This is a genomic window from Acidimicrobiales bacterium (genome assembly GCA_040219515.1).
Lineage (GTDB): Bacteria > Actinomycetota > Acidimicrobiia > Acidimicrobiales > Aldehydirespiratoraceae > JAJRXC01.
The window spans coordinates 57,436-168,336 of record JAVJSI010000001.1; the positions used below are offsets into that span (position 1 = coordinate 57,436).

The window sequence follows — 110,901 nt, forward strand, 5'->3', positions numbered from 1 at the left end:
ATCACCGCCGACACCTGTTGCCACACGATCCTCAACGGGTGCGTGGAGCCGTTGTCGATCAGCTCGTTCGGCCCGACCTCGACCAGCCGCCGCGCCGCATCCTCGCTCGTCAGCCCGTCAGCCGTGGACTGCTGAGCGCCCAAGGCGGCGTCCACTGACAACCGATACCAGTCGATGGCGTCCGGTGCGGCGTCCGTCGCGCTGGTCGAATCTGTGATCGTGGAGTTCACGATCGGCCTGCCAGTGCTGGGTAGTCGGCCAGGAGCGCCGCGATACGAGCCTCGGTCGGCGGGTGGGTGAGGAACAAGTTCGAGAACTTGACGTCGCGTCCGGTCAACGGGTTCACGATGTACGCGGTCGCCTGTGCAGGCTTGACGTCCATCGGCACCAGGTGTGCGCCCCGTTCGAGTTTCGCCAGCGCGGATGCCAGTGGCCGGGGATCGCCGGCGAGTTCGGCACCGAGCCGGTCGGCTTCGAACTCACGGGACCGTGACAGCGCCATCTGCATCACACTGGCCGCGAGAGGGGCGACCATCGCGAGCGCGATGACGACGAGCGGGTTCGGTGCGTCGTCGTCATCGGTTCCGCCGAACATCGACGCGAACATCGCGAGGTTTGCCACCATCGAGATGCCCGTCGCCACCGCCGCGGCGATCGAGCCGATCAGGATGTCGCGGTGACGCACGTGTGCGACCTCGTGAGCCACCACCCCGCGCACTTCGTCGCGATCGAGCGCCGCAAGCAATCCGTGAGTGACGCACACCACGGCGTTGCGCTCGTTGCGGCCGGTGGCGAACGCGTTCGGCTGTTCATCGGGCGACACGAACAGTCTCGGGGTCCTCATCCCCGCACGTTGGGCGAGCTCCGCCAGATCCGACTGCAACCAGTCGAGCTGACCGGGCTGTACCTGCACGGCACGAGCGGAACGGACCGCGAGTCGATCCGAGAACCAGTACGAGCCACCGACGAGGCCGAATCCGAAGACGGCACCGATCACGATGCCCGTCGATCCACCCAGCAATGAGCCGACCAGGATGAACGAACCAGCCAGACCAGCCAACAGGGTGAAGGTCTTGAATGTGTTCTTGAACACGGGGATTCCTTTCAGCACACGACGAATAGACGTTGCTGAAAGTCTCCCCGCCCGATCGCTCGGACTGGCCACGCCGGCCCCACTACGGGACGTCTTGACGACTGGCCTCGAGGGGTACTCCCCTTCAGTGAGGGAGATGATACAGGTAGAGAATTTCAACACACACGAACTACGAACTTTTTCCCTACCTCTCTCCGCTGTCCGCGACAGTCGGGGGATCAGGAGAAGAGCGTGCACTCAGCTGTCGGGCGAGGAGGCCGCTGAGGTCAGAACGGGTTGCGCCCGGCGGAGTTGGTCCGGACAGGCCTCGTCCCACGGGAGTGCGCCGCCGGGGCCGGGCCACACGAATTGCTGGAGCCGCCACGGCCGGTCGCCGGAGACCGCGACGATCGTCGGGACGAGGTGCGCCAGCTCGGACGGGTCGAGTGTCAGCAGCACGGCCGGCAGGTCGTTGTCGAGCAGCCCGACGAAGGGCGAGTCGACCGGCAGGTCGATCCCGGCCTGGTACTGGGCAACGACGAGGTCGAGAAGACCGCGGGCCTGCGCGGGTTGCATTCCGCAGACGACGATCTCCGGGCGACCGAACGATCCTTCCAGGCCGAAGGTGTGGGTGTAGCCCGCACCCATCGGCGCCTGGCTGTCCGCCGGTCGCACCGGTACGGCGCCCCACCCCCGCTCGTCGAGCATCCACTGGATCTTCTCCGCGTGCGTCATCGGTTCGTACTCGAGGTCGCCCATCTCCCGATGATCGCACGTAGCCATCTCGACAACACGAGTGGGCGCACACGGACTCGGACCCTCCGTCCAGCCTCGCTAGCAACCGGTAGCGTCGCGGAGTCGCTCACAGCCCTCGGCCATGCGGCGCGGTCCGAGCTGCACGATCAAACGCCGGAATGCGCTGCGAGGGATGGTGTGGATGTTGTCGTAGTTGACAACGCAGTCGGTGGGCACGCCGTCGTCGGTCGCCGACAACTTCAGCTCCGAGACGACGCCGCGGACGGTCCGTGTCAACGCAGCGACGACAACAGAACCGATGCGGTCGGCAACCGGATCTCGAGTCAGCACCAGTACCGGCCGGTCGCCGCCAGGTGCTGCCGCGAACCAGACCTCACCGCGCTGCATCGGCCCAATCCGACCAGTCCTCCGCAGGACCCCATTCGGCGATATCGCCGACCGATGCTTCCGCTGGACTCAAAGGCTCGTCGCTCCAGATCACAGCATCGTTCTCCGACTCGAGCCGGACGAGGTGTCGATGGAGCGCGTCACGCAGGAGCTCGGACTTGTCGATCCCGAGGGCATCGGCCCAGCGCTGAGCCTCATCGGCCTCGTCGTCATCGACACGGAAGCTCAACATCGTCATACAAATAGTATTCTCTGTATGACACTCAGGTGCAAGGGGCTTTGCCAGCGCGACATCTGAATGACCAAATCGCGCCATTCCAAACCCCGGCTCTGACCTGGGCATCTACGCGCAGCTGTTGTCGTTTCGACAACGACGAGTGGGCGCAGAGGGACTCGAACCCCCGACATCTTCCTTGTAAGGGAAGCGCTCTAGCCAACTGAGCTATGCGCCCTGGTCAGCACACGCTATCGGTCCGGCCCCGCTGCGGGCCCGGCGTGGATGGGCAACAATGGGCCGATGGATGCCATGCGCCTCGTTGCTCTCTCGGCCGTACTGCTCCTGGCCGGCGCATGCTCATCCGGCGCTGACGACGCGACACCGACCACCACCGCGCCCACGACGACGTCGGCGCTCAGCCCGACGACCAGCACGACGGCGCCGCCGACTACCACCGCAGCGCCCGCGGTCGAGATCAAGCTGCTCACCTACAACGTGGCCGGTCTCCCCGACCTGTTGTCGGGCAGCGAGCCGGCGATCAACACGCTGCTGATCGGCCCCCGGCTCAACGACTACGACCTCGTGCTCGTCCAGGAATCGTGGCTGACACCGGCCGAAACCCCCGACGACCAACGGACATACCACGAGATTCTCGTCGACCTCGCCGACCACGAGTTCGAGTCGGCATCGCTCCCGGCCCCGCTCGGATCCGACCCTGAGCGTCCATCGGCCCTGCTCAGCGATGGTCTGAACCGCTTCAGCGACTATCCGTTCACCCCCGTCGAACGCCAGCGTTGGACGACGTGTGGCGAGGCCTCGGCCGATTGCCTCTCGCTGAAGGGATTCTCTGTGGCGACGACCACCCTCGGCGACGGCCTGGAGGTCGATGTCTACAACCTCCACCTCGATGCCGGTCGCGCCGATTTCGAGATCCGGGCCGAGAACGTCGCCGAACTGACCGCACACATCCTCGAGCACTCCGCGGGCCGGGCCGTCATCGTGGCCGGCGACTTCAACCTCCACCTCGACCGAGATCCTGACGCCGACCAGTTCGCTGCCCTCCTCGCCGATGCCGGCCTCATCGATGTGTGCACCGCGTTGTCCTGTGACGAACCGAACCGCATCGACAAAGTCCTCGTGCGATCCACCGACGGGTTGGAGATCACGCCCATCGAATGGCGCAACGAGTCGGCCGTGTTCACCCGCGACGACGGCGAGCCGCTGTCCGACCACGACCCCGTCGTGGCCCGGCTCCAGATCACCGCCACCTGACCGTCACGCCGTCGAACCAGCTCCGCGGGTTACTGTCAGGTCGGGTTCAGACAATGGAAGGGCTGGTTCCAATGACATATCCCGCAACATTGGCCTTCGATCCGCCGGAGAAGGTCGCCAACTGGCGGCCACTCGTCCAGTGGTTCATGGCGATTCCGCATCTCATCGTCGGCTATTTCATCAATCTGGTCGCGGCGCTGTTCATTTTCGTCGGCTGGGTGGCCATCGTCTTCACCGGCAAGATGCCGCAGGGGATCGCCGGCTTCATCTGCATGGCGAATCGGTATCAGACGAGGGTGATGACCTATGCCGGCTTCCTCCACGCCGAGTACCCGCCGTTCGACTTCACGACCACCGCAGCCGACCCCGGAGGACAGCCGGTGCGGGTGGACTTCGCACCTCAGCTCGAAGGCAGGAACCGGCTGACCGCGCTGCTCCGGATCCTGTGGGCGATTCCGGCGGTCCTCTTCTTCTACGTCATCATGATCGTGGCCCAGATTCTCTGGTTCATCGCCTTCTTCGCCGTGCTGTTCACCGGCAAATGGCCACGCGGCCTGCTCGACTTCGTGCTCGGCGGGCTCCGGGTCTCGACTCGGCTATCGGCCTACGTGACACTGCTCACCGACGAATACCCGCCGTTCGAGACCGCGTAGGCGTGCCGCCCGGTGCGGCTGTACTCAGCCGGCAGCGACGACCTTGGAGATCCGACCCGAGTGTGAGATCGCATAGACCTCGCCGTCGAGATCCTCGACGAACGAGGTGACCGAACCGCCCGGTACGTCGGTGCCGAACCAGATCGCGCCGCCGCTGAACTCGTCGTTGTAGCCCCGCAGCTCCGGATCCTTGTAGTCCGCCCACAGGTAGGTGCCGTTGAGGCCGACGATGTCGTCACCTCGGTAGACGAAGCCACCGGTGACAGAGCCACCCTCGGAACCGTTGGTCTGGTACTCATACGTCGGGCCGACATGGTCGGCGATCTCCGGGTCGCGAGGCTCGTGGCGGAACGTGCCCTCCCAGGTGTCCCAGCCCAGGTTCGCGCCGAGGCCCCCGCCCAAGCCGTCTTCCAAGCGGGTGATCTCCTCGCGGGTGTTCTGACCGACGTCGGCCACCCAGAGGTCGCCGTTGAACGAGTCGAACGAGAACTTCCACGGATTGCGTACGCCGACGAGAAAGATCTGATCGAAGCCGGGGGTGCCGCCCGCGTAGGGGTTCGTGGCGGGGCTGACGTAGCCGGATGGGCCGGACGGATCGACGCGCAGGATCTTGCCCAGGAGCGTGTTGATGTTCTGTCCGTTGTCCTGCGGATCGCCGCCCGAGCCGCCGTCGCCGAACGACAGGTAGAGGAAGCCGTCCGGGCCGAAGGTGAGATGCCCGCCGTTGTGGTTCGGATACGGCTGATCGACGTCGAACAGCTCGTCGGGCGCCCCGGTGGGCACGCCGTCGACGAGCGCGTACTCGAGCACGATCGAACGCTGTTCGACGCCCGGCGCCGCCGAGTCTGCGGTGAACGAGAGGTAGATGTGGCCGCCATCGGGCGACACGGCCACGCCGAGCAGTCCACACTCGTTGCAGCCGGTGAGGTCGTAGCCCCCCGGGATCGACCACACCGTCGACGGACCGGCGGTCCAGTCGGGTCGGCCGGACGTGCCGGGCACCCGCAACAGGTTTCCGCCCTGCTCCGCGATGTACATCGAGCCGTCGCCGGGGTGCACGGCCGCAGCCACTGGCACCGACAGGCCACTCAGCACGGTGTCGAACCCCAGGCTCAGGTCGGCGGGATCGACGATGCCATCGGCCAGCAGATTGAGCCGGTAGAGGAACGTCACGGCCTCGGCCCGCGTGATCGAGCGGTTCGGGTCGTAGGTCGTGGGCGTGGTGCCGGTGGTCAGGTCACGCCACTTGAGCCAGTCGACGGCGGCCTCGTAGAAGGAGCCGCCGACCACGTCACCGAAGCCGCTCGCGGGTGCGCCCTCGGGCTCGCCGGCGAGTCGAAACAGGAATGTGGCGAATTCGGCCCGGGTGAGCGATCCGTCGGGCGCATAGGCGGTCGGGGTCCGCCCGGTGGTGAGGCCCTCGCTCCACAGCCAGTCGACCGCCGCCTCGTAGAACGACGGCGAGACCACATCGAAGAACGGGGCCGCCTCCTCAGCCGGCGGCTCACAGACCATGCGCCAGAGGAAGGTGGCGAACTGGGCCCGAGTCACCAGCGCGTCGGGTGAGAATGCCGACGCGCTCGTCCCCGTCGTGATCTCGTTCAGCGCGGCCCAACCGACCGCGTTCGAGTAGAACCGCCCGGTGGCGACATCGGCGAAGTCGTGCGAGCCCACCGCGTTGACGACGCACGGGCCCGGCGTGTAGCCGTCGACCGAACCCGTTCCCGGCGCCGATGACGCGGCGCCGGCCGGACTCACCGCCAGCAGGCTCGATCCCAGTCCGAGCAGGGCGAGGAGGGCGAGCGCGGCACGAGGAGAACGCATGGCCCGCGAACGTAGCGTTCGCGGCTCAGCTGTGGTCGTCGCCCTTGACGTGCACGGTGGCGCCGCCATCGGCGATCTGGCGGACCAGCACCATCACTTCGGCGGTTTCGTCCTCGAGCTCGGGAGGGTCGGTCGGTGAGAACCATCCGAGAGCGGACAGCTCCGGCGTGGTGACTGCGATCGTGTCGAGGTCGTGCTCCCCCACCACGCCGACGCGATAGATCGTCTCGAAACGGCTGTGCTCGGCGTCGACGACCACCCAGGGGCCACCGGTGATCTCGACGGTGAGACCGAGCTCCTCCTTCGTCTCCCGGACCGCGGTGACAGCCGGGTGTTCGCCGCGATCCACCAGACCGCCGGGCAGCGTCCAGCCCTTGCGGTAGACGGGCCGCACGAACAGCCAGCGTCCGTCGTCGCGCTCGAGGATGGCCACCGACCCGGCGGTCCACGTCGGACGGATCGTGCGGACGAGCCAGCGTCGCAACGGCTTGGGCAACGTGCCGAACGTGCGGAACACCGCGCGCCTCGCCCGGTCCGTGGACTGGCTCGGGCTCGGCGCGGGGGACGTCACGAGTTGAGGCTAGTTGCTCCCCGGTGCCCCGGTTCGCAGTTGCCGCAATCGGGGAAGGCGCTGCGGTCGCGCCGCGATCGGTGAACGGCGGGCCTCGTGGTCGAGAACGACGAGTTCGCGATCGAAGGCGTCGACCATCTCCACACCCACCTCGTGACAGATCAGCCAGGCCCCGAGGTAGTCCCACACGCCGAGGCCGCCGTCGAAGTCGACATAGCCGCTGAAGCGGCCATCAGCGACCGCGCAGAGGTCGAGCGCTGCGGCACCCATGCACCGGAACCAGCCGATCTCCTGACCCGACGGAATGCCGTTGACCGCGGTGACGCCCTGCGGAACCGGCTCGGCATCGGGCACCCCGAGCACCACACCGTTGCGCCGGGCGCCGCCGCCCCGGGTTGCGTCGTAGCGTTCGCCGTTGCCGTGGTTGTGCACGACGGCGGCCAGCGGACCGTCGTCGTCGACCACGCACAGACTGGTGGCGAACCAGGGCAATCCGAGTGACGCGTTGGTGGAGCCATCGAGCGGATCGACCACCGCGATGGGGCCGTCCCCCGGCCCGAGGCCGCTCTCCTCGCTCAGCGTGCGAATACCCGCATCGCCCAGCACGGCGAGTACGGCAACGTCGGCCACGACGTCGGAGGCGTACTGATCGTGGCGCAGACCGGAGGGACCCCAGTCGACGCCGGTGCGGAAGGCCTCGACGACCGCGTCGGCGGCGTCGTGGAGCACCGCGAGAATCTCGTCTGCCGTCACCGCCGCAGTGAACCACGCGCGCGAGCGGTCGGCACGGACTCCAGTGACGTTTCGGGCTGATTCCGTGGCAGGCTGGAGCTGATGGCAGTGATCGATCTCCAAGGTTTTGTCGCAGATCTCAAGGACCATGTCGCCGAACACGGTTTCCATGTGCACGACGAGCGGCACTTCATCGAGACCTACACGAACCGCCAGACCTGGGAGATCGACCTCCATCCCGACCGCGCCTGCGACGGCCCGCTCGACATGCACGTCTCGCTCGAGGTCGATCCCCGGTCGCTGATCCACTTCGAGGACGAGGTGATGCAGGTCGGCGAGACCGGCGAGCCCTCCGACGACATCAAGCTGCCGTTCACCATCAGTTTCGCGCTCCCGCCATTGCCGGCCGGACCCGACCTGCTGGTGCTGGCCACCGATCTCGCCGGCATCGGCGGCACAGACCTGCCCCTCGAGGTCAGTGCGGTCGACTCCTTCGCCGCCGTCACCGACGCCGCCGAGCGGGCGGTCAGCATCGTCGCCCGCGTCGAAGTGCCTCTCGCCCGGATCTTTCTCGGCCAGGAAGTGCTGTGCGATGTGCTCGACCGTTGTCAGCAGGTCGCCGAGTTCCTGCTCGACCGCGCGCCGGTCTGGCTCGACGAGCTCTAGCCGCAGCTAACGGCTGCGCAGTACTACCTGGAGCGCAGGGCCTCGAGCGCGTCGTCGGCGTGGGTGAGCATGCTGGTCTCGCTGCGAACCGACCGGAGCAGGCGTTGCTCTTCGTCGATCACGAACGTGGCCCGCTTCGACGGCAACGGGCCCATGCGCTTCACGCCGAACATCTTCGCGACCTCACGGTCGGGGTCGGACAGCAGCGCGAAGCCGAGCGAGTTCTTGTCGTCGAACTCTTTCTGCCGATCCACCGGATCGGCGCTGATCCCCACTCGCTGCGCTCCGAGTTCTTCGAACTCCGATCGCAGATCGCGGAAATGGCAGCTTTCCTTCGTTCAACCGGGCGTCATGGCCTTCGGGTAGAAGAACAACACGATCGGGCCTTCGGCGACGAGGCTACTGAGCCGTACCGACGTGCCATGCTGATCGAGCAGTTCGAAGTCGTCGATGATGTCGCCTTCGTTCATGGGCCGCACCATACCGCCCTGCGCAGCCTCCCTGCGGCCCAGTGGCGCCGATGCCGCTACTCTCGATCGGATGGCCGACCAGTTCGACGACGTGCGGGCCATCGCCCTGTCACTTCCCGAGACCAACGAGCGGCTCAGCCACGGCATGCCGACGTTCTTCATCCGCGACAAGAAGGTGTTCGTCTCGTGCGTCGACGATCACCACGGCGACGGCATCTTCGGCATCTGGGTGGGCGCCGCCCCCGGTGTGCAGGGTGAACTGGTCGCCCAGGAACCCGACCGGTTCTACGTGCCACCCTATGTCGGCCATCGCGGCTGGGTCGGCGTGCGCCTCGATGTCGACGTCGACCTCGATGAATTGCAGGCGATCGTCACCGACTCCTACCGTCTCGTCGCCCCGAAGACCCTCGTGAAGATGTTGCCCTCGTGACGACATTGGACGCCGAATGATCCGCCGCCTCGTTCCCACCCTCGTCGCCTGCCTCGCGGCCTCCGCCTGCGTGTGGCCGGTGCCGTTGCCGGGAGAACCGGTCCCCACGATCGAGTCGGCAGTGACATGGGATGCCGCCGCCGGCACCGTGACCATGGAGATCACCGTCACCGATCTCGCCGCCACCACCGTTCGTGCCTACCCGGGCGGCCTCGACGTCGCTGGGGTCGACGACACCGCCGCCCCGTTCACCTTCGTGTTCGACACCGCGACCTTCCCCGCCGATCATCGCGGCATGCTCGTGCTCGCCTCGGACGGCGCCACCATCGTCGGCGAGATCGAGGCGATGCCCGATGTCCGCTGCAACGGACATCGCGAGCTCTGCGACCGCCCTTACGCCGACGTGCGCAACATCACGACCCACAACGCCATGTCCAGCGCCGACGACGGCTGGCTCGGACCGAACCAGACCCTCGACGTGCCCGACCAGCTCGAAGCCGGCGTACGGGCCCTGATGCTCGACACCTACCGGGCCGGCGACCTCAACGACTTCGGGTCGGTGGAGGTGCCCGGCGTCGACCCCGACACCCCGTATCTGTGCCATGCGATCTGCGCCCTGGGCAACCAGCCGCTGGTCGAGGGCCTCACCGAGATCCGCGAGTTCCTCGACGCCGACCCCGGTGCGGTGGTCACGCTGATCATCGAGTCCTATCTCGACCACGACCTCACCGCCGCCGCGTTCGACGCGAGCGGTCTCACCCCCCACACCTATGTGCATCCCGGCGGTGAATGGCCCACGCTCGGCGAGATGATCGACGACGGCACCCGCCTCGTGGTGATGCAGGACGAAGCCGTCGATACGACCTATCCATGGCTGATGAATGTGTGGCAACACTCGTTCGAGACCCCGTTCTCGGCGGCAACCCCCGGCGACTTCACCTGCAACCACCTCCGTGGTTCGCCGTCGAACGAGCTCTTCATCCTCAACCACTTCCTGACCGAGGTCTTCGGCTCGCCGGCACTCGCCGCACAGGTCAACACCAACCCGTTCCTCCTCGACCGGGCCAGGGAGTGCGAGGCGTTCCACGACACGGCGGCGACGTTCGTGACGGTCGACTTCTTCGAGATCGGCGATGTCGCCGCCGCGGTTGCGGCGCTGAACGGTCTCTGACCGCGAGCCGAGTCGCGCCGACCGGTGGCCATGTGTGATGCTGGTCGCACTGGAGGTCGGCAGTCCCGCCGACCTCGTGGCGAAGAAGGACGAATTCGATGAGTGACCAGTGGGGCTTCGAGACCCGACAGATCCATGCCGGCCAGGAGCCCGATCCCACGACCGGCGCGCGGGCCGTGCCGATCTACCAGACCACCGCCTACTCGTTCCGTGACAGTGACCATGCCGCGAACCTCTTCGCGCTGTCCGAGATCGGCAACATCTACACCCGGATCATGAACCCCACCCAGGGCGTGGTCGAGGCTCGACTCCAGTCGCTCGAGGGCGGCACCGACACCGCCGTCGGCATTCCCGGCGCCCTACTCACCGCCTCGGGTCAGTCGGCCGAGATGATCGCCATCCTCAATCTGGCCGAGTCCGGCGACCACATCGTCGCCGCCGCCGCCCTCTACGGCGGTACCTACAACCTGCTCCACCACACGCTGCCGAAGATGGGCATCACCTGCACCTTCGTCGACGACCCCGACGACGAGGCCGAGTGGAACGCGGCGGTGCAGGACAACACCAAGGCGCTGTACTGCGAGTCGATCGGCAACCCGAAGAACAACGTCATCGACATCCGCAAGATCGCCGACATCGCCCACAGCCACAACGTGCCGCTGATGGTCGACAACACCGTCGCCACCCCGTTCCTGATCCGTCCGATCGAGCACGGCGCCGACATCGTCATCCACTCCGCCACCAAGTTCATCGGCGGCCATGGCACGGCCATCGCCGGTGCCATCGTCGATGGTGGCACCTTCGACTTCGGCGCCTCGGGCAAGCACCCGATGTTCACCGAACCCGACCCCAGCTACCACGGACTCGCCTACTGGCCCGCCCTCGGCCAGGGCAGCTACATCATCAAGGCCCGGGTGCAGCTGTTGCGCGATCTCGGCCCGGCCGTGTCGCCGTTCAATGCGTTCCTTCTGCTGCAGGGCCTCGAAACGTTGAGCCTGCGCATGGAGCGCCACTTCGCCAACGCCCAGAAGGTCGCCGAGTACCTCGACGCCCACGACCAGGTCGAATCGGTGGCCTACGCCGGTCTGGCATCGTCGCCGTGGAACGCGATCGCCACCTCGCTCGGTGGCGGCGCCGGCTACGGATCCGTGCCGGCGTTCACGATCAAGGGTGGCCTCGAAGCCGGCAAGAAGTTCGTGGAAGCGCTCGAGCTCCACAGCCACCTCGCCAACATCGGTGACGTGCGCTCGCTGGTGATCCAGCCCGCCGCCACCACGCACTCGCAGCTCACCGCCGAGGAGCAGGAGTCCGCCGGCGTCGGACCGGGACTCGTGCGTCTCTCGGTGGGCCTCGAGCACATCGACGACATCATCGCCGACCTCGACATCGGCTTCGCCGCCGCGAAGTAGACAGTCGATCTCGCCCGAAACATCGCGGGGTGGCCGGTTCGTCCGGCCACCCCGCAATTGTTCAGACGGTCAATGCGTCAGATCGTCAGGGCGTCAGCCGCTGATGATGCCTTCATCGACCAGGAACTGGCTGGCCACGTCGGCCGCGTCTTCGCCGCCTTCGGTGACCCGGCGGTTCAGCTCCGCCATGGTCTCGTCGTCGAGGGGAGCCAGGATCTCGCCGACGATGGTGTCGATGGCCTCGGGTGCCGTCTGGTAGACGTCGTCGGGAAGCGTGAGCGAGACGTTGTAGAGAATCATCACGCCGGGATCCTCGACCACATTCAGATCCAGCGCCGGGATGCGACCGTCGGTGGTGAAGATCTCACCGAAATCGCAGTCGCCGTTGGCGGTCTGGTTGTAGATCGCGCCCGACTCGAGGATCTCGATCTGGCTCTCGGGAATCTCGTAGCCGGTGGCTTCCTCCCACAGGACGAGGCCATCGGGACGGACCGGGAACTCTTCTTCCATGCACACGATGGCGTCGGAATTGGCCTCGAGGTACGCAGCCATCGAATCGAAGCTGAACGGCGCGCCGTCGTCCAGGAAGTCAGTGGCCGTTGCGAACCCGTAGGTGTTGTTGAACGGCGACTGGCCGATCCAGCGGATGTTGTTCTCCTCGAGGTCGGCCTCGCGAACGTTCTGGGTGAGCGTGTCGGGGTCGTCGGAGGGATCTTCCCTGGTCAGGTGAACAGTCCAGCCGGTGCCGTTGTACTCCCAGTACATGTCGATGTTGCCGGTGAGCAAGGATTCACGGTTGATCTCCGTGCCGCCGAGGTCGATCTGGTTGTTGACCTCGGCGCCGGCGGCCTCGAGGGAGGCAACCAGCAGCTCACCGAGCACGAACTGCTCGGTGAAGTTCTTCGAGCCGACCGTGTAGGTCTGATCGGACAGATCGAGGGCTTCGATCGTCGTGCCGTCGGCCGAACCGTCGTCACTACCGTCATCGGCGCCGTCGTCGGTGCCGTCGTCGGCGCCATCGGTGGCGCCATCGCCGTCGTCGTCGTCACCGCATGCCGCGGCGAGGAGTGTGAAGGCGAATAGCAGGGCGAGCAATCGCCAGAGCTTTCTCGGGGTGTTCATTGTTGGTTCCCTCCATTGGGGTTTGCTTGCATAGAGAAATCAGGGCGCGCAAAGGCCCGCCGTCGGTCAGTCCTACAGACCGCGCGGGCGCAGGACGCGCTCGACGACCGCCGCGATCCAGTCGACCGAGAGGGCGACCAATGCCGTCATCAGCGTGGCGGCGAGCAGCACCGGGTCACGGTTGAGCGCGATACCTCGACCGATCGTGATGCCGAGACCGCCGCCGCCGACCAGGTAGGCGAGTGCGGCCATACCGACGTTGATCACGAGCGCAGTCCGCACGCCGGCGAGGATCACGGGCACCGCCAGCGGCAGTTCGATGCGTTTGAGTATTTGTGAGCGGGTCAGCCCCATGCCACGGCCGGCCTCGATGACCGCGGGGTCGACCTGATCGATGCCGACCATGGTGTTCCGCAGGACCGGCAGGATCGTGAACAGTGTCAGCGCCCAGATGGTCGTCCACGCATCTCGGCCGATCCACGCGAGCGAAAGGACCAGGAGGCCGAATGCAGGGGTTGCCTGCCCGGATGTCGCCACGGCCAGCACGGGTCCGCTCAGCCGCTTGTAGTTGGGGCGGGTCAAGAGGATGCCCAGGGGTACAGCGATGAGAATGACGAAGACCGTCGACCAGAAGGTGATGTAGACGTGTTCCTTGAGCTGGGGGAACAGCACCGAGTCCCACTCGAGCGACCGTTGGATCGTGGAGTCGTCCTGATCGGTCGACCGGATGTAGTTGGCCAGCCACAGGCCGATCAGCGCGATGCCGACCGGCGCGAGGATCAGTCCGACATTGCTGCGGATGAAACCTCCGCCGCGGCGCGGCAAGACCTCGGTCGTTTCGCTGGGCGCTTCCGCGCTGGTCGCAGCTGTCACCGGATCGTTCCCCCGGCGGCGAGGTCGTCGTAGTGCTTCTTCGCATCCTCACGCATCCGCCGCAGCACATCGGTGAGGGTGGAGATGTCGAGGATCCCGAGGAATGCTCCCTTGCCGTCGACGACGCAGGCCTGGCCGGCGTTGGAGAGCAGCAGCTCCTCGAGCGCATCGTGGAGGGTGGCATTCGGCTCGACGCGGGCAATGACCTCGCGCCCCGCCGTTCCGATCGATCCCGCCGCCTTCGCCAGGTGGGCCTCGTTCGCCCACCGGTGGGGCCGGTTGTTCTCGTCGAGAACGAGCAGCCACTTCTCGTCCGACGCCGACAGCAGAGCGATGGCCTGCTCCGGTGTCGTGCCGGCGGTGGCCACGGGGTAGTCGTGTGACAGTTCGACGTCGCGGACGCGTTCGAAGTTGAGTCCCTTGAGCGTGGCTCCGGTGCCGATGAAGTCCGCGACGAAGTCGTCGACCGGGTACGACAGGATGCGCTCCGGCGTATCGAACTGGGCGACCTCGGACCGTTCGCGGAGAATCGCGATGCGATCGCCCATCTTGATGGCTTCATCGACGTCGTGGGTGACGAAGACGATCGTCTTGCGCAGCTCCCCCTGGAGGCGCAGGAACTCGTTCTGGAGGCGGTCCCGGGTGATGGGGTCGATGGCGCCGAACGGCTCGTCCATCAACAACACCGCCGGATCGGCACCGAGCGCGCGGGCAACGCCGACGCGCTGGGCCTGGCCACCCGAGAGTTCCTTGGGGTAGCGGTCGCGGTAGAGCGACGGGTCGAGGCCGGTCATCTCGAGCAACTCGTCGACGCGGGTGGCGGTTCGCTTGCGATCCCAGCCGAGAAGGCGGGGAACGGTGCCGACGTTCTGCGCGATCGTCTGATGGGGGAACAGCCCGATCTGCTGGATCACGTAGCCGATACGGCGACGAAGGTGATCGGCGTTGACGCCGGTGACGTCGTCGCCATCGAAGATGATGCGTCCACCGCTCGGTTCGATCATGCGATTGATCAGGCGCAGTGTGGTGCTCTTGCCGCAACCCGAAGGGCCCACGAGGACGAGAATCTCTCCCTCGGGGATGTCGAGTGTGAGGTCGGCGACGGCGGGATCGGCGGAGCCCGGGTAGGTCTTGCTCACGTCCTCGAGGCGGATCATCGTCCGAGGGGTTGGCTCATTGTCGGTGGTCATTTGGTCAGACCCTTCGGGGAGGTGAGGCGCCGTAGGAGGTTGAACGCCAGGTCGAAGACCAGGGCGAGCAGGATCGTGAAGACCACGCCCGTCCAGATCCGTTCAACCGAGGTCGCGGCGGGGAATCGGTTGAGGCCCTGGTCGATGTAGGTGCCGAGGCCGGTGCCACCGACGAGTACCGCGATCGCGGCGATGCCGATGTTGAGCAGCGCGGCGACGCGCATTCCGGTGAGGATGACGGGCCATGCGAGTGGGAGCTCGATGCGAAGCAGCCGCTGGACCGGCGAGAGTCCCATGCCCTTGGCCGACTCGACAACGGCGCTGTCGACCTCTTCGAGCCCGGTGACGGTGTTTCGCAGTATCGGCAGGATGGAGTAGAGCGTGAGCGCGATGAGCGGGCCACGATCGCCGATCCCGATGAAGCTGATCGGAATGAAAATCGCGAACATGGCCAGCGACGGGACGGTCAGCATGATCGAGAAGAAGCCCAGCAATGGCGCCCTCAGCGTCGTCACGCGATAGATCAGCACGCCGAGGGTGATGGCGATCAGCGAGGCGCACGTCAGCGAGAAGAGGACGAGTTGGGCGTGATCCACCGTGCTGGCAAAGATCTCACCCCACCCCTCCTGCTCGGACATGTAGCTCCACCACGAGCGGTACGCGTCGAGATCGATGATCATGCCGGGCAGCTGGAGGATGCCGTCGACAAGGCGGTCGAGGCCGCCCCATGGGGTCGTGTCGGCGGTGTCGTCACCGAAGGTGAACCACCACAGCGCAACGAGGCTCACCGCCGTCGCAAGCATCACGCCGGGTCGAGGGAGACGCTCGATCCAGGGACTTCCGGATTCTCGATCCGCAGACGGTCGCTCGTCGGCCACCGGGAGGTCATCCGCGGTGGCGTCGAGACTGTCGGGGGTCGGTGCGGGTGAGATGGGTCGCTGTCTCCGGTGCGAGGCAGCGCCAACTTGGCGACCCTCGCATTGCGTGCCGACCAACCCTACGGAGCAGGGGCCGGGATCACAAGCACCCTCGCCCCCGTCGGGCGGTGAGTGACGGGTCGCGAGTGTCGAGCGGCATGGCGGCCGACGACATCCTGGTCGAGCTCGATCTCGGCATTCAGCGAGCACGGCGGGTACCCGGGCGCGAACAGACCCAACGGAACGGCTCGTTTCGAGGTGTTCAGTGCGGCCCTCGACGAATTCGGACAGCGGCGGTCGGGAACGCCGGCGTGATCAGCTGGCCGATGACAACAGATCGTCGTCGCGCTCGACGGCATGCAGGGGCGACCGCATCGACTGCAGCCGAGCCTCGCGACCCGCCCGATGATCGGCCAGCGCCTGCATCGCTGCCGCGAGCAAGGGCCCGACGCCGAGGGCGATGATGACGGTCACGAAACCGAACGATCCGCCGGCGGCCACGCCCGCGGCCAACGCCCCCACCTCGAGGCCGGTGCGGAACCGGACGGGCGAGATGCCTCGACGCGCCGCCGCCTCGGTGATCGCCTCGTAGGCGCCGCCCGTGGCCGCAGTGTGCACGATCAGGCCGACCCCGGCGATCAACATGGCGATCCCGATCGCCGCCATGGCCAACCGCACACCGATGGTGTCGGGTGGCACGATGATCTGACGAGCGATGTCGACCGCCAGGCCGTTGGCGACGATGAAGGCGACACTCACGAGCGTCGGGCGCACGCCCAATGCCGCGGCGACACCGAACAGCAGGCCCGAGCTCGCCCAGGCCGCCTGGCCATGGCTCAGCGGGGTCCGCTGGTCCACGGCCGACAGCCACACGTCGAACGGCGGCAGGCCAAGGTCGGCGGCAAGAAGGAAGGCGACGCCGAGTCCGATCAACGCACTCGCCGGCAGCACCCAGCCCAGGCGCTCCGCCGATGCCGGCAGCGGCGGCCGCAGACGCGGATCAGCCGCCTTCTGGCGGGCATGGGCGATCACGCCGTGGCGGGAGATTCCGCTGCGACCGATCAGGCGCAGGAAGGAAGTGATGCGAGAAAGCACACTTCATGTTCGGACACAACCCGCTCGAATCGGAACCACCCCAGGGGGTCATCCGTCACGTCGTCGTGGTGGGCTCGGTGGGGATCGAACCCACGACCGAAGGATTATGAGTTCCGGGCTTCAGATATCTTGGAGTCCGGCGGCGACCCCTTAGGTCTCGACTTAGGCGACCTGGCTGGGGAGTCCTTCCTCGGGGTCTTGCCTGGTCCCACACCCTCCCGTCCGGTTTGAGCAACGAGTGAGCAACCAACTGTAGGCGTGGGGTCGGCCTCGAGGGTCGAACCGGGGTGATGCCGGAGGGGGTACACCTTGTAGGAGGGAGGTCTCCCGTGACAATTTTCCCTTACAAAGCTGTCAGTTCGCGCTGAAGCGACCGACTCCGCAGCAAGTTCGGCAGGAAAAGGCAGTCCAGACTGACGCGTCGGCGAAAGCACCTCGCACAGCGAGTACCGCCTCTCGGGAGGAAGAAGCGGAAGCAGACGACCAGGATGTCGACTAGAACTTGGATGGTCCGACTGGGGAGACGGTCCAAATGCGGTTCAAGTGCAGCTCTTGTCGACGACGTGCGGGGCTGATCTACACCTCCTGGGCACCGACTCGGTTTGCCTGCAAGCGCCATTCACGGGCGCTGGCGGCCGCCATCGTGGCGGAGGTCGAGGCCTCCGATGACCGTACGGACGCGGCCAGAATCGGCAAGGCGTGGTCGTCTACGGAAGAGTACATCGGGGCGTCCGTAAGGGGCTTCGACCCCGGACTGTTCTACATCCACCCGAAATTCGGCCTCGGTCGTGTGGGTTGCGAGTCGACCGGATGCGAGCGAGGCCAGATCTACTACGTGAACTTTGGCACGGGGCAGCCGGTAAAGCTCTGTGAGCCACACGCCATAGAGGCTGGCCGAGACGCCGCGACCAAGAAGAACTAGGCGGTCGAAGGGATCAACTCGGTCAAGCTGGCCTACTCAGCAGCGTTCACGGCTGAAATTGTGGATCTTGGCTTCGGTCAGCCCGTAACGGGTTGACTGCATGCGGGGTACTGAACGACGTTGCCGTCGGCGAGCACCGAGAAGTGGACGGACACGGTCTCGGTGTCGTAGGTCGCATTGGCCACGTAGTGGCGAGCTGCCTCAGGAAGGGCGTCGTGGGCCGCCCCTTCATTGGCCGTTTGCTCGTACGTTGTCGGCCAGATTTTGTCCTCAACAATCGAATTTCGGTCGACCGTTTCTTCGAGCGTGAGCAACCCTCTGTCGAGATCTCCCTGAAGAGCGTCAACCAGACGCGCCACGTCCCGCCCGAAGTCCTCGCCCCAAATACACTCGACGTATCGCTCGGGCGTCCACCATCCCTGGGGCCACATCGCTGCAGCTCGGCGGTTCAGCCAGTCGGCTGCGCTGGGAGCGCCGCGGAGCGGGCTGTTGAGATATGCGACAAACTCTACGATTCGGTCACGATCGTCCTCCAGCAGAGCGGCGGCATCTGCGGCCTCGACCGCCGTCACGTTGACCGCGTCGATCTGGCCTTGTAGTCGATCCCGTTCACTCGTGACTTTCTGCAACTCCTCATCTAGGTCTCCCACCGCATCTCTGAGGTCTTCGAGTTCGGCCTCGAGTTGGCTGGACTCGGTCTCTAGGGCGAGATATGCATCGGAGGTGACCGGGTCGGGGTCGTTGCCACACGAAACCAGCAGCATCGACGATCCAAGTATCCACAGGCCCCATCGCACAGCCGAAAGTGTGTCTGGCCTCCTATCGGGTGTCCAATTCACTCACGGTGAAGGCGAAGACGAGAGTGGCCCGCTAGGGATTGCGACCTCAAGGCTCTGGGTCTGGCTGGCGCTTGAGATAGAGGCGTGACGTGCCCGCTGCTGAGGCATGGCATCCTGTTCGAACACGAACGGCGGTCGCCTCAGTTCTGGTTGACGACGAAGAGAGCAAGTAGACCCACGACGACCAGGAACACACCGAACCCAGTGGCCTCGCTGGGAGCAAGCCCGATGGTGGTTCGCATCCAATCAGCTGTCTGAAAGATCAACAGGACCGCGCCGACAGCGATCGCTCCCATTCCGAAGGACAGCGCAGTTCTGCGGTCATCGGTGGCGGAGTCTCTCGGAGTCGAAGCGTCGTCAATGGCTGCGTCCCATTCCGCCAACCTCCTCGCATTGAACTCCTCGACTGACAGGCCTGAGGCGATCCGCTCAGTGCGGCGTTCGGACCATGCTTCGATGACCGATCGCTGGGCCTCCACCTTTCGCTCGCGCATCTTGGGCGACATTGCCGCCCACTGACTTGGGCTAACTCTGTCCGCCATCGCCCCGTGAGTCCCTTCGCCATTGAGCAACTCACGGAGTCGCCGTTGCCCTTCGTTGTGGGCCATGAGGTCCTCAGGTTGGCCGCCGTCCTGCGGTTCGCCGATGTCGTCGTCCCCACGTTCGCCAACGATACGAGCTTCGTCCTCAGCATCGCTTTCGGCCTGTCTTGCGGCCCGGTCTCGCTGCCGTTGTCTCTTTCCCACCGTTGCAGCTCCTTTGTCCTCGTCCTGTCAATCTCGGTTGGCCGGCGAGTACCTCTCTCACGTCGTCGGCGATCCAGGGCAGTAGATCCTCAGGGGCCGCGGCCCCATCATGGCCGGTCACCCGTTCGTCGATGGGGCCGGTGATGGCGACTTGTTCGTCTACAAACCGCCGGACCGGTTCAGAGACGCTCGATATGAGACGGGCTCGAGATGGACATGGTGCTGGATATCGCCTTCGAGGATGAAGATTTGCGGCTGGTCTCCCAACCCGAAGACCCGGTAAATCACGAACGCAGGGTCCTTCTGAGATATAGCCACCTCGTTGGCGGTGATGTAGAAGGCCTGCAGGTGGTCGCCGGTTGTTGCCTTCACCTCGATGTGGAGTTCATCGCCGGTGGCGGCATTGAAGGAGAGCACGTCATAGCCGAGGCCGTCGCCGACTGTCTTCGAGACTTGGTCGACTGCCGCTGCCAGGTCGGGTCGGCCGGCCGCCTCCAGACGGGTCTTCTCGACTCCAACCACGAACTCCTCGCCGAGCTCTCCGATCTCCAGATTCCGCTCCTGCTCCTTGAGGTAATCCCTGGCCGAGATCACCGTCGGTTGAGATGCCCCAGATCTGGGCGCAGCGGACGGGGCCTCCACGAACGTGGAAGATTCCAAAGGCATGGGACCTTCCGCAAACGGGAACGGGGTCGACCCCCTGGCGGACGAGCTGTGCAACGCCCGCATGAGGCCTTCGCCGAGTTCGTCCCCGTCGACATCTCTTTCTTCTCGATCGACGCGGAACCTGATTCGGTAGTCGTACGGGTCGGGAGCGGACTCCCAGATCGGAGAGTTGTTGCGGTGCAGTGGCTGTTCGACCGTGCACCACAGCAGCCGTTCGAGAACGACGCGGCGGTCTGGATCAAAGTCGCGTCGAACGCTCGCTCCTTTCTTGCCGGTCGCGATCACTAGGAGATCCCCGACTTGGGGAGCGCCAATTCGATCAACTCCACTTCGGCCGCCCTGGATCTGTCCTGGACTCTCGGCAACGATCTCGGTCCAACCCCAGGTCTGGTGGTCCAAGGCCTTCTCGAGGTTCGAGGCCGCTTTGTTGCCTACAAACATTGCGTACGACGCCATCGCCGGACCGTAGTCCCAAGGATGCTGGAGTTCCTGTTGGCAGGTGTCGCACGAGTCGAACAGACTGCGGACGTGTCCTTGGATATCGACAATCTGATAGGTGAACTGCGCACCTTCGCCGACGAGCGCGAATGGGACCAGTTTCACAATCCCAAGAACCTCGCGATGGCCCTTGCCGGGGAGGTCGGCGAACTCCTCGCCGAACTGCAGTGGCGTTCCCCCGAAGATTGCGAGTCCGAGAATCTGACTGGTGACGACCGCCAAGCGGTCGAGGCCGAATTGACTGACGTGTTGTTCTACCTCCTGAGGCTTTGCGACCGATTAGATGTCGACCTCGAAAAGGCGGTGAGCGCAAAGCTCGCCGAGAACGGCCGCCGCTACCCAGTCTCGGTAGCCAAGGGTTCCTCTGCCAAAGCTCCCCGGCACACGTAGCGGGATCGGTCACAGGCGCTGGGGGAAGATGACGAGAAGCCAGCTCCGCACCGTGCTGTTCGACTACATCGAGACGTTCTACAACCGGCGCCGGGACCAAGCCCGGCTCGGCCACCGCACCCCCGCCGAGACCTACACCGCCTCCGCCGAGGTGGCCTGATCACACAGAAACCCGTGTCCACGAAACCGGGTCAACTCCAGACCCCCAGCGAGACGAGGCAGCGGCAGCTGCGGTCAGCAATGCACTGAGCAGCTCCACTCAGTCAGCGCCGTAGCCCGTTCGCCACTCATCAATCTCGTCGGCCCACTCCCACTCTGCGTCGCAATCGCAACTCAGCATCTGCCCTCCGCACTCGGGACAACGCTCTATGTCGCAGCCCCAAACGTGTAGCTGGCCGGGGACAGCAGAACAGTCTCCGCAACAACCGTCGTATTGCCCGACGAGGATGTCCTCCGGGGCGCCGCACCGGATTCGATCAAGTACTACGTCACCGAAGCGAACTCGCAGAGCGAACTGGGACTCCAGAAGCTCCAACGGCAGGCTCCTCGACACCTCCGACCCTTGATAGGTCAACAAGCTGCGACGGAAGCGATCCATCATCGCTGCCTCTATTCCATACACATCCTCGTCAAGAAGATCGTGAAGCTCGCCGTTCAGTTGCTCCAAGTGGAAGACGTGGGCGAACTCCATGAGGTCGGCGAACGCAGCCTCAAGCTGATCAACTGTCGCTCGGACGTTGTAGTGGGCGAACTGATTCCGCATCCTTCTTGCGTGATGAAGCCGGGACACGTCCTCGGCGTCGAAGTTCGCTCCCGCACCAGCAAGACGAGCGAGGGCCGCCGGAACGTCGACTGTGGCGGTCGAGTTTCCCTTGTCAGGGTTTGCCAACACAAGTAGCGGATGCTCGTCCTCGAGCCTGGCCTTGAGGAGCAACTCGACAGCCTGCGACGCGAGCACGATGGCGAACTTCCATGCGCTGTTCTCCCCGCTTGTGGCCCGATCGGCAAAGCGGAGCGACTCGTTGAGAAAGTCGTAGGCGTTCTCGCGAAGGCTCAGTTCGACAATCCGACTAGTTCCAGTACCGGCTTCTTCCATGACGACAGTTTCGCCGGTCTGGCTCGTTTGCGCTTTGACCGGCTTGATGGCCGCTTCGCCCGCAAACACCGTGGCGTTTGAGCAACGAGTGAGCAACCGGGAGGCTGGCCCATTCATCGGTATAGACAAAGCCCCTGTTCAGCGTGGTGGGCTCGGTGGGGATCGAACCCACGACCGAAGGATTATGAGTCCTCTGCTCTGACCGACTGAGCTACGAGCCCAGCGGGACCCTATCGGAGGCACCCGGGGTCGGACGCGAAGCGGACCGCCCGTGGGCGGTCCGATGCTTCTCGTGCTTCTGTGGCTCCGGGGGTGGGGCTCGAACCCACGACAATCCGATTAACAGTCGGATGCTCTGCCAGCTGAGCTACCCCGGAAGGATCGGGATGGAGACTACCAGCAACATTTCGCCAGGCATCACGCGAATCGGTCGGAGATCCCAACAGAAAAAGCGAACATATGTTCGCTTTTCTTCCGCGCTCGGATAGGGTGTTCTCCATGCCGGTCGCCAGACCTGGCCCCTGACCTCGTCGGGTTTCGTCTGGTCCTTCATCCGTACTTCCCCACTGTGTTCCGAGAGGGGTGTGTCGTGTTCGAGGACTGGATCGACGTGTTGTCGTCATTCGACGTCGCAACCGCGGAGACCGTCACCCTTCGGAAGATGCTGGGCGGCCTGTCAAGACTGCGTGGTGCGATCGATGCATGCGAAGCGGGGATCGCTGCGCAGTTGGGCGAGGCGTCGTTGGTGCGTGGCGCCACACGGTGCACGCAGCGGGAGGCCGACCGGGCCATCGCCCGGGGCAAGCTACTCGCCGCCGCACCTGCGGTCGCCGAGGCCTTGGCCGCTGGAGCGATCACGGGCGCCCACGTCGACACGCTGAGCCGAGCGGCCGAGCGTTCCTCGGCCGCCGCGGTCGCAGGGTCGGGGCTCTTGGCCGTTGCCGAAGGGCGTCCCGCCGACGCAATGCGCGCCCAGGTCGACGACTTCGTGCGCACTACTGCCGCCGACGCCGATCTCGCCGAGCGGCATACCCGCCAGCGTCGCAACCGCAGTGGACATGCCTTCGCCGGTGACGAGATGGGAATCCTCCACGCCGAGTTCGACGACACCGTCTTCGGTGAGATCCGCTCGGCGATCGATACCGAAACCGATCGTCTCTATCACCTCGACGGCGGGCGCGAATGCGCCGCCGAGGTGCGCACCGCCGCTCAGCGCCGGGCCGACGCCATCGCCAACTTGCTCACTCGCACCGACCCCGAACGTGGAGGCCCGCCGGCGGTGCGCAACCAGATGCTGGTCGTTTCCCACACCGACGGCGCGGGCCACATTCCCGGCGTCGGCGCGCTTCCCCGCGCCGAGGTTGCCCGCCTCATGTGCATCTCCGATCTCTACGGCGTCGTCTTCGACACCGCCGGCCAGCCGCTCTGGCACGGCACCCGGATTCGCCTCGCCGACGACAACCAGTGGCGGGCGCTCATCGCCCGCGATGGTGGCTGCATCGGTTGCGGCGCCCATCCCTCACGATGCGAGGCACACCACGTCATCTGGCGTCGCAACCACGGGTCGACCGACATCGACAATCTCGTGCTCGCCTGCAAGCACCACCATCACCTCATCCACGACAAGGGTTGGCGGATCATCGACGGTCCCGACGGCACACCCATGCTGGTGCCGCCGTGACCATCTCCGCTCCACGATCGGGGCCGGGGCCGGCAGCCCGGGATGGGTCAGCTGCTCTCGAGATAGTCGCGCAGCCGGTCGCTGCGATGGGGGTGGCGAAGTTTGGCCAGGGTCTTCGCTTCGATCTGCCGGATTCGTTCGCGGGTGACGCCGAACTGGCGGCCGACCTCTTCGAGGGTGCGGGGACGACCGTCGTCGAGACCGAAGCGGAGACGGACGACTTCCTGCTCGCGTTCGGACAGCTCGTGGAGCACGTCGTGTACGGCGGTGGCGAGCAGCATGCGGGCGGCGGCGTCGCTGGGGGCGATGGCGTTCTGGTCCTCGATGAAGTCGCCCAGGTTCGACTCGTCCTCCTCGCCCACCGGCGAGTCGAGCGAGAGCGGATCCTGGGCGATCCGCAGGATCTCGCGGATCTTCTCGACGGGCTCGTCGACCTCGGCCGCCAGTTCCTCGACCGTCGGCTCGCGCTTGAGGTCCTGGTGCATCTGGCGCTGCACCCGCTTGACCCGGTTCATGGCTTCCACCATGTGGACCGGAATACGGATGGTGCGGGCCTGGTCGGCGATGGCGCGGGTGATGGCCTGGCGAATCCACCAGGTGGCGTAGGTCGAGAACTTGAAGCCCTTCGTGTGGTCGAACTTCTCGACCGCCCGCATGAGCCCCAGGTTGCCCTCCTGCACCAGATCGAGCAGCACCATGCCGCGACCGACGTAGCGCTTGGCGATCGACACCACCAGGCGGAGATTTGCCCGCGTGAGTTCGTCTCGGGCCCGGTTCCCGTCGCGGACGACCCGGTTGAGGCGGGCCCGCTCCGCGGGGTCCAGGCTGTCCAGGCCGTCGGTGGCCGCCAGCTCGGCGAGCATCTCCTCACCTTCACCACCACGCCGGATACGGGCGGCGATGCGCACCTCCTGGCGGGCGTCGAGCAGCGGCACCTGCCCGATCTCCTTGAGATACATCCGGACGGGATCGTCAGAGCTCCCGCCCTCGCCCTTTCCCCGGGTGCGGCGGCGCCGAGACGGTTCCTCGACATCGTCGCCGATGGTGGCGGCGAACGCAGCCGCTCGGGCCACGCGAGCGTGATCGACCGGAGCGGCGTCGAGTTCCTCCTGCGAGGGCTGCTCCGAAGAGGAGGAGCTCGACGACGAGGACGTCGGGGCGACCACCGGATCCGCGGCGGCACCGGGCACCATGATCTCGGGCGGGACCGGCGCAGTCTCGCTCTCGTCGATCACGATGCCCTCAGTCTCGCAGACGAGTCGGATCTTCTCGAAGAGGTCCATGTCGAACTCGACGTCCTTGAGCGTGTGGACGAGCTGATCGAGTGAGAGGTGACCCGAGACCTTCCCCGTTTCGAGCAGTGCATCGAACAGCACGGCGGCGTCGTCGGGGAGCGGCAGCTGTGGTGCCGTGTCGGTCATGCGCCCTTCCCCTCCTCGTAGCTGATGAGCCACGGTAGCAACCGACCGATGCCGCCTTCCCGCGTCTCGCGTTCATCGAGCTCTTCGATCAGCAGTTTCAAGGGGCCGATCGACGACACGGCGTAGCGTTTCTGGGCGTCGGTCGAGTCGAGGGCCCGCTGGCTCCGACGGAGGTCGTCGAGCGCTCGGCGCCCGGCCAGGCGGCCGAGTCCGGCAAGTACGTCGTCGGTGTCGGCGTCGGAGGGGTCGACGGCGAGACGGCGCAGCAACGAGGCAGCCCGCTCCCCTGCCCGGTCACCCGCGCCGAGCAGACCGCCCTCGGAAAGCGCCATGAACGCCTCGCGCCGGATCGGGTCGCCGAACAGCAGCGGATGGAGGCGGGTGGCGTCCTCCGGCCGGTGGATGGCGAGACGTAGAGCCTCGTCCTCGGCCGCGGTGCCGGCGTGTTCGGTCTCGATCAGCAGGTCGCCCGGCATCGGGTCCTGCGCATCGTCGCCGTAGCCGTCGCTGTACCCGTCGTAGGAATCGACCGGCGGGGAGGACTCGCGATCGCGGCGCTCGTCGCGTCGACGAGCGGGCACGGTCTCGCGCTCGACCGCTTTCTGGCGGGGTGCGGAGGCCAGCTCGCGCAGGCGGGAGAGATCGACTCGACAACGGTCGGCCACCTCGAGCAGGTAGGCATCGCGGACCAGCGGGTCGGGGTGTTCGGTGAGCACGTCGAGCGCAGCCTCGGCCGTGCGGGCTCGGCCCTCGACCGACGACATGTCGCCCGCCCGGAGCACGCGCTCGAGGCGAAAACTCAGGAACGGAATCGCCTCGTCGACGGCCCGTTGGAGCTCGACGGGGTCCTCGCGGGCGAGGTCGGCCGGGTCGACCCCGGCCGGCAGGTCGGCGACCCGCACCTCGAGCTCGTGTTCGCGCTCCCACTCGTAGACACGGGCTGCGGCGGCGAGCCCCGCGGCATCCGCATCGAAGGCCAGCACCAGGCGGCTGGCCGAGAACCGCTTGAGCAGCTTCACGTGGTCCTCGGTCATCGCCGTGCCACAGGTCGCCACCGCCCGGGGGATGCCCGCCTCGGCGAAGCCGATCACATCGGTGTAGCCCTCGCAGATGATCGCCTCGCCCGCCTTGACGATTCCTTCGCGGTGGGTGTGGAGTCCGTAGAGCACCCGACTCTTGTCGTAGACGGCGGCCTCGGTGGTGGTGTTCTTGTACTTGGAGCCTTCGTGACCAGGCAGGATGCGGCCACCGAACCCCACTGGGTCGCCGCGTTCGTCCTGGATGGGGAACATCACTCGGGCCCGGAAGGCGTCTTGTTGGCGCCCGGCCTTGTTGACGAAACCGAGCCCGCTGTCGCGCAGTGCGTCGGCGCTCAGGCGCAGGTGACGGGCCAGCTGGTCCCAGTCGTCAGGTGCCCAACCGATCTGGTAGCGCCGCACCACGTCGCCGTCGTAGCCCCGCGACCGCAGGTAGCTGCGCGCCTCGCCGGCATCGGGCGAGGTGAGTAATCGGTCGTGATAGAACGCGGCGGCCTTCTCGACCGCATCGAGCAGGCCCTTCTTGCGTTGCCGCTGCGAACCCTCGTCCTTCGACGTGTAGCGCAGCTCGATGCCGTAGCGCGACGCCAGCGACTCGACCGCACCGGCGAAGTCCAGATTGTCCATCTCCTGCACGAACGTGATGGCGTCGCCACTGCGCTGACAGCCGAAACAGAAGTAGACGCCCTTCTCGGGGCTGACCGACAGCGACGGCGTGCGCTCGCCGTGCATGGGGCAGCGAGCCATCCACTGACGCCCGGCCCGCTTGATCTCGGTGTGCTCGCCGATGAGCGCCACGAGGTCGGCCGATGACCTGACCTTCGCGATGTCATCGTCGTGAATACCCATTGGTTCGCAAGCTAGCAGTGCCCCCTGACGTGCGACCCATGGGATCGGGGATGACAGGATGGTCGATCCATGTCTCTCCCGCTGCGCAACAAGCTGGTCGGTCTCGCCGCACTGGTGTCGTTCGCGCTGGTGATCGCCCTCACCGGTGACGACCGCTCGCCCGCCGACAGCACCGCGCCGAGCCCGGCCAGCACCCTTCCGACGACCACCCTTCCGACCACCACCCTTCCGACCATCTCCCTGCCGAGTGCTCCCACCACCACGACGACCGATCCACGGATCCTCACGATGACCGCGCAGGTCGACGAGCTGGTGGCCGACGCCACGCCGAAGGAGCTGGCGTACCGCCTCGTGGTCACCGGCCTCGATGGCGCCGAGCTCGGCGCCCAGCTCGAGGACACCGTCGGATCGGTCTGCGTCGGCGGCGTGTTCCTCACCGAGTCCAGGGACAACTGGGTGCCCGAGGACGACCCGGCGGCCTTTCGGGCTGCCGTCGACGACCTCGATGAGCGGGTGTGGGGCACGCGGTGCACCTTCCGCCCCCTGATCACGACTGATGCCGAGCTCGGCGAGGTCATCCGCGTGCCCGCCGACTCACCGGCCGCGGCGCCCTCCTGGGCCGTCCGCTACATCGAGGGCGAGCCCTACAACGTGCTGCTCGACCTCCAGGAGCAGAGCTTCACCTACGCCACCGCGCTGAGAGAGCTGGGAATCGACGTCAACTTCGGCGCCGTTGCCGACGTCGACACCGCGCCCGACCATTTCATGGCCCGCCGGGGTCGCTCCTTCGGCGGCGACCCCGGGATCGTGGCCTCGCTGTCGAGCGCAGTGGTCCAGGGCCACTGTGCTGCCGGCCTCGCCGCCACCCTCAAGCACTTCCCGAACCAGGGGGCCACGTTCGAAGACCCGCACGCCGAGCGCAGCACCGCCGTGGGCGGCGTCGACCACTGGGAGACGACCGGCCGTCTCCCCTACGAGACCACCAGCGCACCCCTCGTGATGACGGGTCACATCTTCATGGACATCGACCCGGACCTCCCGGCGTCGATGTCGGCGACGGTCACCACCGGGCTCCTCCGCGACGAGCTCGGCTACGACGGCGTGGTGATCACCGATGACCTGTCCACCATGCGCGGCGCCATCGACGTGATCGCCGAGCCCGGCGAGCGTGCCGTCGCCGCCATCCGCGCCGGGGCCGACCTCGTGCTCTTCGTGGTCGACGACGACATCGCGCCGGTCGTCGAAGCACTGTCGACCGAGATGGAGACCGATCCGGCGTTCGAGCTCCGGGCCCGCGACAGCGTTCGCCGTGCCCTGATGCTGCGCCTCGCGTTGACCGACCCCGGGCTCTTCCCGCTCTGCGGGAGCCCGAACTCCTAGCCCGGACCCCTAGCCCAGGCGTTCGGCCAGGTAGCCCTCGAGCTGGTCGAGGCTCACGCGGTCCTGCTCGCGGCTGTCGCGTTCGCGCACGGTCACGGCGCGGTCCTCGAGCGTGTCGAAGTCGACGGTGATGCAGAACGGGGTGCCGATCTCGTCCTGGCGGGCGTAGCGCTTGCCGATCGACTGGGTCTCGTCGTAGTCGGCCATCCAACGACCCTTGACCGCGTCGAACACCTCGAGGGCGGTCGGCGTGAGCGTGTCCTTCTTGCTCAACGGCAACACCGCGACCTTGTAGGGCGCCAGGCGATGGTCGAGACGCAGCACCGTGCGGGTGTCGTCGTTGACCGTCTCCTCGTCGTAGGCGGCCATGAGGAATGCCATCGCCGTGCGGGTGGCGCCGGCCGCGGGCTCGATCACGTGGGGCGTGTAGCGCTCACCGGAGGCCTGATCGAAGTAGTCGAGCTTCTCGCCGGATGCGTTGGCGTGTTGGGTGAGGTCGAAGTCGCCGCGATTGGCGATGCCCTCGAGCTCGTCCCAACCCCAAGGGAACAGGAACTCGACGTCGGAGGTGCCCGACGAGTAGTGGCTGAGCTCATCATCGTCGTGGGGACGCAGGCGCACGGAGTCGGCCGGCATGCCGAGGTCGAGATACCAGTCCATGCGGGCCTGGCACCAGTACTCGTACCACTGCTGCGCCTCGTCGGGCGGCACGAAGAACTCCATCTCCATCTGCTCGAACTCGCGGGTGCGAAAGACGAAGTTGCCGGGGGTTATCTCGTTGCGGAACGACTTGCCGATCTGGGCGATGCCGAACGGTGGCTTCTTGCGGCTCGTGTTGAGCACGTTGGCGAAGTTGATGAACATGCCCTGCGCCGTCTCGGGTCGCAGATAGACCTCGGCGGCGGAGTCGACCACCGGCCCGGCGTTGGTCTTGAACATCAGGTTGAACTCGCGGGCTTCGGTGAACGAACCCGAAGTGCCACAGGTGGGACAGGTGTTCGGATCGTCGAGCTTGTCGAGTCGGTGACGGGCATTGCAGTTGGTGCAGTCGACCAGCGGATCGGAGAAGTTCGAAAGGTGACCCGAAGCCTGCCAGACCTGCGGCGGCGACAGCACCGACGCGTCGAGCCCCACTACGTCGTGGCGCATCTGGACCATGTCTCGCCACCACGCGTCCTTGACGTTGCGGAGCAACAGCACGCCGAGCGGTCCGTAGTCGTAGGTCGACCGGAATCCGCCGTAGATCTCCGCCGACTGGAACACGAATCCCCGGCGTTTGGAGAGGTTCACGATCTTGTCGAAAAGCTGCGGATCGGCGTCAGGCATGGCGACGAGACTACCGGCGACGTGCGAGCATGGACCCGTGACTGCACAGACCCCACTGCCACCGACGACGCCGCCCGCGATGCCTCCCACTGATCCCACCGCTGTCATCGGCCGTCGGATCCTCGCCTACATCATCGACGCCGCCATCCTGATCGTGTTGGTCGTGGTGTTGTTCGCGAGCCTGGCGTCGTCGGAGGAGCTCGGCTCGGCGCTCGAGGCCGAACTCACCTGCGACCTCATCAACGACACCGACACCGGTTTTCTCTGTATTGCGTTCGACAACACGGTCATGCTGCTCGAGGACAGCGACTTCGGGCTGCTGCTCGGCATCGGCGTGCTCTATCTCTTCGTCGTCCATCTCCTCCTCCCGGCCATGACCGGATTCAACCCCGGCAAGGCGCTGGTCGGGCTGCGAATCGTGAAACAGGACACGTTCGAGCTGGCGGGGTTCGTTCCCAACCTGCTGCGGTGGGTCCTCTGGCTCGTCGACGGCATCCCCGGTGGTGTGCTGTTCCCGCTCGTCGGCCTCATCACCGGTGTGTCGAGCAGCGGCCATCGCCGCGTGGGCGACATGGCGGCCAACACCCTGGTCATCGACAAGAAATGGGTCGGCCAGCCGCTCCCGATCAGCGGTGTGAACACCGTCGCCCCGGTCGGCTACGCACCGTCGCCCCCGGTCGGTGCCCCGCCGCCGCCGCCGAGCGGTTTCGCGCCGCCGCCGCCCTCGGGCACCACCATGGGCGCGACACCGCCGCCACCCCCGCAGACGTTCCCGTCCACGCCCCCACCGCCTGCGTCCGCGGCACCGCCGGTGTTCCCACCGCCCGCCCCGTCGGCCAGCCCCGCACCTCCTCCGCCCGCCGACACCACCCCGCCACCGCCGCCGAGCGACTACCGCGACCCGGGATCCATCGCGCCGCCGGCAGTGACACCGCCGGCGCCCCCGACCGGCGAAACCGAGTCCGCCGACGCGGGATCCGATGGCGACGATTCCGGGGGCCTCGAACCCGAGACCATCGAACCCGAGGTCATGGAACCGGAGATCATCGAACCCGAGCTTCCCGAGGCGCGGGCCGACGCAACCGCAGCGATCATGCCCGACCCACCGGCACCGGCACCGCCGGTCGCCGAGACGCCTGTGCCCCAGCCGGGTGTGGACGCACCGCAGTGGGACGAGGCCCGCGACACCTACATCCAGTGGGACGCCGAACTCGGCGAGTGGATGGAGTGGAGCGAGGCCACCGGGGCCTGGATCCCGATCTCCCGGTAGCGCAGCTCGGGCGGCCGCGCCGGCTCAGGTCGGATGCTGCTCCAGCACCGCCACCGACCGGAGGCGCCGCTCCAAGTGGTGCTCGAGCAGTGCGGTGGCCAACATGTCGACCTCGCCGGTTGCCGGCCCCACCGGCTCCTCGAGCACGCCGGCGAGCCTGCCGCCGAGCACCCGGCGCATCAGCACGAGCGCACCATCGGAGATCGGGCGCCCACGCCGACAGTCGTTGCAGCGCACCCCACCATCGTCGAAGTCGAACGCGGCGAACGGGCCGTCGCTTCCGCACTCGATACAGAGGTCGAGTGCCGGTTGCACGCCCTCGTGGGCCAGCAGCTTCAGGAAGAACGCGGCCACGACCAGCGCCGAGTCGCGCTGGTTGAGCGTGCGGAGGGCCCGGACGAGCATCACGTGCAGCACCCGGTCGGGTTCGCGATCCTGGGCGACCTGATCGACGGCTTCGAGCATCGCCTCGGCTCGGGCGAACCGATCGGAGTCCTCGCGCAGGGTGGCGAACCGGTCGACCGTTTCGACCTGCGTGATCGTGTCGAGATCACCGCGGCCCCGATACAGCTGGATGGCCACATGGCTCAGCGGTTCGAGGCGGGCCCCGAACTTCGACTTCGTCCGGCGCACACCCTTGGCGACGCCCCGCACCTTGCCGTGATCATGGGTGTGCAGGCTGATGATGCGATCCGCCTCGCCGAGCTTCCAGGACCGGAGCACGACGGCGTGGTCGCGGTAGAGCGCCATGGGTTCAGCCCCCGCCGTTGACGCCGCCGAAGCGACGCTCACGTTCCTGGAACTCGCCGATGGCGCCGAACAGCTCGTTGCGCTGAAACGCCGGCCATGGCGTGTCGGTGAAGATCAGCTCGCTGTAGGCGAGCTCCCAGAGCAGGAAGTTCGAGATGCGGAACTCACCCGAGGTGCGGATGACCAGGTCGGGATCGGGCATCTCGGGGTCGTAGAGATGCTCGGCGATGGTCTTCTCGGTGATCTTCTTCGGGGCGATGCCGCTCGCCGCGATCTCACGAACCGCGTCGACGATCTCGGCCCGTCCGCCGTAGTTGAACGCGATCGTGAAGGTGAGCTTGCGGTTGTTCTTCGTGAGCTCCGAGGACTCGTTCATGCGCTTGATCAGCCGTTTCGGCACTCGCCAGTCGCGGCGGCCGATGAAGCGAATGCGCACGCCCCGCTCGTCGAGTTCGTCACGACGACGCAGGAGGATCTCCTCGTTGAAGTTGATGAGGAAGCGGACCTCGTCCTTGGGTCGGCGCCAGTTCTCGGTGCTGAACGCGTAGACCGTCAGCCATTCGACCCCGGCGTCGAGGCAGCCGTCGACGACCTCGAACAGCGAATGTTCCCCCGCCTTGTGGCCTTCGGTGCGAGGCAGATTCTGTGCCTGTGCCCATCGCCCGTTGCCGTCCATCACGCAGGCGACGTGGCGGGGGATCCGTTCCGGATCGAGATCTTCGAGGCGCACCCCGCGAACCTACCGGCTCATCCGTTCCGGGTGGTGCTGGCTAGGATCCGCCCGGCGATGATGACCCACACGACCCGGAAGCCATGACGACGTGGACCTAGCCGAGCAGGCGCTCGAGACCCTCGACGAGGTCGCGGTTGCCCTCCCCGGCGGCGGCGAACGTCGCGAAGGGCAGCGCCGGATGGTCACCGCGGTCGCCACGGCGATCCGCGACGGTGGCCACGTGGTCGTCCAGGCCGGTACCGGCACCGGGAAATCGCTCGCCTACCTCGTGCCGACGGCGCTCGCCGGCAAGACGACCATCGTCGCCACCGCCACCAAGGCACTGCAGGACCAGCTCGCGGGCAAGGATCTGCCGTTCCTCGACGAGCGCATTCCGGGCGGTGTCGACTTCGCCGTGCTGAAAGGCCGCTCGAACTACCTCTGTCTGCAACGACTCGACGAGGCCGAAGCCGACGACCGCCTCGGTCTGGATCTGGGCGACCAGGACACGGCCACGCCGACGCTCGACAGTGATCTGCTGGCCCGGTTGCGGGTGTTCGCGGCGGCGACCGAGACGGGCGACCGCGCCGAACTCCCCGACATCGACGACCGCGCCTGGCGCCTCGTCAGCGTGGGGCGCGACGAATGCCCCGGGGCGGGCCGCTGCCCGGTGGGCGACGATTGCCTGGCCGAACGGGCCCGTCGAAAGGCGGCCACCGCCGATGTCATCATCGTCAACCTCCACCTCTACGCCATCGAGATCATGGTCGAGGGCATTCTCCCCGAACACGACCTCGTCGTGATCGACGAGGCCCACCAGCTCGAGGACATCGTGTCGGAAGCCGCCGGCCGCCAGATCAGCCCGGCTCGGCTGCGCGCCGCAGCGCGCTCCGCCGGCGCAGTCCTCGCCGCCCGGGATGCGCCCGAAGGTGTAGAGGACGCCGCCACCCTCCTGCACTCGCAACTCGAACATCTGGTCGGTCAGCGATTGGCCGACGGTCTCGACGACGACACCGGCGCCACGATCGACCTCATCCGTGGCCGTGTCGACCAGCTGCTCAACGCACTCCGAGTGGTGCCCAAGGACGCGCCCGCGGAAACCGCGGCCAAGGCGCTGCGGGCCCGCCAGGCCGTCACCTCGCTGCTCGACGACATCGACTACGTGCGCTGGCCCATCGACCACGAGGTGCTGTGGGTCGACGGCCCCACCAGCAATCCGAGCCTTCGTTCCACCCCGATCTCGATCGACAAGCTGCTCGAGGAGAGGCTGTGGTCGAAACGGCCGGGCATTCTCACCTCGGCCACGCTGTCGCCCGCCACGGTCACGCTCCTGGGTCTGCCGGCCGGCACCGAGATGCTCGACGTGGGGAGCCCCTTCGACTACGAGAAGAACGCGCTGCTCTACTGCCCGACGAATCTCCCCGACCCACGCGCCGAAGGACATCGCGAGGCGCGGTTGGCCGAACTCGAGGCGCTCATCGTCGCCGCCGGCGGACGTACCCTGGCCCTCTTCACCAGCTGGGCGGCGATGCGCGAGGCCGCCGCCCATCTCGAGCCCCGCCTGCCGTGGCCCGTCCTCGTGCAGGGCGAAGGATCGAAGATGGCGCTGCTGGCGTCGTTCGTCGAGGACGACGAATCGTGCCTGTTCGCCACGATGTCGTTCTGGCAGGGCGTCGACATCCCCGGTTCGACGTGCAACCTGGTGGTGATCGATCGACTCCCGTTCCCTCGCCCCGACGACCCCGTGTTGCAGGCCCGGCGGGAGCGGGCCGGGAAGGCCGCATTCCGCACCATCGACCTGCCACGAGCGGCCACCATGCTCGCCCAGGGGGCCGGTCGGCTGATCCGCTCGGCGACCGATCGCGGGGTGGTGGCGGTGCTCGATCCCCGACTCGCCACCTCGCGTTCCTACCGCTGGGAGCTCATCAACGCCCTGCCGCCGATGCGACGGACCAAGGAACGCTCCGAGGCCGAGGCACTGCTGCGCGAACTCCGCGACGAGTAACTGCCGAACCGCTGCTCAACTCGCTGCGGGTTCGTGCCGATCTCGCCCTGGTGAGTCGTCGTCGCCCGCATCCAGCCCGTCGCGCCCGTCGGGTCGCCGGCGCGTCCGCGCTCGGCGCCTACGCCGGTCTGATGTTCACGGTCGGCTGGGCGCACCGCTCCGGCGAAGTCGACAGCACCGCCGGCTTGCAGCCCACGACCGACCTCGGGGCCGACGAGATCGGCAGCCTGACCGGCGTCGAGCGAGTCGACCTGCGGGCCGCCGCCACCGAGTTCCGGGCCTCGTCGACCACCACCCCGGACACCGACCGGACGATCACCGGCGAACGGGGGCTGGCGCCCACGCCACCCCCGCCGCCCAGCGTGGCGGTCACCACCACCGCGGCCCCGCAGGTCACCACGCCTCGCCCGACGGTCGCGCCCACCCCCGCTCCGCCGGCAACCGCCGGGCCCACCGCTCCCCCGGCGACGGCACCACCCGCGCCGACCACGGCTGCGCCTCCCACGACCTCGTTCAGCCCACCCACCTCGCTACCCCCGACCAGCCTGCCGACCGGTGGATCCTGACCTCGAGGTCCGGCGGACGGGCCGGGCCATGGGCACCACATACCTGATGGTGACGGCAAAGGCCGACGGCGTGCTCCTCGACGACGCTGTCGCTCTGCTCGACGATCTCGAGTCTCGTTGGAGCCGCTTCGTGGTCGACAGTGAGATCTGCCGGCTGAATCGCAATCCGGGAGTGCCGGTGATCGTCAGTCCCGACACCTTCGCGGTCGTCCAGGCCGCCGTCGACGGCGCCGAGGCCACGGGTGGCCGTTTCGATCCGACGGTGCACGATTCGCTCGTCGCGCTCGGCTACGACCGCACGTTCGACGACATGACCCTTGCCGGGGGCGGAGAGCCCCACCCGGCGCCTGGCGTGTGCGGCATCGAACTCGACGCCGCGCTCCACGCGATCACCGTGCCCCATGGCGTTCGCATCGATCTCGGCGGCATCGGCAAGGGGACGGCGGCCGACCTCGCCACCGAACTCGTGATGTCGAACGGGGCGAGCGGCGTGGCGGTCTCCATCGGCGGCGACCTCCGGGTACGCGGCGAGAGCCCGTCGGGTGCCGGGTGGCGGTTCACCGACGACTGGGGTCGACTGCCGTTTCCGGCGCTCGCCGACGGTGGGCTGTGCACCAGCACCACTTGCCGACGCCGGTGGACGACCCCCCGCGGCGATGCCCACCATGTGGTCGATCCGAGGACCGGCACGCCGACCGACGGCACTGTCGAATGCATCACCGTGGTCGGCGCGACCGCCCAACAGGCGGAGATCCTGACCAAGGCCGCGATGGTCGCCGGTCCGGAGGCGGCCGCGTTCCTCGAACCGTTCGGTGTGCGCCATGTCATCCACTGGTCGACGGCGGCCTGAGGCAGTTCCCCGAAATCCTCGCATTCGGCGAGAACGTGCCGACTGGAGACGCCGTGAGTGAAGAGCTGTGGTGGTATGCCACTCGAGCCGCCGGTCTGATGACCTGGACCACCGCGACCGCATCGGTCGTGATGGGCCTGATGCTGTCCACCCGCGCGGTCCGCGCCCGCACCGGGCCGTGGTTCCTCGACCTCCACCGCTTCCTCGGTGGTATCAGCGTGGTGTTCCTCATCGCCCACATGGGCACCCTCTGGCTCGACTCCTACGAGGACTTCGGACCCCGTGAACTCTTCGTGCCCGGCGCGTCCGACTGGCGGACCGAGGCAATCGCGTGGGGCATCATCGCGGCCTATCTGCTGATCGCCGTCGAGGTCACCTCGCTCCTGCGGTCCCGTGTCAGCAAGGCGCTCTGGCGGGTGGTCCACCTGTCGTCCTTCGTGGCCATGGTCGCCGGCAGCTACCACGCCTACCTCGCGGGCAGCGACGTCGAGAATCCGGTCACCTGGGCGATCGCCGGCATCGGCTCGCTTCTGGTCCTCGGGCTCGTCTCGATGCGTCTCCAGCGCCAAGACCCCGAAGACCACGGGTCGACCAGCCTTGCCGACCAGCGTGCCGTGCTCGAGGAGATGCGCAAGCGTCTCGAGGAACTGCCGATCCCCGAGTCGACGCCCCAGCCGCAGATCTCGGTCACCCCCAATGCCATGCTCCCGCGACGTGCGCCGTTCGCGGAATCGTTGCCCGGCATCGCGACCGAGTCGGGCGAGCCCGCCCATGATGTCGCACCGCACAGTGATCCGATCGGCTTCAGCGACGACCCGTTCGCGTCGGTGCCCCTGTCGAGCGACGAGCCCGAGCTGGGTGGATGGGCCAACCAATCGCCGGCCGATCCGTTCGGCGTCATTGCTGCTGACGGCACCGTCCCCGATGGCCTCCCGGCCGACCGCACTCTTCCGCGCAGGGCGGAGGCCGAGGGTCGTCGCATCGACCCGTTCGAGGCTCTCGGTCTCACGCCGGCGATGGACCGCTCCGGGGATGACGGCTTCCCCGTGCCCCCGCCGCCGGCCGAGGCCCCTGAACTGTTCGGCGCGGCCGTCGACGACGAGCCTCGCGCCGACATCCTGCACACCCGATTCGAACCGGTGGTGCAGACACCGTCGACCATCCAGGCTCCGGCGACCCCGACCTCGGGTCCGCCGCCGCTGCCCGACGCCGTCGATCCGCTGACCGGCGAACCCGACGAAGCGGCCTACACGGCCTGGCTCAAGGACTGGCTGTCGTACGCCGAGCAGTACGGCGACGAGGCCCCCGAGGACCCGGCGCGGCGCTTCTAACCGGGTCTAGTAGCCCAGCCGCTCGACGGAGTGGGCCTGGTGTTGCCAGTTCTTCTCGACCTTGACGAAGAGCTCGAGGAAGACGCCTTCGGGCAGCTGCTCTCGCACGGCGATGCCGACCTTCTTCAGGTTCTCGCCCTTCTTCCCGATCACGATGCCCTTCTGCGAGTCGCGCTCGACGATGATCTCGCAGCGGACCCGGGGCCACTCCCATTCGGTGACGCGGGTTGCGATGGAGTGCGGCAGCTCCTCGCGGGTGACGGCGAGCAGCTGCTCGCGCACGAGTTCGGCCACCCAGAACTCATCGGGCACATCGGTGATCATGCCCTCGGGGTAGAAGTGCGGTCCTTCGGGCATGCGGGAACGGAGGTGGGCGACCAGGGCATCGATGCCCTCGCCGGTCGTGCCCGACACCGGGAACCACGACTCGACGGCCAGCGCCGAGGTGGACTGCAGCTGGGCCAGCACCTGTTCGGGTGACGCGAGGTCGGCCTTGGTGACGACGACGACCGAGTCCTTCGGCAACCGCTCGGCGATGAACGCGTCGCCGCGGCCGTAGGGCGCCGTGGCGTCGAGCACGAAGCACACGACGTCGACCTCGGTGGTGGCCTGGTTCGCGGTCGCATTGAGGCTCGTGCCCAGGGCGGTACGGGGCTTGTGGATGCCCGGCGTGTCGACGAACACGAGCTGCGCGTCGTCGTCGGTGAGCACGCCACGCACCTGCGTGCGGGTGGTCTGCGGCTTGTCGGACACGATCGAGACCTTGTGGCCGAGGATGCGGTTGAGCAGGGTCGACTTGCCCGCGTTGGGCCGGCCCACGAGGGTCACGAACCCCGATCGGAACTCAGCCATGCGCGCCCTCTCGCTGGGCTCTCTGGTCGGCGTCCTCGGGATCGAGAACCGGCGTGAGTCGGACGCGCGTGATGCGACGCCCTTCCATCCGTTCGACCTGGAGGCGCACGCCACCCTCCTCGATCCATTCACCGACGCTGGGAATGTGGCCGAGGGTGTTGAAGATCAGCCCACCCACGGTGTCCCAGTCGCCGTCCTCGATCGCCGAGGGAACCAGGGTGTGGAGCTGATCAACGGGCATGCGACCGTGGACGAGCACCTCGCCGCCGGCGAGTGGTTCGACCAGCGGTTGTTCGATGTCGTACTCGTCGACGATCTCGCCGACCAGCTCCTCGACCACGTCCTCGAGGGTGACGAGGCCGGAGGTGCCGCCGTACTCGTCGACGACGATGGCCAGGTGATGCCGACCGAGCTGCATCTCGCGCAGCAGCGCATCGGCGTGCTTCGTCTCGGGAACGAAGCGGGCCCGACGCATCACCGTCCGCACCTCACGGCTGCCCTGCCCGGCCCGCTCGGCTCGGGTGAGATCCTTGATCAGGCAGACACCGACGATGTCGTCGATTCCGTCGCCGCACACCGGAAGGCGACTGAGCCCCTTGTCGATCGCAAGGTCGAGCACCTCGGTGACCGAACTCGCCGCTGGGCTCGTGACCATGTCGGTGCGCGGCACCATCACCTCGCGCACCACCGTGTCGCCCAGCGCGAAGACGGACTCGATGAGGTCACGCTCCTCTTCCTCGATCGACTCGCCGGCGGCCGCGGCACCGGTGAGCGCGATGAGTTCGTCCTCGGTGACCACGGGCGGTCGGGCGGGCCCGGGAAGGAGCCCGTTGGAGATGCCGTTGAGGGCGCGGCTCGCCCACCGCAACGGTGCGATGAAGAGCACCAGGCGGACCACCGGGGCAGCCCGGCGGGCGGCGATGTCGGGGTGTTGCAGTGCCCACGATCTCGGCATCGCCTCGGCCAGCACGTAGAGCACCATCACCTCGACGGCGACCGCCGCCGCAACCCAGGTGGCCCCGGCCCGATCGACGACCAGCACGGTGACGATCGACGATGCGGCCAGGTGGAAGATGATCCGCAGCAACAGCAACGGCGCCAGACTGGATTCGCGGTCGATGAGCAGATGGGCCAGTGCCCCGGCGCCGGGAACGCCGTCGGACGCAAATGATTCGGCGCGAGCGTGGCTGATGTGGGTCAGCGCGGTCTCGCCGGCCGCCACCAGCGCTGCCATCACGACCAGCACGCCGATGCCGATGACCGCCACGATCAGACCGGTCGTCATGCGGGGGTCCCGGGACGGTGCTGGACCACAGGACGGTGGTGCGCGCCGAGCAGGGCATCCTCGGCCGCCTGCATGCGCACCGTCTCGTCGGCCTCGGCGTGGTCGTGGCCGAGGATGTGCAGCACGCCGTGGACGATGAGCAGCGCCAGCTCGTCGTCGACCGAACCGTCGTGACCGCGGTCGTCGCGGTGATCGGCGGCCTGACGAGCGGCGTAGGCGGGGCACACCACGATGTCGCCGATCAACCGCTCGCCCACGGGATCGTCGTCGTCGGCATCGAGCGGGAACGACAACACGTCGGTGGGCCGATCCTCGTCCATGTGCTCACGGTTGAGCTCGGTCATCACCTCTTCGTCGACGAACAACAGATTGAGCTCGCCCTCGACGACCCCGGAGGCCGCCAGCGAGTCGCCGGCGAGTCGCGACCACCGTCCGACGTCGACGGGCAGGTCGTGCTGTTCGTCGACCGCGACGACGACCGGGCGGCCGCCGTTCGCCGGTTCAGCCATCGACGCCGGCCTTCTCATAGGCGTCGACGATGTCCTGCACGATGCGATGGCGCACCACGTCGCGGCCGGTGAAGCGCACGAAGTCGATGCCGTCGATGCCACCGAGAATCGGTTCGAGGCCGAGAAGCCCGCTGCGACCGGTCTGCACGTCGACCTGGGTGACGTCGCCGGTGATGACCGCCTTGGAGCCGAACCCGATGCGGGTGAGGAACATCTTCATCTGCTCGGGCGTGGTGTTCTGGGCCTCGTCGAGGATGATGAACGACGAGTTGAGCGTGCGACCACGCATGAAGGCGAGCGGGGCCACCTCGACCACACCGCGTTCCATCAGCCGCTCGACGCCGTCCATGCCGACCATGTCGTGGAGGGCGTCGTAGAGCGGCCGCAGATACGGGTCGACCTTGGCCATCAGGTCGCCGGGGAGGAAGCCGAGTCGCTCGCCGGCCTCGACGGCGGGCCGGGTGAGGATGATGCGCTCGACCGCGCCGGCCTGGAGTGCCGCGCACGCCATCGCCACCGCCAGCCACGACTTGCCGGTACCGGCCGGACCGATGCCGAAGGTGATGACATTGCCGTCGATCGCCTCGACGTAGGCCTTCTGCCCGCTCGACTTCGGGCGGATGATCTTGCCCTTGTCGGCCTTGAGGATCTCGTGGGTGAAGACCGCCGAGGGTCGCTCGTCCTGGCGCACCATGTCGATCGTGCGGTCGAGCGAACGCTCGTCGAGGCGTTGACCCTTCTCGGCCAGCACCACGAGCTCCTCGAACAGCGTCTGCACGATCGGCGCGCTCGGACCGCTGAGATGGACCTCGTTGCCGCGCACCGTGACGTCGGTGTCGGGGAAGGCCGCCTCGACGCGACGAAGATGTCGGTCGTGTTCGCCGAGGAGTGCACCCATCAGGTGATTGCCGGGGATGCGGATGGTGATCGCGTGTTCGCTCATCGTTCACCGGGAATGGTACCGGTACCCTCGACCGTCGTGGACGGCGATTCCTCGCAGCAGCCCTTGCGGCTCACCGGCGACGACCCCCTGAGCGGGCTGTCGGCCTGGTTGGCCGAGGGTCGCGTCGACGACGCGGCCGCCGAACGCACCCGTCAGCGATGGCTCGAACGCCAGGCCGCGGCCGATGCGACGGTCGCCGGTGTGCTGCTCGACCTCGCCGAACGCGGCAGTCCCGTCACCGTCCGGACCCTCGGTGGTCGCACCGCACGGGGTCGGGTCGCCGCCCTCGGCGTCGACTTCGTGGCGGTACGCGAGCCGAGCCGCGGCGACGTCGTGATCCCCACGGGCCGGGTGGCGACGGTGCGCACCGCACCCGGCGAGGACCCGACGGTCGGCGACCGGCCACCGACGCTCGATGTCGCACTCGTCGACGCGCTCGTCGAGCTCGCCGTCGATCGTCCGCCCGTGCTCGTCTCTGTCGCCGGCGACGAGCTGCGCGGCGACCTCCACAGCGCGGGCACGGATGTGATCGCACTTCGCCTCGACGCCGTTCCGCCGTCGATCGTCCACGTCGCCATCGCCGCGCTCGATCATCTCGTGCTGAGGGTCGGCTGAGCCCCGACCGGAATCTCAGGAGGCCCGACCGCGGCGCTGACGCTCGAGGAACCGATAGACGTCGAGCAGGTCGATGCCGGGGAACGGGCTGAACTCGCGCGACGACGGGGGCAGGGCCGACAGCACGTGACTGCGCTCGGCCGCCGACGGCCACGCGATGTCGCGCCACTCGTGGACGAGCCCCGGGTCGGGTTCGATCTCCCGGCCGCGCGCGAATTCACGGCGCAGCGTGTCGGATCCCCGAAACGCGGTGGCGTATTGCGACCGCGTGCCGAGCGAGATGGCGTGGGGTGAACGATCCGTCTCGGTCTCGATGTAGGTGGTGCAGAAGTACTCGTCGTCGTCGCACACCGTGAACTGGCTGTGGAGCAAAAAACTCCCGTGGGCATTCCACGCCTGCCGACTCCCCCACTGGCGCGGCACCCGCTGCCCCTCGAGTCCGCCGTCGCTGGCCGCGGGAAAGACGATGCCGTCGTTCTCGTAGGCCTTGTTGATCACGCCCTCGCTGTCGGTGCGCAGGAAGTGGCAAGGAATGTCGAGATGGCGAGTCGCGAGGTTGGTGAAGCGGTGCGCGGCCATCTCGTAGGAGATGTAGAAGAGCTCCTTCAGGTCCTCGACCGAGATGTCCTTCTGCCGTTGCGCGTCGCGGAGGAACTCGACGGCCGGCCCCTCGGGGGCGAGCACCGCCGCAGCGAAGTAGTTCGACTCGATCCGCTGCCGCAGGTACTCCCCGAAGTCGGTGGTGTCGACGTGCTGGAGCACGAAGTGACCGAGGGTTTGGAGCACCACCGAACGGGCCTGGCGAATGCGTAGACCACCCTGATCGGGGATGAAGATGATCTTGTCGCGGGTGTCGGTGATGCTGCGGGCGGTGCGGGGGATCGACCCGACCCGCTCGATGGTGAAGCCGTGGATCGCGGCGATCTCGGTGAGGACCCGCTCGCTGATCGGCCCCGACCCGCCGTACCCGGCGCGCCGCAGGGTGGCGTTGGCGACCGCTTCGATCTCGGCGAAATAGTTGTCGCGGGCGCGCATCTCGGTTCGCAAGGCGCTGTTGGCGGCACGGGCGTGATCCGCGAAGCGCCGGTGATCAGGTGAGGGCGGAGCCGGCTCGTCGTGGTCGGCCACGAGAGTCCACAGCGTCAGTACGTGCTCGAGCACGTCATCGCTGATCTTGGCCGACGGCTTGAGGTACGGCAGGCCGAGCGCCGCATAGCGAGGGTCCTCCTGGGCGCGGGCCACGCCGATCTCGAGCTCGGCGCGGCGATCGGGCGGGGCGGGGTCGAGCAGGTCGGCGGTGGTCGTGTCGAGCGCCTCGGCCAACTCACCGAGGAAGCTCAGCTTCGGCTCGACCTTGCCGTTCTCGAGCTGGCTCAGATACGGGGCCGGCCGCCCCACGAGATCACTGATGTCGGCCAGCGTGGCATCACGTCGGCGCCGGGCGTCGCGAATGCGCGCGCCGAGCACGAGGGGGTCGAAGTCGTCGGCCATGAGCAAAGAATTGCAGATCTTTCGATACTTGTGAAGGCGGACCCCAAAATTTGTTCCATACATGTCTTGTTTTGTGGTCGAAGAACCGGCAAACTTCCTGTCCAGTCGAGATCGACCGACGGAGGGAGCGAGCATGCACACACCAGCGTTCCCGAATCCTGCCCTCCCGAACCCGGCGTGCGCGGCGCACCCGCTCGCCGCCACGATCCTCACGCCTGAAGCGCGCGAGTTCCTCGGGGCCCTGCATCAGCGGTTCGAACCCACCCGGCGGGCGCTGCTCGCCGCCCGTGAGGAACGCCAACGGTGTACCGACCGGGGTTTGCGGCCGTCGTTTCGGCCCGACACCGCCCACATCCGCTCGGGCGGATGGACCGTCGCCAGCGCGCCGGCCGACCTCACGAACCGACGGACCGAGATCACCGGTCCCGTCACCCGCGACTTCATGGTCCGGGCACTCGAGAGCGGCGCCGACGTCTTCATGGCCGACTTCGAGGACGCCACGGCGCCCACGCTCGACAACATCCTCGAGGGGCAGGCCAATGTCGCGGCCGCGTATCGCGGCGAGCTGACCCCGCCGCCCCACGCCACCACCTTGATGGTGCGGACCCGGGCGTGGCACCTCGTCGACAAACACCTCACCGTCGACGGCGAGCCGATGGCGGCGGCCCTCGTCGACTTCGGGCTCTGCGTCTTCCACAACGCGGCGCCGGCCGCGGCCCGGGGCACCGGGCCCTACTTCTACCTGCCCAAGGTCGAGGGCCAGGCCGACGCCGAGCTGTGGAACGACGTGTTCGACTTCGCCGAGGCTGAGCTCGCGCTGGGCCCGGGCACCATCCGGGCGACGGTGCTGGTCGAGACGATTCTCGCCGCGTTCGAGATGGACGAGATCCTCTACGCACTGCGTGATCACATCACCGGCCTCCACACCGGCAACTGGGACTACCTCTTCAGCGTGGCCAAGACGTTTCGTGAGGACCCGGCGTTCGTGTTGCCCGATCGCGACCGGATCTCGGTGACCACGCCGTTCATGCGGGCGTTCACCGAGCTCCTCGTCGCGACGTGCCACCGCCGCGGCGCCCATGCGATCGGCGGCATGTCGGGCGTCATCCTCGGCGACGGCCCCGAATCCGCGCACGACGAACGCATCGCCGGTGCACTGCGCAAGGTCACCGTCGACAAGCGACGCGAGGCCGGCGACGGTTTCGACGGCACCCGCATCGCCCACCCTGGCCTGGTGCCGGTCGCCCGGGCCGAGTTCGACAAGGTGCTCGGAAAGAAGCCGAACCAGGTCGCCCGACAGCGAGACGACGTCTACGTCACGGCCGACGATCTCCTCACGCTCCCCGGGTCCGACGGCGCCATCACGCTCGAAGGTGTGCGCACCAACATCCGCATCGTCATCCGCTATCTGGGCGAATGGCTCGCCGGAACGGCGGCCGTCGCCATCGACGATCACCTCGAGGACACGGCCATGGCCGAGGTCTGCCGGGCCCAGCTGTGGCAATGGCGTCGCCACGGCGTCGAGGTCGCCGACGGCCAGGCGCTCGACGATGACCTGCTCCACTCGCTCATCGACGAGGAGTTCACCGCCCTTGAAGCCGACCTCGGCCCCGATCGCTGGTCGGCCGGCCGCTACGGCGACGCCTGCGACCTCCTCCGCACCCTCTGCTTCGCCCCCGCCTCCGACTACCCCGAATTCCTCACCATCCCCGCCTACGACCTCCTCTAACCCGTCCCACCGTCCCAAAGGTGTCAGACACCTGTCCCGCCGGTGTCAGACACCTGTCCCCGCCCTATCCCTCAACCCCAATCTCACCATCTCAACACGAGATCCCGATAACCAGGAGAAAGCAATGAACCCGAGCTTCGCCGAACAGGTGGCCGCCCTTCAGAAGGACTGGGACGAGAACCCCCGGTGGAAGGGCGTACAGCGGGACTACACCGCCGAGGACGTCGTGCGGCTGCGCGGCTCCGTGATGCCCGAGCACACGCTCGCCCGCCAGGGCGCCGAGAAGCTCTGGGACCGCATCAACAACATGGACTACGTCCACGCGCTGGGCGCCATGACCGGTGGCCAGGCGATCCAGTACGCCAAGGGCGGCCTCCCCGCCATCTACCTCTCCGGTTGGCAGGTCGCGGGCGATGCGAACCTCGCCGGGCAGGTCTACCCGGACCAGTCGCTCTACCCGGCCAACTCGGTGCCGTCGGTTGTGTCGCGCATCAACAACGCGCTGCGCCGCGCGGACCAGATCGAATGGGCCGAGACCAGCGGTAGCCCGTCGATCGACTACATGCTGCCGATCGTGGCCGACGCCGAAGCCGGCTTCGGCGGGCCGCTCAACGCCTACGAGCTCATGAAGTCCATGATCGAGTCCGGCGCGGCCGGTGTGCACTGGGAAGACCAGCTCAGCTCGGCCAAGAAGTGCGGCCACATGGGCGGCAAGGTCCTCATCCCGACCCAGCAGCACGTGACCACCCTGAACGCAGCCCGTCTCGCCGCCGACGTCGCCGGCACGCCGACGATCGTCCTTGCCCGCACCGACGCGCTGGCCGCGAACCTGTTGACGACCGACGTGGACGAGCGTGATCAGGAGTTCCTCACCGGCGAGCGGTCCGCCGAGGGCTTCTACTACACCGAGCCCGGCATCAAGACGCCGATCAAGCGTGCGCTGGCCTACGCGCCCTACGCCGACCTGATCTGGTGCGAGACCGGCACGCCGGACCTCGAGCAGGCCCGTGAGTTCGCCGAGGCCGTCAAGGCCGAGTACCCGGACCAGATGCTGAGCTACAACTGCTCGCCGTCGTTCAACTGGAAGGCGCACCTCGACGACTCGACGATCGCCAAGTTCCAGAAGGAGCTCGGTGCAATGGGCTACGCGTTCCAGTTCATCACCCTCGCCGGGTGGCACGCACTCAACGCGTCGGCCTTCGATCTGGCCCGTGGCTACACCGCCAACGACATGACCGCCTACGTCGAGCTACAGGAGCGCGAGTTCACCATGGAGCCGGACGGCTACACCGCCACGAAGCACCAGCGTGAGGTCGGCGCCGGTTACTTCGACGACATCGCCACCGTCGTCTCCGGCGGCACCGCGTCGACGCTCGCCCTCGCCGGCAGCACCGAGGAAGAGCAGTTCCACTAAGCCGGGTCCGCCAGACCCCGCTTCTCGAGGCGACTTGACCACCCTTGCGGTGGTCAAGTCGCCTCAATTTCGGGGGTGTTGGGGAGGAGCTTGAGGGACGGGCGGTGGTGCCGACAGGAACCCGATGTTTCGCACCCTCCCTCTTCGCGTCATCGCGGCGGCGCTGCTCGTCGGCTGCGCCGTGATCGGGGGATCGCTGCTCGGCCACGAGGGTGACATCACCGGTCTCGTCAAGTTCGGCTCGGCACCCGACGCCCAGCCCATCACCGAGCACGTCGAGGCCGAGATGGGCCGCGAGATCGCCACGGTCGACGCCGAGGGCCACGACGGGAAGTACTTCTATCTCCAGGCGCTCGACCCGCTGTATCTCACGCCCGACCGCCACGCCGCGCTGCTCGACCGTCCGGTGTACCGCGGGCAGCGCATGCTCTTCCCGCTCGTCGCCGGCGCCGGCGGCCTCGTGCCACCGACGGCACTGCCGTGGACCATGGCGATCACCAACCTGTTCGCCATCGCGCTCGGCACCGCGGCGACGGCCCGGCTCGCTCGTCGTCTCGGAGGCAGCGAGTGGTGGGGCCTCGCCTTCGCGCTCAACGTGGGGATCATCTTCGAGTTCGACATCAGCGGCGCCGGCATCCTGGCGTTCGCGGCCGCGCTCTGGGGCACGGTCGCGTTGGAGGAGCGCGACGACCGCCGGGCCGCGGTGTGGTTCACGGTCGCCGTACTCGCTCGCGAGGTGATGTTCCTCTACCTCGCCGGCGCCTTGCTGCTCCGATTGGTTCGCACCCGCCGGATTCCCTGGCTGATCGGCATTCCCCCGACGATCGCGGCCGGCGCGTGGGCCGTCTACCTCCGCCTGCGTCTCACCTCGGGCAGCGGGGTCGACGAGGTCCAGGAGTTCGGCCCGCCCTTCGGCGGCATGGCGGGTGCCTATGAGAACTGGATCGAGAACCCGGTCGACCTCGCCGTCATCCTCGCGCTCATCGCGATCATGCCGATGCTGATCGTGCGGGCAATCCGCCGCCCCACCTACCTGACATGGGGGTCACTCGGGTTCGTGGTGCTCGCCGTGTTCTTCAGCCGTCAGGTCTGGTGGCGCTTCTTCGACATCTCCCGAGCGATCGCGCCGGTGCTCACCGCCTACCTCGTGGCCACATTCGCCGCGCCGGACGAACAACCGAGCGACGACCCGACCCCGACGACAGCCGAATCCACCGCCGCGGTCTGAGCACCACCTGTGCCACGCTGAACCTGCGATGAAGACGCAGATCCACGACACCCTGCCCCACACCCTCCCGCCCGCCGATTCGCACCCGTATCGATCGGGACCGTGGCGGCCGCAACATGTCGAGTACGACGCGTGGGACCTCGACGTCGAAGGGCACATTCCCGACGATCTCAACGGGGTCTACATCCGCAACACCGAGAATCCGTTGCACCCGCCGATCGAGCGTTACCACCCCTTCGACGGCGACGGCATGTTGCACTCGATGTCGTTCGAGGCCGGCCAGGCCCGCTACGCGAACCGCTTCGTTCGTACCGATGGCCTCGAACGGGAACTCGCGGCCGGCGAGTCATTGTGGGCCGGGCTCGCCGAGTTGCCGGCGAGCGCCAAGGCCGACCACACCATCGGTGCCCGGCCCCGCATGAAGGACGCGGCGAGCACCGATGTGGTGATCCAGGGCGGTGACGCCCTCGCCAGCTTCTACATGTGCGGTGACCTGTATCGGGTCGACCCGATCACGCTCGCACCACGGGGCAAGGCGACCTGGAACGGCGCGTTCCCCGCCGAGGGCGTGTCCGCCCATACGAAGGTCGACGAGTCCACGGGTGAACTGCTGTTCTTCAACTACGGCACCGAGGCCCCCTACATGCACTACGGAGAGGTCTCCGCAGAGGGTGAGCTCACGAACTACATCGACGTGGTGCTACCCGGGGCCCGACTCCCCCACGACATGGCCTTCACCGAGCACTACGCGATCGTCAACGACTGCCCGCTGTTCTGGGAACCGGAGGCGATGGCGGCCGGCATCTACGCTCCTCGATTCCATCCGGAACTGCCGACCCGCTTCGGCATCATCCCCCGCGGCGGATCGAGCGACCAGGTGCGCTGGTTCGAGGCCGATCCGACCTTCGTACTCCACTGGGTCAACGCGTACGAGGACGGCGACGAGATCGTGCTCGACGGGTTCTTCCAGCAGAACCCATCGCCACGACCACGGCCCGAGGCCACGTTCGAGGAGAACCTCTACCGCTATCTCGACCTGCACCAGATGAAGTCGATCCCCTACCGCTGGCGATTCGACCTCACGACCGGACGGACCACCGAGGGTCCGCTGAGCGACCAGATCCTCGAGTTCGGCATGATCAACGGGCGCCACGGCGGCCGCCCGTATCGCTACAGCTACGACGCACTTCCTGCGGCCGGCTGGTTCGGTTTCGAGGGAGTCGTGAAGCACGATGTCGAATCCGACACCATGGTCACCCATCGCCTTCCCGACGGCGTCTTCGCGAGCGAGACGGTCATGGCACCCCGACCCGGCTCGACGGCTGAGGACGACGGCTACCTGATCACCTTCACAGTGGATCTCGTGAACGACCGCTCGCAGTGTCTGATTCTCGACGCGACCGACCCCGCCACTTCGCCGATAGCGGCGATCACCCTGCCGGAACGGATCTCCAGCGGCACCCACGCGTGTTGGGCTGGCGCGGCCCGGCTCCCCGTCGCCCGCTAGCGTCCTGCCATGGCAGCGACGCAGCAGACGACCTCTGATCCGATCCTCGACGAACTCCAGGCGTGGCTCGAAGAGAACTGGGACCCGGATCTGACCCTGGGCGACTGGTGGGAACGCCTCGGTCTCTCGGGTTGGTGCGCACCGACCCTGCCGACCAACGCCTACGGCAAGGGGCTCTCCCGCAGCGATTCGAACAGGATCGGCAAGACCATCGCCGAGCACGGCGCGGTCGGCGCCCCCGGCGGGCTGGGTCTCCTCCTCGCCGCTCCCACGATCGCCACCCACGGCACCCAGGAGCAGATAGACCTCTACGTCCGCGAGATCGTCACCGGTCAGAAGGCGTGGTGTCAGCTGTTCTCCGAGCCGGGCGCAGGGTCCGACCTCGCCGGGCTCACCACCAAGGCCGAGCTCGACGGTGACGAGTGGATCGTCACCGGCCAGAAGGTGTGGACCTCGCTCGGCCAGACCGCCGACATGGGCATGTTGATCGCCCGTACCAACCCGGACGCGCCCAAACACCAGGGCATCACCTGGATGGCGTGCGACATGCACCAGGAGCAGGTCGACCTGCGTCCGCTCGTCGAGATGACCGGCCACGCGATGTTCAACGAGGTGTTCCTCACCGAGGCCCGCGTGCCCGACAGCGCGGTGATCGGCGGCGTGAACAACGGCTGGGCGGCCACCAACACCACGCTGGCCAACGAACGAGCCGGCCTCGGGGCCGGTGGTGGTGGCGGCGGCTCCGGCCTGACGCCGGGCACGATCGCGAAGATGCTCGACAAGCGGGCCGGCGACTTCGCGCCCGATCCGGCCAAGGCGAGCAAGGGCCAGGGCCCCCGACAGCGGGCCGGATCGTCGATGATGACCGACCTGGCTCGCGCCGTCGGCATGAACACCGACCCCGTGATCCGCCAGGACCTCGTTCGCCTCCACATCATGAACCGGCTCGGGCAGATGAACACCGACCGGCTCAAGGCCGCGAAGATGGCCGGCAAGGACATCCCGGGCATGGCCAACATCGCGAAGCTGGCGATGAGTGACCTCGTGCGTCTCAATCGCGATCTCGGACTTCAGCTCGTGGGCCCGGCCGGCACGCTCCACGGCTACACCGCCGAGCAGTCGGAGGCGCTCAACGAGGCCACCGGCAACCCCATGCTGCCCTTCGTCACCGGTGGTGCGCTCTACGCGCAGGCGCCGCCCATCTACGGCGGCACCGACCAGATCCAGAAGAACATCATCGGTGAACGGGTCCTCGGCCTGCCCAAGGAACCCGGCGACTTCAAGACGACGCCGTTCTCCGAGCTGCCGAAGAACGCCTGAGCCGCTCAGACCTCCGAGGTCACGCCTCGATAGGTGACGGTCCGGCTGGGTTCCTTCGAGCCGAGGCGAGGAAGGTCGTCCTCGTAGCCGAGCACGATCAGCCGGTCGCCGATCGCCAATCGGAGATCTGACCGGGGATGCATGACGGTGGTCCCGTCGACGCGGCGCACGGCGATGATCAGGTAGCCGTAGGCGCCGCGCACCTCGATGTCCCCGATGACCCGGTTGGCCAACGGCGACGACGACTGCAGCTCGATCTCGTCGAACTCGAGACCGAGCTGGACGAGGTCGAGGTCGCCGGACGAGCCGATGGAGTCGAGCATCTCCTCGGCGCTCGGCCGCACGATCAGCTGCGAGATGCGGGTCGCACCGATGTCGGTCGGGAGGACCACCTGGTCGGCTCCACAGGTCCGCAGCTTCGACTCGGTGTGGCGATTCTCCCCGCGGGCGAGGATCGTGATGTCGGGGTTCATCGCCCGCGCTGTCAGGGTCACGAAGACGTTGGTGGCGTCGGCGGACAGCACGGTGGCCAGAACCGAAGCCCGGTCGATGCCTGCAGCCATGAGGACGTCCTCATCGGCGGCGTCACCCGAGATGACCAGCTCGTAGCGCTCGCGGGCCCGCTCGACGGCCCCCGGGTCCTCGTCGATGGCGACGAAGCGGTGGCCGACCGCGTGCAGTTCTGCCGCGAGCGACGCCCCCATGCGGCCCAGACCACAGATGATCGTGTGTCCCTCCATTCGGGCGATCTCCTTTCGTGTCTTCCTGGCGCCGAACGCGCGGTTGAGTTGGCCGTCGATCACCATCTGGATGAATCCGCCGACCGTGTAGATCACGGCGCCGTAGCCGGCGACGATCACGAAGCCGGTCAGCCCGCGCAGCGCCAGGGTGTCGATCGGTCGGACCTCGCCGTAGCCCACGCCGAAGATGGTGATGACCACCATGAACATCGCATCGGGCAAGGACCAGCCGGCGGCGAGATAGCCGACCGCACCGGCGACACAGACGCCGACCAGCACGCTGACCCCGGCCAGCATCTTCCGCACGGATTCAGCGATCGGCGGTCCGACTTCGGTGCCGTCAGTCTTCGCGGTCATCGCTGCACGACGTCGTCTCTCCGGGGTCTCGGTCTATGGTGGAGGTTCCGTGTTTCCGGACGATTGCCGACCACTTGTGAGTTCCTGCCCCCCGAGCGGGATGAGTGATTCCACCGTGTTACGGCTCGGAGAACAGCCCGTCGCAGCGGCGGGCTTCGCACGCGAGCTGGCTAACTTCCGGCCAATCGACTCGAGAGAGAGAAATCAGACATGAGCGGCAACGAGATCAGGCTCCAAGCGATCAACTCGGTGACCAACCGCGGCGTCGTGCCCGACGGCGCACCCGGCGCGCCGCTCAGCGAGATCTGGGGATGCGACGTCTTCAACCTCGCGACGATGGAGGAGTCACTGTCGAAGAACGCCTTCAAGGCGATGAAGGCCGCCCGTCAGACCGGCACGCCGCTCGATCAGGCGACGGCCGATGTGGTCGCCGCAGCGATGAAGGACTGGGCCATCGCCAAGGGCGTCAAGTTCTTCTCCCACATCTTCTATCCGCTCACGAACATCACGGCGGAGAAGCACGACGGCTTCATCGTCCTCAACTCCGACGGCCACGCCATCACCGAGTTCACCGGCAGCCTGCTGCGCAAGGGCGAGCCCGACGGTTCGTCGTTCCCCAACGGAAGCCTGCGGGCCACCAATGCGGCCCGCGGCTACACCGCGTGGGATCCGACGAGCCCCGCCTACGTGATGCAGACCGCCAATGGCGCCACCCTGATGATCCCGTCGGTCTTCATGTCGTGGACCGGCGAGTCGCTCGACAAGAAGATCCCCCTTCTGCGTTCGAACGCAGCGATGAGCCGCGCCGCTGAGCGCGTGTTGACCCTGATGGGCGAAACCGACATCGAGCCACTCAGCGCGAGCTGTGGTGCCGAGCAGGAGTACTTCCTCATCGACGCCCACTTCGCGCACAGCCGCCCGGATCTCCTGCTGACGGGGCGCACGCTCTTCGGAGCGCCGTCACCCAAGGGCCAGGAGTTCGACGACCACTACTTCGGCGCGATTCCGGAGCGGGTCCAGGTCTTCATGCAGGACTTCGAGGACAAGCTCTTCCGCCTCGGTATCCCGGCCAAGACCCACCACAACGAGGTCGCCCCCGGCCAGTTCGAGATCGCGCCGTACTACGAGTCGGCCAATGTCGCCGCCGACCACCAGCAGCTGCTGATGACGGTGATGCAGGCGACGGCGACGGCGCACGGGTTCGTGTGTCTCCTCCACGAGAAGCCCTTCGCCGGTCTCAACGGATCGGGCAAGCACGTGAACTGGTCGGTCGGCAACTCGACCCAGGGCAACCTGCTCGATCCGGGCCGCACACCCAACGAGAACCTGAACTTCCTGCTGTTCTGCGGTGCCGTCATCCGCGGCGTCCATCTCTTCGGTCCGCTACTACGCGCCGTCATCGCCTCGGCGAGCAACGATCACCGGCTCGGTGCCAACGAGGCACCGCCGGCGATCCTGTCGCTCTACCTCGGCGAGCAGCTCGAGGCGGTGTTCGACGACATCAAGACCGGCAAGACGTCGGCGCTGGCCGAGAGCGGCACGATGGACCTCGGCCTGGCCGAGATTCTGTCGTTCACCCGAGACCCGGGCGACCGCAACCGCACCTCGCCGTTCGCCTTCACCGGCAACCGCTTCGAGTTCCGTGCGGTGGGGTCGGCACACTCCGTCGCCGGCCCGCTCGTGGCGATGAACACCATGCTCGCCGATGCGCTCGAGTGGATCGGCGACAAGCTCGAGGCCGAACTCGACGCCGGCTCCTCGAAGTCCGCGGCGGTCGCCGCCGTGCTCAAGGAGCTCATGGATCTGCACGGCGACGTCATCTTCGGCGGCGACGGCTACTCCGAGGAATGGCATCGCGAGGCCGTCGAAGAGCGTGGTCTACGCAACCTCCCGACGACGGCCGATGCGCTGCCGGTGCTGATGGAAGACGATGTCGTCGCCCTGTTCGACCGCACCGGTGTGCTGTCGCCAGTCGAGCTCGAGAGCCGCTACGAGGTCTACGCAGAGCAGTACTGCCTCTCGATCGCGGTGGAGGCGAAAGTGGTGGTCGAGCTCGCGAAGACCGCTCTCTACCCCGCCACGATGTCATACCTGTCGAATCTCGCCAGCACGATCCAGCAGACATCCTCGTTGGGCATCAAGCTCAACACGTCGGTGGTGGCAACGATCGCCGGCGAGGCCGATGCGATGCTGGTGGCCGCCGACGACCTCGCCGAGGCCATCGAGGTCCACGACTTCGACACGCCGGAAGCGCACATGCGCTACGGCGCCGACACCCTTCGTCCGCTGATGGACGAAGTGCGGCGCCATGCCGACACGCTCGAGACGCTCGTGGCCGATCAGTACTGGCCGCTCCCCAAGTACCGGGAGATGCTGTTCATCAAGTGACCGGGGCGGCCAGGGTGGCACCCCCGACAGGACTCGAACCTGCAACCTGCGAGGTAGAAGCTCGCTGCTCTATCCAGTTGAGCTACGGGGGCGAGATAAGGGTAGGCCGCGGTGCGCTCGGCCCGGTACACTCCTCCTTCGCCTGACCCCTCGGGGTCGGCAGTTGGCTTCGGCCGACATGGTGGGCGTAGCTCAGTTGGTTAGAGCGCCTGGTTGTGGTCCAGGAGGTCGGGGGTTCGAATCCCCTCGTTCACCCGTAGAATTTCTCTCCGGAGCAATTCCTGCACCTCTAGCTCAATTGGTAGAGCATCGGACTCTTAATCCGCAGGTTCTGGGTTCGAGTCCCAGGGGGTGTACCACGAGAAACCCCAGGTCAGGCCCGTTGTGCGGGCGGCCTGGGGTTTCGACGTTTCGGCGCAATCGTCTCTGCTCTCCGAGGGCAGGGCCGAGCCACCGCGGTGCGGTGGGGTTGAAATCCCGTCCGCCCGGGTACGCCTGTACCGACGTGCGACGAACTCCACGAGGTGACCATGAACCCCCAGCAACCCGCTGACCAGACCGGTCCGGTGGTCGAAGAAGACGGCACCGCCGACCGCGCCGCCCCCGAGCCGCAGGTCCGAGCCGTGCCCGTCGTCGACACCGTCGGCGGCCTGTCCGTTCCCCGGCTCGGCATCGGCACCTGGCAACTCGCGGGTGACGAGGCGACTGCTTCGGTCGAGGATGCGCTGGAGATCGGGTACCGCCACATCGACACCGCCCAGATGTACGACAACGAGGAAGCGGTCGGACGCGGCATCGCCTCGGCATCGCTGCCGCGCGAGGAACTCTTCGTGACGACCAAGATCGCCAATGACCATCACGAGCCTGATGACCTGGTCGCATCGACGGAACGGAGCCTCGACCGGCTGGGTCTGGACCACGTCGACCTGCTCCTGCTCCACTGGCCCACGGCATGGGACCGCATCGGCGCGACGATGGCGTCGCTCGCGCAAGTGCAGGCAGCAGGGATGACCCGAGGCATCGGCGTCTCCAACTTCACGCTGGAACAGCTCGAAACCGTCCTCCCCATGGCGCCACTCGATGTGCTCCAGGCGGAGTGTCACCCGTTCTTCCGCCAGGACAGCCTCCGCTCGTGGTGCGCCGGCCACGGGTGGGCGTTCACGGCCTATTCACCCATCGCTCGAGGAGACGTCTTCGACGACGCCACGTTGCGCGACATCGCCGAGCGCCACGACGCCTCGCCGGCTGACATCGCGATTGCATGGCTGCTTCACCAGGAGAATGTCGTCGCCATCCCGCGAAGTGCCGACCGCGAGCACATCCTGCAGAACTGGGACGCCCAGCGCATCCGACTCGACGATGACGACGTTGCCCGGATCGAGTCCCTGGATGAACACGCTCGACTCGTCGATCCCGATGTGGCGCCGTGGTGAACGGATCCGACGTGACCCCGTCGGTCACTCGGGCGACGGTGACTCCGGTTCGTCGTCGGGAACGACCTCCGTCTCGGGTCGGGGAACGACCTCGGTCTCGGGTCGCGGAACGATCTCCGTCTCGGGCACACCATCCGGCGGTTCACGGTGCGGCGGCGGCACCTCGGGAGGGGCGCCACGTCCGGGCGTCTCGTCAGGCTCCTCGCGCCATGCCCGGGTCACCACGTCGTCACGAGCCTCCGAATCGCCCTGAACGATTGCGGGATCCTCAACACCGACCGGCTTCTCCGGCGGGTAGGTGGCCCGGAGGCCCTCACCGTCACCGTCGGTGGTGGTGACGGTCTCGTCCACCTGTTCGGCTGCGTCCTGCTCTGCGCTGTTCATGACACCGACGTACCCGCAGCAAGGGGGGACGAAACCTGCGGCGAGACCCCCGCGGGAAGGCGAGGGTGCAGGTCGTGCCCTGTCGGGTACGCCAGGTCGGGTACCCGCCCCACGTCGCACGGGCCAGGTCGCACCAACCCGCCGGAGGCCCTCTGCCGTCGAGAGCAGTCGCACGCTCACCGCACTTCGTCGAGGTCTTCGCCCGCACCCCCGTGGCCTCCTGAAGCCGAGCGGCTTACGACGCAAGAGCGCCGTGCAGCGAACCGAGAACTCTCGCCTCGTCACGGGAACCGGCAGGTCTGCGAGATCGTCAGACCTCCACGGTCGACCGTCGACCGACGGGAGGGAACGTCACCATGTCCATCGCATCACCTCCGGTCACTGCGCCGTCCACGACCGCAACGTCCGCGACCTCGGTTCGGTTCCCCGGCGGCGCGACGGCGGACCTGCTCTGCCTGGGAGAGGATTGGATCACGCTGAAGATCGAGGGCGAACTCGACACCTTCGACAAGTACGCCATCATCGACGTGCTCACACCGTTCGTTCTCGGTGGTTTTCGGCGGTTCCGGATCGATGCCGAGGGTGTGACCTTCATCGACGCCGCGGCGCTGCGGGCATTCGCTCGTGTGCGCTGGTTCCTGCGACGAGACGGGGGCACGCTGGAGATCGTGGGCCTGGAGGCGGTCGCGGCGCGAACGTGGGCATGGCTGACAGAGCCGACCGGCGTCGCTGACCGATCCAGAGCAGCGCTGCCTGGAGGAAGTCCTACGTCGGGTTGAGCCAGCGGCTCGCGACCTCGCGGGCGCGACGCACGCGGGCCCGAGCGATCGGGTCCGACGCGGGAACCGGGCTGGTGGCGGCCGAGGCCGGCGAACCGCCAGCGGCGGGCCGACGGGGGCTGCGCTTCTGGGACTTGAGATCTCGGAGTTGTTCCTTCAGGAACTCGTTCTCCGTCTCGGCCCGCGCCGCCCGCTCGCGGGCATCGGCGAGCTGTTGACCGGCCTCGTGCACATGCCCGACCTGCTCGAGGATGCGGGTCCAGGCATCGATGGGCACGAGCATCTGCCCCGACTCCTCGACCGGCGTGGCCATCGCCGGATCGACCGGGGAGTGACGGATCACCGCGTCGTTCGGGGCCTGCCCCTGCGATCCCGACGACGTGGACGGGCGGGCCGGCGACGGTTTGGGGTCGACGGCGTCGGCCACCGCCTTCCAGAGCCCGGCGGAGCCACGCGCCATGTCGCCGGCGAGGTCACGAAGTGCCATGCGGGCGACACTAGTCCACGACGCGAAAAACCCCTGCCGAAGCAGGGGCAGTCCGCACGGTGGGAAACCGTGTCGAATGACCGCTCCTCAGCGGTCACCCGTACCCGTAGGCTAGATGAGCCAGACGGGATTTCCCTCGTCATGAGGGAAGCAGTTGCCATGTCGAACATCGAAGTGTCTCCAGAAGAACAGCCGGAACAGTCGGAAGAAGCATCCGACGGGTTCGCGGCCCTCGGTCTGCGGGCCGAGTTGGTCGCCACCACCAGTGCCCTCGGCTACGAGGAGCCCACGCCGATCCAGCGCGAGACGATCCCGATCCTGTTGGCCGGTTCCGATCTCGTCGGCCAGGCGGCCACGGGCACCGGCAAGACCGCCGCGTTCGCGCTGCCGGTGCTGAACGGCATCGAGCCCGGCGCCCCGGCCGAACCGACCGCCCTGGTCGTCGTGCCCACGCGCGAACTCGCGGTGCAGGTCAGCGAGGCGATGTTCAAGTACGGGGCCGGTCAGGGCGTGAAGGTGGTGCCGATCTACGGCGGCCAGCCGATCCAGCGCCAGCTCCAGGCCCTCGACCGCGGCGTTCACGTGGTCGTGGCCACCCCGGGGCGGGCGATCGACCACATCCGTCGCAAGTCACTCAGGCTCGACGGCATTCGTACGGTCGTGCTCGACGAGGCCGACGAGATGCTCGACATGGGCTTCACCGAGGACATCGAAACCATCCTCGAGAACACGCCGGCGGAGCGTCAGACCGTGATGTTCTCCGCCACGATGCCGCCCCGCATCGAGCGGCTGACGAAGAAGTACCAGCGTGACCCGGTCCGCATCCACATCGGTGCCGGCGACACGAAGGCGGGCAAGACCCTCGTGCGCCAGACCGCGTACATCGTGCCCCGGTTCCACAAGGCCTCGGCGCTGGGCCGCATCCTCGACGTCGAGAGTGCGTCGTCGGCCATCGTCTTCTGCCGCACCCGAACCGAGGTCGACGAGCTCACCACGACGATGAACGGCCGCGGGTACCGGGCCGAGGCACTTCACGGCGGGATGGATCAGAAACAGCGCGACCGGGTGATGGGACTTCTCCGCGACGGCACCGCCGAGCTGCTGATCGCCACCGACGTCGCCGCTCGTGGCCTCGACGTCGACACGCTGACCCATGTCGTGAACTACGACGTGCCGTCGGCCTCGGAGAGCTACGTGCACCGCATCGGCCGTGTCGGTCGGGCCGGGCGCGAGGGCGTGGCCATCACGCTGGTCGAGCCCCGCCAGCGTCGACTGCTCGACAACATCGAGCGCCTCACCAAGCAGAAGATCGCGATCGAGAAGGTCCCCACGGTCGCAGACCTGCGGGCCCGCCAGGTCGACGACACCGTCACCGCGATTCGCGAGGCGCTCGCGGCCGACGATCTCGACGACTACAACAGCGTGCTCCACGGACTGGCCGGCGAGGACAGCGACCGCAACCTCGCCCTCGCTGCGATCAAGCTCTACCACGAGGCCCGCGGCGCCACGACGGACGAGCAGGAGATCCCCGATGTCGGCGACGACCGTCCGAAGAAGCACAAGAAGAAGAACCGCGACGACGAGCACTACGGCGAGGGCAGCAAGTTCACCAAGCCCAAGCCCCGCCCCAGGGGCAACGTCGGCCCCGGCACGTCCCTGGTCTACGTCGGCATGGGTCGCAAGGCCGGTGTGCGCCCCGGCGATCTCGTGGGCGCGATCGCCAACGAGACCGAACTCGTGGGCCGTGAGATCGGGCCGATCCGCATCGCCGACAAGTACTCGGTGGTCGGTGTGCCCGAGGCGTCAGCCAAGTCCGTGATCGATGCCCTCAACGCCACGACCATCCGCGGCAAGAAGGCCCAGGTCCGCGCCTACGTCGACTGACCCGAGTGTCAGGCGTCGAGGTCCCAGTCCTGCCCGACCAGCCCGATCGGGCAGAAGAGCCCGGTCGGCACGGCGTCACCAGCTCTCGACTGTGCCGGTGATGAGCCCGCCGGCGGCAGCTCGTCGTGACACGGATCCTCCATGTCGAAGATCGTCCCACCCGGGTCGATGCACGGGTGCAACGGGGCGTAGACATCGTCGATGAGTTCCACGTCGGGGACGATCCAGGCGTGCAACATGTAGAAGTCCTGGAGGTGCACGTTGACGCCGCCACGGCTCTCGCAGACAGAGTCGCTGAGGTTGACGCCGAGCGTCGCCTTGGCGGTGACGGGGTCGTGGCAGAGCCTCGGGTGGTGGTGCCACCAGTCGTTGTCGCCGGCAAAGCCCTCGGGCGGCAGCCCCGTGTCGGTGTAGACGTAGTAGGACATGCCGACCAGCGGTGAATCCGGGCTGGTGCCGTCGTATTGGAGGAACTCGGGGCGGCCGGGCTCGAACAGCCCGTCGACGTGGCCGGGGAGGTTGGAGTTGAGCCGTTCCTCGGGGTGCGTGGGGTCGAACGTCGGGTCGGCGAAGTCCTCGGGCGTCAGGACGCCGAGACCGTGGTGGGTGCCCATCCCGGGGATGCGCTCGAAGGTCTCGAAGTAGCCCGCCGCCTCGGCGTCGCCTCGGGTCGGGTACTGGTTGGCGAACGACTGTGCGAAGTCGAGCTGAAGCGCGAGCGTCTTGCACTCCTCATAGCTCAACGGGGCCCGAGTGATGCCCTCGTACCAGTCGACGGTGCCCATCGCAGGGTTCACCACGGTGTTGAACGCGGTCGGGTTGCAGATGAACGGCACCGGTTCGCTGTTGTTCTCCGCGTTCACCGCGGCGACGTAGTAGCAACTGCTGCCCAGCAGCGCCATGAGCGCCACCACTGCCACGTAACGGACCTGTCGCAAAACACCCATTCCTGTTCCCCCTTGTCAGGTGCCAGTCCAGTGGGGCGATCGCTTCTCCGCGAACGCCGCCGGACCCTCCTTGGCATCGTCCGAGGAGAATACATCAGACACGAGCGAGGCCTGAAGCTCCCACAGCTCGGCTTCCGTCGCGCCCTGTGTCGCCCGGATCATCTGCTTCGACGCAGCCACCGCCAGCGGTGCGTTGGCGGCCACCCGCTCGGCGATCTCGATCGCCACCTCGAGCGCGTTGCCCGGCGCGGCCAGCTTCGTGATCAGTCCGAAGGCGAGCGCTTCTTCGGCCGTGATGGGGTCGCCGGTGATCGCCATCTCCATGGCCTTGCCGTAGCCGACCCGGCCGGGCAGACGCATCACACCGGCACCGGCCGCGAACAAGCCAACCTTGACCTCGGGGATGCCGAGCCTGGCACCTTCGGCGGCGACGAGCAGGTCACAGGTGAGCGCCAGTTCGAGCCCGCCGGCGAGGGCGAACCCCTCGATGGCGCCGATCAGGGGCTTGTCGGCGCCGTTCTGCACGAAGGTCGTCATCGGGCCGATGTCCTCACCGCGGGCGAAGGCCTTGAGATCCATACCGGAGCAGAAGGCGCCGCCGGCGCCGGTCAACACCGCGGCCGTCAACGACGGGTCGACATCGAGTTCTTCGATGGCCGCCCACAACCCGGTGGAGAGTTCGCCGTTGATGGCGTTCCTGGCCTCGGGTCGGTTCATCGTGATGACGAGCACTCGGCCCCGCCGCTCGGTGAGGATGGCCTGGTCGGTCGTCATTTCGGTGGCATCCGGGCGCCGCCGTCGACACGAATCGTCTCGCCGTTCATGTAGGGGTTGGTGAGGCACTCCATCACCATGAAGGCGAGTTCCTCCCCTGAGCCGAGCCGCTTGGGGAACAGCACCGACTGGCCGAGTTGCTTCTTGAAGTCCTCGGACCCCTCGCCCTCGCCGTAGATGGGCGTGTCGATCAGCCCCGGGGCGATGGTGTTGACCCGCACCCCCACCGCGCTCAGGTCGCGGGCGATCGGCAGTGTCATCCCCACGACGCCGCCTTTCGAGGCCGAGTAGGCGCACTGCCCGATCTGTCCGTCGAAGGCCGCCACCGACGCCATGTTGACGATGGCGCCACGGCTGCCGTCGTCGTCGACCGGGTCGGTCTGGGCCATCGCGGCCGCGGCCTGGCTGAGCATGTTGAACGAGCCGATCAGGTTCACCCGAACGACGAACTCGAAGTTCTTCAACGGGAACGGCTCGTTGTTGCGGTCGATGGTGCGACCGGCCGAACCGAGGCCGGCAGAGTTGACGAGGGCCGGAACGTGCGCAGCCGCAGACTGTTGCCCACCACGAAGAGCGACGAGAATCCCATCGCACCGGCCGCGATCATCGGGTTGAGCACCCCGAGGGCGGCGAGCGGAATCGCGGCGGCGTTGTAGGCGAACGCCCAGAAGAGATTGCCCTTGATGATGCCGAGGGTGCGGCGGGACAGGTCGATCGCGTCGACGGCCGCGGACAACTCACCGCTGACCAGGGTGAGGTCGGATGCCTGCATGGCGACATCGGTGCCGGTGCCGATGGCGATCCCCAGGTCGGCGGTCGCCAGCGCGGGGGCGTCGTTGATGCCGTCCCCCACCATCGCCACACGGCGACCTTCGGCCTGGAGTCGCCTGATCTCGTCCGCCTTGCCGTCGGGAAGCACGCCGGCCATCACCCGCTCGATCCCGACCGATTCGGCGACGGCGGCGGCGCTCGTTGCGCTGTCGCCGGTCAGCAGCGCGACCTCGAGTCCTCGGGACTGCAGGGCAGCCACCGCGGCGGCGGAGGTGGGCTTGATGGTGTCGGCGAGGACGATCGCGCCCTCGGCCGTGCCACCCCGGCCGACGAGGACGACCGTGCGTCCGTTGGCCGACGCCGAGACCATCTCGTCGGACAGCGATGCCGGGACCTCGTCGAAGAACTCGGGCCGGCCGACCCGCACGCGGATGCCGTCGACGGCCCCGGCCACGCCGCGGCCGGCCTGGTTGTAGAACCCGGTCACCGTTCGCGCAGAGGTGTCGGCCCCGGCGGCGATGGCCCGGCCGATCGGATGCTCCGAGGACGACTCGAGCGCGGCGGCCAGCCGAAGCAACTCCTCCTCCTCGCCGGCCGGGCCGCGGACCTCGACCAGCTCCATCCGACCTTCGGTGACCGTGCCGGTCTTGTCGAGCACGATCGTGTCGATCGTGCGACTGTCCTCGAGCACCTCGGCCCCGCGAATGAGAATGCCCAGCTGGGCCGCTCGTCCGGTGCCGACCAGGATCGCCAGCGGCGTGGCCAGACCGAGCGCGCACGGGCACGCGATGATCAGGACCGCGACCGCCGCGGTGAACGCGTCGGCGGTGGCGTGGCCCAGGATCAGCCAGGCGGCGAGGGTGGCCAGTGCGATGGCGATCGCCGTGGGCACGAAGACGGATGCAACCCGGTCGGCCAGCCGCTGCACCCGGGCCCGGCTTCCCTGGGCTTGCTCGACGAGACGGATGATCTGCGCGAGCGCCGTGTCGGCGCCCACCCGGCGGGCCTCGACGAGCAGAGACCCGTCGGTGTTGATGGCCGCGCCGATGACGTCGTCGCCATCACCCACCTCGACGGGCAACGACTCGCCCGTCACCACCGAATTGTCGATCGCACCGCGACCGCTGACGACCACGCCGTCCGTGGCGATGCGTTCGCCGGGCCGGACGCGGAAGCGCATACCGACCTCGAGATCGTCGATGGCGATCACGCGGCCGTCCTCGAGCTCCGCGGTGCGCGCGCCCAGATCGGCCAGCGACCGGATCGCGTCACCCGAGCGCCGGGTGGCCCGCACCTCGAACCACTTGCCGAGCAGGATCAACGTGACGATGACCGCGCCGGTCTCGAAGTAGAGCGGCTCGTCCAAGTCGGCGAGGAGAACGACGGCCGACCAGGTCCAGGCCGCCAGCGTTCCGACGGAAACGAGCGTGTCCATGGTGACCATGCGATGGCGCAGGTTGCCGAAGGCCACCCGGTGAAAGCCCCAACCGGCGCCGAACACCACCGGGGTGGCGAGGGCGGCGGCCACCCATTCCCAGCCAGCGAAGCGCAGCGGTTCGATCATCGAGATCAGCATCAGCGGCACCGTCAGCAGGGCGGCGACACGGAATCGGTTCCACAGACCGCCTTCCCGACGGGCCTCGGCCGCATCGTGATCGCGCACTTCCGGCGCGCGATATCCGAGCGATTCGACCACCTCGCGCAGAATCGGCAGCTCGACGCCGTCGCCGTGTCGTACCGAGGCCATGCCGGTGGCGAAGTTGACGTGGGCCTCCTCGACCCCGACCACCCGTCCGAGTCCTTCCTCGATCGAACGAGCACACGCGCTGCACGTCATGCCCTCGATCGAGAGCTCACTGGTGTTCGCTGTCGCGGTGGTCATGACACCAGTGTAAACCTTCCATCCGAAAGGAAGGTCAAGGGCTGATCACCTGACAGCGGTTCGGATCGGTGCACTCGGTCGGATCGAGGGCCGCAGCCCGCTCGGCCAGGCTCCGGAGCTCGGCCCGGGCCTCGACCAAGCGAGCGATCTGTTCGTCGAGATCGTCGAGATGACGATCCAGCAACGTTCGAGTGTGCGCACAGCTGCGCTCCCCGGCGTCCTTGAGTTCGAGCACCGACTGGATCTCGGCCAACGACAGGCCGGTCGCCTGGGCGTCACGGATGAAGCGCAGACGCTCGGCACCCGCCGAGTCGTAGTCGCGGTAGCCCGACGGCGTTCGCGCCGGTTCGGTCAGCAACCCGATCGACTCGTAGTAGCGGATGGTCTTCGTCGTCACCGATGCCTGCTCGGCCAGCTCCCCGATCTTCATGTCCACGAGCGTATGACTCCCTAGGCTGAGAAGAGGAGGTCTCCCATGAGACTCGACCAACTGACGTTCGACAACACGTTCACCGCGGCGCTTCCCGCTGATCCGTCGACCGAGGTCCGTCCTCGTCAGGTGACCGACGCGGCCTACTCCCGGGTGGCGCCGGCGCCCACCGAATCGCCCTCGCTGCTGGCGGTTTCCGGCGAGATGCTCGACGAGCTCGGCATCGACCGCACGGAGGCCGGCGGCGCCAACGCCGACCGCTTCGCCGCCGTGTTCACGGGCAACGAACTGCTCCCCGGCATGGACCCACACGCCATGGCCTATGCCGGTCACCAGTTCGGCAACTTCGCCGGCCAGCTCGGCGACGGCCGGGCCATCACCCTCGGCGAGATCGTCACCCCCGATCACGGCCGCCAGACCCTGCAACTCAAGGGCGCCGGGCCCACCCCGTACTCCCGCACGGCCGACGGCCTCGCGGTGCTGCGCAGCTCGATCCGCGAGTTCCTCTGCAGCGAGGCGATGCACCACCTGGGCGTGCCGACCACCCGCGCCCTCAGCCTGTCGCTCACCGGCGACAAGGTGATGCGCGACATGTTCTACGACGGGCGTCCGGCGCTCGAACCTGGCGCCATCGTGTGCCGCGTTGCGCCGTCGTTCATCCGGTTCGGCAACTTCGAACTGTTCGCCTGGCGACAGGACGCCGACAACCTGCGCCGCCTGGCCGACTACACGATCGACACTCACTTCCCCGAGCTCGGCGAGCCGTCGCCCTCGGGTCATACCTCCGAGACCTATGCCGAGTGGTTCGCCGAGGTCTGTCGCCGCACCGCCGACATGGTCGTCCACTGGCAGCGGGTCGGCTTCGTCCACGGCGTCATGAACACCGACAACATGTCCATCCACGGCCTGACGATCGACTACGGCCCCTACGGCTGGCTCGAGGACTACGACCCGGGCTGGACACCCAACACCACCGACAACCAGCACAAGCGTTATCGCTACGGCGCCCAACCGGCCATCTGCCAATGGAACCTGACGCAGCTGGCCAACGCCCTGCATCCGCTGATCGGCGAGGTCGAGCCGCTCCAGGCCGGACTCCAGGTTTTCGTCGACCGCTTCAACACCGCCTGGCCCGAGATGATGGCGACCAAGCTGGGCCTGGCCGACTTCGACGCCGATGCCGATCGCGACCTCATCGAGTCGCTGACCGGCATTCTCCCCGCCATCGAGACGGACATGACCGTGTTCTTCCGAGGCCTGGCCGACGTTCCCGGCGAGACCACCGAGGAGGATGCGCTGCTCGCGCCCCTGCTGGATGCGTACTACTCCCCCGCCGAACTCGTCGGCGAGGTTCGCGACGTCACCCTGGCCTGGCTTCGCGACTACTCGGCGCGGGTTGGCCGTGACGGTCGCAGCGACGGCGACCGCCGAACGGCCATGCACGGCGTCAACCCCAAGTACGTCCTGCGCAACTACCTGGCACAGCTCGCCATCGATGCATCCGAGCAGGGCGACCATGTGATGATCGGCGAACTCCTCGACGTGCTGCGCAATCCCTACGACGAACAACCGGGCAAGGAGCGATTCGCCGAGAAGCGCCCCGACTGGGCCCGCACCCGCGCCGGCTGCTCGATGCTCAGCTGCTCGAGCTGAAGCCGACCTCCAGCCGCCTCAGAGCTTGCGGATCTGGTCGCCCTGGCGAATCGTGCCGGGCGTGACCACCCGGGCGTTGATCCCGCGTAGGCGGAGTTGCTTGCCGGTCTCGCTGTTGACGAAACGGTGGGCTTCCACTCCGAACCGACGGCTGAACTTCGCGCAGCCGGTGTGGGGCTGATCGGTGACCTGGATGACGGCTTCGCCGATCGCCAGCTCGGTCCCCGCCGGGAGGTTGGCCTCGGAGAGATCCATGTCGACGATGAGCTGGTCGCCCGCGAGGGCCATGCGATCGGGCGACTGTGCGATCGCGGCGAGGATACGGGCGTTCATGATGTTCAGCTGCATGTCGGGATGCGGGCTGCCGTCCTCGGTTCGCTTCGATCCCCGCTGATTCCACGTGTCACCGGCGAGTCCCTCGTCGGTGTTCAGTTCGGCCTCGGCCAGCTCGATACGCTCGTCGACGGCAGGGCGCTGCACGATCAGTTCGAGGGTGCCTTCGGCGGGCGATGCACGAACGTGGTCGAGCGTCGCTTCGAGCTGTCCGCGGTCGAGGTGGGAGATCTCGGTTGACGTCATGGCGACAGTCTGGCTCATCCGACCGGGGGTACGCCGGTCAAATTCGTGTCGCACAACAGCCCGCCGTCGATCTGGATCGCCTGACCGGTGATCGCGGTCGACTCGTCGCTGCCGAGGAAGAGGACCAGATCAGCGACCTCCTCGGGTTGGATGGTCCGGCCGATGGCGTGCATGGCCGCCACCTCTTCCCGCGACTTGAGGCCGATGCCGAGCACCGCCTCGAACATCGGGGTCTCCACCACCCCCGGGCAGATCGCGTTGCAGCGGATGCCCTTGCGGCCGTACTCCACCGCAGTGACACGGCTGAGATTGATGAGCGCGGCTTTGGCTGCGCAGTACGGTGCATTCGCGGCACCCGCCACGAGCCCGTAGACCGACGACGTGTTCACGATCGAACCGACGCCCTGTTCGATCATGTAGGGAATCGCCGCCTGCATGCCGTGGAGCGGCCCGTTGAGCATCAAGGCGATGCTGTCGTTGAACCCGTCGAGGTCGAGATCGGCGACATACCCACCGGTCGACGTGGCGGCGTTGTTGAACAACACGTCGATGCGGCCGTGGTCGGCCACGCACCGATCGACGGCCGCGCGGACCTGCTCCGGCGATCGCACGTCGGCCTCCACGAAGGTCACGTTGGCCGCGCCCACCTCGTCGACCATCTGGGCACCACGGTCGGTGTCGATGTCGACGGCGACGACCTTGGCCCCCTCGGCGACGAACCTGCGAGCCGTGGCCCACCCGATCCCTCCTGCCGCGCCGGTGATGACTGCTGCCCGATTGTCCATTCTTCCCATGGGCGGAGTCTCGCGCGGCTACGTTCGACGGTGTGCGTTGGCGGATGCCCGGTGCGCACCGCGAGGAGATCCTCGACGAGATCTGAACCGTCGCGAGGTACGTTCAGATCAGCTCAGCCAGGTGTCGACCGCCGCCACCGGGGCGAAACTCTCGATGAGTGAGTTCTCCGCCAACGTACGGAGACCGCCCTCGTCGAGGTCGCACAGATTCCACGCGTGCTCGTACTCGGAGAGCAGGTCGGTGTGGAACAACGGCGGGTCATCCGAGCCGAGCGTGACGGTGATCCCCGCGTCGAGCATTGCCGGCAACGGGTGGGCGTCGAGCGACACGACGGCGCCGAGCGCCACGTTGCTGCCCGGGCACACGTCGCAGGCGACGCCCTCATCCACGAGCCGGGCCACCACGTCGGGGTCGCCCATGGCACCGATGCCGTGCTGAATCCGCTCGGCCCCGAACACGTCGAGTGCGTGGAGAACTTCCCATGCCGGTCCGTGTTCGCCGGCATGGCTCACTGCATGGAGTCCCGCATCACGGGCCCGGGTGAACGCGGTGCCGAAGTCCTCGTCGCGCCAGTTGTCGGCCGGCCCGCCCATGCCGACCGCAACGACACGTGGGTGGAGCTCGGCGAGCACGACGTCGAGCGCCTGCTGGGCCGCCGCTGCGCCGAGATGAGGCGAGAGATCGGGGATCAGCAGCGACGAGATGCCGAAGTCGATCTCGGCTCGCTCGCAGCCGGCGACGATGCCGCCGAGGACCTCGGACCAGTCCGCCTCACGCTCGACGATGTGAAAACTCGACGACACATGGAACTCGACGTGGACGGCACCCTGTTCGTGCGCCGTTGCCAGGTAGGCGTGGGCGATGTCGGCGAAATCGTCGGCGGTCCGGAGCAGTCCGCACACCCAGAAGTAGCGCTCGAGGAAACGGGGGAAGCCCTCGAACTCGAGCCACCGGACGATGCCGGCCAGGTCCGCGGCCGGCGGCTCGACACCGTGCCGCTCCGCCAGGCTGAGCATCGTGGCAGGGTCGACGCTGCCCTCCAGGTGCACGTGCAGTTCGGCCTTCGGCAGGGCTCGTGCGAAGTCGACCGGAAACGGAGTCGCCATGTCATCCATACAAGCCGACCAAACGCCCCGCGAAGACGATGACCGCGCCGATCAGCACGGGCCGCACGACCTTCTCGCCGCCTGCCACCGTGATGCGAGCGCCGATGTAGCCACCGGTGGCGAGCCCGGCGGCGAGGACCAGGGCCGGCGCCCAGTCGACGTCGCCGTTGATGATGAACACCGGCAGCGCGATGGCCGTGAACACGAGGGTGATGATCGACTTGATGTTGTTGGCGATGACGAGGTCGACCCCGGCGCGAGAAAGCGCCACGATCATCATGAGCCCGACTCCGGCCTGGAAGGCACCGCCGTAGAGCCCGATGCCGAAGAACACCAGTGTCGTGACCCAGGTCGGCCACTGAGGCCGGTCGGCCATCGCCTCGACGTCGGGACGGCGAACGGACAGCAGGAGCACGGGGATCATCACGAAGCCGAACACCTGCTCGAAGGTGTCGTCGGCCAGGTTCGTGACGACGACGGAGCCGATGAGCGAGCCCACGACGGCGGGGCCGAGGATGCGGCCGATGCCGCTCAGACCCTGCACGCCCAACCGGCGGAACGTGCTCGCTGAGCTGACCGCGTTGGCCAGTACCCCGACGCGGTTCGATCCGTTGGCCGTGTTGCCGGGCACCCCCGCGAACACCAGCAGCGGCACCGTCAACAACGAACCGCCGCCGGCCATGGCGTTGACCACGCCGGCGACGAGACCGCCGCCGAGCAGCAACACCACGTGGACCAATTCCATCGCCGCACGCTACTTCCGCCGACCCCGCCTCACGGCTTACAGTGTCAGTCATGCTCACCACGGACACGACCACCGCGTCGCTCGACAGCGCGTTCGACACGACCTTCACCTGGGACTACGAACGCGGCCGGGCCGGGCTCGACAAGCTCTACGAGAAGGCCAAGGCCAACCAGTGGAACTCCACGACCGATCTCGACTGGACGATCGACGTCGACCCCGAGAAGGAGATCGTCGAAGGGGCCGCAGCGATGGGAGTCCCGGTCGGCTGGCAGGCCAAGTACCTGGCGTCGCTCGACGGATCACCGATCGCGTCGTGGGGCGACAAGGAGTTCCTCGAGTTCGCCATCGCCAACCAGAAAGCGTCGATGAGCCAGTTCCTCCACGGTGAACAGGGCGCGCTGCTGTGCACGAGCCGCCTCGTCGAGAGCGTGCCCTGGATCGAGGCGAAGTACTACGCGTCCACCCAGGTCGTCGATGAGGCCCGCCACGTCGAGGTCTTCGCCAAGTACTCCGACGAGAAGCTGGGCGGCACCTTCCCGATCAATCCCGACCTCAACCAGCTGCTCAGCGAGGTCATCACCGACGACCGGTGGGACATCGTCTACCTCGGCATGCAGGTCGTCATCGAGGGCTTGGCCCTCGCGGCGTTCGGCATGATGCGCCACTCCACCAAGGAACCGCTGCTGTCGGACCTGCTGAAATACGTCATGGCCGACGAAGCCCGCCACGTGGCGTTCGGCATCCTCAGCCTCGACGAGTACTACCAGGACCTCAACGGCCAGGAGATCCGTGATCGCCAGGAGTTCTGCTACGCGGCCATCGACCACATGCGGCGCCGCACCATCAACGAGGAGATGTGGGACTCGCTCGGCGTCGACACCAAATGGGTGATGGAGACCGTGCTCGCCATGCCGATCCAGAAGGAGCTCCAGGGCATCCTCTTCGCCAAGATCGTGCCGAACTGCAAGAAGCTCGGCCTGCTCGACGCGGGCGACGGCTGGCTGCGCACGAAGTTCGAGGAGATCGACATCATCCGCTTCGAGGACGACCCCGCCGGCGACGAACTGCTCGCACTTCCCGACATCAAGGTCTGAGCGAGGGTGAGCGGGGCGTTCCTCGCTGTCGCTGTTCGCCCGGGCCGCCCGGTCGACCTCACCGGTGCGCTCGCGGCGTGCGAACCGGCACCGGGCTTCGTCGCCGACCCCGTGTGGGTCCCGACGAGCACCGGCTCGATGGCGGTGCGCACCTGGCGGCGGTCCGACGGGTTGCTCACGACGGTGACGAACAGACCCGACAGACTCGAGGCGAGCTTCGGATCCGAGGCGTTCACGACGCTTCTCGCGGACCCGGGGAGAGCCGAGGCGACCGCTGATCCTCTCGGTTACGGGGCGATGTACACCTGGCAGGGGCGGGACGTGGCGGCGATCTCCACCCGGGTCGAACTGCTGGCGCATCTCGCAACCGCGCTCGGCGAACCGCTCACGAAAGACCTGACGGTCGCCGCCAGCCTGGCCGGCGGCGGCTTCGCGTTGCCCGGCGCTTCCGGCTACCGAGAGATCCGGGGCGTCGATCCGCAACAACGCGTCGCCATCTCGCAGGGTCGGGTCGAGACGTTGGCGAATCCCGGCGCGATCAGCTGGCACCGCGGCGACGCCGCGCCGTCACTCCCCGATCTGGTGGAACGGGCAGTCGACGAGCTGCGATCATCGGTCGGCCGCGCCGTCGACGGCGTCGGCACCGAGGTGGTGGTCGATCTCACCGCCGGCAACGACTCGCACCTGATCCTTGCCACCCTGCTCGATCTCGGACGGGCCCACGACCTCCAGTTCCAGACGATCGGCGGCCTCGGCCTGCACGACGCCCGGGTCGCCTCGGCGCGAGCCGCCCAGCTCGGGCTGCGCCATCGACTCGGGTTCCCGTACCCGACGACGACCGCCGATCTCGCCGATCGGTTCCGCACGAATGCCAGGATCACCTGCGGTCTGAACAATGCCAAGGATGGCCTGCGAGCGACGCCTGAGCGGGTGCCCGAGGTCCGCATCTCCGGCCTCTACGGCGAACTCCTCCGAGGATGGCGAACGGGCCGAAGCCGCACGAGACGGGCCGTCGACGACCCCGCCGCGGTCGCCGCCGCGTTCGGAGCCGGTCGACTACTCCTGCTGAACCAGGACGGCCAGTGGCAGGCCGACACGGATCTCCGGACGGAACTCACGCTCGCCGGCACGCCGGAGATCTCCGTGTGGCACGGCGTTCATCGCCACTACGCCCGCGGCCGGCTCCGGTCACGCGCCACCCGCGTCGACGACTACACCGACGCGGCGCGGCGCTACCCGCTCTACACGAAAGCACTGGTCGAGGTCGGACTGGACGCAATGTGGCACCACCCCGACGCGCCACTCGGCGACCTCGTCCTCGAAGCACTCGCGCCCACTCTCCGCGACGCGCCGCCGCCCGCGCCCACAGGCTCCACGCCGGCCGCGCCGGCCGCGAGCACCGACTCGTTCATGAAGCGTGGCCTCACCACTCAGTCCGACGAGCGGTCGAGCGTCTTCGCCGACATCGCCGCCACGGACAGCGATGCCTGGGAGCTCATCGATCGCGCCGCGTTCCGTGCCGCTGTCGCCGACTATCCCTCGCTCGGCGCGGCCCAGTTGAGCCTGCTGCACGGCGCCGCCACTGCCGTGCTGTGGCACTCGACCCCGGACTGATCAGTCGAGGCTGAAGGGCGCCTTGCCCATCTGCTCCCGAATGGGCACGACCGTGGGGTTGGTCATCGCCCGACGCTGCCAGTTGGCACCGTCGACCACCAGTGTGTGGCCGGTGATGAATCGGGCATACGGGCTGGCCAGGAAGGTCGCCGCCCAACCGAACTCACGCCGGGTACCCACCCGCATCGCGGGCTGGAGCATGTCCTTCTCCGGGTCCGCGCGGGCGAGGTTGCCCTGGATGTCGGCGGTCATGTCCTCGTGGGGGATCAGCCCCGGCACCAGCCCGTTGACCTGGATGCCGTAGGGACCCCACTCCACGGCCAGGCTCTCGACCATGTTCTTCACACCGGCCTTGGCTGCGGCCGAGTGGGCGAAACCGGGGCCGCCGGTCCACGCGTAGGACGCGCCGACATTGATGATGCTGCCGGGCGTGCCTGCGTCGAGGTGACGGCGCCCGAACTCGCGGGCGACGAAGAAGGTGCCGTTGAGGGTGATGTCGACCACCGTGCGCCATGCATTGGGCGACATGTCCTCGGCCGGCACCGGGAAGTTGGCGGCCGCGTTGTTGACGCAGACCTGGGGAAGACCGAAGGTCGCCTCGGCCGCGTCGAACGCAGCCGCGATGCTCTCGGGCTCCCGGATGTCGCAGACGACCGTCTCCACCGGCGCGCCCAGTTCCTCGATGGCGGCACGGCCGGCGTCGAGGTGCTCGGGCTTGCGGCTGGCGATGACGATCGACGCGCCGAGGCGGGCGAACTCCTGCGCGATGCCCTTGCCGAGCCCGGTGCCGGCACCGGTGATGAAGACGCACACGCCGTCGTATGTGCCGTCGGGCAGTGCCGACGCGCCGGGCGGTGGGGGTTGCGGGATTCCCTGGACATTGCCGGTCATGGTCAGCTCCCTCGGTAGTGCGGTTCGCGTTCTTCGGCCCGGGCGGCCTTGAACTCGGCGAAGTCCTCGGACTTGTTGAGGAACGTCTGATAGATCAGCTCGTCCTCCATCGACGAACGGATCTCGGGGCGACTCAGGTGGCTGATCACCCGGCGGGCGAGCTTCACCGTGACCGCCGGCGACGCCGCGATCTTCTCCGCCATCTCGCGAGCGGTGGCGTCGAGTTCGGCAGGGGCCACGATGCGGCTCACGATGCCGTGCTGCAGGGCTTCCTCGGCGGAGAGCCGGCGACCGGTCAGGACCATGTCGCTCACCAGCCCATGACCGCACATCTCGTAGAGCACGCCCATTCCACCGGTGTCGGGGATGACACCGTGGCCCACTTCCGGAAGCATGAACCGGGCCCCCTCGGCGGCGATGCGGATGTCGCACATGAGCGCCCGTTGGAACGAGCCACCGATGGCCCAGCCCTGGATGGGGACGATGATCGGGGCCTCGAGATCCCAGATCTTCTGGATGCCGCGGTGTCCACGTGACATCAGTTCGTGGTGGGTGAGCTCGGTGACGTTGTTGCCGATGGCCGCCACGTCACGACCCGATGACCAGCTCTTCCCCTCGCCGCGCCAGATGACGGCGCGGACGGTTGGCGTGGCGATGAGCTCGTCGAGGATCTCGAAGAGTCGAGCATCCATCTCGTCGTCGAACGCATTGTGCTTGTCGGTGTTGTCGTTGGTGATGGTGGCGACGCCGCCATCGATGTCGAGTCGGATCTTGTCGGTCACGAGGTGATCTTGGCCGATTCGCCGCGACAGGGCACGTCGGGAAGACTCCGCCGATGGAGATCACCTCGCTCGGGAACTGTCCTTCGACGCTCTTGGCCGACATCATGGCGGTCGATGCCGAGTCGTTCCGCGACTATCTCGATGCCACCGTTGCGGCCGGATTCGACGCCGTCAGCCTGTACCCGTTCCACCTGCTGTTCGCGGGCGACGGTGCCGTCGACGCGGTGCGCGACTCGGGCCTCACCGTGCGGGCGGTCGAAGCGGCCATCGGCTGGACCGCCGGGCCGAGCGACCACGCGACCGCGGAGATCGACGGCCTCATCGCGTCCGGCCACGATCTCGGCGCCGACATCGTGGGCGCAGCCTGCCTCGGGCCCCTCGACGATCGCGCCGCGGCGGTCGAGGGACTTGCGTCGATCGCCGCCCGAGCCGCCGAGGCCGACATGGTCATCGCGCTCGAGTTCCTGCCGTGGACGGGCGTGGCCACGCTGGCCGCAGCCAACGAGCTCATCATCGATGCCGGTGAAGTCAATGCGACGATCCTGCTCGACACGTTCCACTGGATCCGCCAGCCCGGCGGACCGGACGTCGACCTGCTGCGGTCGCTGCCCGGCGACCGCATCGCCTACGTCCAGCTCTGTGAGCCCTCGGCTGCGGAGGACATGCCCGTCGACGAGATCGAGAACGAGGCCATGCACGCCCGCCGACTCCCCGGCGCCGGCGCCGTCGACTACGACGAGCTCTGGACCGCCCTCGATCACATCGGCAGCGACCCGTTCGTGGCCGCCGAGGTGTTCAACGACGACCTCCTCGCCACCGGCCGCCACGCCATGGCCCGGTCCGTCCACGACGCCTCCCGCGCCATCCTCCCCTCCCCTTCACGAAATTGATGTGAGTTGACCACCGGCGCGGTGGTAAATTCGCCTCAAGTTGCGGAGGGGTCGGGGCCGAGGGAGCGGACCTGCCGGGCGGTCGACGGGTGGCCGAGGGCGTCAGCGACCGACGCCGCCTCGCTCAGGATGTCCGGGTCGTCGACGCCGGTCGCTCGCATGACCGATGCGAGCTCGTCGAGCCGTCCTGCGCTGCGCAACGCCAAAGCCAGCCAGCGCGCGTGTCGAGCGACCGGCTCACGGTGGAAGATCTCGAGCAGCTCGGTGACGCCGTCATGCCCGTCGCTCTCGATCGCGAAGACCAGCGCGTAGAGCCCCGGCGGGAGGGCCTCGCCCTCGGGTGACGACTGCAGCAGGTCGCGCGCGCCGCTGGTGTTGCCCGTGGCGGCGGCGGTCTCGATGGCCACAGCCCGGAAGGGCGCCGAGTCGGGTCGGAGCTCGTCGAGAAGGCCGCGAATGTCACCCATCGCGCCCGAATCACCGGCGCCGAGTCGATGGAGGGCGTCGCGGGCTTGCTCCTCGAGGTCGGCCCGCCGACGCGTCGCTCGCTCGGCCCGGATCGATGAAACGTTGGCCATGACGATCCAGCCGAGGATCAGGGCACCGAAGATCACACCGATCGACAGCAGACCGACGATTGCCGCGATCGCGACGACGATCGACACGAGGGCGGCCCGTTGCGTGCGGGTCGCCCGGTCGCCCGGGAGCAGCTCGGCGAGGATGTGCCCCCCATCGAGGGGCAGGATCGGCAACAGGTTCACCAGCCCCCATCCGACGTTCGTCCAGAGCACGATCAGCACGAAGTAGCGGGCGTCCCCGCTTCCGACGCCGCCGGCAATGGCAACACCGATCCCCATCGCGGCACCGACCACGAATCCGGCGAACGGGCCCGCGAACGACACGCCGATCAGTTGGGACCGCGAAGGCTCGCCCACCGGTCGCCAGCTGGTCGCCCCACCGAAGCCGTAGAGCTCGATGGTGGGGGACGCCCCGAGCCGACGGGCGGCGAAGGCGTGGCCGAGTTCGTGCCACATCACCGCCGCGCTCGCGACCGCCACCCACAGAATGAGGCGCAGTGCAGTGATGTCGGGGTACCAGCCGATCAGCGCGATCAAGACCAGAAAGGTCGAGCGGACGTGCGTCGGAAACCCGAAGACGTTGATCACTGGGCCACCGCGATCACAGCCGGACCTCGTCGCCGAGTGTCACCGTTCCGCCGGAGACGACCCGGCAGATGACGCCGGCCCGTCGTCGCATCGCGGTACGAGCGCCGTCGCCGATCTCCATGTCGAGCATCTTGCACGGTGCCGCGTCTCGAACGACCTCGAGCTCGATCTCACCGATCAGCCAGCGGTGACCAGGCGAACGCGGAATGTCACCATGACTGATCGTGACGTTGCGCCGGGTGAGGAGCGGGTCGATCAGCCGGCCGAACTTCTCCTCCGCCTCGGCGAGTTCGCTCTGCGACTGCACGCTGAGCTGGCGGTGTTTCGACCCGTGGTAGCGGTCGCCGACGAGGCCGGCGTTCGTCTCGATCTCCGCAGAGCCGACCGGCTTCATTCCCAGCCGGGTTGCCTTCGCGAGGTGGATCCCGACCACCGTCGGCTGCTCGCTCACGGCGCGTCCCAGCGAACGACACCCAATGCGCCATCGACCATCATGGCCGTGCCGACGGGGACGGCCACGCCATCGATCTCGACACCGGTGGCGCCGATGACCATGTCCATGAGACCGACGACCGCCGGCACTCCCGCTGCGTTCGCGACGATCGCCGTGTGGCTGTGCAGGTTGCCTCGCACGGCGATGATCGCCGCCGCCCTGGTCATCGCGACGACATCCGCCGGCGATGACATGTCGAGCGCCAGCACGACGTGCCTGCCGGCGTCGAGCGCGTCCAGCGCAGCATCGACATCGACATGGAGCTCCCCCCGCCCGACCCCCGGGCTCACGCCGATACCGACGACCTCACAATCCGCTCCCACCCCACCAATCCTACGACCGTTGCATTTGGGGTCAGACCCCCGTTGCAGTTGACGACAGTGGGACCGTCTGGACTCGCCGTCAGCCGAACGGTCGGCGGACGTCGCTGGTCCCGTCCTGCCACTCGATGGTGCAGGACTACGCCAGCGGGGTGATCCCGCTGCGGTCGTAGGTCCACGTGTCCGCGAGCTTCTCGGGACATCGCTGTTCAAGCCGATTGATCGCCCCGGCCGCGAGTAACGGATTCAGCGACGAGAGCATGAACAAGATCGCAACGACCCCCACGAACACGATCCCGATGATCCGTCGCCGCGACATGGCGACAACCCAACGGGGGGCCAAACTGCAACGGGGGTCTGACCCCGAATGCAACGGTCAGTTTCTGGGGAGGTCCTTGAAGGGGGTGCCCTTGTCGGGGCCGGGCTCACGGGGAAGACCCAGGATGCGCTCGCCGAGGATGTTCTTCTGGATCTCGTCGGTGCCGCCGTAGATCGACGGGCCGGGCGAGAACGTCGCCAACTCGCCGACACTGCCGCCGGTCGTGGGCTCGCTGTCGCCCCAGAGCATGCCGTCGGCACCCAGCACCGACAGACCGACCTCGCGGAATTGGCGGAACAGCTCGCTCATGTGGAGCTTGCCGATGTTGGGCTCGGCCCCCGTTCGCTGGCTGGGGTCCTTGGCTCGCAGCGTGCCGAGCCGGTTGATCTCGATGAGCGAATAGAGCTTCACGAGTTCCTGGCGCAGGACGGGATCGGTGATGCGGCCCGATTTCGTGGCCAGATCGACGTAGTACTGCCACAGTCCCGGGCCGAGCGACGGCACACCACCCTCGGAGCGGTCCTTCTTGGCGAAGTCGGTGACCGGCCGCTGCAGCGCCTTGCCCTTCGAACCGGGCGTGGCGGTCTGCGGCTTCTTGCCCGCCGATCCGAGCGATGCCCGCTCGAACATCAGAGTGGAGTTGGCCACGGCCCAACCGTTGTTGAGTCCGCCGATCATGTTGGCGTCGAGCACGCGGGCCTCGTCGATGAACACCTCGTTGAACAACGCCCGACCGGTCATCTCGGTGAGCGGCACCACGGTGACACCGGGCTGATCCATCTCGAAGGCGAAGTAGCTGATGCCCTTGTGCTTGGGCGCGTCGGGATCGGTACGGGCGATCAGCATGCCCATCTCGGCCACTTGACCACCGGAGGTCCACACCTTCTGCCCGGTGATGACCCACTCGTCGCCGTCCTTCTCGGCCTTGCAGCCGAGCCCGGCGAGGTCGGACCCGGCACCGGGCTCGGAGAAGAGCTGGCACCAACCCACCTGGCCGGTGAGGATCGGCGGCACGAACTGGTCGATCTGCTCCTGGGTGGCGTGCGCGGCGATCGTGGGGGCGGCGAGCATCCAGCCGAGCCCCGACGAGGGCGGACCCATCACCTGGCGCTCGGCCATCGTGGTGTTGACGACGGCCGCGAGGTCGCGGCCCCAGCCCTTGCCACCGGCGTTCTCCGGCAGCGTGGGGTGGGCATAGCCCGTAGGGGCCAACCGCGCCCACCATTCCTCGACGGTGAGACTCTCGTCCCAGTTCTCGTCGAGCCAGGCTTCGAGTTCGGCGCGGACGACTTCAGCGTTGGGAGGAGGCGTGCTCATGAGCCGAATTCTAGCAAGAAGTTAGTGTGCGTTCACTTCGCCCGGAGGGAGAGAGCGTCACCCCTGACAGCTCATTGCGGCCGAGACCAGGAGGGCCCGGTAGGCAACTCTCCCATCGGGAGTCAGGTGCGGAGAGGCACCGTCGCCGGTCCATGCCGGGAGAGGCTCCCATGCGACGTACGCCGCGTCGGCATGCGCCGAGGCTGTTGCGGCCAGCATGGCGTTCCATCCCGGGCCCGTGATGTCGAGGCCCCAACCGGTGACAGACTCGGCAACACCGACCAAGCGCACACGCGTCGGGAACCTCGGCGAGCCAGGCCCCCAGCACGAGGGCAGCGGCCTCGGGCGTCGTCGGTGGAAGTCCGCTCAGGGGGTCGACCTTCATGTCGTTCGTGCCGAGTGCCACCACGAGCACGTCGGGGGTGACCCCCTGGCGGCTCGGGTGATTCCAGAGATTCAGATACGTGTAGTTGACGGTCGCGCCGATCCAACCTGTGACGTTGGCCTGGTTGCCGCCCGCGACGATCTCGTCGGTGATCCACGACTCGGTGCCCTTCAGGCCTGATGTCTCGCTCGAGAACACCAGCGAGTCGCCCATGATGACGACCGACGGGGATTCGGGGTCACCGACCCACTGCCCGATTCTGCACGAGGAGAGAAGCAAGCCGAGGAGTAGAACAATCCCGCCGTATCGGACCATGGCGAAGAGTACTACCGATTCGCCGCCATCGGACGCGAGGTTTGGTTTGTTTGACCCGCTGGTCTTCGTCGAGTTGGCCGGTGTCGATCAGGTCAGCGGGCCACGCGGTGGCCCTCCGGGTCAGATGGGCTGTGGGGTGTTCAGGAAGCTGACGTTGTCGAGCAGGATCTGCTTCTGCTCCGCAGCGTTGAACTCCTTGAGTTCGACCAGATAGTCGAGCGGCTTGGGCAGGCCTTCGATGTGGGGCCAGTCGGAGCCGAAGATCACGCGATCGGTGCCCATGAACGCGGCCACCTCGTTGACGTCGTCCTCCCAGAACGGGTTGATCCAGACGTGCTGCTTGAAGGTGTCGGTCGGATGGTCGTTGAACCAGCCGAAGCTCTTCTTGACCGTCTGGTCGAACTTGCGGAACATCGGGCCGAGGAAGTCGGAGCCGTTCTCGACCGAGGCGAACCGCAGGTTCGGGAAGCGATCGAAGATCTTCTGGAACACCGCCTGGATGAGCCAGTCCTGGGCCGCACGCTCGATCGAGAAACTGCCGATCGAGGGACCGCTGTAGTTGCCCTTGCCGAGACCGGCAGCGGAGAAGCGCCCGTCGGCGTAGCCCTGCGTGGAATAGCCCGAGTCGGACGCGTGCACGACCAGCGTGACACCGGCTTCGTTGATCCGCGACCAGACCGGATCGAAGTGCGGATCGAACGGCGACTTCACCCCGGTGGGCGTGGTGACCGGCGCAGGTCGCATGACCAGCACGCGGGCGCCGGCAGCGATGACCTTGTCGACCTCGGCCGCGGCCGCGTCGACATCGCCGAGGCACAGGTAGGGGGCACCGAAGATGGTGTCCTTGTAGTCGTAGCCCCAGTCTTCGAGGAGCCACTGGTTGAAGGCCGTCATCATGGCGCTGCACGCCTCGACGTCGTCCTTGATGAGCTCTTCGTAGAGCACGCCCAGGGTCGGGAAGAGCCACACCGATTGGAGGCCCTGCGACTCGATCAGCTCGACCCGAGCGTCGTTGTTCATGTAGTACGGCGGCAGCGGCTCGCGCTCCTTGAGCATCTCGAGCGGGCTGCGACCGCTGGGGTTGCCCTTGAAGTATTCGTGGAGCGCGCCGGGCATCGCCACCGGGTCCCAGGTGGGGTTGACGACCGCGTGGCTGATCTGACCGCCGACCAGGTGGTACTTGCGACCGTCCTGCTCGACCCACTGCACGACCCGGGGTTGCATCTCCGCCGGCACATGACGAGTGAACGCATCGAGCGCCTCGTAGTAGTGGTTGTCGGCGTCGAAGGGCTTGTAGTCGAGATCTTCAGGGGTCATGACGAGTCCTCATTCCGAGCGATTCTTTCCTGAGATGATACCCCGATCTCACATGGGACCCCAGTCCGGCTCACGGCGCTCGCCGAAGGCCTTCATCGCTTCCTGCATGTTCCCGGTGAACGTGCCCAACACCTGCTGCCGGTTCTCGAGCTCCACCGCGTGACGAATCGACGGCGAGTCGATGTTGGCCCACAGCCCTCGTTTGGTGAGCCACAGCCCGTACTCGTTCTGCTTCGCCAACTGCGCTCCGTATTCCTTGGCCACGTCGAGATGCGTCCCCGCGGGGACGAGTCGGTTGACCATCCCCATGCGGTCGGCCTCCTCGGCGGGCACGTGGCGGCCGCTGAGCATCATGTCCATCGCATGGCCGGAGCCGACGAGACGGGGAAGGAAGTAGCTGGTCCCGATGTCACACGATGTCAGGCCCACGTTGATGAAGACCGATCCGAAGTAGGCCGTCGTGTCGGCCACCCGCAGGTCACTGGCCAACGCCAGCGCGAGGCCGCCACCGACCGCCGCGCCATGCACCGCAGCGATCACCGGCTTGTCGCACTCGTGGACCGCCATCATGAAGTCGACGATGTGTTCCTGGCTTCGATAGACAGAGCCGACCGGGCCTCGCCCCTCGGTGTCGGGCGCCGGGCTTCCTCCACCCTTGAGGTCGGCGCCCGCGCAGAAGCCGTCGCCGGCACCGGTGAGCACGATCGCCCGGGCATCACGGTCACGATGCAGCTCGCGGAAGGCGGCGATGCCGTCGCTCACCAGGTCCATCGACAGCGCGTTGCGACGCTCGGGTCGATCGAGGGTGACGACCGGGACCGCAGGGTCGGACCGGTCGATGGTGACGAAAGACGTGCTCATGTCGTCGGACACTAGACGCAGGCGCTACGTTTTCTCTTCGTGCCGAAGCCAGCCGCCACCACCGCAGAACTCCAGGCCGACCCGTTCACGCGGGGCACCAAGGTGCGCCTCGTCGACGACATCCCCGGCCATCCGGCCGGAAGCCGCGGCAAGGTCGCCGTGGCCAACGGATTCGCGTGGCAGCGCTACTGGGTCCGATTCGCCGATGGTGAGAGCGTCGGTCACATCGACCACGCGAGTCTCGTCAAGGCCAAGGACTACGACCGCTTTCTCGTACAGCGTGATCGAGAAGCCGCCGAGGCCGAACTCGCAGCCGAGAACGCAACCACGGACTCCGGCGGAGACGCCGGCGGCGGAAGCGCCGCCGCCAGCGGCGGGGTCGAAGTCAACGGTGTCATGGTGCCGCAGCGGCTGCTCGACATGAGTGCCGCCGCCCGGGCCCGCCTCGGCGCCTGACCTCAGCGCCTACTCTGGCGACGTGGGCGAACACCTGCGCCAGAAGGACCTGGTCGAGTTCGAGGTCGGCTACGACCGATTCACCGCGCAGGCGATCCTTGCGGAGTGTGAAGCCGACGGCCGGCGAGTCGAGCTGCTCACGATGGACAACGACGGCCACTCCCCCGGCGGGCTCGCGCTCCAACCCCACCGTCTCATCGGCATCGCGGGCGACGCCGACGCGATCCACCAGGTCATCCGCAGCTGGATCCCCGACGATGCGGTCGACCAGCCGGCAATGTCGACAGCTCGACGAAACCCTCTCGTCGTGGCCGTCGGCCTGCTGCTCCTGCTGATCGTCCTGGGCGGGCTGTTCCTCGGCGCTCTCGGCCTCCTCTAGCCCGGTCAGCGGGTGCGGGGCTCGATCCGCTTGCCGCTCGAGAACGAGTCGGCGCCGGCTTCCATGCCGGCCCGATCGAAGCCCGTGGTGAGGATGGCCGGGGCCATCGCGATCGCGTTGAGTCGACCCATGTCGTTGGCCGCCCAGATCGCCCGCAGCGTGGCCTGCACCGCCATCGGGGGTTGGGCGGCGATGGCATCGGCAACCCACTTGGCCCGCTCGTGTAGCTGCGCCGACGGGCACACCTCGCTCACGAGCCCGATGCGGTGCGCGGTCTCGGCCGACATGCGCTCGTGGTTGCCGAGCAGCGACATCCGCAGCACCTCGCCGAGCGGCATGCGCTGGAGCATCTTGATCGGCTCGTAGACCGCAGCCATCCCGTAGGTGACATGGGGATCGAAGAACGTGGCGTGCTCGGCCGACACGATCACGTCGGCTTCGGCCAGCATGTAGAACGCGCCGCCGGCGGCCATGCCGTTGACCGCGCAGACCACCGGCTTCCAGAGATCACAGGCCTTGGGTCCGAGGTCGTCGCCCGGGTCGTCGTACATGAAGTTGTTGGACGTGCCGTAGAGCCCGGCGCTGTCGTCGAGGGCGGTGAACTCACCCTCGTTGCGATCGATGCCGACACAGAACGACTTCTCCCCCGCCGCAGTGAGCACGATGGCCCGGACGTCGTCGTCACGGCGGAATGCCTGCCAGGTCGCGCGCAGCTCCCGCTGCATGGTGGGGGTGAACGCGTTGTAGGCCTCGGGCCGATTCAGGGTGACCCAGGCGACATGGCCGTCCATCTCGACGGTGAGGGTCTCCAACTGCGACGGGTCGTAGGTCATGGTGTCCAATCTCTCAGGCGCCGAACGGCTTCCGCCACATCGACGTCGCGGCCGGCGAAAGAGAATCGCACGAAGCGGTGGCCATCGACGGGATCGAAGTCGATGCCAGGGGTCGCCGCGACGCCCAACTCGTCCAGCCAGCGGGCGCAGAGTGCCTGAGAGTCGTCGGCCAGATGATCGGTCCGGGCCCAGATGTAGAAGGCGCCGTCGGCCGGGGCGAGGCGATCGATCCCTGCCGTCGGGAGACCGTCGAGAAGCACTCGACGGTTGCGGGCGTAGCGGGCGACGTTGGCCTCGCACTCGTCGTGGGCATCGAAGGCCGCCACCGCGCCGAGCTGGGACAGCGTCGGCGCGGCGATCGTGATGTTCTGTCCGATCCGCGTGAGCGCGGATCGCAGAATCGGCGGCGCGATCAACCAACCGAGACGCCAGCCGGTCATCGAGAAGTACTTGGAGAAGCTGTTGACCACGATTGCCTCGGGATCGAACTGCAACGCGGTCGGCGCGGACTCGCCGAAGGTGATGCCGTGGTAGATCTCGTCGGACACGAACCACACGTCATGGTCACGGCACCAGGCCGTGATCGCGGCCATGCGGTCGGCGTCCAGCATCGTGCCCGTGGGATTCGACGGGGACGACAGCACGAGACCGTCGACCGGGCCGAGCGCGTCGAGCTGTTCGACCGTCGGCTGGAACCTCGTCGCCATCGCCGTGGGGAGGTCGACGACATCGACGCCGAGCAGCTGCAACGCGTTGCGGTAGCACGGGTATCCCGGTGACGGCACCACCACGCGGTCGCCCGGGTCGAAGGCGGCCATGAACGCCGCGACGAACCCGCCCGACGCGCCGACCGTGAGCATCACCGCGTCGGCATCCACCTCGACGCCGTACCAGTCGAGATAGTGCCGGGCGATCCGGCGTCGCAATGGCTCGATGCCGGCAGCCGTCGTGTAGCCGAGCGCGTTGTCGTCGAGGGCCCGGTGCGCGGCCTCGGTCACTGCCGTGGGTGCCCCGGTCGACGGCTGGCCCACCTCGAGGTGCAACACCTCGCGCCCCTCGGCGATGCGAATCTCGGCTGCTCGCATCACCTCCATGACATAGAAGGGCGCGATGTCGGCTCGCACGGCAGGGATGCGACTCATCGGTCGCAGAGCTCGAAGTCGACGTCGTCGCGCATGGCCCCGATCCTCGCGCGTCGGCCTGGCATGGGCCCGGTCCGCCGTGGCGGGATACGCTCGGGTCCCGTGGCAACGCTCTACGGGATCTGCGGCGGTTCGGGCGCCGGCAAGACGACGTTTGCGCTCGAGCTGACCCGCCGGCTGGGCGCCGATCGAGTCTCGACGGTGCCGTTCGATGCCTACTACCGCGATCTCGCCCACATGACGATGCAGGAGCGGATGCAGGTCAACTACGACCATCCGGACTCGCTCGACAACGAGCTCTTCGCGCACCATCTGGCCGAGCTGCGGGCGGGACGGCCGATCGAGGTACCCGAGTACGACTTCTCCACCCACACCCGCAACGGCAATTTCCTCACCATCGCAGCGCGAGACATCGTGATCGTCGAGGGAATCCTGCTCTTCTGCTTCCCGGGTATCCACGATCTGCTGGACCACGCGATCTTCATCGACGTGCCCGAGGACATCCGCCTCGAGCGACGGGTCCGCCGCGACGTCGTCGAACGCGGTCGGGATGCCGACGACGTCCGTCGCCAGTTCGCCCAGTTCGTGGCGCCGATGCACGACCTACACGTGCAGCCCTTCCGCGACCGCGCCCACCGCATCGTCTCGATCGACGACGACATGCGGCTCGTCGCCGACGAGATCGCCGGCGGCCTCCTCCAAGCCTGAGTTGCAACGCCGGGGTCTGACCCCAGCGCTGCAACTAGCGGGTGAAGGCGCCGATGGTCTCGACGTGGGAGGTGCCGGGGAACAGGTCGACGACGGTCATGCGGTCGAGTGTCATGCCGGCGGCGATCAGGCGCTTGGCGTCGTTGGCGAACGCCGACGGATCACAGCTCACCAGCACGAAGAGGTCGGGTTCGGCTCGCATGAGCGTGGCCACACCGTCCTTGCCCAGGCCCTCGCGGGCCGGGTCGGCGACCACGACGGAGGCGGGAGTCGGCCGCCACCGCTCGACCGACGAGCGGATGACCTTCGTGTCGGATCCCTTGAGGTTGATCCGGGCATCGGCGATCGAGTCCTTGCCCCGCTCGATGGCGACGACCTGGCGCCCCTCGCCGATCGTGCCCGCGAACACGCCGATGCCGGCGTAGGCGTCGATGAGCGGTCCGTCGGTGCCGAGCTCGTCGACCATCTCACGGACCTCGTCGACCAGCGCATCGACGCCGGCCGGCCGATTCTGGAAGAACGACCGGGCGGACACGCGCCAGCGGCGACCGCCGGCTTCTTCGTGGATCCACGCCCGCTTGCCCTTGGCGAGCTCGTCGGCGCCGACGACGAGCACGTCATCCGGTAGTTCGACACCGAAGCTGCTGCCCTCGATCATCACGAGCCGCTCGCCGGTGCGGTTCCCGACGCGGATCGTGACTTCGGATGCGTCGCCGAAGCGGCCATCGACCAGCAACTGCTCGGCGATCGGGTCGACGGCCTCGCAGACCTCGGGAACCACGATGTCGTGCGACCCGCGGATGCGGTAGCCGGCGCGTCCGTCGAGCACAGCGGCACGCACGGTCGTGCGGCCCTCGTCGTCGTCGAGTGAGCGCAACGCGGCGTCGGGGGCGTCGACCTCGGCGCGCGCCAGTTGGTCGATCACCATCGACGACTTCATGCGGAGCTGGGCATCGGGACTGACGTGAAGAAGATCGCAGCCGCCGCACCCCTCGACCTGGTGCGTGCAGGGGACCGGGACCCGCTCCGGCGACGCGTCGAGGACGCGCACCACCCGGGCGCGGGACCATCGCTTGTCGACCTTGATCAGGTCGACCTGCACGGTCTCGCCGGGGAGCGCACCTTCGACGAAGATGATGCGACCGTCTTCGGCGCGGGCGACGCCGGCGCCGTCTCGAGCGGTCGCTGTGACGCGTAGTTCCACAGGCAGGACGGTATCGCCGGACCGCGGAGATGCTCCTCGCGCGCCCCACCGCGGCGGTTATGGTCGGGCGCGTGAATCGCCCCATCGAGATCGCCCCGTCCATCCTGCCCGCCGACTTCGCCCGGCTGGGCGAGGAGTGCATCGAGCTCGAGAAGGCCGGGGCCGGACGCATCCACTGGGACGTGATGGACGGCGTTTTCGTGCCCAACATCACCGTCGGCCCCGATGTGGTGAAGAGCATTCGGCCGCTCCTCGGCATCCACTTCGAAGCGCACCTGATGGTGGTCCGCCCCGACGAGATGGCGCCGCTCTACATCGAGGCGGGATGCGAGACGGTCATGGTCCACGCGGAAGCGTGCACCCACCTCCACCGGTCGCTCGGCAACATCCGCAAGGAGGGCGCCCGCAGCGGCGTGGTCCTCAATCCGCACACCCCGGCCGCGACCCTCCAGCACGTGCTCGATCAGACCGACCACATCCTCGTGATGACCGTGAACCCCGGCTTCGGCGGCCAGACCTACATCCCGCTCCTCGACAAGATCCGGGAACTGAGATCGATGGTCGACGCCGGCGGCTTCGACATCGACATAGAGGTCGACGGCGGTATCAGCGCCGACACCATCGGCGAGTGTGCCGCGGCCGGCGCCAACGTCTTCGTCAGCGGATCCGCGTTGTTCAAGTACGACGACAAGGCCGACGGTGTCGCCGAACTGACGGCGCGGGCCGAGGCGGCGCGATGAGCATCGTCGCCGAACTCCGACGCTTCCCGGTCAAGTCGTTCCAGACCGCACCGGTCCCGTGGGTCGACCTCGGCGGTGGCGGCATCGTCGGCGATCGTGTCCTCGGTCTACGTGAGGTCGGCACCGACCGTGTCCTCAGCGCCAAGGCACCGCGCATCGGCGAGACGCTCCTGGGGTTCAGCGCCGAGTTCGACACCGACCCCGAGCCCGGGCAACCGCTGCCGGGCGTGTCCCTCGAGATCGACGGCGAGACCATCTCCTCCACCGACCCTGCCGCGGTCGCAGCCGCCGCGTCGCTCGCGCTCGGGCTCGATGTCGAACTGGTCACCGCCGGAGCGACGCCGATGACGTACGCGTCCGAGTGGCCCGACATCGGTGAAGGATTCGCCCTGTCGGGAATCGAACTCGACCTGCCCGCCGCAATGGCCGAGCGGGGATCGTTCGCCGACCTCGAACCGCTCCACGTCCTCACCACTGCGAGCATCGCCCACATCCAGATGCAGCTACCCGACAGCATCGTCAACGCCGACCGATTCCGGCCGAGCCTGCTGATCGACGCGGGCGACGCCGAGGGCATGATCGAGAACGACTGGGAGGGACGCACCGCAACCGTCGGCGACGCCACGATCCGGTTCGGCTCCACCGCACCGCGCTGTGTCATGACCACACGGGCCCAGCTCGGCATGCCCCGCGACAAGGCCGTCCTCCAGACGATCGCCGCCACGAACAAGCGCCCGTTCGGCGGGTTCGGCGACTTCCCGTCGCTCGGCATCTACGCCGAGGTCGTGGAACCCGGCCGCGTCGAAACCGGCGACCCGATCACGTTCCTGTAGTCAGCCGATCGCGTCACCTGCCGGCCCGTTCCGCGGGAGGCCGGCGAGAGCGAGAACCGGCGTCAGAGCATTTCACCGCGCTTGACGATGACATGGTCGATGATGCCGTATTCCTTGGCCTGCTCGGCGGTGAACCAGCGGTCGCGGTCGGAATCGGCCTCGATCTGTTCGTAGGTCTGGCCAGTGTGCTGGGCGATGCGCTCCTGCAGCAGCCGCTTCGTGTAGGCCATCTGCTCGGCCTGGATGGCGATGTCGGTGGCCTGACCCTGCACGCCGCCCAGGGGCTGGTGCATCATGATGCGGGCGTGGGGCAGCGCGTAGCGCTTGCCGGGGGCGCCGGCGCAGAGCAGGAACTGGCCCATGGAGGCGCCGAGACCCATGCAGATCGTGCCCACCTCGGGCTCGACGAACTGCATCGTGTCGTAGATCGCCATACCCGCGGTGACCGAGCCACCGGGCGAGTTGATGTAGAGCCAGATCGGCTTTTCCTTGTCCTGCCCCTCGAGATAGAGAAGCTGGGCGGTGATGTAGTTGGCGATCTCGTCGTTGACATCGGTGCCGAGCACGACGATGCGGTCCTGGAGCAGGCGGTGGTAGATGTCGGCCTGCGGGTTCGCCAGCATGCTGCTGGCCATGAACTGAGCGTTCTCAGGGGGCTGCGTCATGGAGCGAAGGGTACCGCCAACCGTCGCTACCCTTGCGGCATCACGCGGACGTGGTGGAATTGGCAGACACGCCAGGTTTAGGTCCTGGTGCCCGGAAGGGTGTGGGGGTTCGAGTCCCCCCGTCCGCACGCGCGAACCAGTTGAGCTGGCAGAGTTGCTCTCCATGAGCTTCGGTGCCGTTCACGTGAAGGACCTTCCTGCGTTCGTCGCGGAGTGCGATGCGCGCGGTGGCATCGCCAGTCCGGAGGTGCGGCGCGACACCGCCGATTTCTCGCTCCGCTTCGACACCACCGTCGACACCGGCCTCGACGGGTTCGATCCTGCGTATGTCGATGCCCAGATCGCCCTCTACGCCGAGATCTCCGGTCGCCACCTCGACCAGACCGAGAACGAACGCACGGTGGTCGACATCGAGGCCGCGGTCGCGGCAGCCAACCCGTACGACTCCCGAAATCCCATGCAGATCGCCCCCCACGTCCGCACGATCGCCTCCGCGGTGATGGCGTCGGACCTCCCGGCCGGCGCCCGGGTGCTCGACATGGGCTGCGGGTGGGGCCTCAGCACAGAGGTCTTTGCGTTCAGCGGGTGCGAGATCGCGGCCGTCGACATCAACCCGGCCTTCGTCGAGGTGGTCAGGCGCAGAGCGGAACGTCGCGGGTATCACGTGATCACCCACTGCTCGTCGTTCGACGACTTCGCATCCGATGAGTATTTCGACCTCGTCTTCTTCTACGAGAGCCTTCACCACGCGGTCCGGCCGTGGGACCTCCTGGTCAAGGCTGCCGACTGGCTCGCGCCGGGCGGGAAGCTCACGATCGCCGGCGAGCCGATCCAGGACACCTGGTGGCCCCAGTGGGGTCTGCGGCTCGATGCCGAGTCGGTCTACTGCATCCACAAGCACGGCTGGTTCGAAGCCGGCTGGTCGAGCGAATTCCTCCATCGATGTTTCCGCCACGCCGGCCTCGAGCTGACCCTGCTCCCTGGGCTCGGCATCGGGCTCTCGTCCGTCGGGGTGGCGACCAAGCCACACGACGGCGAGCGACGACCTTCCACCGACGGCCTCCTCCCGGCTGACCCGCCGATCGACCTCGCACTGATCACCGCAGCCGATCTCGGCGCAGAGTTGCGCCAACGCGTCGCGAACCGCGTTCGCCGACGCATTCATCGGAGCTGACGCTCGTCGCGGTCGAGCCCGGGCGTCCGCCGCTAGTTCGTCAGCGCCGCAGCGAGTGCCCGGAGTGCGCGACCCCGATGGCTGATCGTGTGCTTCTCGTCGCCCATCTCGGCGAACGAACGCCCGTCGCCCTCGAGCGGCACGAACACGGAGTCGTAGCCGAACCCGCCGCTCCCCTGGCGGGACGCGGCGATCATGCCCTCGACGGTCCCTTCGACCGCCAGCTCGCGCCCGTCGGGCCACGCCACCATCACGACCGTGCGGAAACGGGCGGTACGTCGATCGGGCTCGACCGCTCCCACCCGATCGAGTTCGTCGAGCAGCTTCTGCACGTTGTCGTCATAGGACGCGTCGTCGCCCGCATAGCGCGCCGAGCGGACCCCGGGCGCGCCGTCGAGCGCGTCGACCTCGAGCCCGGTGTCGTCGCTCACCGCGGCTGCACCGGCCGCCGCACACACGGCGACCGCCTTGAGCCGGGCGTTGCCTTCGAGGTCGGGGGCGTCCTCGACAACGTCGGCCAGGCCGGCCGGGCGTGGTTGCAGATCGACCAGCCCGTCGAGCACCAGTGCGATCTCCGCCACCTTGTCGGGGTTGGCGCTCGCACACACGAGCCGGGGAAGGGGTTCGGTCATCGCCCCGGCAGACGCGGCGACGGCGGCTCGGCCAGCACCTCGCGTTGGGCCGCGGTGATCGTGGCGATGCCGCCCTCGGCCAGGTCGAGCAGCGCGTCGAGTTCGGCGCGACTGAAGGTGTTGCCTTCGGCGGTGCCCTGCACCTCTATGAGCTCGCCGGTGCCGGCCATGATCACGTTGCAGTCGACATCGGCCGTCGAGTCCTCGGGATAGGGCAGGTCGAGCACCGGCTGGCCGGCCACGATGCCGACCGAGATGGCCGCACACTCGGTGATGAGCGGGTTCTTCGCAATCGCGCCACCCTGAACGAGCCGTTCACAGGCATCGTGAAGGGCGACGTAGGCACCACAGATCGACGCGGTGCGGGTGCCACCGTCGGCCTGGAGCACGTCGCAGTCGAGGCGGATCGAGTGCTCGCCGAGCGCGGTCATGTCGGTCACTGCTCGCAGCGATCGACCGATGAGTCGCTCGATCTCCTGCGTACGGCCCTTGGCGCCCGTACGCTCACGATTGACCCGCTCGGGCGACGAACCCGGGAGCATCGAGTACTCGGCGGTCACCCAGCCTTCACCCCTGCCCTTCATCCAGCGGGGCACGTCGTCCTCCACCGAGGCGGTGCACAACACCCGGGTCTCACCGAACGTGACCAGGGCCGAACCCATGGTCATCTTGGTGAAGTCGCGAACGAACGAGAAGGGACGGAGGTCGTCGGCCTGACGACCGTCGTAGCGAGTGGACACAGAGGGCTCCGGGAACGAGAGGGTCAGAACTCGAAGACGGACCCGGCGAGGGCCACATCGACCTGGCCACCGTAGGCCGTTGCGGCTTCGTCGCGGTGCGCTTCCGGGTCCGAGCCCGGAATGAGATGGGTCAGCACCAAACGGTCGACCACGGCCGAGGTCGCCCGCTGTCCCGCCTCCCTCGCACTCAGATGGGGGATGCCCTGTCCCTCGAACCCGGCGAGATGGCTGGCGTCGCAGAACACGCCGTCGACGCCACGCCCGAACGAGTCGAACCGCCAGCCCGGGCCGGTGTCGGAGGTGAACAACACGGCGGTGTCGGCGACCTCGACTCGAGCCGCCAGCGTCTCGACCGGGTGGTCGGTGCGATCGAACGTCCAGGTCTGATCGCCGATCACGACCGTCGACGAGGCATCGATCACCGTCCAGTCGAACGGCGACGGCACGCCGTCGACCGGCACGGAGACGGCCTCGTCCATCGCCGCCGTGCGAGCGGTGCCGTAGACGGGGATGCCGGTGCGGGGCTCGAACCACGTGAAGACATTCCGCAACACCGGCAGCTCGAGCCAGTGGTCGGGGTGACAATGGCTGAGCACGATGGCGCTCAGGTCGCCCAGGCCCGTCGCCGCCTGCAGCGGTCCGGCGGTGCCGGGACCGCAATCGTGCAACACGGTTGCGCCGGCGCTCTGCACCAGGAAGCCGGTACACGGGTTGTCGGTGGCGGCGTAGGAGCCCGACGAGCCGAGCACGGTCACCTTCAGGTCGGTCATGTGGTCACCACTGATGCGCCTCGACGGTGTCGAGCTCGGGGCCCAGGAGCTCGCGGCCGAGCCGTGCGAACGTCTCGACATCACCACTGGAGACGAAGCGGCGGACCGCGGGATCGGTGCCCCGCCGGGCGACGCCGAGCGCGTCGATCGCCCGCTGGACCTCGAAGGCGGTCTCGTCGGCCGACGACACCAGGACCACGTCACGTCCCATGACATCGGCGATCGTGCGGGCCAGGAACGGATAGTGGGTGCAGCCGAGGAGCAGGCTGTCGACCTTCGCCTCCTGGACGGGAGCGAGCAGTCGCTGGGCCAACACGTGGACCTGATCGGAGCGGGTCTCGCCTCGCTCCACGAACTCGACGAACCCCGGACACGCGGCGCACGTCAACGAGACGTCGGGGGCCAGCACGTCGGCCAGGCCCTGATAGGTGCCGCTGGCGACGGTGCCGACGGTCGCGATCATGCCGACGCGCCCGGTGACCGTCACCTCCAGCAACGACCGCAGCCCCGGTTCGATCACACCGATCACCGGGACGTCGACCAGATCCTGCAAGTCGTCGAGGGCCACGGCCGATGCCGTGTTGCACGCGACGACGATCATCTTCGGATCGTGGGCCTCGACCAGCCACTCGGTGATCTGACGCGAGAAACCCCGTACCTCGTCGTGGGTCCGGGGTCCGTAGGGATAGCGGGCCGTGTCGCCGAAGTAGACGAGATGCTCGTGCGGAAGGAGGTCGATCACCGCTCGCGCCACGGTGAGACCACCGAATCCCGAGTCGAACATCGCCACCGGGCGATCGGTTGCGTTCATCACGCCAGGCTAGAAGCCCCCGACCGCCTAGTCAGGGAGCCATGAGAACGCGCGCTCAGCGCTCCTCTTTGAACATCACGTGCTTGCGGATCTTGGGGTCGTACTTCATGATCTCGATGCGTTCACGAGTGTTGGTCTTGTTCTTCGTGGTCACGTAGGTGTAGCCCGTGCCCGCGGTCGAACGCAGCTTGATGATGGGACGCTTGTCGCTTGCAGCCATGACCGTTCCTCAGACCTTCTGGCCGTTGCGGCGCATCTCGGCGACGACGGACTCGAGGCCGCGCTTGTCGATCGTCTTGATGCCCTTGGTGGACACGTTGAGCTTGATCCAGCGGCGTTCACTCTCAAGGTAGAAGCGCTTCACCTGCACGTTCGGATCCCAGCGACGGCTGGAACGACGGTGCGAGTGGGAGAGCTGCTTGCCAAAGTGAGGCTTCTTGCCTGTGACCTGGCAGATCTTCGACATCGGGGTTACTCCTGGGCGAACTTGAACGAGGAATGTTACCGCGGACCCCTCAGGACTCCACCCTCGCCGAGGCCGCGTCGAGACGGGCGCAGACCCACTCGTCCATCGCTGCATTGGCGAGCCGGGCGAGCTCGGCGGGATAGGCGTTGAACCCGTGGGGACAGCCCGGATAGACCCGCACGTCGGCCGCGGCTCCCGCCGCGTGCCAGCGGGCCGCCATGAACAGCGAATCGTCGAGCAGATAGTCGGCGGTGCCGACCGTGAACAGGGCGGGTGGCATTCCCGAGAGGTCACCGTAGAGGGGCGAGATCTCGGGCCGGTCCCGGTCGCGACGCTCGATCCCGGGAAGGTACAGATCACGAAAGGTCGGAATCCCCAGCCGGTGCTGGCTCGGCGTGCCCGTCAGGTCGAAGGCGCCGTAGACCAGGTTCGCCGCGACGATGTTGCCGAGAGCGTCGTGGCGGTCACGCAGCCGCTGCAACGCGATCGCGGCGATGTTCGCGCCCGCCGAGGACCCCATCACGACGTTGAACGACACCCCCCACTCGCGCTCGGCGTGCTCCAGCAGCCACAGGGCGGCGGCCTCGGCATCGTCGGGGCCGGCCGGGAACGGGTCCTCGGGACCGAGCCGATACGTCGCCGCGACCGTGACGCACCCCGTCGCCGCTGCGTGGCGCAGATTGAAGACATCGTCCATCTCGGGCTGCCCGAGGAAGAACCCACCGCCGTGCCAGTCCAACACCACGCCGCGCAGATCCCCGTCGGGCACGTGGACCCGGAGCCGGATCGGCCCGTGGGGTCCGTCGATCATCCGGTCGGCGAATCGGTCGGTCACCTCGACCGGATTGTCCGAGTAGGCCTCGAAGCTCTTGCGGGCGGCCCGAACCGCCTCGTCCGTCCACTCCGCCGGCGGCTCTCCCCGGAGACCCGCGACCAGCTCGGCGAGCCGCGTCATCTCGTCGACGTGGGTGTCGAGCTCCGGGTCGTGGAGAGGATCGGGAATCGGGCCGGCCATGGGAGGACCGTAGACCGCGTCCCTCGGTGCGCGCTCGAGTCACTAGCCTCCAAGGGGTGACCGTCGATCGAGTCCTCCTCGCCTCCCCCCGCGGCTTCTGCGCCGGAGTGGAGATGGCCATCAAGGCCCTCGCGTGGATGGTGCGGGCCTTCGAGCCGCCGGTGTACTGCTACCACGAGATCGTGCACAACCAGCTCGTCGTGCGCCGCTTCGAGGAATCGGGCGTCGTCTTCGTCGACGACATCGCCGAGGTGCCCGAGGGCCGTCCGATCATGCTCTCGGCCCACGGCTCGGCCCCCGAGGTCGTCGCCGCGGCACGAGCCCAGGGCGGCTATGTGGTCGACGCCGTGTGTCCGCTGGTCACCAAGGTCCACCACGAGGTGAAGACACGGGCCGGCAAGGGCTACCAGATCGTCTACGTCGGCCATGAGGGCCACGAGGAAGCGATCGGCACCATGGCCGTCGCCCCCGAGGCGATCCATCGGGTGGAGACCCCCGACGAGGTCGCCGCACTGCCCGATTTCGACAGCCCGGTCGCCGTGCTCGCCCAGACCACGCTGTCGCACCGGGAGTGGGCCGGCGTGCTCGACGCCACCCGGTCGAAGTTCCCTCAACTGTGGCAGCCCGAGCGCTCCGACCTCTGCTTCGCCACCACGAATCGACAGTCGGCCCTGATGGAGATCGCGCCCCGGTGCGACGCGATGATCGTGATCGGCTCGGCCAACTCGTCGAACACCAACGCCCTGGCTGCGCTGGCCGAGGAGGGCGGTTGCCCGCGGGTCTTTCGCGTCAATGGTCCCGACGAACTCCCCGACGACCTCTCGGGCACGGTCGGCCTCACCGCCGGTGCGTCGGCGCCCGAGGATCTCGTCCGCTCGGTCATCGACAAGCTCTCGCCGACCAACGGGGTCGAGGAGGTGCAGGTGACCGACGAGGACGAGTACTTCCCTCCGCCTCGCAACCTCCGCGAGCTCCTGGCCGCCGTCGACGCCGCGGCTGCGTTGACCATGCCGTCGTCCGCGGACCGCCGTCCCCTCGTCGACCGCGACGTCGACGCCAGCGACGTACTCGAATCGCTCCAATCCCGCCGGTGAACGCCCGCCCGGCCGCACTGGCCGTTCCGTTCGCGGCGGGCGCCGCCACCGCCCTCGCGCTCGGGATCTATGCCTCGGTCCACGAACCGACGGGCCGGGACTTCGTCCTCACCGGATTCTCGTCCGCGTCGTCGTGGAAGAGCATGTTCGCGTCGGTCACGGTGGTCCTGTTCTTCGTGCAGATCAGTCTCGGCCTGCGGATCGCCGGCCGACTCGGACCCCGACTGCCACCACCGCCATGGGCTCGCGACGTCCACCGACTCGTCGGGACGATCGCGTTCGGGATGTCGATCCCGGTCGTGTTCCACTGCCTGTGGACACTCGGCTATCGCGCCGACGACACCCGGCTCGCCCTGCACTCGCTGCTCGGTTGCGTCGCCTACGGCCTCTACGTCGCCCAGGTGCTCACCGTGCGTTCCGGCGACCGTCCGGAGTGGGCCGTGCCCGTCACCGGCGCGATGCTCGGTATCGCCATGATCGTCGCGTGGTGGACCAGCGCCCTCTACTTCTACGCAGGAATCGGCTCGTGACCCGCCTACGGAAGGCGACCTCGGCGGCCCAGTGGCTGGTGGGCACCGCCGCCGCCACCGCAGTCGTGCTGCTCTTTACGCTCGACGGCAGTCCCGACACCTCTGAGCTTCCGCTGGCCCGACAGGTCGGCGACATGGTCGACGAGGGACGCGAGATCTACGCCCAACAGTGTGCGACCTGCCACGGGGCCGAAGGTCAGGGTGGGCAGGGACCGCCACTCGCCGGCACGGTGCTCGTCAACTATCCCGACGCCGCCGACCAGATCGACATCGTCACCAACGGCGGTGACGGCATGCCGCCGTACGCCGACGTGCTCACCGAGCTGGAGATCGCGTCGGTCGTTGCCTTCACGCGCTTCGCCCTGGAATGAACCGCGCTCTGGGCTGAGGTTCAGGTCGACGCGGGCTCGTCGCCGGCCCGTACACGCGCCTCGATGTAGAGGTCGCCCAGCTGGTGGAAGAGCGTGTCGGTCAGGTCCTTCACCGCTCGTCGCGGCACCTTCCCGTTGACCTTCTCGGGCGGCGGGATCGGCGTGCCGATCACCACGACCACCTTGTGGAAACGCGGGATCCTGGCCCCGAGCGGCAGCGCCTTGGCGCTTCCCCCGATGCCCACCGGCACGATCGGCACCCCTGCCCGCGCGGCGACGAACGACGGCCCGTCGTGCACCTGCTCACGACGCAGACGGGGCCCTTCCTGGCGCGTCCCTTCCGGGAACATCACCAGTGGCTCACCCAGGGCCAGGACGTCCTCGGCGGCTCGCAGCGCGGTGCGATCGGCGCCGCTCCGCTCGACCGGAAACCCACCGAAGAAGGTCAGAAACGCCCCCAGCGGCTTCGAGTTCCACAGGCTCTCCTTACCCATGAACCGCAGTCGCTTCCTCGTGATCACGCCGACGATGGGCGTGTCGGCGAACGACCGGTGCACCGCGGAGAGAATGAACGGACCATCGGGCAGGTTCTCACGCCCGTGCACCTGGAGGCGGAACAGCACCTTGCAGATGGTGTAGACGAACAGCCAGAAGGGGCGGTACATGATGCGCCCGACGAGACCGTGTCGACTCCGCTCCGGCGTGTCGATCGCCTGCGAACCGTAGGTCACGTGCTTGCTCACTCCGGGCCCCGTTCCTCCAACAACCGAGCGATCTCCGTGACGACCTCGTCGATCGACAGGCCGGTGGTGTCGACCACCACCGCACCCGGCGCCTCGGTCAGAGGATCCGCGTCGCGTGTGCTGTCGAGCGTGTCCCGACGGGCGAGGTCGGCGGCCACCGTCTCGTAGTCGAGGTCGGACACTTCCTGGGCTCGGCGGCGAGCCCGCTCTTCGGGGTCGGCGGTGAGGTACACCTTGAGGTCGGCGTCGGGGAAGACGACGGTGCCGATGTCGCGCCCTTCGAGCACGCCGCCGTCGCGGCGGGCCGTCCACTCCCGTTGGCGGGAGACCAGCTCGACCCGCACGGCGGGGTTGGCGGCCACCAGGCTCACCGACCGGGTGACCTCGGGCCCACGAATCTCCACGGTTGCGTCGGCCCCGTTGACCATCACCTTCTCGAGTCCGACATCGAGTTCCATCGAGCGTGCCGTGTTGGCCGCGAACTCCAGGTCGGCGGGGTCACCGCCGGCCCGCAGCACGGCGTAGGCCACGGCCCGGTACATCGCGCCGGTGTCGAGATAGGGCAGACCGACCCGCTGGGCGACGGCCTTGGCAACGGTGGACTTGCCGGAGCCTGCAGGTCCGTCGATCGCGATCACACGCATGAGCGCACATCATGCCGCGTCATCGCAACTGTTCCAATGCCTCGAAGTAGCCGGGGAAGGTCTTGGCGACGCAGCCGGGGTCACGCACCGCCACCCCGGGGACCACGAGGCCGATGAGCGCAAAGGCCATCGCCATGCGGTGGTCGTCGTAGGTGGCGAAGGTCGCCGCCGCCGGTGGTCCCGACGGCCGGATGACCAGTCCTCCCGGGAACTCCTCCGCGTCGACGCCGCAACGGCGGAGCTCGGTGACCGGCGCGCCGATGCGATCGCTCTCCTTGCCCTTGACGAAACCGATGTCGGTGATGCGCGTCGGACCGTCGGCGAACGCGGCGACCACCGCGAGCGTGGGCGCGGTGTCGGAGATGTGGCGGAGGTCCACCTCGATGCCGTGCAGCGGTGCGCCCCGCACCTCGAGGTGATCGGTGCCGATGTCGACGAGGGCGCCCATGTCCGAGAGCACCTCGGCGAAGGCCACGTCGCCCTGGAGCGACGCCGCACCCAGGCCGTCGAGGCGGACCCGACCGCCGGTGATCGCCGCCGCGGCCAGGAAGTAGGAGGCAGCCGAGGCATCGGGCTCGACGACAAAGGTGCCGGGCGACGAGTAGCCGCCGCCGACCGTCCACGCGGTGCCGTCGTCGGCGCTGACCTCGGCCCCGAAGGACCGCATGACCGCCGCCGTCATCTCGAGATACGGGCGACTCACCGCCGCGGTGGTGAGCCGGGCGTCGAGTCCGTGGACCGCGCCGGCGAGCAGCAGACCCGACAGGAACTGGCTCGACACATCGGCCGGCAGGGCGATGCCCGCTGAGCGCAGGGGCCCGGTCAGCCGCAGAGGAAGACAGCCCGGGTCGCCGAGTTCCTCCACCGTGACGCCCATGGCGCGGAGCGCGTCGATCTGGTCGCCCATCGGACGGCCCCGGAGTTGGGGGGCGCCGTCGACCACCACTGGAGCCGCGCCGAGGGCGACCAACGGCGTGAGGAACCGTCCCGTCGTGCCCGACTGGCGGGCATCGACCCTGACCTCGAGGCCCGGAAGCTCGCCGCCACAACCATGCACGACCATCGATGCCGTCGCCGGGTCGGCGTCGATCACGATGCCGAGCGAGCGCAGTCCCTCGACCATCGCGTCGGTGTCCTCGGCGAAGAGCGCACCCTCTATCCGCGTGTCGCCGTCGGCCAGCGCCGCGGCGACCAGTGCACGGTTGGTGATGCTCTTCGAGCCGGGCAGCACGACCGTGGCGTCGGGCGGCGAGGTGAGCGGCTCGATGGGAAACGGATCGGGCAATGCCCTCGGGTCGGACACGGCGCGCGGGTAGATGACCATCGCTCAGCCGAGGGGACGAATCGACGGTCGGTAGCCGAGCACCATCAGCCCGCCCTGGAAGCGCTCGGCCATCGCCGATTCGACCAGCACCACGATGACGCCACGGGGTCCCTCGGCCGAGTGAGCGATCTCGAGGTCGTAGATGTTGACGTCGAGGTCGGCCGCGAGGGTCGCAACCGCGGCGATCTCGCCCTGGCGGTCGAGGACCGGGATACGCATCTCCGACATCTGCTCCGAGGACGGCGCGGTGGTCGGCAGATTGCGGCGAGCCTGGCGGGCGGCCTCGAGATGGCCGAGGAGTTGCTCGGTCTCACCGTTGGCGACCACGTCGCGAAGGCCGGCCAGCTCGCGGATCAACTCATCGAGCACATCGGTGATCGCGCCGCGGTTCTGCGTGCAGATGTCGGGCCAGATGGCCGGATGTCCGGCCGCCACCCGGGTCATGTCGCGAAAACCCCCGGCCGCCAGCCGCAGGAGCGAGCGATGCTCCTCCGCCCGGCCCTCGGCCACGCGCATCAGCGTCGCCGCCGTGAGGTGGGGCACGTGCGAGACGACGGCGACGAGCGTGTCGTGACGCTCCGGTGGCATCACGATCACCTGGGCGCCGAGGGCGGCCACGACCCCTCTGACCTCGGCAAACGCAGCGTCATCGGTGCCTTCGGTGGGACAGAGCACCCACATCGCGCCGCTGAACATGTCGGCCGAGGCGCCGGCAAGACCGTCCTGCTCGCTGCCGGCCATCGGGTGGCCGGGCACGAAGCGGGGATCGTCGACGAGCGCGGTGATCGGGCCCTTCACGCTGCCGACGTCGGTCACCATCGCCGCGCCCGCCTCGAGCGCGGCCGTGGCCAGCGCCGCCACCGAATTCACGGGGGTTGCGATGACGGCAAGATCACACTCGCCGAGTTCGCCGGCCTCGTCGATGGCGCCGATCTCGATCGCCTCGGCCAGATTTGTCTCGTCCTGATCGACACCGATGACGTGCCAGCCGATGTCGCGGAGGGCCAAGCCCACAGATCCGCCGATCAGGCCGACCCCAACGACCATCGCGGTCCGCGTGTCACTCACGGGGGACGATGCTACCCCTCGCCCGGCTCCCCCAACGACGAGTTCCCGCCGACGGCGATCTCGAGGCTGCGGACCTCGTCGCGTGTCAGTTCCCGCCACTCCCCCGGTTTGAGGCGACGGTCGGCGATCGGCCCGATCCGGGTGCGGACGAGCCGGGTGACGGGGTGACCCACTGCTTCGCACATCCGCCGCACCTGGCGGTTGCGACCCTCGTGGATCGTGATGCGCAGCAGCGAGTCGTCGACCGCGGTGACCCGGGCCGGCGACGTCGGGCCGTCGTCGAGTTCGACGCCTTCCCGCAGATTCCTGATGGCCCCGCGACTCGGCGAGCCCTCGACGCTCGCCAGGTACTCCTTCTCGACACCGAACGATGGATGGGTCAGGCGGTGGGTCATGTCGCCGTCGTTGGTCATGAGCAGCAGACCTTCGGTGTCACCGTCGAGGCGACCCACCGAGAAGACCCGGGGCTCCGAGGGCACCATCTGCACGACGGTGGGCCGACCCTGCGGGTCGTCGGCCGTCGTGATGACCCCGGTCGGCTTGTTGAGCAGGTAGTAGACGAGGCCGGGGCGAATGCCGACGACCGCGCCATCGACGGCGACCTCGTCACCATCGACGTCGACGCGACGACCGAGCACCGCGACATCGCCGTTGACCGTCACCCGCCCCTCGGCGATGAGGTCCTCACAGACCCGGCGACTCCCGAAACCGAGTCGGGCGAGCACCTTCTGCAAGCGCTCGCCGTCGGTGTTCACGACTCGTCGGGCCCGGGTTCGGTCCTGGCTTCCGGTTGGACGTCGGCTTCCGATTCGGTGCCGGCTTCGGCCTCGCTGCCGGCCTCGGCCAGGACCTCGGCGTCGGACACGACCCGCAGACCGCGCTCGAGAGCCTCGACCACGTCGGTGCCCGGGAAGAACTCACCCAGCGGCGGGAGATCGCTCACCGAATCGAGGCCGAGCCGTTCGAGAAAGGTCGGCGTGGTGCCGTAGAGCACGGCCTGGCCGGGACCAGGATCGCGCGCGACCTCGTCGACATAGCCCCGCTGCTGCAGCGTCCGCATCACGCCGTCGACGTTGACGCCACGAATCGACGCGATCTGATTGCGCGACACCGGCTGTTTGTAGGCGACCACGGCAAGCGTCTCGAGCGCGGCGGCCGACAGTCGGGACGACTGGCCGTCGAGCACGAAGCGCTCGACGTACGGGGCCTGATCGGTGGCGGTCTGGTAGCGGTAGCCGCCGGCCACGCGGGCGAGCATGAACCCTCGACCCTCGACCTCGTACTGGTGAGCGAGATCGGCGCAGGTCGTCTCGACCTCGTCGACGGAGGCCCCCACGAGCTGGGCGAGCAGGGCCGACGGCAAGGGTTCGTCGGCGACCAGAAGGATGGCCTCGAGGGCCGGCGGGATGTGTTCGGCGACCATTGCTACCCCTCGTAGGTGTCGATCGTGATGGCCTCGGCCGACACCGAGTCGTCACCGACCCAGACCACGGTGATGTCGCCGAAGTTGCCGTGCTGGTCGAGCTCGACCACACCCTGCTTGAACAATTCGAGCACGGCGAGGAACCGCACCACGACCTCGATGCGGTCGACCAGCTCGGACGTGAGTTCGCGGAACGTGATCCGGCCCATCCGAGGCAACTCGTCGACGAGCTCCTCGACCGCCTCGGCCACAGTGACCTTGATCGGTGTGACGTGGGAGAGGTCGACGCGCACCACGGGCTTGGGCGCAGTGGCCTTCAGATACGCGGCGCGCAGGTCCTCGGGCGTCGTGTTGTCGAGCAGATCCGGCGCCAGGCCGATGAAGCGCTCCTCGACCGGCCCGACGCGGCGGGCGTAGGAGCGCGCCGCATGGGCCGAGAGCCTGCGCAGCACGAGGGCGGCGTCCTTGAAGGTCTTGCACTCGACCAGCCGGGCCAGCAGCAGATCGCGCTCCTCCCACAGCCCCAGCTCGTCGTCGAGATCGATCTCGGTGTCGTCGGGCAGGAGCCGGCGGGCTTTCAGTTCGACGAGGGTCGCCGCGATCAACAGGAACTCGGTGGCGACCTCGAGATCGAGCCGATCCATCTTGTCGAGCTCGACGAGGTAGGCATCGACGATCTCCGACAGGTTGATCTCGTAGAGGTCGACCTGCTCCCGCAGGATCAGATGCAGCAGGAGATCGAAGGGTCCGTCGAAGACCGATGTGTGCACCTCGTACGACATTCAGGTGACCCTAGACCGCGAAGGCCCGGGTGCCATGCTCCCGACTCGGCGTTCTAGGTTGGCCCGGTGAGTTCGACTTCGATTGCCTGGTTCCGCCGCGATCTGCGCCTCGACGACAACCCTGCGTGGGCGGCCGCCTGCGAGGCCGACCACACAATCGCGCTCGTGGTGATCGAGCCGACGCTGCTCGATGCGGCCGGTCCGTTTCGCCGCGACGCCTTCCTCCACGGTCTCCACGATCTGGATTCGCAACTCCGCGAACACGGTGGCCGTCTGCGGGTCGAGACCGGTGATCCGGCCGAGATCGTGGCCCGCGTCGTCGAGGAGACCGGCGCCGAACAGGTCCACGCGAACGCCGATGTCACCCGCTGGTCGCAGGCACGAGACGATGCCGTCGACGCGGCACTGGCCGACCCGCTCGTGCGGCACTGGGGCACCCTCGTGCAGCCACCGGGCAGCGTGCTGACGAAGAAGGGCACCCTGTCGCGGGTGTTCACGCCCTTCCACAAGGCGTGGGCCGAGGTACCGGTCGAACCTGCGGTCTCGGGCGAACCCAACTCGCTGGCATCGACGACCACCGACGACATTCCCGCCGTCTCCTCGCCGACTCCGCCGACCGCGGCGGAGATCGTGGACCGGGCCGTCGAGCGGGCGCCCGACTACCCCGATGAGCGCGATCGCCCCGACCACGCGGGAACCACCGAGTTGTCGATCGCCCTGCGATTCGGCCGGGTCTCGGCCCGCGATCTCGCCCGCACGCTCGGACGGAAGCGCAACGACGGCGCCGGGGCCGTTGTGCGTCAGCTCGCCTGGCGTGACTGGTACGCCCACACGACCTACGCCCGACCCGACATCGACCGCGTGGCGCTGCGCCCCGACTACGACCGGATCGAGTGGGAGACCGGCGACGACGCCGACCGGGCGTTCGCCGCCTGGCGCGACGGACGCACCGGCTACCCGATCGTCGATGCCGGCATGCGTCAGCTCGCCGAGACGGGCTGGATGCACAATCGCGTCCGAATGATCGCCGCGTCGTTCCTCGTCAAGGATCTCCTGGTCGACTGGCGACGGGGTGAGCGTTGGTTCCGCCACATGCTCGCCGATGGCGACATCCCCCAGAACGCGGGCAACTGGCAGTGGGTTGCCGGCACCGGACCCGACGCGGCCCCGTACTTCCGCATCTTCAACCCGACCACGCAGAGCGAGCGGCACGATCCCGACGGCACGTACATCCGTCGCTGGGTGCCCGAACTGGCCGATCTCGACGACGAAGCGATCCACGAGCCTTCGGCCGTCGCTCCGCTCGACCTCGAGGCGGCGGGCGTCACCCTCGGCGACACCTATCCCACTCCGATCGTCGACCACGGCGCCGCCCGCGACGAGACCCTCACCGTCTACAAGCGGGCGCTCGAGGCGGCCGACGACGCCGACACCGAGAAATGACCGACACGGCGGCGCCGCGGCCGTACCATGCGACCCCATGACCCGCGTCTTCTCCGGCATCCAGCCCACGGGCGAACTCCATCTCGGCAACTACCTGGGCGCCATCCGCAACTGGACCCGGATACAACACGCCGACGCCATCTATTGCATCGTCGACCTCCACGCCATCACCGTCCCGAAAACCCCTGGCGAGGTCGGCGAGGCGACGATGCGTCTCGCCCAGCTGCTGGTCGCCTCCGGACTCGATCCCGAGGTGTGCACCCTGTTCGTGCAGAGCCATGTGCGCGAACACACCGAGGGCGCGTGGCTGATGCAGTGCAACGTCTCCTTCGGGGAGCTCAGCCGCATGACCCAGTTCAAGGACAAGTCCGACCAGCACGAATTCATCTCCGGCGCGCTGTTCACCTATCCCGCCCTGCAAGCCGCCGACATCCTGCTCTACGACACCGACGAGGTGCCGGTGGGCGAGGACCAGCGCCAGCACATCGAGATCACCCGCGACATCGCCGAGCGGTTCAACTCCCGCTACGGCGAGACCTTCGTGCTGCCCCAGGCCGTCGTTCCCAAAGCCGGTGCCCGAGTCATGGATCTCCAGCGCCCCGATGCGAAGATGTCGAAGTCGCTCGATTCCCCCAAGGGCACCGTCGGGCTACTCGACGACCCGAAGCAGATCGCCAAGAAGATCAAGAGCGCCGTCACGGACAACGACGGCGAGGTCCGCTTCGACTTCGCCGAGAAGCCGGGCGTTTCCAACCTGTTGTCGATCCTGGGAGCGGCCACCGACCGCGATCCTTCAGTCCTGGCCGACGAATACGAGCAGTACGGCCAGCTCAAGGTCGACACCGCCGACGCCGTCGTCGCCCTCCTCGAACCCATCCAGCAGCGGTTCCGCGAGCTCGAGGCCGACCCGGGCGAGACCGCCCGCCTCCTCGCCCTCGGCGCCGACAAGGCCCGCGCCGTCGCCGCCCCCGTCCTCGCCCGCGCCAAGTCCAACCTCGGCCTCCTCCCCACCTGACCCCGCCGAACCCGCCGAACCCGCCGAACCCGCCAAATTGAGGCGAGTTGCCCACCTCCGCGGTGGTCAACTCCACCGAGAAGCGGGGTTGGGGTTGGGGTTGGGGTTGGGGTTGGGGTTGGGGTTGGGGTTGGGGTTGGGGTTGGGGTTGGGGTTGGGGTCAGTCGTCGTCGACGTCGTGAAGGACCTGTGCGATGGCGGGGTCGATGGTCCATTCGTCGGCCGAACGATGGTGTTGCTCGGCCCAGGCGACGGTGAGCGGGTCGCTGCCGGCCATCTCGAGCATGTCCGCGCCGATCTCCGGATGCTGGAGGTAGAGCCCGACCTTGCGGGTGAATCCGGTGCTCTTCGACCACAGCCTGGCGGTGTCGCGACCGGCGACCTTGGCCGACACCGTGGCGACCACCCGTCCCCACGTGCCCAGATCAGCGTCGATCTTGCCGATGTCGTGCAGCAGTGCGGCGGCCAGCACCGGGGGCGTGGCCTCGTTGCCCAGTCGACGTTCGACCTCGCGGGCGACGGCTGCGGTATGGCGACGGTCGGGGCCGTACTGGCGCCGCCAGAGCGCATACTCGGGTTCGGACAGCACCTGCTCGATCCATGCCCGATCGACTTCGGGTGGACCACCGGGGCGGAGCGCGCCGAAGAAACGCCTGGTCAGGTGCAGTGCACCACCCATCAGGACGCCGCCCTCGGGTGGGCCGCCCGATACACGGCGAGCAGGCGTTCGGTCGAGACCTTGGTGTAGATCTGGGTGGTCGAGATCGACGCGTGACCGAGAAACTCCTGCACGGTACGAATATCGGCCCCGTGATCGAGCATGTGAGTGGCACACGAGTGCCGCAGCACATGCGGGGAGAGCTCGGCACTCAAGCCGACGGTGAGCCCGTGCTTGCGGACGACACCCCAGGCGCCCTGTCGACTCAGCCGACCGCCACGATGGTTGAGGAACACCGCCTCCGCATCGGTGCGACTGCTCCACCGCGCGGGCTCCATGACCCGCCGGCCGGCCGGCGCGGTCCATGCGGCGAGTGCAATCGCGGCGTGACGACCGATGGGCACGATGCGCTCCTTGCTGCCCTTGCCCATCACCCGCACCAGTCCGTCGTGGAGATCGACATCGCCCAACGACATGCCCACGAGCTCCGAGATGCGCACGCCGGTGCCGTAGAGCGTCTCGAGGATGGCACGATCCCGCCGGGCGACCGGATGGTCGCCGACGACCGCCTCGATGAGGGCGGTGACCTGATCGAGCGTGAGCGCCTTCGGAAGCCCGCGTGGCACTCGGGGCATCTCGACCTCGGCTGCGGGGTCGTCGGGCCGGCACTCCTCGGCCACGAGGAAGCGGTGCAGTCCCCGCACGGCCACGAGGGTACGGGTGACCGACGCCGGGGCCAGTCCCTCGCCCACCAGCACGTGGACGAACGCGATCACATCGTCCTCGGTGGCCGTGATCACCGTGCCATCCCGCCGTTCGAGATGGTCGCGATAGCGAACCAGGTCACGCCGGTAGGCCGACAGGGTGTTGGTCGAGCGGCCCTTCTCCACGGCCAGCCAGACCAGGAAGTCCTCGGCCTCGTCGTCGAGACGATCGGCGGCATCGACGAGCGGGCCCAACGTCAGCGCCCCAGGTGACGCAGCGCGGCCAGCAGGCCGATGACCGTCTTGGCATCCTTGATCTCGCCGTCGGCGATGGCCCCGGCGACGGTGTCGACCGGCCAACGCTCGATGGTCATGTGCTGCTCCTCGGGCCCCTGCCGGTCGAGCGGCACGGCCTGAAGATCGGTGGCGAGGAACACGTGGGAGTACTCGTCGGAGAAGCCGACCGAGTTGTAGAACTCGGCCAGGGGCACGAGGGGGGTCGAGGTGGTCAGGCCGACCTCTTCGGCCAACTCACGCAGCGCGGTTGCGGCCGGGGCCTCGCCCGCGACATCGCGTTTGCCGGCGGGGATCTCGAGAAGATCGAGCTCGGCCGGCGCCCGGTACTGCCGAACCAGGACGAACTCGTCGCCGTCGAGGGGCACCACTGCGACGGCGCCGGGATGACGGACGACGTCGCGGCTGACCAGCTCTCCGTCGGGCGTCTCGAACTCGGCGACGACGACGTCGATCGCCCACCCTTCGTGGACCTGACGTTCGGAGATGCGGCGGAACCCCGAAGCCGACCGCGGCCCCGGTACGGTCACGACTCGGCGCTGGCCGACTCGGCGGCGGTGGTGGCGTCGAGATCGAGGAGCTGTGGATTGCGGCCGGCCGCTCGCTCCATCGATGCCTTGACGAACTCGCGGAACAGCGGCGACGGACGATCGGGTCGGCTCTTGAACTCGGGGTGGGCCTGGGTGGCGATCCAGAACGGGTGATTCTCGAGCTCGATGAACTCGACCAGGCGACCGTCGGGCGACTCGCCGCTCAGCACGAGTTCGCTGCCCTCGAAGCGAGTGCGGTATCTCGGGTTGAACTCGTAGCGGTGGCGATGTCGCTCGGACACCGTCTCCTTGCCGTAGGCCTCGGCGACGCGAGAGCCCGGGAGCAGCTGTGCCACATAGGCCCCGAGCCGCATGGTGCCGCCCATGTCGGTGACGTCGCGCTGACTCTCCATCAGGTCGATGACCGGGTGCGGCGTGCGGCTGTCGAACTCGGTGGAATTCGCGCCGGCGAGGTTGAGCGCGTTGCGGGCGAACTCGATGGTCATCACCTGCATGCCGAGACACAGACCCAGACACGGCACGTCGAACTCGCGGGCGTAGGCGGCCGCGGCGATCTTTCCCTCGACGCCGCGTTCACCGAAGCCGCCGGGAATCACGATGCCGTCGAGATCCTTCAGACGGCCGGCGGCGAGCAGCCCCTCGACCTCCTCGGCCTGGATCCATTCGATCTGTATGTCGCCGCCGTGGTGGAGGCCACCATGGTTGAGCGACTCGACGACGGACAGGTAGGCGTCGGGCAGGCTGACGTATTTTCCGATCAGACCGACGCGCACCGGCGTGGTGGCGGCCTCGACCTTGGCGACGATCTCCTTCCATGGCGCGAGGTCGACTTCGTGCTCGTCGAGCCCGAGGATGCGGCAGACATAGTCGTCGAGCCCCTCGTCGTGCAGAACCAACGGGATGTCGTAGAGGCTCGACGCGTCGGCGGCGTTGACCACGCCCTCCATGGGCACGTCGCACAGATTCGAGATCTTGCGACGCAGATCGGCGCTGATCGGATCGTCGGAACGACACACGATGGCGTCGGGCTGGATGCCGCGGCTGCGCAGTTCGGTGACCGAGTGCTGTGTCGGCTTGGTCTTCTGTTCGGCCGAGGGCCCGATGAAGGGCACCAGTGTGACGTGGACGTAGAACACGTTCTCGCGACCCACGTCGAGACGGAACTGCCGGATCGCCTCGAGGAACGGCAGGATCTCGATGTCGCCGACCGTGCCGCCGACCTCGGTGATCACGACGTCGACGTCGTCGGACACGAGCCGGTTGATCCGGCGCTTGATCTCGTCGGTGATGTGCGGGAGGACCTGCACGGTCTTGCCGAGATAGTCGCCGCGGCGCTCCGCCGCGATGACCGACGAGTAGATCGAGCCGGTGGTGGCGTTGGAGTCCTGGGTGAGGTTCTCGTCGACGAAACGCTCGTAGTGGCCGAGGTCGAGATCGGTCTCGCCGCCGTCGTCGGTGACGAACACCTCACCGTGCTCGAACGGGTTCATGGTGCCGGGGTCGACGTTGAGGTAGGGGTCGAGCTTCTGCATCGTGACCCGCAGGCCACGGGCCTTCAGCAACCGACCGAGCGAGGAACCACTGAGGCCCTTGCCCAGGCCACTCACCACGCCGCCGGTAACAAAGATGTGCTTCGTCATCGGGATCTCAACCTAACCAATCGAGGGCCGCCTGGCGCGCACGGTGCGGGATCATTTCTAGGACCTCCCGGCCGAGAGAAGTTCGATGGCATGTTCACGGGCGGCCTCCGAGTCGGGTGAACCCGACAACATCCGGCTCACTTCGGTGATCCGCGTCTCCCGATCGAGCAGCGTTGCCGCGCTCACGGTGGCACCCTTCACGGCGCGCTTGGAAATCGCCACATGGTGATCGGCAACGGCTGCGACCTGGGCGAGATGGGTGACCACGAGGACCTGGTGGGTGTCGGCCAGCGCCGCGAGCGATGCGCCGACCATGTTCGCGGCCGCGCCGCCGATACCGGCATCGACCTCGTCGAACACGAGTGTGGGTGGCCCGGCGCTCAGCACCAGGCGCAACGCCAACATTGTGCGGGCGAGTTCGCCGCCGGATGCCACCTTGGCCAACGGCTGCGGATCGTGCCCGGCGTTCGCGGCCAGCAGGAACGTGACGTCGTCGCCCGCGGGTCCCTCGACCTGCACCTCGAGCCGGGCGCTGGCCATCGCCAGGCCACCGAGATGGCCCTCGACGGCCGCTGCGAGCCGGGGCGCAGCGGCAACCCGGGCGGCGCGGACCCGCGCCTGCTCCTTCGTGAGCTCGGTGAGCAGCTCACCGCGTCGGACGTCGAGTGACGCAGCCCGTTCGTCGTGGCTGCGCAGTTCGGCGAGACGCTCGGCGGACTCGGTGGCGAACGCCGCGACCTCGGCCAGATCGTCGCCGTACTTGCGGCGGAGCTCACGCAGTAGGGCTCGTCGTTCTCGCAGGACGGCGAGGCGCTCGGGATCGTCGTCGATCGCCTCGACCTGGTCGCGCACCTCGGCGGCGAGGTCGGCCAGCTCGGCCGTGATCGACCGCAGGCGCGCCTCGACCTCGACGAAGGGGGCTCGACCCTCGACGGCCGCCAGCGCGGCGGCGATGGCGTCGGACGCCGGTCCGTCGGCATCGAGCAGACCCCGGGCGACGGCGGCGGCATCGCGATGGGCGTTGGCATCGGCCAGGAGGCTCTCCTCCTCGTCGAGACGGCGGTCCTCGTCGGGCCCCGAGATGCCGGCGGCCTCGATCTCGTCGAGTTGGTGCTGCAGGAGATCGATCTCGCGCGCTCGGGCCCGTTCGTCGCCGCCGAGCTCGGCCAGTGCGGCGTCGACCGCGCGCAGGTCGTCGACCAGCGCGGCCAGACCGGCGGTGTCGATGGCACCGAAGCGATCGAGCGCCGCCCGCTGCACAGGCCCTTTGAGCAGCGACTGGTGGGCATGTTGGCCGTGGAGGTCGACCAGGTCGGCACCGTGCTCGCTCAGGGCGGCCACCGTGGCCAGTCGGCCGTTGATGTAGACCCGCGAGCGTCCGTCGCGGGGAATGACCCTTCGGACCACGACCTCCTCGTCGTCGTGCACGAATCGGCCCTCGATCTCGGCTTCCTCGGCACCCGGCCGCACCAGCGACGCGTCGGCCCGCCCGCCGGTCAGCAGGTCGATCGCCCCGACGACGAGGGTCTTGCCCGCGCCGGTCTCGCCGGTGACCGCCGTCATGCCTGATCCGAGCACGAGCGAGAGTTCGTCGATGACACCGAGATCACGCACGACCAGCTCGATCAGCATGGGGACGACACTCCAGGACTCGGAACAGGGACGGGGCCAGGGATGTTGGTGGGTTCAGCGGTCATTCAGCCCGAACTTCGCCTTCAGCACTCGATGGAAACGACGTGGCCCGAGGGAGATGAGTCGGGCCTTGTGTGCGGCGGCGGTGCACTCGATGGTGTCGCCATCACCCACGAGCGCCACCCTACGACCGTCCACTGACACTGTCGCCGGACGGTGACCATCGATGGTGAGACGACACCGGGTGGTGGGCGCCAGGACCAACGACCGGTCGAAGAGCATGTGGGGCGACACCGGAGTCAGTAGCAGCGCCGAATGACTCGGGTCGACGATGGGGCCGCGGGCCGAGAAGGCGTAAGCCGTCGACCCGGTGGGAGTGGCGACGATCAGCCCGTCGGCCGCGTAGGTGGTGAAGAACTCGTCGTCGAGGTCGACGACCAACCGGATGGTGTTCACCTCGGCCGACCGTTCGACCACCGCCTCGTTGAGCGCCAGATGTCGCTGGACGGTGTCACCGCTGCGGATGACGATCTCGATCAGCATCCGCTCGTCGAGACCGTGGTCGCCTCGAAGGACCCGAGCGACCGCGGCCTCGGCCTCGCCGGGCTCCACCTCGGTGAGATAGCCGAGCTGGCCGTGATCGACCCCGAGGATCGGCACCTCGGCGCGATCGAGGAGTTCCACGGCCCGAAGAATCGACCCGTCGCCGCCGAGCGTGACCACGAGATCGAGGCCGGGCCCGAACTCGGCGGCCGCCACGCCGTACGCCTCGAGGCCGCTGACCGCTGCGTCCTCGTCGGGGATCCGGACACGATGTCCCTCGGCGACCAGCCATGCGGCGAGATCCCGAGCGTGCGCCGCGGCTGATTCCCGGCCGAGATGCACGATCAGACCGATCTGGGCCATCAGTCACCCACCTCGGCCAGCGCGGCCGTGATGAACGGCTCGAGGTCACCGAGCGGCGCGCCGCGTCGGGCATGAACGAGGAACTCGACGTTGCCGTCGCCACCGGTGATCGGAGAGACCATGGCGCCCATGATGGCCGCTCCGCGGCTCTGGAGCGCGGTGCACACCTCGGACAGGGTCCGCGTCCACACCGTGGCGTCGCGAATCACGCCTCTCCCCCGATCGGCTTCGGCCTTGCCCGCCTCGAACTGCGGCTTGACCAACAGCACCAGATCACCGCCGTCGACGGTCAGGTCCAGCAGGGCATCGAGCACGGTCCGCAGCGAGATGAACGAGAGGTCGCCGACGAGCACATCGCCGGGTCCACCGACCGAGGCGGGGTCGAGATCACGGATGTTGGTCTGCTCGTGCACGGCAACCCTCGGATCGGCCCGCATCCGCTCGTGCAGCTGGTTGCGGCCCACGTCGATCGCCACCACCGTCTCGGCACCGGCCCGGAGCGCACAGTCGGTGAAGCCTCCCGTGGACGACCCGGCATCGATGACGCGGCATCCGGTCACGTCCACGGCGAAACGCTCGAGTGCGGCCGCGAGCTTCTCGCCACCACGCGACACGAAACGGGGGCCGTCGCCCACCACCTCGATGGCGTCGCCCGGGTCGACCTGACGCGCCGCCTTCTCGGCGACCGCCCCTCCCACGAGCACTCGCCGCTCGCTGATGAGGAGCTGCGCACGGCTCCGGCTCTCGACGAGCCCACGGCGGACGAGCTCGGCGTCGAGTCGTCGACGACGACTCACGGCCCGCTCGAGGCGGCGCTCAGCGCTGATACCCACGACGTGTCGGTCACCGACGTCTCCACGGAAATCCCCGGAAGGCGTCACTCTATGCATCCACGCTCCCTAACATGACGGTTCGGCCGACAGATCGGCCGTGTTCCGGGCCGACGATGCGCGAGTGGCCCCGGTGAAGAAGGGAAGCATGGCGGCAGATCCAGACGAGGCGATTCGACAGCAGGTCGAGAGTTTTCGCCACGAGTTCGACCGAATCGTGGCCAACGTCGAACATGTCGTGAAGGGCAAGCCCGATGTGGTGCGCCTCGCCATCACCTGCATGCTCGCCGATGGTCATCTCCTGATCGAGGACGTGCCCGGCGTCGGCAAGACGTCACTCGCGCGGGCGATGGCCGAGACCATCGACGGGTCGTTGCAACGCATTCAGTTCACACCCGACCTCCTGCCCACCGACGTCACCGGTGTACAGATCTACAACCAGGGCGAGAACACCTTCGAGTTCCACGAGGGCCCCGTGTTCGCCAACGTCGTCGTGGCCGACGAGATCAACCGGGCATCGCCGAAGACCCAGGCCGCGCTGCTCGAGGTGATGGAAGAGCACCAGGTCACCGTCGACGGGCAACCCCGACCCGTCCCGGACCCGTTCGTCGTTCTCGCGACGCAGAACCCGATCGAGCTCGACGGCACCTACGAGTTGCCCGAGGCGCAGCTCGACCGCTTCCTCATGCGACTCCACATCGGCTACCCCGATGCCGCAACCGAGATGG

Annotated in this window: 117 protein-coding genes and 7 tRNA genes (2 of these 124 cut by a window edge); 45 read left to right on the top strand and 79 right to left on the bottom strand. The window is 67.8% G+C overall.

Going from position 1 to position 110,901, the window contains the following annotated elements; translation table 11 throughout:
• From RIB98_00255 to RIB98_00280, 6 genes are all read right to left on the bottom strand, one after another.
• Nucleotides 1–230: the beginning of a cation-translocating P-type ATPase gene (locus RIB98_00255; protein ID MEQ8839391.1), read on the bottom strand. Its footprint begins 2,557 nt before the window's first position; the window shows 230 of its 2,787 coding nt (coding positions 1–230); its start codon is at nt 228–230; its stop codon lies off the left edge, out of view.
• Nucleotides 227–1,093 carry a M48 family metalloprotease gene (locus RIB98_00260; protein ID MEQ8839392.1) on the bottom strand — a complete coding sequence of 289 codons (867 nt, stop codon included), beginning with the start codon at nt 1,091–1,093 and terminating at the stop codon, nt 227–229. Before RIB98_00260 ends, RIB98_00255 begins: the two co-directional genes overlap by 4 nt.
• Nucleotides 1,094–1,330: 237 nt before the next feature.
• A complete protein-coding gene (locus RIB98_00265; protein ID MEQ8839393.1) occupies nt 1,331–1,831 on the bottom strand; it encodes a DUF4262 domain-containing protein in 501 nt (166 codons plus the stop codon).
• Between the two features lie 75 nt (nt 1,832–1,906).
• The gene (locus RIB98_00270) at nt 1,907–2,215 is read right to left on the bottom strand and encodes a type II toxin-antitoxin system PemK/MazF family toxin (GenBank protein ID MEQ8839394.1); all 309 of its coding nucleotides are present in this window, start codon (nt 2,213–2,215) and stop codon (nt 1,907–1,909) included.
• Nucleotides 2,202–2,447, bottom strand: a complete 246-nt coding sequence (locus RIB98_00275; protein MEQ8839395.1) for a ribbon-helix-helix domain-containing protein — start codon at nt 2,445–2,447, stop codon at nt 2,202–2,204. Before RIB98_00275 ends, RIB98_00270 begins: the two co-directional genes overlap by 14 nt.
• A gap of 146 nt (nt 2,448–2,593) precedes the next feature.
• Nucleotides 2,594–2,667, bottom strand: a tRNA-Val gene (locus tag RIB98_00280).
• Between the two features lie 65 nt (nt 2,668–2,732).
• Here RIB98_00280 and RIB98_00285 point away from each other — a divergent pair.
• Both RIB98_00285 and RIB98_00290 read left to right on the top strand, forming a co-directional pair.
• Entirely contained in the window at nt 2,733–3,704 is a 972-nt protein-coding gene (locus RIB98_00285; protein ID MEQ8839396.1) for an endonuclease/exonuclease/phosphatase family protein, read from the top strand.
• A 71-nt stretch (nt 3,705–3,775) separates the two neighbouring features.
• Nucleotides 3,776–4,357: a DUF4389 domain-containing protein gene (locus RIB98_00290; GenBank protein MEQ8839397.1), complete on the top strand. Its 582-nt coding sequence runs from the start codon at nt 3,776–3,778 to the stop codon at nt 4,355–4,357.
• A gap of 24 nt (nt 4,358–4,381) precedes the next feature.
• On the opposite strand, the gene RIB98_00295 is transcribed toward RIB98_00290, so the two are convergent.
• Genes RIB98_00295 through RIB98_00305 form a run of 3 tightly spaced genes read right to left on the bottom strand, consistent with a single transcriptional unit; the run spans nt 4,382 to nt 7,505 of the window.
• Nucleotides 4,382–6,181, bottom strand: a complete 1,800-nt coding sequence (locus RIB98_00295) for a PQQ-dependent sugar dehydrogenase (protein ID MEQ8839398.1) — start codon at nt 6,179–6,181, stop codon at nt 4,382–4,384.
• Nucleotides 6,182–6,206: 25 nt separating this feature from the next.
• The gene (locus tag RIB98_00300) at nt 6,207–6,752 is read right to left on the bottom strand and encodes an NUDIX hydrolase (GenBank protein ID MEQ8839399.1); all 546 of its coding nucleotides are present in this window, start codon (nt 6,750–6,752) and stop codon (nt 6,207–6,209) included.
• Between the two features lie 9 nt (nt 6,753–6,761).
• Complete coding sequence (locus RIB98_00305; protein MEQ8839400.1) at nt 6,762–7,505, bottom strand: inositol monophosphatase; 744 nt, start codon at nt 7,503–7,505, stop codon at nt 6,762–6,764.
• Between the two features lie 81 nt (nt 7,506–7,586).
• On the opposite strand from RIB98_00305, the gene RIB98_00310 reads away from it, so the two are divergent.
• A complete protein-coding gene (locus RIB98_00310; protein MEQ8839401.1) occupies nt 7,587–8,150 on the top strand; it encodes a hypothetical protein in 564 nt (187 codons plus the stop codon).
• A gap of 23 nt (nt 8,151–8,173) precedes the next feature.
• Here the strand turns inward: RIB98_00310 and RIB98_00315 are convergent, their stop codons facing one another.
• Complete coding sequence (locus RIB98_00315) at nt 8,174–8,782, bottom strand: peroxiredoxin (GenBank protein ID MEQ8839402.1); 609 nt, start codon at nt 8,780–8,782, stop codon at nt 8,174–8,176.
• Between RIB98_00315 and RIB98_00320 the strand changes: the two genes are divergently transcribed.
• From RIB98_00320 to RIB98_00330, 3 genes are all read left to right on the top strand, one after another.
• Complete coding sequence (locus RIB98_00320) at nt 8,691–9,050, top strand: MmcQ/YjbR family DNA-binding protein (GenBank protein MEQ8839403.1); 360 nt, start codon at nt 8,691–8,693, stop codon at nt 9,048–9,050. The genes RIB98_00315 and RIB98_00320 overlap by 92 nt on opposite strands.
• A 16-nt stretch (nt 9,051–9,066) precedes the next feature.
• Nucleotides 9,067–10,221 carry a hypothetical protein gene (locus RIB98_00325; protein ID MEQ8839404.1) on the top strand — a complete coding sequence of 385 codons (1,155 nt, stop codon included), beginning with the start codon at nt 9,067–9,069 and terminating at the stop codon, nt 10,219–10,221.
• Between the two features lie 98 nt (nt 10,222–10,319).
• On the top strand, nt 10,320–11,630 hold the full coding sequence (locus tag RIB98_00330; GenBank protein MEQ8839405.1) for a bifunctional o-acetylhomoserine/o-acetylserine sulfhydrylase: 1,311 nt from the start codon (nt 10,320–10,322) through the stop codon (nt 11,628–11,630).
• A 93-nt stretch (nt 11,631–11,723) separates the two neighbouring features.
• On the opposite strand, the gene RIB98_00335 is transcribed toward RIB98_00330, so the two are convergent.
• The 5 genes from RIB98_00335 to RIB98_00355 form a co-directional block, all read right to left on the bottom strand.
• Complete coding sequence (locus tag RIB98_00335) at nt 11,724–12,752, bottom strand: glycine betaine ABC transporter substrate-binding protein (GenBank protein MEQ8839406.1); 1,029 nt, start codon at nt 12,750–12,752, stop codon at nt 11,724–11,726.
• Nucleotides 12,753–12,824: 72 nt separating this feature from the next.
• Nucleotides 12,825–13,625, bottom strand: coding sequence for an ABC transporter permease (locus tag RIB98_00340; GenBank protein MEQ8839407.1), 801 nt, complete (start codon nt 13,623–13,625; stop codon nt 12,825–12,827).
• On the bottom strand, nt 13,622–14,815 hold the full coding sequence (locus tag RIB98_00345) for a betaine/proline/choline family ABC transporter ATP-binding protein (GenBank protein ID MEQ8839408.1): 1,194 nt from the start codon (nt 14,813–14,815) through the stop codon (nt 13,622–13,624). The genes RIB98_00340 and RIB98_00345 overlap by 4 nt, the downstream gene beginning before the upstream one ends.
• Nucleotides 14,812–15,618 (bottom strand): ABC transporter permease, encoded by an 807-nt coding sequence (locus RIB98_00350; protein MEQ8839409.1) that lies wholly within the window; start codon nt 15,616–15,618, stop codon nt 14,812–14,814. Before RIB98_00350 ends, RIB98_00345 begins: the two co-directional genes overlap by 4 nt.
• 429 nt (nt 15,619–16,047) lie before the next feature.
• The gene (locus RIB98_00355; protein ID MEQ8839410.1) at nt 16,048–16,827 is read right to left on the bottom strand and encodes a hypothetical protein; all 780 of its coding nucleotides are present in this window, start codon (nt 16,825–16,827) and stop codon (nt 16,048–16,050) included.
• A 643-nt stretch (nt 16,828–17,470) separates the two neighbouring features.
• Between RIB98_00355 and RIB98_00360 the strand changes: the two genes are divergently transcribed.
• Nucleotides 17,471–17,749: a hypothetical protein gene (locus RIB98_00360; protein MEQ8839411.1), complete on the top strand. Its 279-nt coding sequence runs from the start codon at nt 17,471–17,473 to the stop codon at nt 17,747–17,749.
• Between the two features lie 77 nt (nt 17,750–17,826).
• Here the strand turns inward: RIB98_00360 and RIB98_00365 are convergent, their stop codons facing one another.
• The 3 genes from RIB98_00365 to RIB98_00375 all read right to left on the bottom strand — a co-directional run bounded on the left by RIB98_00365 (nt 17,827) and on the right by RIB98_00375 (nt 20,456).
• Nucleotides 17,827–18,513 (bottom strand): hypothetical protein, encoded by a 687-nt coding sequence (locus tag RIB98_00365; protein MEQ8839412.1) that lies wholly within the window; start codon nt 18,511–18,513, stop codon nt 17,827–17,829.
• A 215-nt stretch (nt 18,514–18,728) separates the two neighbouring features.
• Nucleotides 18,729–19,334: a hypothetical protein gene (locus tag RIB98_00370; GenBank protein ID MEQ8839413.1), complete on the bottom strand. Its 606-nt coding sequence runs from the start codon at nt 19,332–19,334 to the stop codon at nt 18,729–18,731.
• Between the two features lie 159 nt (nt 19,335–19,493).
• Nucleotides 19,494–20,456, bottom strand: coding sequence for a DUF3883 domain-containing protein (locus RIB98_00375; GenBank protein ID MEQ8839414.1), 963 nt, complete (start codon nt 20,454–20,456; stop codon nt 19,494–19,496).
• Nucleotides 20,457–20,477: 21 nt separating this feature from the next.
• Here RIB98_00375 and RIB98_00380 point away from each other — a divergent pair, with 21 nt between their 5' ends.
• Together RIB98_00380 and RIB98_00385 are read left to right on the top strand one after the other, a co-directional pair.
• A complete protein-coding gene (locus RIB98_00380; GenBank protein MEQ8839415.1) occupies nt 20,478–20,888 on the top strand; it encodes a nucleotide pyrophosphohydrolase in 411 nt (136 codons plus the stop codon).
• Between the two features lie 28 nt (nt 20,889–20,916).
• Nucleotides 20,917–21,048, top strand: a complete 132-nt coding sequence (locus RIB98_00385) for an IS3 family transposase (protein MEQ8839416.1) — start codon at nt 20,917–20,919, stop codon at nt 21,046–21,048.
• Nucleotides 21,049–21,147: 99 nt separating this feature from the next.
• Here the strand turns inward: RIB98_00385 and RIB98_00390 are convergent, their stop codons facing one another.
• From RIB98_00390 to RIB98_00400, 3 genes are all read right to left on the bottom strand, one after another.
• On the bottom strand, nt 21,148–21,984 hold the full coding sequence (locus tag RIB98_00390; protein ID MEQ8839417.1) for a hypothetical protein: 837 nt from the start codon (nt 21,982–21,984) through the stop codon (nt 21,148–21,150).
• Between the two features lie 144 nt (nt 21,985–22,128).
• Nucleotides 22,129–22,205, bottom strand: a tRNA-Ile gene (locus tag RIB98_00395).
• An 80-nt stretch (nt 22,206–22,285) separates the two neighbouring features.
• A tRNA-Asn gene (locus RIB98_00400) sits at nt 22,286–22,361 on the bottom strand.
• 212 nt (nt 22,362–22,573) lie between these two features.
• Here RIB98_00400 and RIB98_00405 point away from each other — a divergent pair.
• A complete protein-coding gene (locus RIB98_00405; protein MEQ8839418.1) occupies nt 22,574–23,665 on the top strand; it encodes an HNH endonuclease in 1,092 nt (363 codons plus the stop codon).
• 47 nt (nt 23,666–23,712) lie between these two features.
• On the opposite strand, the gene rpoD is transcribed toward RIB98_00405, so the two are convergent.
• Together rpoD and dnaG are read right to left on the bottom strand one after the other, a co-directional pair.
• Nucleotides 23,713–25,086 carry an RNA polymerase sigma factor RpoD gene (rpoD, locus tag RIB98_00410; GenBank protein MEQ8839419.1) on the bottom strand — a complete coding sequence of 458 codons (1,374 nt, stop codon included), beginning with the start codon at nt 25,084–25,086 and terminating at the stop codon, nt 23,713–23,715.
• Nucleotides 25,083–26,972: a DNA primase gene (gene dnaG, locus RIB98_00415; protein MEQ8839420.1), complete on the bottom strand. Its 1,890-nt coding sequence runs from the start codon at nt 26,970–26,972 to the stop codon at nt 25,083–25,085. The genes rpoD and dnaG overlap by 4 nt, the downstream gene beginning before the upstream one ends.
• Nucleotides 26,973–27,041: 69 nt before the next feature.
• Between dnaG and RIB98_00420 the strand changes: the two genes are divergently transcribed.
• A complete protein-coding gene (locus tag RIB98_00420) occupies nt 27,042–28,352 on the top strand; it encodes a glycoside hydrolase family 3 N-terminal domain-containing protein (GenBank protein MEQ8839421.1) in 1,311 nt (436 codons plus the stop codon).
• 9 nt (nt 28,353–28,361) lie between these two features.
• On the opposite strand, the gene RIB98_00425 is transcribed toward RIB98_00420, so the two are convergent.
• Nucleotides 28,362–29,678 (bottom strand): glycine--tRNA ligase, encoded by a 1,317-nt coding sequence (locus tag RIB98_00425; protein ID MEQ8839422.1) that lies wholly within the window; start codon nt 29,676–29,678, stop codon nt 28,362–28,364.
• Between the two features lie 37 nt (nt 29,679–29,715).
• On the opposite strand from RIB98_00425, the gene RIB98_00430 reads away from it, so the two are divergent.
• Nucleotides 29,716–30,948: an RDD family protein gene (locus tag RIB98_00430; protein ID MEQ8839423.1), complete on the top strand. Its 1,233-nt coding sequence runs from the start codon at nt 29,716–29,718 to the stop codon at nt 30,946–30,948.
• A gap of 24 nt (nt 30,949–30,972) precedes the next feature.
• On the opposite strand, the gene recO is transcribed toward RIB98_00430, so the two are convergent.
• Nucleotides 30,973–31,698: a DNA repair protein RecO gene (gene recO, locus RIB98_00435; protein MEQ8839424.1), complete on the bottom strand. Its 726-nt coding sequence runs from the start codon at nt 31,696–31,698 to the stop codon at nt 30,973–30,975.
• Between the two features lie 4 nt (nt 31,699–31,702).
• A complete protein-coding gene (uppS, locus tag RIB98_00440) occupies nt 31,703–32,428 on the bottom strand; it encodes a polyprenyl diphosphate synthase (protein MEQ8839425.1) in 726 nt (241 codons plus the stop codon).
• 91 nt (nt 32,429–32,519) lie between these two features.
• Here uppS and RIB98_00445 point away from each other — a divergent pair, with 91 nt between their 5' ends.
• The 4 genes from RIB98_00445 (at nt 32,520) to RIB98_00460 (ending at nt 37,162) form a co-directional block, all read left to right on the top strand.
• Nucleotides 32,520–34,415 (top strand): ATP-dependent DNA helicase, encoded by a 1,896-nt coding sequence (locus tag RIB98_00445; protein ID MEQ8839426.1) that lies wholly within the window; start codon nt 32,520–32,522, stop codon nt 34,413–34,415.
• A gap of 50 nt (nt 34,416–34,465) precedes the next feature.
• Entirely contained in the window at nt 34,466–34,981 is a 516-nt protein-coding gene (locus RIB98_00450; GenBank protein ID MEQ8839427.1) for a hypothetical protein, read from the top strand.
• Nucleotides 34,971–35,831 (top strand): FAD:protein FMN transferase, encoded by an 861-nt coding sequence (locus RIB98_00455; protein ID MEQ8839428.1) that lies wholly within the window; start codon nt 34,971–34,973, stop codon nt 35,829–35,831. Before RIB98_00450 ends, RIB98_00455 begins: the two co-directional genes overlap by 11 nt.
• Before the next feature lie 98 nt (nt 35,832–35,929).
• On the top strand, nt 35,930–37,162 hold the full coding sequence (locus RIB98_00460) for a ferric reductase-like transmembrane domain-containing protein (protein MEQ8839429.1): 1,233 nt from the start codon (nt 35,930–35,932) through the stop codon (nt 37,160–37,162).
• A gap of 6 nt (nt 37,163–37,168) precedes the next feature.
• Here the strand turns inward: RIB98_00460 and era are convergent, their stop codons facing one another.
• From era to RIB98_00480, 4 genes are read right to left on the bottom strand one after another with little or no spacing between them, the layout of a single operon-like run.
• A complete protein-coding gene (era, locus tag RIB98_00465; protein ID MEQ8839430.1) occupies nt 37,169–38,014 on the bottom strand; it encodes a GTPase Era in 846 nt (281 codons plus the stop codon).
• A complete protein-coding gene (locus RIB98_00470) occupies nt 38,007–39,299 on the bottom strand; it encodes a hemolysin family protein (protein ID MEQ8839431.1) in 1,293 nt (430 codons plus the stop codon). Before RIB98_00470 ends, era begins: the two co-directional genes overlap by 8 nt.
• Entirely contained in the window at nt 39,296–39,808 is a 513-nt protein-coding gene (gene ybeY, locus RIB98_00475) for an rRNA maturation RNase YbeY (protein ID MEQ8839432.1), read from the bottom strand. The genes RIB98_00470 and ybeY overlap by 4 nt, the downstream gene beginning before the upstream one ends.
• Nucleotides 39,801–40,751 (bottom strand): PhoH family protein, encoded by a 951-nt coding sequence (locus RIB98_00480; protein MEQ8839433.1) that lies wholly within the window; start codon nt 40,749–40,751, stop codon nt 39,801–39,803. The genes ybeY and RIB98_00480 overlap by 8 nt, the downstream gene beginning before the upstream one ends.
• A gap of 36 nt (nt 40,752–40,787) precedes the next feature.
• On the opposite strand from RIB98_00480, the gene RIB98_00485 reads away from it, so the two are divergent.
• Complete coding sequence (locus RIB98_00485; GenBank protein ID MEQ8839434.1) at nt 40,788–41,366, top strand: hypothetical protein; 579 nt, start codon at nt 40,788–40,790, stop codon at nt 41,364–41,366.
• Nucleotides 41,367–41,381: 15 nt separating this feature from the next.
• Here RIB98_00485 and RIB98_00490 read toward each other — a convergent pair whose 3' ends face one another.
• Nucleotides 41,382–42,857 (bottom strand): helix-turn-helix domain-containing protein, encoded by a 1,476-nt coding sequence (locus RIB98_00490; GenBank protein ID MEQ8839435.1) that lies wholly within the window; start codon nt 42,855–42,857, stop codon nt 41,382–41,384.
• Between the two features lie 133 nt (nt 42,858–42,990).
• On the opposite strand from RIB98_00490, the gene aceB reads away from it, so the two are divergent.
• The 5 genes from aceB (at nt 42,991) to RIB98_00515 (ending at nt 50,055) form a co-directional block, all read left to right on the top strand.
• The gene (gene aceB / locus RIB98_00495) at nt 42,991–44,586 is read left to right on the top strand and encodes a malate synthase A (GenBank protein ID MEQ8839436.1); all 1,596 of its coding nucleotides are present in this window, start codon (nt 42,991–42,993) and stop codon (nt 44,584–44,586) included.
• 124 nt (nt 44,587–44,710) lie between these two features.
• Entirely contained in the window at nt 44,711–46,000 is a 1,290-nt protein-coding gene (aceA, locus tag RIB98_00500) for an isocitrate lyase (protein MEQ8839437.1), read from the top strand.
• Between the two features lie 124 nt (nt 46,001–46,124).
• A complete protein-coding gene (locus RIB98_00505; GenBank protein ID MEQ8839438.1) occupies nt 46,125–47,228 on the top strand; it encodes a hypothetical protein in 1,104 nt (367 codons plus the stop codon).
• A gap of 28 nt (nt 47,229–47,256) precedes the next feature.
• Nucleotides 47,257–48,735 carry a carotenoid oxygenase family protein gene (locus RIB98_00510; GenBank protein ID MEQ8839439.1) on the top strand — a complete coding sequence of 493 codons (1,479 nt, stop codon included), beginning with the start codon at nt 47,257–47,259 and terminating at the stop codon, nt 48,733–48,735.
• A 9-nt stretch (nt 48,736–48,744) separates the two neighbouring features.
• Nucleotides 48,745–50,055 carry an acyl-CoA dehydrogenase family protein gene (locus tag RIB98_00515; GenBank protein ID MEQ8839440.1) on the top strand — a complete coding sequence of 437 codons (1,311 nt, stop codon included), beginning with the start codon at nt 48,745–48,747 and terminating at the stop codon, nt 50,053–50,055.
• A gap of 5 nt (nt 50,056–50,060) precedes the next feature.
• On the opposite strand, the gene RIB98_00520 is transcribed toward RIB98_00515, so the two are convergent.
• A complete protein-coding gene (locus tag RIB98_00520) occupies nt 50,061–51,152 on the bottom strand; it encodes a potassium channel protein (GenBank protein MEQ8839441.1) in 1,092 nt (363 codons plus the stop codon).
• Between the two features lie 210 nt (nt 51,153–51,362).
• On the opposite strand from RIB98_00520, the gene RIB98_00525 reads away from it, so the two are divergent.
• Nucleotides 51,363–53,540, top strand: a complete 2,178-nt coding sequence (locus RIB98_00525) for a glutamine synthetase III (protein MEQ8839442.1) — start codon at nt 51,363–51,365, stop codon at nt 53,538–53,540.
• A gap of 15 nt (nt 53,541–53,555) precedes the next feature.
• On the opposite strand, the gene RIB98_00530 is transcribed toward RIB98_00525, so the two are convergent.
• Nucleotides 53,556–53,632: transfer RNA gene (locus tag RIB98_00530), tRNA-Arg, on the bottom strand.
• A gap of 89 nt (nt 53,633–53,721) precedes the next feature.
• On the opposite strand from RIB98_00530, the gene RIB98_00535 reads away from it, so the two are divergent.
• The 3 genes from RIB98_00535 (at nt 53,722) to RIB98_00545 (ending at nt 54,973) form a co-directional block, all read left to right on the top strand.
• Nucleotides 53,722–53,795, top strand: a tRNA-His gene (locus RIB98_00535).
• A gap of 28 nt (nt 53,796–53,823) precedes the next feature.
• Nucleotides 53,824–53,899: transfer RNA gene (locus RIB98_00540), tRNA-Lys, on the top strand.
• A 171-nt stretch (nt 53,900–54,070) separates the two neighbouring features.
• Nucleotides 54,071–54,973 (top strand): aldo/keto reductase, encoded by a 903-nt coding sequence (locus RIB98_00545; GenBank protein MEQ8839443.1) that lies wholly within the window; start codon nt 54,071–54,073, stop codon nt 54,971–54,973.
• A 24-nt stretch (nt 54,974–54,997) separates the two neighbouring features.
• Here RIB98_00545 and RIB98_00550 read toward each other — a convergent pair whose 3' ends face one another.
• Nucleotides 54,998–55,357 (bottom strand): hypothetical protein, encoded by a 360-nt coding sequence (locus tag RIB98_00550; GenBank protein ID MEQ8839444.1) that lies wholly within the window; start codon nt 55,355–55,357, stop codon nt 54,998–55,000.
• A 356-nt stretch (nt 55,358–55,713) separates the two neighbouring features.
• Here RIB98_00550 and RIB98_00555 point away from each other — a divergent pair, with 356 nt between their 5' ends.
• Nucleotides 55,714–56,136 carry an STAS domain-containing protein gene (locus RIB98_00555; GenBank protein ID MEQ8839445.1) on the top strand — a complete coding sequence of 141 codons (423 nt, stop codon included), beginning with the start codon at nt 55,714–55,716 and terminating at the stop codon, nt 56,134–56,136.
• Here the strand turns inward: RIB98_00555 and RIB98_00560 are convergent.
• Nucleotides 56,123–56,623 carry a hypothetical protein gene (locus tag RIB98_00560; protein ID MEQ8839446.1) on the bottom strand — a complete coding sequence of 167 codons (501 nt, stop codon included), beginning with the start codon at nt 56,621–56,623 and terminating at the stop codon, nt 56,123–56,125. The two genes, RIB98_00555 and RIB98_00560, sit on opposite strands and share 14 nt — an antisense overlap.
• Nucleotides 56,624–56,782: 159 nt before the next feature.
• Between RIB98_00560 and RIB98_00565 the strand changes: the two genes are divergently transcribed.
• The gene (locus RIB98_00565; GenBank protein ID MEQ8839447.1) at nt 56,783–58,507 is read left to right on the top strand and encodes a DEAD/DEAH box helicase; all 1,725 of its coding nucleotides are present in this window, start codon (nt 56,783–56,785) and stop codon (nt 58,505–58,507) included.
• Between the two features lie 8 nt (nt 58,508–58,515).
• Here RIB98_00565 and RIB98_00570 read toward each other — a convergent pair whose 3' ends face one another.
• The 5 genes from RIB98_00570 to RIB98_00590 are packed head-to-tail and all read right to left on the bottom strand — an operon-like array spanning nt 58,516 to nt 63,311.
• On the bottom strand, nt 58,516–59,454 hold the full coding sequence (locus RIB98_00570) for a hypothetical protein (GenBank protein MEQ8839448.1): 939 nt from the start codon (nt 59,452–59,454) through the stop codon (nt 58,516–58,518).
• Nucleotides 59,455–59,469: 15 nt separating this feature from the next.
• Nucleotides 59,470–60,228: a crotonase/enoyl-CoA hydratase family protein gene (locus RIB98_00575; GenBank protein MEQ8839449.1), complete on the bottom strand. Its 759-nt coding sequence runs from the start codon at nt 60,226–60,228 to the stop codon at nt 59,470–59,472.
• The gene (locus RIB98_00580; protein MEQ8839450.1) at nt 60,225–60,719 is read right to left on the bottom strand and encodes an SDR family oxidoreductase; all 495 of its coding nucleotides are present in this window, start codon (nt 60,717–60,719) and stop codon (nt 60,225–60,227) included. The genes RIB98_00575 and RIB98_00580 overlap by 4 nt, the downstream gene beginning before the upstream one ends.
• On the bottom strand, nt 60,689–62,881 hold the full coding sequence (locus tag RIB98_00585; protein ID MEQ8839451.1) for a heavy metal translocating P-type ATPase: 2,193 nt from the start codon (nt 62,879–62,881) through the stop codon (nt 60,689–60,691). Before RIB98_00585 ends, RIB98_00580 begins: the two co-directional genes overlap by 31 nt.
• A 34-nt stretch (nt 62,882–62,915) precedes the next feature.
• The gene (locus RIB98_00590; protein ID MEQ8839452.1) at nt 62,916–63,311 is read right to left on the bottom strand and encodes a heavy metal-responsive transcriptional regulator; all 396 of its coding nucleotides are present in this window, start codon (nt 63,309–63,311) and stop codon (nt 62,916–62,918) included.
• Between the two features lie 45 nt (nt 63,312–63,356).
• Here RIB98_00590 and RIB98_00595 point away from each other — a divergent pair, with 45 nt between their 5' ends.
• Nucleotides 63,357–64,964, top strand: a complete 1,608-nt coding sequence (locus tag RIB98_00595; protein ID MEQ8839453.1) for a YdiU family protein — start codon at nt 63,357–63,359, stop codon at nt 64,962–64,964.
• An 18-nt stretch (nt 64,965–64,982) separates the two neighbouring features.
• Here the strand turns inward: RIB98_00595 and RIB98_00600 are convergent, their stop codons facing one another.
• The 4 genes from RIB98_00600 to RIB98_00615 all read right to left on the bottom strand — a co-directional run bounded on the left by RIB98_00600 (nt 64,983) and on the right by RIB98_00615 (nt 68,189).
• Nucleotides 64,983–65,543, bottom strand: a complete 561-nt coding sequence (locus RIB98_00600; protein ID MEQ8839454.1) for a hypothetical protein — start codon at nt 65,541–65,543, stop codon at nt 64,983–64,985.
• Nucleotides 65,544–65,557: 14 nt separating this feature from the next.
• Nucleotides 65,558–66,337: an SDR family oxidoreductase gene (locus RIB98_00605; GenBank protein MEQ8839455.1), complete on the bottom strand. Its 780-nt coding sequence runs from the start codon at nt 66,335–66,337 to the stop codon at nt 65,558–65,560.
• 108 nt (nt 66,338–66,445) lie between these two features.
• Nucleotides 66,446–67,444, bottom strand: a complete 999-nt coding sequence (gene add, locus RIB98_00610) for an adenosine deaminase (protein ID MEQ8839456.1) — start codon at nt 67,442–67,444, stop codon at nt 66,446–66,448.
• A 1-nt stretch (nt 67,445) separates the two neighbouring features.
• Complete coding sequence (locus RIB98_00615) at nt 67,446–68,189, bottom strand: sulfite exporter TauE/SafE family protein (protein ID MEQ8839457.1); 744 nt, start codon at nt 68,187–68,189, stop codon at nt 67,446–67,448.
• Between the two features lie 50 nt (nt 68,190–68,239).
• On the opposite strand from RIB98_00615, the gene RIB98_00620 reads away from it, so the two are divergent.
• Nucleotides 68,240–69,283 (top strand): ferritin-like domain-containing protein, encoded by a 1,044-nt coding sequence (locus RIB98_00620; GenBank protein MEQ8839458.1) that lies wholly within the window; start codon nt 68,240–68,242, stop codon nt 69,281–69,283.
• A 6-nt stretch (nt 69,284–69,289) separates the two neighbouring features.
• Nucleotides 69,290–70,897, top strand: coding sequence for a hypothetical protein (locus RIB98_00625; protein MEQ8839459.1), 1,608 nt, complete (start codon nt 69,290–69,292; stop codon nt 70,895–70,897).
• On the opposite strand, the gene RIB98_00630 is transcribed toward RIB98_00625, so the two are convergent.
• On the bottom strand, nt 70,898–71,788 hold the full coding sequence (locus RIB98_00630; protein MEQ8839460.1) for an SDR family oxidoreductase: 891 nt from the start codon (nt 71,786–71,788) through the stop codon (nt 70,898–70,900). It abuts the gene before it with no gap.
• Nucleotides 71,789–71,790: 2 nt separating this feature from the next.
• Nucleotides 71,791–72,570: an enoyl-CoA hydratase/isomerase family protein gene (locus RIB98_00635; GenBank protein MEQ8839461.1), complete on the bottom strand. Its 780-nt coding sequence runs from the start codon at nt 72,568–72,570 to the stop codon at nt 71,791–71,793.
• A 53-nt stretch (nt 72,571–72,623) separates the two neighbouring features.
• Between RIB98_00635 and RIB98_00640 the strand changes: the two genes are divergently transcribed.
• Nucleotides 72,624–73,460: a sugar phosphate isomerase/epimerase gene (locus RIB98_00640; protein ID MEQ8839462.1), complete on the top strand. Its 837-nt coding sequence runs from the start codon at nt 72,624–72,626 to the stop codon at nt 73,458–73,460.
• 35 nt (nt 73,461–73,495) lie between these two features.
• Here the strand turns inward: RIB98_00640 and RIB98_00645 are convergent, their stop codons facing one another.
• The 8 genes from RIB98_00645 to RIB98_00680 form a co-directional block, all read right to left on the bottom strand.
• Nucleotides 73,496–74,575 (bottom strand): site-2 protease family protein, encoded by a 1,080-nt coding sequence (locus RIB98_00645; protein MEQ8839463.1) that lies wholly within the window; start codon nt 74,573–74,575, stop codon nt 73,496–73,498.
• Nucleotides 74,576–74,639: 64 nt separating this feature from the next.
• Nucleotides 74,640–75,077, bottom strand: coding sequence for an MOSC domain-containing protein (locus RIB98_00650; GenBank protein MEQ8839464.1), 438 nt, complete (start codon nt 75,075–75,077; stop codon nt 74,640–74,642).
• Nucleotides 75,074–75,442 carry a PEP-utilizing enzyme gene (locus tag RIB98_00655; protein ID MEQ8839465.1) on the bottom strand — a complete coding sequence of 123 codons (369 nt, stop codon included), beginning with the start codon at nt 75,440–75,442 and terminating at the stop codon, nt 75,074–75,076. Before RIB98_00655 ends, RIB98_00650 begins: the two co-directional genes overlap by 4 nt.
• 136 nt (nt 75,443–75,578) lie before the next feature.
• Nucleotides 75,579–75,758 carry a hypothetical protein gene (locus tag RIB98_00660; GenBank protein ID MEQ8839466.1) on the bottom strand — a complete coding sequence of 60 codons (180 nt, stop codon included), beginning with the start codon at nt 75,756–75,758 and terminating at the stop codon, nt 75,579–75,581.
• 57 nt (nt 75,759–75,815) lie between these two features.
• The gene (locus tag RIB98_00665) at nt 75,816–77,075 is read right to left on the bottom strand and encodes an acyl-CoA dehydrogenase family protein (protein MEQ8839467.1); all 1,260 of its coding nucleotides are present in this window, start codon (nt 77,073–77,075) and stop codon (nt 75,816–75,818) included.
• A gap of 10 nt (nt 77,076–77,085) precedes the next feature.
• A complete protein-coding gene (locus RIB98_00670; protein MEQ8839468.1) occupies nt 77,086–77,673 on the bottom strand; it encodes an SGNH/GDSL hydrolase family protein in 588 nt (195 codons plus the stop codon).
• Nucleotides 77,674–77,895: 222 nt separating this feature from the next.
• Nucleotides 77,896–79,092, bottom strand: a complete 1,197-nt coding sequence (locus RIB98_00675; protein ID MEQ8839469.1) for an amidohydrolase family protein — start codon at nt 79,090–79,092, stop codon at nt 77,896–77,898.
• Between the two features lie 48 nt (nt 79,093–79,140).
• A complete protein-coding gene (locus tag RIB98_00680; GenBank protein ID MEQ8839470.1) occupies nt 79,141–79,953 on the bottom strand; it encodes an enoyl-CoA hydratase-related protein in 813 nt (270 codons plus the stop codon).
• A 39-nt stretch (nt 79,954–79,992) separates the two neighbouring features.
• Between RIB98_00680 and RIB98_00685 the strand changes: the two genes are divergently transcribed.
• Nucleotides 79,993–80,409: a hypothetical protein gene (locus tag RIB98_00685; GenBank protein ID MEQ8839471.1), complete on the top strand. Its 417-nt coding sequence runs from the start codon at nt 79,993–79,995 to the stop codon at nt 80,407–80,409.
• Between the two features lie 22 nt (nt 80,410–80,431).
• Nucleotides 80,432–80,788: a hypothetical protein gene (locus RIB98_00690; protein MEQ8839472.1), complete on the top strand. Its 357-nt coding sequence runs from the start codon at nt 80,432–80,434 to the stop codon at nt 80,786–80,788.
• A 5-nt stretch (nt 80,789–80,793) separates the two neighbouring features.
• On the opposite strand, the gene RIB98_00695 is transcribed toward RIB98_00690, so the two are convergent.
• Together RIB98_00695 and RIB98_00700 are read right to left on the bottom strand one after the other, a co-directional pair.
• Nucleotides 80,794–81,621 (bottom strand): enoyl-CoA hydratase/isomerase family protein, encoded by an 828-nt coding sequence (locus RIB98_00695; GenBank protein ID MEQ8839473.1) that lies wholly within the window; start codon nt 81,619–81,621, stop codon nt 80,794–80,796.
• Nucleotides 81,618–82,763, bottom strand: a complete 1,146-nt coding sequence (locus tag RIB98_00700; protein ID MEQ8839474.1) for a pyridoxal phosphate-dependent aminotransferase — start codon at nt 82,761–82,763, stop codon at nt 81,618–81,620. The genes RIB98_00695 and RIB98_00700 overlap by 4 nt, the downstream gene beginning before the upstream one ends.
• A gap of 102 nt (nt 82,764–82,865) precedes the next feature.
• On the opposite strand from RIB98_00700, the gene udk reads away from it, so the two are divergent.
• Nucleotides 82,866–83,471, top strand: a complete 606-nt coding sequence (gene udk, locus RIB98_00705; GenBank protein ID MEQ8839475.1) for a uridine kinase — start codon at nt 82,866–82,868, stop codon at nt 83,469–83,471.
• 34 nt (nt 83,472–83,505) lie between these two features.
• Here the strand turns inward: udk and RIB98_00710 are convergent, their stop codons facing one another.
• Nucleotides 83,506–84,675 (bottom strand): TRAM domain-containing protein, encoded by a 1,170-nt coding sequence (locus RIB98_00710; GenBank protein ID MEQ8839476.1) that lies wholly within the window; start codon nt 84,673–84,675, stop codon nt 83,506–83,508.
• 71 nt (nt 84,676–84,746) lie between these two features.
• Between RIB98_00710 and rpe the strand changes: the two genes are divergently transcribed.
• Together rpe and RIB98_00720 are read left to right on the top strand one after the other, a co-directional pair.
• Nucleotides 84,747–85,415, top strand: a complete 669-nt coding sequence (gene rpe, locus RIB98_00715) for a ribulose-phosphate 3-epimerase (GenBank protein MEQ8839477.1) — start codon at nt 84,747–84,749, stop codon at nt 85,413–85,415.
• Nucleotides 85,412–86,248, top strand: coding sequence for an MOSC domain-containing protein (locus tag RIB98_00720; GenBank protein MEQ8839478.1), 837 nt, complete (start codon nt 85,412–85,414; stop codon nt 86,246–86,248). The genes rpe and RIB98_00720 overlap by 4 nt, the downstream gene beginning before the upstream one ends.
• Nucleotides 86,249–86,310: 62 nt before the next feature.
• Here RIB98_00720 and RIB98_00725 read toward each other — a convergent pair whose 3' ends face one another.
• The gene (locus RIB98_00725) at nt 86,311–86,883 is read right to left on the bottom strand and encodes an ATP-dependent Clp protease proteolytic subunit (protein ID MEQ8839479.1); all 573 of its coding nucleotides are present in this window, start codon (nt 86,881–86,883) and stop codon (nt 86,311–86,313) included.
• 74 nt (nt 86,884–86,957) lie between these two features.
• Here RIB98_00725 and RIB98_00730 point away from each other — a divergent pair.
• Both RIB98_00730 and RIB98_00735 read left to right on the top strand, forming a co-directional pair.
• Nucleotides 86,958–87,041 (top strand) — tRNA-Leu (locus RIB98_00730).
• Between the two features lie 35 nt (nt 87,042–87,076).
• Nucleotides 87,077–88,087, top strand: coding sequence for a class I SAM-dependent methyltransferase (locus tag RIB98_00735; protein MEQ8839480.1), 1,011 nt, complete (start codon nt 87,077–87,079; stop codon nt 88,085–88,087).
• Nucleotides 88,088–88,119: 32 nt separating this feature from the next.
• On the opposite strand, the gene RIB98_00740 is transcribed toward RIB98_00735, so the two are convergent.
• Genes RIB98_00740 through RIB98_00770 form a run of 7 tightly spaced genes read right to left on the bottom strand, consistent with a single transcriptional unit; the run spans nt 88,120 to nt 92,521 of the window.
• Nucleotides 88,120–88,719: a non-canonical purine NTP pyrophosphatase gene (locus RIB98_00740; GenBank protein MEQ8839481.1), complete on the bottom strand. Its 600-nt coding sequence runs from the start codon at nt 88,717–88,719 to the stop codon at nt 88,120–88,122.
• Entirely contained in the window at nt 88,716–89,459 is a 744-nt protein-coding gene (gene rph / locus RIB98_00745) for a ribonuclease PH (protein ID MEQ8839482.1), read from the bottom strand. Before rph ends, RIB98_00740 begins: the two co-directional genes overlap by 4 nt.
• A 23-nt stretch (nt 89,460–89,482) precedes the next feature.
• A complete protein-coding gene (locus RIB98_00750; GenBank protein MEQ8839483.1) occupies nt 89,483–90,229 on the bottom strand; it encodes an MBL fold metallo-hydrolase in 747 nt (248 codons plus the stop codon).
• A 4-nt stretch (nt 90,230–90,233) separates the two neighbouring features.
• Nucleotides 90,234–91,040 (bottom strand): glutamate racemase, encoded by an 807-nt coding sequence (murI, locus tag RIB98_00755; GenBank protein ID MEQ8839484.1) that lies wholly within the window; start codon nt 91,038–91,040, stop codon nt 90,234–90,236.
• 55 nt (nt 91,041–91,095) lie between these two features.
• Nucleotides 91,096–91,260 (bottom strand): 50S ribosomal protein L33, encoded by a 165-nt coding sequence (rpmG, locus tag RIB98_00760; GenBank protein MEQ8839485.1) that lies wholly within the window; start codon nt 91,258–91,260, stop codon nt 91,096–91,098.
• A 9-nt stretch (nt 91,261–91,269) separates the two neighbouring features.
• A complete protein-coding gene (rpmB, locus tag RIB98_00765; protein ID MEQ8839486.1) occupies nt 91,270–91,506 on the bottom strand; it encodes a 50S ribosomal protein L28 in 237 nt (78 codons plus the stop codon).
• Nucleotides 91,507–91,555: 49 nt separating this feature from the next.
• Entirely contained in the window at nt 91,556–92,521 is a 966-nt protein-coding gene (locus tag RIB98_00770; protein MEQ8839487.1) for an alpha/beta hydrolase, read from the bottom strand.
• 56 nt (nt 92,522–92,577) lie between these two features.
• On the opposite strand from RIB98_00770, the gene ispH reads away from it, so the two are divergent.
• The 3 genes from ispH to RIB98_00785 are packed head-to-tail and all read left to right on the top strand — an operon-like array spanning nt 92,578 to nt 94,516.
• Complete coding sequence (ispH, locus tag RIB98_00775) at nt 92,578–93,615, top strand: 4-hydroxy-3-methylbut-2-enyl diphosphate reductase (GenBank protein MEQ8839488.1); 1,038 nt, start codon at nt 92,578–92,580, stop codon at nt 93,613–93,615.
• Nucleotides 93,612–94,145, top strand: a complete 534-nt coding sequence (locus RIB98_00780) for a DUF6529 family protein (protein MEQ8839489.1) — start codon at nt 93,612–93,614, stop codon at nt 94,143–94,145. Before ispH ends, RIB98_00780 begins: the two co-directional genes overlap by 4 nt.
• On the top strand, nt 94,142–94,516 hold the full coding sequence (locus tag RIB98_00785; GenBank protein MEQ8839490.1) for a cytochrome c: 375 nt from the start codon (nt 94,142–94,144) through the stop codon (nt 94,514–94,516). The genes RIB98_00780 and RIB98_00785 overlap by 4 nt, the downstream gene beginning before the upstream one ends.
• Before the next feature lie 20 nt (nt 94,517–94,536).
• On the opposite strand, the gene RIB98_00790 is transcribed toward RIB98_00785, so the two are convergent.
• From RIB98_00790 to RIB98_00820, 7 genes are read right to left on the bottom strand one after another with little or no spacing between them, the layout of a single operon-like run.
• Nucleotides 94,537–95,259: a lysophospholipid acyltransferase family protein gene (locus RIB98_00790; GenBank protein ID MEQ8839491.1), complete on the bottom strand. Its 723-nt coding sequence runs from the start codon at nt 95,257–95,259 to the stop codon at nt 94,537–94,539.
• On the bottom strand, nt 95,256–95,903 hold the full coding sequence (gene cmk, locus RIB98_00795; protein ID MEQ8839492.1) for a (d)CMP kinase: 648 nt from the start codon (nt 95,901–95,903) through the stop codon (nt 95,256–95,258). Before cmk ends, RIB98_00790 begins: the two co-directional genes overlap by 4 nt.
• Before the next feature lie 19 nt (nt 95,904–95,922).
• A complete protein-coding gene (aroA, locus tag RIB98_00800) occupies nt 95,923–97,227 on the bottom strand; it encodes a 3-phosphoshikimate 1-carboxyvinyltransferase (protein ID MEQ8839493.1) in 1,305 nt (434 codons plus the stop codon).
• 3 nt (nt 97,228–97,230) lie between these two features.
• The gene (locus RIB98_00805) at nt 97,231–98,295 is read right to left on the bottom strand and encodes a prephenate dehydrogenase/arogenate dehydrogenase family protein (protein MEQ8839494.1); all 1,065 of its coding nucleotides are present in this window, start codon (nt 98,293–98,295) and stop codon (nt 97,231–97,233) included.
• A gap of 11 nt (nt 98,296–98,306) precedes the next feature.
• Nucleotides 98,307–99,050: a pseudouridine synthase gene (locus RIB98_00810; GenBank protein ID MEQ8839495.1), complete on the bottom strand. Its 744-nt coding sequence runs from the start codon at nt 99,048–99,050 to the stop codon at nt 98,307–98,309.
• Nucleotides 99,047–99,718: an SMC-Scp complex subunit ScpB gene (scpB, locus tag RIB98_00815; GenBank protein ID MEQ8839496.1), complete on the bottom strand. Its 672-nt coding sequence runs from the start codon at nt 99,716–99,718 to the stop codon at nt 99,047–99,049. The genes RIB98_00810 and scpB overlap by 4 nt, the downstream gene beginning before the upstream one ends.
• Nucleotides 99,719–99,720: 2 nt before the next feature.
• Nucleotides 99,721–100,500, bottom strand: coding sequence for a segregation/condensation protein A (locus RIB98_00820; GenBank protein MEQ8839497.1), 780 nt, complete (start codon nt 100,498–100,500; stop codon nt 99,721–99,723).
• A gap of 66 nt (nt 100,501–100,566) precedes the next feature.
• On the opposite strand from RIB98_00820, the gene RIB98_00825 reads away from it, so the two are divergent.
• Both RIB98_00825 and trpS read left to right on the top strand, forming a co-directional pair.
• Nucleotides 100,567–101,943 carry a deoxyribodipyrimidine photo-lyase gene (locus tag RIB98_00825; protein MEQ8839498.1) on the top strand — a complete coding sequence of 459 codons (1,377 nt, stop codon included), beginning with the start codon at nt 100,567–100,569 and terminating at the stop codon, nt 101,941–101,943.
• A gap of 37 nt (nt 101,944–101,980) precedes the next feature.
• Nucleotides 101,981–102,958: a tryptophan--tRNA ligase gene (gene trpS, locus RIB98_00830; protein ID MEQ8839499.1), complete on the top strand. Its 978-nt coding sequence runs from the start codon at nt 101,981–101,983 to the stop codon at nt 102,956–102,958.
• A 160-nt stretch (nt 102,959–103,118) separates the two neighbouring features.
• Here trpS and RIB98_00835 read toward each other — a convergent pair whose 3' ends face one another.
• The 7 genes from RIB98_00835 to RIB98_00865 are packed head-to-tail and all read right to left on the bottom strand — an operon-like array spanning nt 103,119 to nt 110,176.
• The gene (locus RIB98_00835; protein MEQ8839500.1) at nt 103,119–103,637 is read right to left on the bottom strand and encodes an HD domain-containing protein; all 519 of its coding nucleotides are present in this window, start codon (nt 103,635–103,637) and stop codon (nt 103,119–103,121) included.
• The gene (locus tag RIB98_00840) at nt 103,637–104,575 is read right to left on the bottom strand and encodes a site-specific tyrosine recombinase (protein MEQ8839501.1); all 939 of its coding nucleotides are present in this window, start codon (nt 104,573–104,575) and stop codon (nt 103,637–103,639) included. Before RIB98_00840 ends, RIB98_00835 begins: the two co-directional genes overlap by 1 nt.
• Before the next feature lie 2 nt (nt 104,576–104,577).
• Nucleotides 104,578–105,144 (bottom strand): NUDIX hydrolase, encoded by a 567-nt coding sequence (locus RIB98_00845; protein ID MEQ8839502.1) that lies wholly within the window; start codon nt 105,142–105,144, stop codon nt 104,578–104,580.
• The gene (locus RIB98_00850; protein MEQ8839503.1) at nt 105,141–106,805 is read right to left on the bottom strand and encodes a CTP synthase; all 1,665 of its coding nucleotides are present in this window, start codon (nt 106,803–106,805) and stop codon (nt 105,141–105,143) included. Before RIB98_00850 ends, RIB98_00845 begins: the two co-directional genes overlap by 4 nt.
• Before the next feature lie 57 nt (nt 106,806–106,862).
• The gene (recN, locus tag RIB98_00855; protein MEQ8839504.1) at nt 106,863–108,437 is read right to left on the bottom strand and encodes a DNA repair protein RecN; all 1,575 of its coding nucleotides are present in this window, start codon (nt 108,435–108,437) and stop codon (nt 106,863–106,865) included.
• A gap of 54 nt (nt 108,438–108,491) precedes the next feature.
• Nucleotides 108,492–109,343, bottom strand: a complete 852-nt coding sequence (locus tag RIB98_00860; protein MEQ8839505.1) for an NAD(+)/NADH kinase — start codon at nt 109,341–109,343, stop codon at nt 108,492–108,494.
• Nucleotides 109,343–110,176 carry a TlyA family RNA methyltransferase gene (locus RIB98_00865; protein ID MEQ8839506.1) on the bottom strand — a complete coding sequence of 278 codons (834 nt, stop codon included), beginning with the start codon at nt 110,174–110,176 and terminating at the stop codon, nt 109,343–109,345. The genes RIB98_00860 and RIB98_00865 overlap by 1 nt, the downstream gene beginning before the upstream one ends.
• Nucleotides 110,177–110,321: 145 nt before the next feature.
• Here RIB98_00865 and RIB98_00870 point away from each other — a divergent pair, with 145 nt between their 5' ends.
• A protein-coding gene (locus RIB98_00870) for a MoxR family ATPase (GenBank protein ID MEQ8839507.1) crosses the window boundary here: on the top strand, nt 110,322–110,901 show its 5' portion. It continues 404 nt past the right edge of the window; the window shows 580 of its 984 coding nt (coding positions 1–580); its start codon is at nt 110,322–110,324; its stop codon lies beyond the right edge, outside the window.

Excerpts from the sequence above, each read along its gene's own strand:
- RIB98_00675 (MEQ8839469.1), bottom strand. The coding sequence starts at position 79,092 with ATGACCCCTGAAGATCTCGACTACAAGCCCTTCGACGCCGACAACCAC.
- RIB98_00285 (MEQ8839396.1), top strand. The coding sequence starts at position 2,733 with ATGGATGCCATGCGCCTCGTTGCTCTCTCGGCCGTACTGCTCCTGGCC.
- RIB98_00720 (MEQ8839478.1), top strand. The coding sequence starts at position 85,412 with ATGAGCATCGTCGCCGAACTCCGACGCTTCCCGGTCAAGTCGTTCCAG.
- RIB98_00565 (MEQ8839447.1), top strand. The coding sequence starts at position 56,783 with ATGTCGAACATCGAAGTGTCTCCAGAAGAACAGCCGGAACAGTCGGAA.
- RIB98_00470 (MEQ8839431.1), bottom strand. The coding sequence starts at position 39,299 with ATGACGACCGGTCTGATCGTGGCGGTCATCGGCATCGGCGTGCTGGTC.
- RIB98_00820 (MEQ8839497.1), bottom strand. The coding sequence starts at position 100,500 with ATGTCGTACGAGGTGCACACATCGGTCTTCGACGGACCCTTCGATCTC.
- RIB98_00460 (MEQ8839429.1), top strand. The coding sequence starts at position 35,930 with ATGACCTGGACCACCGCGACCGCATCGGTCGTGATGGGCCTGATGCTG.
- scpB (MEQ8839496.1), bottom strand. The coding sequence starts at position 99,718 with ATGGTCGCCGAACACATCCCGCCGGCCCTCGAGGCCATCCTTCTGGTC.
- RIB98_00365 (MEQ8839412.1), bottom strand. The coding sequence starts at position 18,513 with ATGCTGCTGGTTTCGTGTGGCAACGACCCCGACCCGGTCACCTCCGAT.
- RIB98_00310 (MEQ8839401.1), top strand. The coding sequence starts at position 7,587 with ATGGCAGTGATCGATCTCCAAGGTTTTGTCGCAGATCTCAAGGACCAT.
- RIB98_00620 (MEQ8839458.1), top strand. The coding sequence starts at position 68,240 with ATGCTCACCACGGACACGACCACCGCGTCGCTCGACAGCGCGTTCGAC.
- RIB98_00345 (MEQ8839408.1), bottom strand. The coding sequence starts at position 14,815 with ATGACCACCGACAATGAGCCAACCCCTCGGACGATGATCCGCCTCGAG.
- RIB98_00735 (MEQ8839480.1), top strand. The coding sequence starts at position 87,077 with ATGAGCTTCGGTGCCGTTCACGTGAAGGACCTTCCTGCGTTCGTCGCG.
- RIB98_00520 (MEQ8839441.1), bottom strand. The coding sequence starts at position 51,152 with ATGACCGCGAAGACTGACGGCACCGAAGTCGGACCGCCGATCGCTGAA.
- ybeY (MEQ8839432.1), bottom strand. The coding sequence starts at position 39,808 with ATGGCTGAACCGGCGAACGGCGGCCGCCCGGTCGTCGTCGCGGTCGAC.
- RIB98_00615 (MEQ8839457.1), bottom strand. The coding sequence starts at position 68,189 with ATGGAATTGGTCCACGTGGTGTTGCTGCTCGGCGGCGGTCTCGTCGCC.
- RIB98_00860 (MEQ8839505.1), bottom strand. The coding sequence starts at position 109,343 with ATGGCCCAGATCGGTCTGATCGTGCATCTCGGCCGGGAATCAGCCGCG.
- RIB98_00330 (MEQ8839405.1), top strand. The coding sequence starts at position 10,320 with ATGAGTGACCAGTGGGGCTTCGAGACCCGACAGATCCATGCCGGCCAG.
- RIB98_00350 (MEQ8839409.1), bottom strand. The coding sequence starts at position 15,618 with ATGCTTGCGACGGCGGTGAGCCTCGTTGCGCTGTGGTGGTTCACCTTC.
- RIB98_00385 (MEQ8839416.1), top strand. The coding sequence starts at position 20,917 with ATGACGAGAAGCCAGCTCCGCACCGTGCTGTTCGACTACATCGAGACG.
- recN (MEQ8839504.1), bottom strand. The coding sequence starts at position 108,437 with ATGCTGATCGAGCTGGTCGTGCGTGATCTCGGTGTCATCGACGAACTC.
- RIB98_00680 (MEQ8839470.1), bottom strand. The coding sequence starts at position 79,953 with ATGAGCACGTCTTTCGTCACCATCGACCGGTCCGACCCTGCGGTCCCG.
- RIB98_00335 (MEQ8839406.1), bottom strand. The coding sequence starts at position 12,752 with ATGAACACCCCGAGAAAGCTCTGGCGATTGCTCGCCCTGCTATTCGCC.
- RIB98_00325 (MEQ8839404.1), top strand. The coding sequence starts at position 9,067 with ATGATCCGCCGCCTCGTTCCCACCCTCGTCGCCTGCCTCGCGGCCTCC.
- RIB98_00590 (MEQ8839452.1), bottom strand. The coding sequence starts at position 63,311 with ATGAAGATCGGGGAGCTGGCCGAGCAGGCATCGGTGACGACGAAGACC.
- RIB98_00585 (MEQ8839451.1), bottom strand. The coding sequence starts at position 62,881 with ATGACCACCGCGACAGCGAACACCAGTGAGCTCTCGATCGAGGGCATG.
- RIB98_00605 (MEQ8839455.1), bottom strand. The coding sequence starts at position 66,337 with ATGGGAAGAATGGACAATCGGGCAGCAGTCATCACCGGCGCGGCAGGA.
- RIB98_00390 (MEQ8839417.1), bottom strand. The coding sequence starts at position 21,984 with ATGGAAGAAGCCGGTACTGGAACTAGTCGGATTGTCGAACTGAGCCTT.
- RIB98_00505 (MEQ8839438.1), top strand. The coding sequence starts at position 46,125 with ATGTTTCGCACCCTCCCTCTTCGCGTCATCGCGGCGGCGCTGCTCGTC.
- add (MEQ8839456.1), bottom strand. The coding sequence starts at position 67,444 with ATGGCGACTCCGTTTCCGGTCGACTTCGCACGAGCCCTGCCGAAGGCC.
- RIB98_00835 (MEQ8839500.1), bottom strand. The coding sequence starts at position 103,637 with ATGGGTGGTGCACTGCACCTGACCAGGCGTTTCTTCGGCGCGCTCCGC.
- recO (MEQ8839424.1), bottom strand. The coding sequence starts at position 31,698 with ATGGCGCTCTACCGCGACCACGCCGTCGTGCTCCGGTCCTGGAAGCTC.
- aroA (MEQ8839493.1), bottom strand. The coding sequence starts at position 97,227 with ATGGTCATCTACCCGCGCGCCGTGTCCGACCCGAGGGCATTGCCCGAT.
- RIB98_00850 (MEQ8839503.1), bottom strand. The coding sequence starts at position 106,805 with ATGACGAAGCACATCTTTGTTACCGGCGGCGTGGTGAGTGGCCTGGGC.
- RIB98_00660 (MEQ8839466.1), bottom strand. The coding sequence starts at position 75,758 with ATGTCGCGGCGACGGATCATCGGGATCGTGTTCGTGGGGGTCGTTGCG.
- era (MEQ8839430.1), bottom strand. The coding sequence starts at position 38,014 with ATGGCTGAGTTCCGATCGGGGTTCGTGACCCTCGTGGGCCGGCCCAAC.
- aceA (MEQ8839437.1), top strand. The coding sequence starts at position 44,711 with ATGAACCCGAGCTTCGCCGAACAGGTGGCCGCCCTTCAGAAGGACTGG.
- cmk (MEQ8839492.1), bottom strand. The coding sequence starts at position 95,903 with ATGCGTGTGATCGCGATCGACGGACCTGCAGGCTCCGGCAAGTCCACC.
- RIB98_00695 (MEQ8839473.1), bottom strand. The coding sequence starts at position 81,621 with ATGACCTACGACCCGTCGCAGTTGGAGACCCTCACCGTCGAGATGGAC.
- RIB98_00640 (MEQ8839462.1), top strand. The coding sequence starts at position 72,624 with ATGGAGATCACCTCGCTCGGGAACTGTCCTTCGACGCTCTTGGCCGAC.
- RIB98_00550 (MEQ8839444.1), bottom strand. The coding sequence starts at position 55,357 with ATGAACAGCGCAGAGCAGGACGCAGCCGAACAGGTGGACGAGACCGTC.
- rpmB (MEQ8839486.1), bottom strand. The coding sequence starts at position 91,506 with ATGTCGAAGATCTGCCAGGTCACAGGCAAGAAGCCTCACTTTGGCAAG.
- rpmG (MEQ8839485.1), bottom strand. The coding sequence starts at position 91,260 with ATGGCTGCAAGCGACAAGCGTCCCATCATCAAGCTGCGTTCGACCGCG.
- RIB98_00490 (MEQ8839435.1), bottom strand. The coding sequence starts at position 42,857 with ATGGCCGACGACTTCGACCCCCTCGTGCTCGGCGCGCGCATTCGCGAC.
- aceB (MEQ8839436.1), top strand. The coding sequence starts at position 42,991 with ATGCACACACCAGCGTTCCCGAATCCTGCCCTCCCGAACCCGGCGTGC.
- rpoD (MEQ8839419.1), bottom strand. The coding sequence starts at position 25,086 with ATGACCGACACGGCACCACAGCTGCCGCTCCCCGACGACGCCGCCGTG.
- RIB98_00545 (MEQ8839443.1), top strand. The coding sequence starts at position 54,071 with ATGAACCCCCAGCAACCCGCTGACCAGACCGGTCCGGTGGTCGAAGAA.
- RIB98_00275 (MEQ8839395.1), bottom strand. The coding sequence starts at position 2,447 with ATGTTGAGCTTCCGTGTCGATGACGACGAGGCCGATGAGGCTCAGCGC.
- RIB98_00560 (MEQ8839446.1), bottom strand. The coding sequence starts at position 56,623 with ATGGCACTTCGTGACCTCGCCGGCGACATGGCGCGTGGCTCCGCCGGG.
- RIB98_00750 (MEQ8839483.1), bottom strand. The coding sequence starts at position 90,229 with ATGACCGACCTGAAGGTGACCGTGCTCGGCTCGTCGGGCTCCTACGCC.
- RIB98_00725 (MEQ8839479.1), bottom strand. The coding sequence starts at position 86,883 with ATGGCCAGCAGCATGCTGGCGAACCCGCAGGCCGACATCTACCACCGC.
- trpS (MEQ8839499.1), top strand. The coding sequence starts at position 101,981 with ATGACCCGCGTCTTCTCCGGCATCCAGCCCACGGGCGAACTCCATCTC.
- RIB98_00700 (MEQ8839474.1), bottom strand. The coding sequence starts at position 82,763 with ATGAGTCGCATCCCTGCCGTGCGAGCCGACATCGCGCCCTTCTATGTC.
- RIB98_00770 (MEQ8839487.1), bottom strand. The coding sequence starts at position 92,521 with ATGGCCGGCCCGATTCCCGATCCTCTCCACGACCCGGAGCTCGACACC.
- RIB98_00525 (MEQ8839442.1), top strand. The coding sequence starts at position 51,363 with ATGAGCGGCAACGAGATCAGGCTCCAAGCGATCAACTCGGTGACCAAC.
- RIB98_00510 (MEQ8839439.1), top strand. The coding sequence starts at position 47,257 with ATGAAGACGCAGATCCACGACACCCTGCCCCACACCCTCCCGCCCGCC.
- RIB98_00740 (MEQ8839481.1), bottom strand. The coding sequence starts at position 88,719 with ATGACCGAACCCCTTCCCCGGCTCGTGTGTGCGAGCGCCAACCCCGAC.
- RIB98_00290 (MEQ8839397.1), top strand. The coding sequence starts at position 3,776 with ATGACATATCCCGCAACATTGGCCTTCGATCCGCCGGAGAAGGTCGCC.
- RIB98_00595 (MEQ8839453.1), top strand. The coding sequence starts at position 63,357 with ATGAGACTCGACCAACTGACGTTCGACAACACGTTCACCGCGGCGCTT.
- RIB98_00630 (MEQ8839460.1), bottom strand. The coding sequence starts at position 71,788 with ATGACCGGCAATGTCCAGGGAATCCCGCAACCCCCACCGCCCGGCGCG.
- RIB98_00480 (MEQ8839433.1), bottom strand. The coding sequence starts at position 40,751 with ATGAGCGAACACGCGATCACCATCCGCATCCCCGGCAATCACCTGATG.
- RIB98_00670 (MEQ8839468.1), bottom strand. The coding sequence starts at position 77,673 with ATGGGCGACTCGCTGGTGTTCTCGAGCGAGACATCAGGCCTGAAGGGC.
- RIB98_00600 (MEQ8839454.1), bottom strand. The coding sequence starts at position 65,543 with ATGACGTCAACCGAGATCTCCCACCTCGACCGCGGACAGCTCGAAGCG.
- RIB98_00295 (MEQ8839398.1), bottom strand. The coding sequence starts at position 6,181 with ATGCGTTCTCCTCGTGCCGCGCTCGCCCTCCTCGCCCTGCTCGGACTG.
- RIB98_00575 (MEQ8839449.1), bottom strand. The coding sequence starts at position 60,228 with ATGACGACCGACCAGGCCATCCTCACCGAGCGGCGGGGCCGAGTGCTC.
- RIB98_00320 (MEQ8839403.1), top strand. The coding sequence starts at position 8,691 with ATGGCCGACCAGTTCGACGACGTGCGGGCCATCGCCCTGTCACTTCCC.
- RIB98_00265 (MEQ8839393.1), bottom strand. The coding sequence starts at position 1,831 with ATGGGCGACCTCGAGTACGAACCGATGACGCACGCGGAGAAGATCCAG.
- murI (MEQ8839484.1), bottom strand. The coding sequence starts at position 91,040 with ATGAACGCAACCGATCGCCCGGTGGCGATGTTCGACTCGGGATTCGGT.
- dnaG (MEQ8839420.1), bottom strand. The coding sequence starts at position 26,972 with ATGGGTATTCACGACGATGACATCGCGAAGGTCAGGTCATCGGCCGAC.
- RIB98_00515 (MEQ8839440.1), top strand. The coding sequence starts at position 48,745 with ATGGCAGCGACGCAGCAGACGACCTCTGATCCGATCCTCGACGAACTC.
- RIB98_00380 (MEQ8839415.1), top strand. The coding sequence starts at position 20,478 with ATGCTGGAGTTCCTGTTGGCAGGTGTCGCACGAGTCGAACAGACTGCG.
- RIB98_00425 (MEQ8839422.1), bottom strand. The coding sequence starts at position 29,678 with ATGCCTGACGCCGATCCGCAGCTTTTCGACAAGATCGTGAACCTCTCC.
- RIB98_00375 (MEQ8839414.1), bottom strand. The coding sequence starts at position 20,456 with ATGGCGTCGTACGCAATGTTTGTAGGCAACAAAGCGGCCTCGAACCTC.
- RIB98_00420 (MEQ8839421.1), top strand. The coding sequence starts at position 27,042 with ATGTCTCTCCCGCTGCGCAACAAGCTGGTCGGTCTCGCCGCACTGGTG.
- RIB98_00665 (MEQ8839467.1), bottom strand. The coding sequence starts at position 77,075 with ATGAGCACGCCTCCTCCCAACGCTGAAGTCGTCCGCGCCGAACTCGAA.
- RIB98_00570 (MEQ8839448.1), bottom strand. The coding sequence starts at position 59,454 with ATGGGTGTTTTGCGACAGGTCCGTTACGTGGCAGTGGTGGCGCTCATG.
- RIB98_00555 (MEQ8839445.1), top strand. The coding sequence starts at position 55,714 with ATGTCCATCGCATCACCTCCGGTCACTGCGCCGTCCACGACCGCAACG.
- RIB98_00270 (MEQ8839394.1), bottom strand. The coding sequence starts at position 2,215 with ATGCAGCGCGGTGAGGTCTGGTTCGCGGCAGCACCTGGCGGCGACCGG.